The organism is Pseudomonas sp. PDM10 (assembly GCF_014852295.1).
Taxonomy (GTDB): domain Bacteria; phylum Pseudomonadota; class Gammaproteobacteria; order Pseudomonadales; family Pseudomonadaceae; genus Aquipseudomonas.
On record NZ_JACVBJ010000002.1, the window covers coordinates 855,894 to 971,236 of the forward strand.

At 58.2% G+C, this 115,343-nt stretch carries 89 protein-coding genes, 1 tRNA gene and 4 pseudogenes (2 of these 94 cut by a window edge); 58 read left to right on the forward strand and 36 right to left on the reverse strand.

Annotated features, from left to right (window positions below):
• The 15 genes from IB252_RS10525 to IB252_RS10595 all read left to right on the forward strand — a co-directional run.
• Positions 1–695, forward strand: partial view of a fumarylacetoacetate hydrolase family protein gene (locus tag IB252_RS10525; RefSeq protein ID WP_192408444.1) — the 3' portion only. Its footprint begins 259 nt before the window's first position; the window shows 695 of its 954 coding nt (coding positions 260–954); its start codon lies beyond the left edge, outside the window; the stop codon is at positions 693–695.
• 184 nt (positions 696–879) lie between these two features.
• Positions 880–1,827, forward strand: a complete 948-nt coding sequence (locus IB252_RS10530; protein ID WP_192408445.1) for a transporter — start codon at positions 880–882, stop codon at positions 1,825–1,827.
• Between the two features lie 86 nt (positions 1,828–1,913).
• A complete protein-coding gene (locus IB252_RS10535) occupies positions 1,914–3,149 on the forward strand; it encodes an MFS transporter (RefSeq protein ID WP_192408446.1) in 1,236 nt (411 codons plus the stop codon).
• Positions 3,150–3,327: 178 nt separating this feature from the next.
• Entirely contained in the window at positions 3,328–4,191 is an 864-nt protein-coding gene (locus tag IB252_RS10540; protein WP_192408447.1) for a VOC family protein, read from the forward strand.
• A complete protein-coding gene (locus IB252_RS10545; protein ID WP_192408448.1) occupies positions 4,188–4,892 on the forward strand; it encodes a class II aldolase/adducin family protein in 705 nt (234 codons plus the stop codon). The genes IB252_RS10540 and IB252_RS10545 overlap by 4 nt, the downstream gene beginning before the upstream one ends.
• 18 nt (positions 4,893–4,910) lie before the next feature.
• The gene (locus IB252_RS10550; protein WP_192408449.1) at positions 4,911–6,371 is read left to right on the forward strand and encodes a 2-hydroxymuconic semialdehyde dehydrogenase; all 1,461 of its coding nucleotides are present in this window, start codon (positions 4,911–4,913) and stop codon (positions 6,369–6,371) included.
• 10 nt (positions 6,372–6,381) lie between these two features.
• A complete protein-coding gene (gene dmpE, locus IB252_RS10555; RefSeq protein WP_192408450.1) occupies positions 6,382–7,164 on the forward strand; it encodes a 2-oxopent-4-enoate hydratase in 783 nt (260 codons plus the stop codon).
• Between the two features lie 11 nt (positions 7,165–7,175).
• Positions 7,176–7,979 (forward strand): 2-oxo-3-hexenedioate decarboxylase, encoded by an 804-nt coding sequence (gene dmpH, locus IB252_RS10560; protein ID WP_192408451.1) that lies wholly within the window; start codon positions 7,176–7,178, stop codon positions 7,977–7,979.
• A gap of 16 nt (positions 7,980–7,995) precedes the next feature.
• On the forward strand, positions 7,996–8,196 hold the full coding sequence (locus IB252_RS10565; RefSeq protein WP_192408452.1) for a 2-hydroxymuconate tautomerase family protein: 201 nt from the start codon (positions 7,996–7,998) through the stop codon (positions 8,194–8,196).
• Between the two features lie 36 nt (positions 8,197–8,232).
• Positions 8,233–9,171, forward strand: a complete 939-nt coding sequence (locus IB252_RS10570; protein ID WP_192408453.1) for an acetaldehyde dehydrogenase (acetylating) — start codon at positions 8,233–8,235, stop codon at positions 9,169–9,171.
• Positions 9,172–9,181: 10 nt separating this feature from the next.
• Positions 9,182–10,201 carry a 4-hydroxy-2-oxovalerate aldolase gene (gene dmpG, locus IB252_RS10575; protein ID WP_192408454.1) on the forward strand — a complete coding sequence of 340 codons (1,020 nt, stop codon included), beginning with the start codon at positions 9,182–9,184 and terminating at the stop codon, positions 10,199–10,201.
• 96 nt (positions 10,202–10,297) lie between these two features.
• Positions 10,298–11,062, forward strand: a complete 765-nt coding sequence (locus IB252_RS10580) for an SDR family NAD(P)-dependent oxidoreductase (protein ID WP_192408455.1) — start codon at positions 10,298–10,300, stop codon at positions 11,060–11,062.
• 38 nt (positions 11,063–11,100) lie between these two features.
• The gene (locus IB252_RS10585; protein ID WP_192408456.1) at positions 11,101–11,565 is read left to right on the forward strand and encodes an SRPBCC family protein; all 465 of its coding nucleotides are present in this window, start codon (positions 11,101–11,103) and stop codon (positions 11,563–11,565) included.
• A gap of 50 nt (positions 11,566–11,615) precedes the next feature.
• The gene (locus IB252_RS10590) at positions 11,616–12,008 is read left to right on the forward strand and encodes a nuclear transport factor 2 family protein (RefSeq protein ID WP_192408457.1); all 393 of its coding nucleotides are present in this window, start codon (positions 11,616–11,618) and stop codon (positions 12,006–12,008) included.
• A gap of 104 nt (positions 12,009–12,112) precedes the next feature.
• Entirely contained in the window at positions 12,113–13,021 is a 909-nt protein-coding gene (locus IB252_RS10595; protein ID WP_192408458.1) for a LysR family transcriptional regulator, read from the forward strand.
• A 71-nt stretch (positions 13,022–13,092) separates the two neighbouring features.
• On the opposite strand, the gene IB252_RS10600 is transcribed toward IB252_RS10595, so the two are convergent.
• Entirely contained in the window at positions 13,093–14,031 is a 939-nt protein-coding gene (locus IB252_RS10600; RefSeq protein WP_192408459.1) for a LysR family transcriptional regulator, read from the reverse strand.
• Positions 14,032–14,166: 135 nt separating this feature from the next.
• Here IB252_RS10600 and IB252_RS10605 point away from each other — a divergent pair, with 135 nt between their 5' ends.
• Positions 14,167–15,042 carry a LysR family transcriptional regulator gene (locus tag IB252_RS10605; protein WP_192408460.1) on the forward strand — a complete coding sequence of 292 codons (876 nt, stop codon included), beginning with the start codon at positions 14,167–14,169 and terminating at the stop codon, positions 15,040–15,042.
• On the opposite strand, the gene IB252_RS10610 is transcribed toward IB252_RS10605, so the two are convergent.
• Positions 15,005–16,366: an MFS transporter gene (locus IB252_RS10610; RefSeq protein ID WP_192408461.1), complete on the reverse strand. Its 1,362-nt coding sequence runs from the start codon at positions 16,364–16,366 to the stop codon at positions 15,005–15,007. The genes IB252_RS10605 and IB252_RS10610 overlap by 38 nt on opposite strands.
• Positions 16,367–16,469: 103 nt before the next feature.
• Between IB252_RS10610 and IB252_RS10615 the strand changes: the two genes are divergently transcribed.
• Complete coding sequence (locus tag IB252_RS10615; RefSeq protein WP_192408462.1) at positions 16,470–17,366, forward strand: LysR family transcriptional regulator; 897 nt, start codon at positions 16,470–16,472, stop codon at positions 17,364–17,366.
• A gap of 54 nt (positions 17,367–17,420) precedes the next feature.
• Here IB252_RS10615 and salA read toward each other — a convergent pair whose 3' ends face one another.
• A complete protein-coding gene (gene salA, locus IB252_RS10620; RefSeq protein ID WP_192408463.1) occupies positions 17,421–18,683 on the reverse strand; it encodes a salicylate 1-monooxygenase in 1,263 nt (420 codons plus the stop codon).
• Between the two features lie 131 nt (positions 18,684–18,814).
• On the opposite strand from salA, the gene IB252_RS10625 reads away from it, so the two are divergent.
• The 7 genes and pseudogenes from IB252_RS10625 (at position 18,815) to IB252_RS10650 (ending at position 24,337) form a co-directional block, all read left to right on the forward strand.
• A complete protein-coding gene (locus IB252_RS10625) occupies positions 18,815–19,744 on the forward strand; it encodes a LysR family transcriptional regulator (RefSeq protein WP_192408464.1) in 930 nt (309 codons plus the stop codon).
• A gap of 195 nt (positions 19,745–19,939) precedes the next feature.
• Positions 19,940–20,704: an SDR family NAD(P)-dependent oxidoreductase gene (locus IB252_RS10630; protein WP_192408465.1), complete on the forward strand. Its 765-nt coding sequence runs from the start codon at positions 19,940–19,942 to the stop codon at positions 20,702–20,704.
• Between the two features lie 172 nt (positions 20,705–20,876).
• Complete coding sequence (locus IB252_RS10635; protein ID WP_192408627.1) at positions 20,877–21,824, forward strand: transporter; 948 nt, start codon at positions 20,877–20,879, stop codon at positions 21,822–21,824.
• 170 nt (positions 21,825–21,994) lie between these two features.
• On the forward strand, positions 21,995–22,939 hold the full coding sequence (locus tag IB252_RS10640; RefSeq protein ID WP_192408466.1) for an alpha/beta fold hydrolase: 945 nt from the start codon (positions 21,995–21,997) through the stop codon (positions 22,937–22,939).
• Between the two features lie 32 nt (positions 22,940–22,971).
• Positions 22,972–23,298 (forward strand): annotated as a pseudogene (locus IB252_RS30565) (pirin family protein); the annotation flags it as partial.
• Positions 23,299–23,564: 266 nt separating this feature from the next.
• Positions 23,565–23,660, forward strand: a pseudogene (locus IB252_RS30570) (hypothetical protein); the annotation flags it as partial.
• A 71-nt stretch (positions 23,661–23,731) separates the two neighbouring features.
• Positions 23,732–24,337, forward strand: a complete 606-nt coding sequence (locus IB252_RS10650; RefSeq protein WP_008157119.1) for an isochorismatase family protein — start codon at positions 23,732–23,734, stop codon at positions 24,335–24,337.
• Between the two features lie 63 nt (positions 24,338–24,400).
• Here IB252_RS10650 and IB252_RS10655 read toward each other — a convergent pair whose 3' ends face one another.
• The 7 genes and pseudogenes from IB252_RS10655 to IB252_RS10685 all read right to left on the reverse strand — a co-directional run bounded on the left by IB252_RS10655 (position 24,401) and on the right by IB252_RS10685 (position 31,580).
• Positions 24,401–25,519: an FAD-dependent monooxygenase gene (locus IB252_RS10655; RefSeq protein WP_192408468.1), complete on the reverse strand. Its 1,119-nt coding sequence runs from the start codon at positions 25,517–25,519 to the stop codon at positions 24,401–24,403.
• A gap of 46 nt (positions 25,520–25,565) precedes the next feature.
• Positions 25,566–27,086 carry an MFS transporter gene (locus tag IB252_RS10660; RefSeq protein ID WP_192408469.1) on the reverse strand — a complete coding sequence of 507 codons (1,521 nt, stop codon included), beginning with the start codon at positions 27,084–27,086 and terminating at the stop codon, positions 25,566–25,568.
• Between the two features lie 10 nt (positions 27,087–27,096).
• Positions 27,097–28,287: an efflux RND transporter periplasmic adaptor subunit gene (locus IB252_RS10665; RefSeq protein ID WP_192408470.1), complete on the reverse strand. Its 1,191-nt coding sequence runs from the start codon at positions 28,285–28,287 to the stop codon at positions 27,097–27,099.
• Positions 28,288–28,335: 48 nt separating this feature from the next.
• Positions 28,336–29,172, reverse strand: a complete 837-nt coding sequence (locus IB252_RS10670; protein WP_192408471.1) for a pirin family protein — start codon at positions 29,170–29,172, stop codon at positions 28,336–28,338.
• A 10-nt stretch (positions 29,173–29,182) separates the two neighbouring features.
• Entirely contained in the window at positions 29,183–30,253 is a 1,071-nt protein-coding gene (locus IB252_RS10675) for an alkene reductase (protein WP_192408472.1), read from the reverse strand.
• A gap of 589 nt (positions 30,254–30,842) precedes the next feature.
• Positions 30,843–31,082 (reverse strand): annotated as a pseudogene (locus tag IB252_RS10680) (VOC family protein); the annotation flags it as partial.
• Between the two features lie 60 nt (positions 31,083–31,142).
• Positions 31,143–31,580 (reverse strand): hypothetical protein, encoded by a 438-nt coding sequence (locus tag IB252_RS10685; protein ID WP_192408473.1) that lies wholly within the window; start codon positions 31,578–31,580, stop codon positions 31,143–31,145.
• An 88-nt stretch (positions 31,581–31,668) separates the two neighbouring features.
• Between IB252_RS10685 and IB252_RS10690 the strand changes: the two genes are divergently transcribed.
• A complete protein-coding gene (locus IB252_RS10690; RefSeq protein ID WP_192408474.1) occupies positions 31,669–31,995 on the forward strand; it encodes a helix-turn-helix domain-containing protein in 327 nt (108 codons plus the stop codon).
• Between the two features lie 289 nt (positions 31,996–32,284).
• On the opposite strand, the gene IB252_RS10695 is transcribed toward IB252_RS10690, so the two are convergent.
• From IB252_RS10695 to IB252_RS10710, 4 genes are read right to left on the reverse strand one after another with little or no spacing between them, the layout of a single operon-like run.
• Positions 32,285–32,755 carry a hypothetical protein gene (locus IB252_RS10695; RefSeq protein ID WP_192408475.1) on the reverse strand — a complete coding sequence of 157 codons (471 nt, stop codon included), beginning with the start codon at positions 32,753–32,755 and terminating at the stop codon, positions 32,285–32,287.
• A gap of 2 nt (positions 32,756–32,757) precedes the next feature.
• Positions 32,758–34,674: a hypothetical protein gene (locus IB252_RS10700; RefSeq protein WP_192408476.1), complete on the reverse strand. Its 1,917-nt coding sequence runs from the start codon at positions 34,672–34,674 to the stop codon at positions 32,758–32,760.
• A gap of 1 nt (position 34,675) precedes the next feature.
• A complete protein-coding gene (locus IB252_RS10705; RefSeq protein WP_192408477.1) occupies positions 34,676–36,487 on the reverse strand; it encodes a hypothetical protein in 1,812 nt (603 codons plus the stop codon).
• Positions 36,484–37,788 carry a tyrosine-type recombinase/integrase gene (locus tag IB252_RS10710; RefSeq protein WP_192408478.1) on the reverse strand — a complete coding sequence of 435 codons (1,305 nt, stop codon included), beginning with the start codon at positions 37,786–37,788 and terminating at the stop codon, positions 36,484–36,486. The genes IB252_RS10705 and IB252_RS10710 overlap by 4 nt, the downstream gene beginning before the upstream one ends.
• A 185-nt stretch (positions 37,789–37,973) precedes the next feature.
• Here IB252_RS10710 and IB252_RS10715 point away from each other — a divergent pair.
• Positions 37,974–38,297, forward strand: a pseudogene (locus IB252_RS10715) (HlyD family secretion protein); the annotation flags it as partial.
• Positions 38,298–38,516: 219 nt separating this feature from the next.
• Here the strand turns inward: IB252_RS10715 and IB252_RS10720 are convergent.
• The 4 genes from IB252_RS10720 to IB252_RS10735 form a co-directional block, all read right to left on the reverse strand.
• Positions 38,517–39,938: an efflux transporter outer membrane subunit gene (locus IB252_RS10720; protein ID WP_192408479.1), complete on the reverse strand. Its 1,422-nt coding sequence runs from the start codon at positions 39,936–39,938 to the stop codon at positions 38,517–38,519.
• Positions 39,935–43,129, reverse strand: a complete 3,195-nt coding sequence (locus IB252_RS10725) for an efflux RND transporter permease subunit (RefSeq protein WP_192408480.1) — start codon at positions 43,127–43,129, stop codon at positions 39,935–39,937. The genes IB252_RS10720 and IB252_RS10725 overlap by 4 nt, the downstream gene beginning before the upstream one ends.
• Before the next feature lie 12 nt (positions 43,130–43,141).
• Complete coding sequence (mexE, locus tag IB252_RS10730) at positions 43,142–44,395, reverse strand: multidrug efflux RND transporter periplasmic adaptor subunit MexE (protein ID WP_008156373.1); 1,254 nt, start codon at positions 44,393–44,395, stop codon at positions 43,142–43,144.
• A gap of 314 nt (positions 44,396–44,709) precedes the next feature.
• Positions 44,710–45,627 carry a LysR family transcriptional regulator gene (locus tag IB252_RS10735; RefSeq protein WP_008156370.1) on the reverse strand — a complete coding sequence of 306 codons (918 nt, stop codon included), beginning with the start codon at positions 45,625–45,627 and terminating at the stop codon, positions 44,710–44,712.
• A gap of 269 nt (positions 45,628–45,896) precedes the next feature.
• On the opposite strand from IB252_RS10735, the gene IB252_RS10740 reads away from it, so the two are divergent.
• The 4 genes from IB252_RS10740 (at position 45,897) to pgm (ending at position 52,213) form a co-directional block, all read left to right on the forward strand.
• Positions 45,897–46,919, forward strand: coding sequence for a zinc-dependent alcohol dehydrogenase family protein (locus IB252_RS10740; protein ID WP_192408481.1), 1,023 nt, complete (start codon positions 45,897–45,899; stop codon positions 46,917–46,919).
• Positions 46,920–47,498: 579 nt separating this feature from the next.
• A complete protein-coding gene (locus tag IB252_RS10745; RefSeq protein WP_192408482.1) occupies positions 47,499–48,986 on the forward strand; it encodes a hypothetical protein in 1,488 nt (495 codons plus the stop codon).
• 67 nt (positions 48,987–49,053) lie between these two features.
• Positions 49,054–50,454 (forward strand): PLP-dependent aminotransferase family protein, encoded by a 1,401-nt coding sequence (locus IB252_RS10750; protein WP_192408483.1) that lies wholly within the window; start codon positions 49,054–49,056, stop codon positions 50,452–50,454.
• 112 nt (positions 50,455–50,566) lie between these two features.
• Positions 50,567–52,213 (forward strand): phosphoglucomutase (alpha-D-glucose-1,6-bisphosphate-dependent), encoded by a 1,647-nt coding sequence (gene pgm / locus IB252_RS10755; protein WP_192408484.1) that lies wholly within the window; start codon positions 50,567–50,569, stop codon positions 52,211–52,213.
• Positions 52,214–52,275: 62 nt separating this feature from the next.
• On the opposite strand, the gene IB252_RS10760 is transcribed toward pgm, so the two are convergent.
• A complete protein-coding gene (locus IB252_RS10760) occupies positions 52,276–52,971 on the reverse strand; it encodes a pirin family protein (protein ID WP_192408485.1) in 696 nt (231 codons plus the stop codon).
• Positions 52,972–53,251: 280 nt separating this feature from the next.
• Between IB252_RS10760 and IB252_RS10765 the strand changes: the two genes are divergently transcribed.
• Entirely contained in the window at positions 53,252–55,726 is a 2,475-nt protein-coding gene (locus tag IB252_RS10765) for a UvrD-helicase domain-containing protein (protein WP_192408486.1), read from the forward strand.
• A 66-nt stretch (positions 55,727–55,792) separates the two neighbouring features.
• Here the strand turns inward: IB252_RS10765 and IB252_RS10770 are convergent, their stop codons facing one another.
• A complete protein-coding gene (locus IB252_RS10770; RefSeq protein ID WP_111449976.1) occupies positions 55,793–56,065 on the reverse strand; it encodes a DUF1652 domain-containing protein in 273 nt (90 codons plus the stop codon).
• A 263-nt stretch (positions 56,066–56,328) separates the two neighbouring features.
• Between IB252_RS10770 and IB252_RS10775 the strand changes: the two genes are divergently transcribed.
• From IB252_RS10775 to IB252_RS10840, 14 genes are all read left to right on the forward strand, one after another.
• Positions 56,329–57,144: a helix-turn-helix domain-containing protein gene (locus IB252_RS10775; RefSeq protein WP_192408487.1), complete on the forward strand. Its 816-nt coding sequence runs from the start codon at positions 56,329–56,331 to the stop codon at positions 57,142–57,144.
• 50 nt (positions 57,145–57,194) lie between these two features.
• Positions 57,195–58,598, forward strand: a complete 1,404-nt coding sequence (locus IB252_RS10780; protein WP_192408488.1) for an NAD(P)/FAD-dependent oxidoreductase — start codon at positions 57,195–57,197, stop codon at positions 58,596–58,598.
• Between the two features lie 43 nt (positions 58,599–58,641).
• Positions 58,642–58,983, forward strand: a complete 342-nt coding sequence (locus IB252_RS10785) for a cupin domain-containing protein (RefSeq protein WP_192408489.1) — start codon at positions 58,642–58,644, stop codon at positions 58,981–58,983.
• Between the two features lie 44 nt (positions 58,984–59,027).
• On the forward strand, positions 59,028–60,113 hold the full coding sequence (locus tag IB252_RS10790) for a polyamine ABC transporter substrate-binding protein (protein WP_192408490.1): 1,086 nt from the start codon (positions 59,028–59,030) through the stop codon (positions 60,111–60,113).
• 182 nt (positions 60,114–60,295) lie between these two features.
• Positions 60,296–60,745 carry a hypothetical protein gene (locus IB252_RS10795; RefSeq protein ID WP_192408491.1) on the forward strand — a complete coding sequence of 150 codons (450 nt, stop codon included), beginning with the start codon at positions 60,296–60,298 and terminating at the stop codon, positions 60,743–60,745.
• Positions 60,746–61,167: 422 nt separating this feature from the next.
• Complete coding sequence (locus IB252_RS10800) at positions 61,168–62,625, forward strand: serralysin family metalloprotease (RefSeq protein ID WP_192408492.1); 1,458 nt, start codon at positions 61,168–61,170, stop codon at positions 62,623–62,625.
• Between the two features lie 67 nt (positions 62,626–62,692).
• Positions 62,693–63,118: an AprI/Inh family metalloprotease inhibitor gene (locus tag IB252_RS10805; protein WP_111449969.1), complete on the forward strand. Its 426-nt coding sequence runs from the start codon at positions 62,693–62,695 to the stop codon at positions 63,116–63,118.
• A 188-nt stretch (positions 63,119–63,306) separates the two neighbouring features.
• On the forward strand, positions 63,307–65,082 hold the full coding sequence (locus IB252_RS10810; protein ID WP_192408493.1) for a type I secretion system permease/ATPase: 1,776 nt from the start codon (positions 63,307–63,309) through the stop codon (positions 65,080–65,082).
• Positions 65,079–66,413 carry an HlyD family type I secretion periplasmic adaptor subunit gene (locus tag IB252_RS10815; RefSeq protein ID WP_192408494.1) on the forward strand — a complete coding sequence of 445 codons (1,335 nt, stop codon included), beginning with the start codon at positions 65,079–65,081 and terminating at the stop codon, positions 66,411–66,413. The genes IB252_RS10810 and IB252_RS10815 overlap by 4 nt, the downstream gene beginning before the upstream one ends.
• A 2-nt stretch (positions 66,414–66,415) precedes the next feature.
• Positions 66,416–67,780, forward strand: coding sequence for a TolC family outer membrane protein (locus IB252_RS10820; protein ID WP_192408495.1), 1,365 nt, complete (start codon positions 66,416–66,418; stop codon positions 67,778–67,780).
• Between the two features lie 35 nt (positions 67,781–67,815).
• Positions 67,816–70,773: an autotransporter serine protease gene (locus IB252_RS10825; protein WP_192408496.1), complete on the forward strand. Its 2,958-nt coding sequence runs from the start codon at positions 67,816–67,818 to the stop codon at positions 70,771–70,773.
• Positions 70,774–71,033: 260 nt separating this feature from the next.
• Positions 71,034–74,081, forward strand: a complete 3,048-nt coding sequence (locus IB252_RS10830; protein WP_192408497.1) for an autotransporter serine protease — start codon at positions 71,034–71,036, stop codon at positions 74,079–74,081.
• A gap of 23 nt (positions 74,082–74,104) precedes the next feature.
• Positions 74,105–75,793 carry a polyurethanase gene (locus IB252_RS10835; protein WP_192408498.1) on the forward strand — a complete coding sequence of 563 codons (1,689 nt, stop codon included), beginning with the start codon at positions 74,105–74,107 and terminating at the stop codon, positions 75,791–75,793.
• 95 nt (positions 75,794–75,888) lie between these two features.
• Positions 75,889–77,742 (forward strand): polyurethanase, encoded by a 1,854-nt coding sequence (locus IB252_RS10840; protein WP_192408499.1) that lies wholly within the window; start codon positions 75,889–75,891, stop codon positions 77,740–77,742.
• A 118-nt stretch (positions 77,743–77,860) separates the two neighbouring features.
• On the opposite strand, the gene IB252_RS10845 is transcribed toward IB252_RS10840, so the two are convergent.
• The gene (locus IB252_RS10845) at positions 77,861–78,085 is read right to left on the reverse strand and encodes a YgdI/YgdR family lipoprotein (RefSeq protein WP_192408500.1); all 225 of its coding nucleotides are present in this window, start codon (positions 78,083–78,085) and stop codon (positions 77,861–77,863) included.
• Positions 78,086–78,294: 209 nt separating this feature from the next.
• Here IB252_RS10845 and IB252_RS10850 point away from each other — a divergent pair, with 209 nt between their 5' ends.
• The 4 genes from IB252_RS10850 (at position 78,295) to IB252_RS10865 (ending at position 85,284) form a co-directional block, all read left to right on the forward strand.
• Positions 78,295–79,962: a VRR-NUC domain-containing protein gene (locus tag IB252_RS10850; protein ID WP_192408501.1), complete on the forward strand. Its 1,668-nt coding sequence runs from the start codon at positions 78,295–78,297 to the stop codon at positions 79,960–79,962.
• Positions 79,959–82,238 (forward strand): ATP-dependent DNA helicase, encoded by a 2,280-nt coding sequence (locus IB252_RS10855; RefSeq protein ID WP_192408502.1) that lies wholly within the window; start codon positions 79,959–79,961, stop codon positions 82,236–82,238. Before IB252_RS10850 ends, IB252_RS10855 begins: the two co-directional genes overlap by 4 nt.
• Before the next feature lie 127 nt (positions 82,239–82,365).
• The gene (locus IB252_RS10860; protein ID WP_192408503.1) at positions 82,366–83,274 is read left to right on the forward strand and encodes a zeta toxin family protein; all 909 of its coding nucleotides are present in this window, start codon (positions 82,366–82,368) and stop codon (positions 83,272–83,274) included.
• An 87-nt stretch (positions 83,275–83,361) separates the two neighbouring features.
• Positions 83,362–85,284, forward strand: a complete 1,923-nt coding sequence (locus tag IB252_RS10865) for a PAS domain-containing sensor histidine kinase (RefSeq protein ID WP_192408504.1) — start codon at positions 83,362–83,364, stop codon at positions 85,282–85,284.
• A 785-nt stretch (positions 85,285–86,069) separates the two neighbouring features.
• On the opposite strand, the gene IB252_RS10870 is transcribed toward IB252_RS10865, so the two are convergent.
• From IB252_RS10870 to IB252_RS10895, 6 genes are all read right to left on the reverse strand, one after another.
• A complete protein-coding gene (locus tag IB252_RS10870; protein WP_192408505.1) occupies positions 86,070–86,546 on the reverse strand; it encodes a hemerythrin domain-containing protein in 477 nt (158 codons plus the stop codon).
• 415 nt (positions 86,547–86,961) lie between these two features.
• Positions 86,962–87,258 (reverse strand): hypothetical protein, encoded by a 297-nt coding sequence (locus IB252_RS10875; protein ID WP_192408506.1) that lies wholly within the window; start codon positions 87,256–87,258, stop codon positions 86,962–86,964.
• Positions 87,259–87,446: 188 nt separating this feature from the next.
• Positions 87,447–88,790 carry a cation:proton antiporter gene (locus tag IB252_RS10880; RefSeq protein WP_192408507.1) on the reverse strand — a complete coding sequence of 448 codons (1,344 nt, stop codon included), beginning with the start codon at positions 88,788–88,790 and terminating at the stop codon, positions 87,447–87,449.
• Between the two features lie 45 nt (positions 88,791–88,835).
• Positions 88,836–89,447, reverse strand: a complete 612-nt coding sequence (locus IB252_RS10885) for a Yip1 family protein (protein ID WP_192408508.1) — start codon at positions 89,445–89,447, stop codon at positions 88,836–88,838.
• 80 nt (positions 89,448–89,527) lie between these two features.
• Positions 89,528–90,385, reverse strand: coding sequence for an SDR family oxidoreductase (locus IB252_RS10890; protein ID WP_192408509.1), 858 nt, complete (start codon positions 90,383–90,385; stop codon positions 89,528–89,530).
• Positions 90,386–90,607: 222 nt separating this feature from the next.
• On the reverse strand, positions 90,608–91,762 hold the full coding sequence (locus IB252_RS10895) for a MalY/PatB family protein (protein ID WP_192408510.1): 1,155 nt from the start codon (positions 91,760–91,762) through the stop codon (positions 90,608–90,610).
• A gap of 391 nt (positions 91,763–92,153) precedes the next feature.
• On the opposite strand from IB252_RS10895, the gene fdnG reads away from it, so the two are divergent.
• The 7 genes from fdnG to IB252_RS10930 all read left to right on the forward strand — a co-directional run bounded on the left by fdnG (position 92,154) and on the right by IB252_RS10930 (position 101,243).
• Positions 92,154–95,219 carry a formate dehydrogenase-N subunit alpha gene (fdnG, locus tag IB252_RS10900; RefSeq protein WP_192408511.1) on the forward strand — a complete coding sequence of 1,022 codons (3,066 nt, stop codon included), beginning with the start codon at positions 92,154–92,156 and terminating at the stop codon, positions 95,217–95,219.
• Positions 95,220–96,155, forward strand: a complete 936-nt coding sequence (gene fdxH / locus IB252_RS10905; RefSeq protein ID WP_192408512.1) for a formate dehydrogenase subunit beta — start codon at positions 95,220–95,222, stop codon at positions 96,153–96,155.
• The gene (locus IB252_RS10910) at positions 96,152–96,805 is read left to right on the forward strand and encodes a formate dehydrogenase subunit gamma (protein WP_192408513.1); all 654 of its coding nucleotides are present in this window, start codon (positions 96,152–96,154) and stop codon (positions 96,803–96,805) included. Before fdxH ends, IB252_RS10910 begins: the two co-directional genes overlap by 4 nt.
• A gap of 4 nt (positions 96,806–96,809) precedes the next feature.
• A complete protein-coding gene (fdhE, locus tag IB252_RS10915) occupies positions 96,810–97,736 on the forward strand; it encodes a formate dehydrogenase accessory protein FdhE (RefSeq protein ID WP_192408514.1) in 927 nt (308 codons plus the stop codon).
• A gap of 76 nt (positions 97,737–97,812) precedes the next feature.
• On the forward strand, positions 97,813–99,237 hold the full coding sequence (gene selA, locus IB252_RS10920) for an L-seryl-tRNA(Sec) selenium transferase (RefSeq protein ID WP_192408515.1): 1,425 nt from the start codon (positions 97,813–97,815) through the stop codon (positions 99,235–99,237).
• Positions 99,234–101,141, forward strand: a complete 1,908-nt coding sequence (gene selB, locus IB252_RS10925) for a selenocysteine-specific translation elongation factor (protein WP_192408516.1) — start codon at positions 99,234–99,236, stop codon at positions 101,139–101,141. Before selA ends, selB begins: the two co-directional genes overlap by 4 nt.
• 6 nt (positions 101,142–101,147) lie before the next feature.
• Positions 101,148–101,243: transfer RNA gene (locus IB252_RS10930), tRNA-Sec, on the forward strand.
• A 6-nt stretch (positions 101,244–101,249) separates the two neighbouring features.
• On the opposite strand, the gene IB252_RS10935 is transcribed toward IB252_RS10930, so the two are convergent.
• The 5 genes from IB252_RS10935 to phbB all read right to left on the reverse strand — a co-directional run bounded on the left by IB252_RS10935 (position 101,250) and on the right by phbB (position 107,236).
• Positions 101,250–102,590 carry an OprD family porin gene (locus IB252_RS10935; RefSeq protein WP_192408518.1) on the reverse strand — a complete coding sequence of 447 codons (1,341 nt, stop codon included), beginning with the start codon at positions 102,588–102,590 and terminating at the stop codon, positions 101,250–101,252.
• Positions 102,591–102,653: 63 nt separating this feature from the next.
• Positions 102,654–103,307: a hydrolase gene (locus IB252_RS10940; RefSeq protein WP_008146861.1), complete on the reverse strand. Its 654-nt coding sequence runs from the start codon at positions 103,305–103,307 to the stop codon at positions 102,654–102,656.
• Between the two features lie 144 nt (positions 103,308–103,451).
• Entirely contained in the window at positions 103,452–105,155 is a 1,704-nt protein-coding gene (phaC, locus tag IB252_RS10945) for a class I poly(R)-hydroxyalkanoic acid synthase (protein ID WP_192408520.1), read from the reverse strand.
• A 98-nt stretch (positions 105,156–105,253) separates the two neighbouring features.
• Positions 105,254–106,432, reverse strand: coding sequence for an acetyl-CoA C-acetyltransferase (locus IB252_RS10950; protein WP_111449941.1), 1,179 nt, complete (start codon positions 106,430–106,432; stop codon positions 105,254–105,256).
• Positions 106,433–106,489: 57 nt separating this feature from the next.
• The gene (phbB, locus tag IB252_RS10955; protein ID WP_111449940.1) at positions 106,490–107,236 is read right to left on the reverse strand and encodes an acetoacetyl-CoA reductase; all 747 of its coding nucleotides are present in this window, start codon (positions 107,234–107,236) and stop codon (positions 106,490–106,492) included.
• A 521-nt stretch (positions 107,237–107,757) separates the two neighbouring features.
• Between phbB and IB252_RS10960 the strand changes: the two genes are divergently transcribed.
• Positions 107,758–108,795 (forward strand): AraC family transcriptional regulator, encoded by a 1,038-nt coding sequence (locus IB252_RS10960; RefSeq protein WP_192408523.1) that lies wholly within the window; start codon positions 107,758–107,760, stop codon positions 108,793–108,795.
• A 25-nt stretch (positions 108,796–108,820) separates the two neighbouring features.
• Here the strand turns inward: IB252_RS10960 and IB252_RS10965 are convergent, their stop codons facing one another.
• Positions 108,821–111,358 (reverse strand): DUF3141 domain-containing protein, encoded by a 2,538-nt coding sequence (locus IB252_RS10965; protein WP_192408524.1) that lies wholly within the window; start codon positions 111,356–111,358, stop codon positions 108,821–108,823.
• A 256-nt stretch (positions 111,359–111,614) separates the two neighbouring features.
• Between IB252_RS10965 and phaP the strand changes: the two genes are divergently transcribed.
• The gene (gene phaP, locus IB252_RS10970; protein WP_192408533.1) at positions 111,615–112,184 is read left to right on the forward strand and encodes a TIGR01841 family phasin; all 570 of its coding nucleotides are present in this window, start codon (positions 111,615–111,617) and stop codon (positions 112,182–112,184) included.
• Positions 112,185–112,219: 35 nt separating this feature from the next.
• On the opposite strand, the gene phaR is transcribed toward phaP, so the two are convergent.
• From phaR to IB252_RS10985, 3 genes are all read right to left on the reverse strand, one after another.
• A complete protein-coding gene (gene phaR, locus IB252_RS10975; protein ID WP_192408535.1) occupies positions 112,220–112,768 on the reverse strand; it encodes a polyhydroxyalkanoate synthesis repressor PhaR in 549 nt (182 codons plus the stop codon).
• Between the two features lie 89 nt (positions 112,769–112,857).
• On the reverse strand, positions 112,858–114,126 hold the full coding sequence (locus IB252_RS10980) for an OprD family porin (RefSeq protein WP_192408537.1): 1,269 nt from the start codon (positions 114,124–114,126) through the stop codon (positions 112,858–112,860).
• Between the two features lie 129 nt (positions 114,127–114,255).
• Positions 114,256–115,343 carry the 3' portion of an acyl-CoA dehydrogenase C-terminal domain-containing protein gene (locus IB252_RS10985; protein WP_192408539.1) on the reverse strand. 685 nt of this gene lie beyond the right edge of the window, so 1,088 of the gene's 1,773 nt are visible here — the last part of the coding sequence; the start codon falls outside the window, past its right edge — the gene reads right to left on this strand; the stop codon is at positions 114,256–114,258.

Below are 115,343 nucleotides of genomic sequence, written 5' to 3' on the forward strand. Positions count from 1 at the left end.
TTCTGGAACGTCCAGGCACGATCTATTGCGCGGGAGCAAACTATCGTGACCATGTCGAAGCCATGGCCCGTGCGTTCAACATGAAACTGTCGCTGGATCCGCGCAGCGAAGGCATTGCTCCATGGCACTTCATCAAGCCCGGCCGCGGTAGTCTGGTCGCACACAAGCAAGCGGTGGACTTTCCGGAAGGTGTCCGCATGCTCGATTGGGAAGCCGAGTTGGCGGTGGTGATCGGCAAGAGAACGTCGCGCGTCTCCATTGAAGATGCACTCGACTATGTGGCGGGTTACACCTGCGCCAATGACCTGTCCGCGCGTGATCGACTGCGTCGCGAGCAAGTCGATCCGAGCTCGCCGTTTCGCTTTGACTGGATTGGCCACAAATGCTTCACGGGTTCTTGCCCATTGGGCCCGTACCTGACGCCGGCACAATTTGTGAAAGACCCCGAGAACTTGAATATCAAGCTGTCGAGGAACGGTGCGTGGGTACAGGATTCCAATACCCGCAACCATATGTACGGCGTTGCAGAGCAGATTTCCTATCTGAGCCAGACCATCGACCTGTTTCCCGGCGATGTCCTGTTGACGGGAACCCCGGCGGGCGTGGGCATGGAAAGCCATACGTTCCTGGACCGCGGTGATGTTTTGAAAGTCTGCATCGAAGGGCTCGGCGAGCTGGAAACCACTATTCGCTAATACCGTGCTGACGGCCGGGCAATCAGTGCTCGGTCGTTGAATAACTCAACTGTTTGCAGCGTCATGACAAATGACGGTGTGCATCGCTGCACCTGAAATTTGCCTGCCGTTGTTAAGTAGCGCTAACGCTGAAAGTTTCAAAAAAACTCTCTTCCGTCATACAAAAATAATAATGGTACATGAGATGAGCACACTAAGATCACATACCCGGTACGCGTCAAATGCCTGCATCAGTGCTCTGTGCATGGGTCTTCTTTGCGTTCCGCTTGCCCAGGCAACAGAGGGCGGCGGCAGTTCATACCCCCTGGGTGTGAATACGGTCGGCGCGGGAAAAATGCCACCGCCAGGCTTTACCGAGTTCTTCTACTTGTCCGACTACAGTGCGAACAAAACGCTGGACGGCGAGGGCGATAAAAAACAAGGTATTCACAACTTTGACCTTAACGTCCAGGCACTGTCGATACGCGTGGATTACGTCTATCAGGACTTCTCGATACTAGGTGCCAAACTGGCCAGTCGTCTTGCCTTGCCCTTGATCAAGGGTGACATCAGTTTTGATGTCGATACGCCTCGTGGTCGCGTTCATCGCAGCGACCATCAAGAAGGTGTCGGCGATCTGACGGTGGTTCCATTTGTATTGGGTTGGAGCTCTCCCCGGTACCACCAGTTACTCGGTCTGGATGTGTTTGCGCCCATTGGGTCCTATGACAAGGATCGCCTTTTCAACCCGGGTCGAAACACTTGGGCTTACGGGCCCTGGTATTCATTTACCGCTTATCCGCTGGAGAATCTGGAGGTCAGCGCCAAGCTCATCTACATGATCAACGGCGAGAACTCCGAAACCAACTATCGCTCCGGCCGTGAGTTCAACGCCGACTACAACATCGGCTACAACATCACCCGCGAATGGCAGGTAGGCGTGAACGGCTACTTGTACAAACAGGTCAGCGATGATGAGAAGAATGGCGAGACCTACCTGGATGGTAACCGTGGTCAAGTCGCTGCGATCGGCCCCGCGATCAAGTACCAGACCCCGGCAATTGGGTTTGTCATGAAATGGCAGCACGAGACGAAGGTCGAGAACCGAGCTGAAGGTGATCGTATCTGGCTGCAGGCCGTTTACCGATTCTGAACGTCACCTCCTCCAGGGGAAGCCATAAACAATATGGCGCCCCTTGAATGAACATCACTGTCCAATAATTAGAACCAGGTGAAATCATGACTGGAATATCCAAGTGGCACGTACTGATCGGTGGATTCATCGCCTACCTCTTTGATGCAATGGAGATCATCCTGCTCACGCTCGCTTTGCCCGTTATCCGCCAGGACCTGGGTTTCAGCCTCCATGAGGTGGGTGCGCTGGCTAGCGCTACATTGCTGGGTATTGGGGTGAGCGGCGTTGCCACAGGTTGGTACTCCGACAACTTCGGCCGGCGCAAGGCATTGATCGCGTCGCTGGCGATCTTCGGCGCACTGACCTGTTTCTTTGCATACGCTCATGATCTCTACGTACTGATGGGCCTGAGGTTTGTATCTGGTCTTGGGCTTGGCGGGGTATGGACGATCCTCTCGGCTTATATCGTCGAAACGTGGCCGCCCAAGCAACGCGCCAGAGCCATCTCCTTCGTGATCAGTGCCTTCCCGATTGGCGCCATCGCGGCTGCCCTGGCGGCGAAGTTCATGCTGCCGGAATGGCGTTTGATGTTTTTCGTGTCCGGCGCCGCGGTGATCCTGCCGATCATTTATGTGTATTTTCTGATTCCGGAATCGCCGGCCTGGAAGGCTCAGCGCGATACTCAGGGCACTGCTGCGCAGCGGATATCGGTCAGGGAGATTTTTTCGCCTGAGCTACTTCGTTACACCCTGCTGGGGTCCTTTGCAGCGAGCTTTGCATTGCTTGGCTCCTGGGGCGTCAGCACGTGGCTGCCCACCTACCTGATACAGGACCGTGGTTTGACTGTGGCGTCGATGACCAGCTTTATGGCGGTACTCCATCTCGGGAATTTCTTTGGCCTGAACGTATTCGGTTTCATCGCCGACCGCATTGGCAAGCGGCTTACGATTGTCATATCGCTGTTGCTGACATCCATGATGGCGCTGGTCTATGTCTATACCACCCAGACCCAATCGCTGATCTGGATCGGGGCGGGGTACGCATTTTTCATGGTGTTCGCAGGGTTGTTCGGTTCTTACTTCAGCGAGATGTACCCGATCCGGGTGCGAACGCTGGGGGCGGGCTTCTGTTTCAACATGGGCCGAGGGTTGGCGGCTTTTGCCCCCGTGCTGCTCAGTGGCATTGCCAGCTTTTATAGCCTGGCAGCGGGATTGATCGTCTGCGCCGGCTTCTACGTCATCTCCGCACTGTTCGTGATCTCCATGCCAAGGAATAAAACAGTGGGCGAGATGAGTACTCAGGCCACCGCTTCAGACATAGCCAAGGAGGCCATCGGTTGACCTGACTCGTGGGTGAAAATGCCTCGTATCTACGGATACGGGGCATTTTTTTGCTTCCGAAAAGGCTGAAATCTCTATAAAAATTTCAGATAGTGAGAATAACTAATATTTGCTTCTTTTATTTATTGAGCAACGGGAAGATGAATCCCAGACAACAATAAATAAGAGGACATCCCTCATGATCAACCTGCATGACATTCGATACATACGGTTGGGTACCGCGAATCTGGACGAAGCACGTCGCTACGCCACTCAGGTTCTCGGATTGCAGGTCGCCCGAGAAGCCAACGGCGCGGTGTACTTCCGATCGGACAGTCGCGACCACACGCTCTGCTATTACGAGGGTGATCCGCAGGAAACCACGACGGCGTTCGAGGTCAGGACAGCGCAAGACCTGGAAGACGCCGCGGTGTTGCTGGAGCGTCATGAATTCGACGTGCAGCATGGTTCGCGTGCAGACGCCGAAGTGCGCTATGTCGACGACTTCATTCGCTTCAAGGATCCCAGCGGCAACAACATCGAACTGGTCTTGCGTCCCCATGCCAGTGGGCGACGCTACTTCCCGAGTCGAGATGCCGGCATCACCGGTTTCAGCCACATTGGCTTGCGCACCCTGAATGCCCGGCGTGATGAACTGTTCTGGACTCAGCTGGCAAACGCCAGGGTCAGTGACCGAATTGGCGAGGCGCCGCTACTGCGCATCGACGAGGTCCATCACAAGATCGCGTTGTTCCCTTCGTCCCATCCCGGTGTGCAACACATCAACCACCAAGTGGAATCCGTCGATGACTTGATGCGCGCCTACTACTTCCTGGTTGAGCGGGGTATTCGCATCCTCTTCGGTCCGGGCCGCCATCCCACCTCGGGCGCGATGTTCCTCTATTTCGAAGGGCCGGACGGCATGACCTACGAATACTCGACAGGGGTCAGCCTGATCTCTCCAGAGAATGATGCAAGCCATCAGCCTCGGCAGTTTCCTGCGGAGGGTGCGGGATTCTGCGCCTGGGGTGCGAAGCCTGACATTCCGGAATTCAAATCGTGAGTCGCTTGCCAACCCCCAGCCGCGAACAGCAATCGCAAGTGCGCGTGGCCGCGCGCGCCTTGTCCCGCGCCGGTCTGGTGCACGCCTACGGACACTGCAGCTTGCGGCTGGATGAGGAGCACTTTCTGGTTTGCGCAGCGCAACCGATGGGTTTGATCCGGACAGGCGAGTCAGGTGTTGTGGTCCCGATCAAAGGTGAATTGCCCGAGGGTGTGCTGGGTGAGGTCCGTATCCACCAGCAAATATACCGTCGCCGCCCGGATGTCCACGCGGTGATCCGCAGCATGCCTGCCCAGGTCATGACTCTGTCCTGTGCAAGGCTGACACCTCAACCGCGCCACGGAATGGGCAGCTATTTCCAGGCCCCAATCCCGTTGTGGGACGACCCGCAGCTGCTGCGCAGCGACGAACAGGCCTTCGCTCTGGCCAATCAATTAGGCCAGGGAAAAGCCCTGGTCATGCGGGGCAATGGCGCCATCGTCGTTGGCGCGTCACTGATCGAAGCGTTGACGCTGACCTGGTACCTGGAAGACGCCGCGCGGATTGAATTGCAACTGCACAGCGCAGGTCTTGCCGCTCAAGGGCCGGTACTCGACGCGCAAAGCTGCGCGCAACGGGCTGTCACCAGCGGCCGAATCTACGAACGCATGTGGGAATACCTGACGGCGGGCGATCCCGAAGCCAGCGTTCCAACACTCTAAAGCAAGAAGGAATACCTTATGCCTGCTAAAGAATTCCGCCATTTCATCAATGGTGAATGGGTGAGTAGCGCCCGTACCTTCGAGAACCGAAACCCTGCCGATAATAGCCTGATCGGCTTGGTGCATGAGGCCGGCAAGACTGAAGTCGACGCCGCCGTGCGAGCTGCGCAAGCGGCATTGAAAGGCCCGTGGGGCAGCATGACCGTCGCCCAGCGAACGGCGCTGTTGCACAAGGTGGCCGATGGCATCGAACGTCGCCATGACGAGTTTGTGGCTGCGGAAGTGGCCGATACCGGCAAACCCCGTGCCCTCGCCGGACATTTGGACATTCCCCGTGGTGCGGCCAACTTCAAGGTGTTCGCCGACCTGATCAAGAATGTGCCGACCGAAAGTTTTGTGATGGATACGCCTGACGGTGGCAAGGCCGTGAACTACAGCGTGCGAGCACCGCGTGGCGTCATCGCCGTTGTTTGCCCCTGGAATCTGCCGCTGTTGCTGATGACCTGGAAGGTCGGACCGGCCCTGGCCTGTGGCAATACTGTGGTGGTCAAACCTTCCGAAGAGACACCGGCCACTGCCACGCTGCTCGCCGAGGTCATGAACGAAGCCGGCGTGCCACCAGGCGTGTACAACGTGGTGCATGGCTTCGGCGGCGACTCGGCCGGTGCCTTCCTCACCGCTCACCCAGAGGTTAATGGTGTCACCTTCACCGGTGAAACCGGCACGGGCGAGATCATCATGAAGGCCGCAGCCAAGGGTATCCGCCCGGTATCGCTGGAGCTGGGTGGCAAGAACGCCGGCATCGTTTTCGCCGATGCGGACCTGGAAAAGGCCGTCAAAGGGTTGGGGCGCGCCGTGTTCGAGAACAGTGGCCAAGTGTGCCTGGGGACCGAGCGCATCTACGTGCAACGTCCGCTGTTTGAGCGCTTCGTCGCTGCATTCAAGGCCCACGCCGAAGGCATCAAGGTGGGTGATCCCAATCAGCACGACAGCACCATGGGGCCGGTGATCTCGCTCGGTCACCGCGAGAAGATTCTTTCCTATTGCCGTCAGGCTGTTGCCGATGGTGCCACGGTGGTCCACGGCGGTGGCATTGCACAGGTGCCGGAGCACCTGGCCGAAGGGGCCTGGTTCGAGCCGACGATCTGGACCGGCCTTGCGGAAACCTCGGCCGTGGTGCGCGAGGAAATCTTCGGCCCGGTTTGCCATATCGCTCCTTTTGATACCGAAGAAGAAGTCGTCCGCCTGGCCAACGACACACCCTACGGCCTCGCCGCCAGCGTGTGGACCTCCAACCTGCAGGTCGCCCATCGTTTGGGCAGCGCGCTGGACGTGGGTGTCTGCTGGATCAACTCGTGGTTCCTGCGCGACCTACGTACCGCCTTCGGCGGCGCCAAGCAGTCGGGTATCGGCCGTGAGGGGGGCGTGCATTCGCTTGAGTTCTACACCGAGCTGCGCAACGTCTGCGTGCGGCTGTAAGGAGCCATCTATGAATAAGCAAGAAATCCACGTTCTCGGCCAGCAACTGCATCAGGCCCTCAGCAACGGCCAGGCTGTGGCGCCGTTGACCGACAAATATCCGGACATGACCCTGGAGCAGGCCTATCAGGTTCAACTGGCGATGATCCAGCCGCGTCTCGACGACGGCCAAAAGGTCATTGGCAAAAAGATCGGCGTCACCAGCAAAGTGGTGATGGACATGCTCGGCGTCGATCAACCGGACTTCGGTCATCTGCTCTCGGACATGCTCTATGCCGACGGCGCCGCCATCGCCATCGACGGCTTGATCGCACCCAAGGCCGAAGGCGAGATCGCTTTCGTGCTCAAGGAAGATCTGCGAGGCCCGGGCATTACCGTCGCCGATGTGCTGCGCGCTACCGCCTATGTGATGCCGTGCTTTGAGATTGTCGACTCGCGCATCCGTGACTGGAAAATCCGTATCCAGGACACCGTCGCCGACAACGCCTCCGCCGGGGCTTTCGTCCTGGGCGGGCAGGGCGTGGCCCCGCGTGACGTCGACCTGGCCTGTGTCGGCATGACCCTGGAAAAGAACGGCGAAGTGGTCGCGACCGGCGCGGGTGCCGCAGCCCTCGGCCATCCGGCGAATGCCGTGGCCTGGCTGGCCAACAAACTCGGCCAACTGGGCATCGGCCTGAACAAGGGCGAAGTCATTCTCTCCGGTTCGCTGGCCGCCATGGTGCCGGTCAATGCCGGTGATCAATTGCGCATCAGCCTGGGCGGTATCGGCTCGGCCTCCGTTCGTTTCGTTTGAAGGAAACCCTTATGAATCTCTTTGCAAGCACTATCGCCCAACTGGCCGAACACCTGGAAAACGCCGAACTCAACCGTGAGCCGGTGGCCAAGATCACCGACGCCCACCCGGACATGGACTGGGAAGACGCCTATGCGATTCAGGACGCCATTCGCCAGCGCAAGGAGTCCCGCGGTGTACGAATTGCCGGCCTGAAAATGGGCCTGACTTCTTTCGCGAAGATGAAGCAAATGGGGGTCACTGACCCGATCCACGGCTTCCTCACGGACTACGGTTCTTGCCTGGACGGCGCAGCTATCGATGTTGACGGGTTGATCCATCCCAAGGTCGAGGCCGAGATCGCCTTCGTCCTCAAGTATCCGCTCAAGGGCCCAGGCATCCATGTGGGCGACGTATTGGCGGCCACCGATTTCATCCTGCCGGCGGTCGAAGTGATCGACTCGCGCTACGAGAACTTCCGCTTCGATCTCAAGAGCGTGATTGCCGATAACACCTCTTCGGCACGCTTCGTCACCGGCGGACAAATGAGCGGCGTGCAAGGCGTTGACCTCAAATGCCTGGGCGTGGTGCTGGAGAAGAACGGCGAAGTGGTCGCGACCGGTGCCGGCGCCGCGGTGCTTGGGCACCCGGCGCAGAGCGTCGCCATGCTGGCCAACATGCTCGGTGCCAAGGGGCGTGAACTGCCGGCTGGCTGTTTCATCATGACCGGTGGCATCACCGAGGCCATTGCCGTTGCTGCCGGGGACAACATCACCGTGCGCTACCAGCATTTGGGCAGCGTCTCCATGCGCTTCACCTCGTCCAGCCAGCGTTGATCCGGAGCTATCGACCATGCCTATCGCCATGATCCACCTCGCCGAGGGCCGCAGTGAAGAGAAGAAGCAAGCACTGTTGGTCAACGTCACCCAGGCCATCGCGCAAAGCCTCGATGTGCCCGTAGAAAGCGTACGCGTGCTGCTTCAAGAGATTCCCGAAACCCAGTGGGCCGCGGGTGGCAAGACCCTTGCCGAACGCCGGCGTGGTAACGCCTGATCCCCAGGCTGTGTGCAACGACAGGACACAATAACAATGAGCAATCCAATCAGCGTCGCCATCATCGGCTCGGGCAATATCGGCACTGACCTGATGATCAAGATTTTGCGTCACGGCAAGCACCTGAAAATGGCCGCCATGGTCGGTATCGATCCGGCTTCAGACGGCTTGGCCCGCGCCGAACGCATGGGAGTGGCCGTGACCCATGAAGGCGTTGAAGGCCTGACCCGCATGGACGTCTTCAAGGACATCGAATTCGTCTTCGATGCCACCTCGGCCGGCGCGCATGTGAAGAACGACGCCTTCCTGCGCTCGATCAAACCGGGCATTCGCCTGATCGACCTGACGCCCGCGGCCATCGGCCCGTACTGCGTGCCGGTGGTCAATCTGGAGCAGAATCTCGGCCAACTCAACGTCAACATGGTCACCTGCGGTGGCCAGGCGACCATCCCCATGGTCGCCGCCGTATCGCGAGTCGCCAAGGTGCACTACGCCGAAATCGTCGCCTCGATCGCCAGCAAATCTGCCGGTCCCGGCACCCGCGCCAACATCGACGAATTCACCGAAACCACCTCCAAGGCCATTGAAGTGATCGGAGGCGCAGCCAAGGGCAAGGCGATCATCGTGATGAACCCGGCCGAACCGCCGTTGATGATGCGCGACACGGTGTTTGTGTTGTCCGAAGCGGCCGACCAGGCGCTGGTCGAGGCCTCGATCGTCGAGATGGCTGCCGCCGTACAGGCTTATGTGCCGGGCTATCGCCTGAAGCAAAAAGTCCAGTTCGACGTGATTCCTGAAGACGCGCCGCTGAATATTCCGGGCCTCGGCAAATTCTCCGGCCTCAAGACTTCGGTGTTCCTCGAAGTCGAAGGTGCCGCCCATTACCTGCCAGCCTACGCCGGCAATCTCGACATCATGACCTCCGCTGCCTTGGCCACTGCCGAGCGCATGGCGCAGTCGATGCTGAACGCCTGAGGAGACCGACATGACTTTTAATCCCGGCAAAAAACTCTACATCTCCGACGTCACCCTGCGCGACGGCAGCCACGCGATTCGCCACCAGTATTCGATCCAGAATGTGCAGGACATCGCCCGCGCCCTGGACAAGGCCAAGGTCGACTCAATCGAAGTCGCCCACGGTGACGGTTTGCAAGGTTCCAGCTTCAACTACGGCTTCGCGGCGCACACCGATCTGGAGTGGATCGAAGCCGCCGCCGATGTCATCAGTCACGCCAAAATCACGACCTTGTTGTTGCCTGGCATCGGCACGGTGCATGACTTGAAAGCGGCCTACAACGCCGGTGCCCGGGTGGTGCGCATCGCCACCCATTGCACCGAAGCGGATGTCTCGAAACAGCACATCGAGTATGCCCGCGAACTGGGCATGGATACCGTCGGTTTCCTGATGATGAGCCATATGATCCCGGCCGAGCAGCTGGCCGCGCAGGCCAAGTTGATGGAGAGCTACGGTGCGACGTGCGTGTACATGGCCGACTCCGGCGGGGCGATGAACATGCAGGATGTGCGCGAGCGTTTCCGTGCGTTCAAAGCGGTGCTCAAACCGGAAACGGAAACCGGCATGCACGCCCACCACAACCTGAGCCTGGGGGTTGCCAACTCCATCGCCGCGGTGGAAGAGGGCTGTGATCGTGTTGACGCCAGCCTGGCTGGAATGGGGGCCGGTGCAGGCAACGCGCCGCTCGAGGTGTTCATCGCCGCAGCCGAGCGACTGGGCTGGAACCACGGTACCGATCTTTACACCCTGATGGATGCCGCCGATGACATCGTCCGTCCCCTTCAGGACCGGCCGGTACGCGTCGATCGCGAGACGCTGGCGCTGGGTTATGCAGGCGTTTATTCAAGCTTTCTTCGCCATGCCGAAGCGGCCGCCCAGCGCTACGGGTTGCGTACCGTCGACATCCTGGTCGAATTGGGACGGCGAAAAATGGTGGGTGGGCAAGAGGACATGATCGTTGATGTCGCGCTGGATCTGACCCGCCGTTGATTGGTGGATGCATGCAACAGTCTTTGGTGTTTTTACGGGATTGTCCGTTGCAGTGCCTATAAATAGAGTGGCTGAAACACAAAAGAGAGTGTGTCCATGAGCGATCTTAACGACCGGAATATTATTATAACGGGCGCCTCAGGCGGTATCGGCCGTGCTTCCGCATTGGCATTTGCGAAGGCGGGTGCACGCGTTGTTTTAGTGGACCGTGATGCCTCAGGGCTGGAAGAAACTGCCAGCGCCGTCACGGCGGCGGGTGGCAAGGTTCATTCAATCGTGTGTGATATCACCAATGAAGAAGCTGTCGCTTCAGCCGTTGATGAAGTGGTGACGCGATTTGGGCAACTTCATGGCGCGTTTAATAATGCCGGAGTTGAACAAAGTAATTTACCTCTGCATGAAATTTCGTCCGCCGCGTGGGAGCGAATTATTCGCATCGATTTGACGGGTGTTTTCTACTGCATGAAGTATCAGATTCGCGCCATGTTAAACAGTGGAGGGGGGGCCATTGTAAACACCGCCTCGTCACTGGGGTCTGTGGCTATCGCAGCCGCAGCGGATTATGTGGCGGCAAAACATGGTGTGATCGGATTGACCAAAGCGGCTGCCGTTGACTATGGCACCCTTAATATTCGGGTCAACGCCATTATGCCGGGTGTTATCGAAACACCGATGATCGTACGTGCCAGTCAAGAACCTAACTTTGCGAAGCAATTTGCCGCGCTACGTGAACGCCATCCCATCGGTCGTCTCGGACAACCGGAAGAGGTTGCCAAGGCAGCGCTGTGGTTGCTGTCGGATGACGCCAGTTTTGTCACCGGTACGGCGTTAGCTGTCGATGGCGGGTATTTGACCGTCTAAGTCTGCTGTTTTGAAATTCTAATCAAACGGAGTTCTCCATGATTAATATCAGCCGCCGCATTCAGGTTAATGCGGAATCAGAAGCAAACGGTGTGAGTCTGAATCGAAGCCAGGTGTGGGAAGGGCTGGTGAGCAAGGCGCGCAACGCCGTGCCTTATGTCTCGGCAATTACCGAGTGCAACATTGTCGAAGACCAGGGCGATCGCTTCATTCGTGAAGTGGTCCTGCACGGCGAACGCCTGCAGGAACTGGTGATCCTTACGACAGAGCAACAGGTTGAGTTCATCCGCCTGTCCGGGAATGCTCGGGGGATCATCAAAAATGTGATCGAGGAAGAGAACGGCGAACTGTACTTGCGCTTCTCCTTCGATTTTTCCCTGCCTGGCGTCCCGGCCGGTAGCGAAAAAGAACTCGAGTTTGCAAACGGCATGCAGAAATCCTATCTGGATGCGGTGAGAAGTACGCTGCAAACCATCCGTAACAAGGTCAGTAAAGCCGCATAGATTTCAGTGCAAAAACCAAAAAAACAAAAACAAGAAATGAGGCGTGCGCCATGAACCATGAATTGACAGGTATGTTTGAAAGTGTCGACCGGTTGTCGGTCGAAGGTTTTTTGAGTTATCTGACTGATGACGTGGTGTTTCGATTTGGCAATTCCCCGGAAATAGTGGGGAAAGAGGTCGTCAAGGAAGCGATTGAGTCATTTTTCACCCAAATATCCTCGATGGAACACATTCTTCAAGGCGTGTGGCGCGAAGGCGACACGACAATAATGCGTTTTGATACGTATTACACCAAGCATGACGGCACGATTGTTAATGTTCCCTGCTGTGTCGTGGTTCATTTCAATGCTTCTCGATTGATTGATGACTATCGAATTCACATTGATCTTTCACCCCTGTACAGCAGCGCATCTGCTGGAAATGTTATCCAGGCGTCTGTATAACCACTCAATGAGTGCCCGTTGAACTGCACTTGCCAATCGAAGCCCACGACGCTTTGCTGGCAAGTGCAGTGTTTTGATTTACGACTATCAGGCAAGGCGTTGTGATGAAGGATTTAAATCTGCTCTATACCTTTGAGGCGTTGTGGCGAGACCACTCAGCTTCAATTGCGGCGCAGAATCTGGGTGTTACCCAGGCTGCCGTCAGCGGTTCGCTCAAGCGGTTGCGAAACGATTATGGAGACAGGTTGTTTACGCTGGTCGGTCGCCGAATGGAGCCGACGCCGTTTTGTGTCCATATCGCGCCGCGACTGTTGGCCTCCCTTGCGATGGTCAGGGAGGCAGGAAGCCAAATGCCGGTGTTCGATCCGAAAAATTGTGAAAAAACATTCGTCTTTAGAATGCGCGATATTGGCGAGGTCGTTTGTTTGCCGCCCATCTTGAGCGAGTTGTCCAGGGTTGCACCTCAAGCTCGGATACACACCGTCGTGGGTGGGATGGATGAGACGCTCAATGGCCTGTCCACTGGCAGAATCGACCTGGCGCTCGGCTTTTTGCCGACACTTCAGACTGACATTCACCGTACGCCTGTTATTTCTCAGTATTACGTCTGCGCCATGCGCAAAGACCACCCCTTGGCACATCGCGGCTTGAGCCTCGAAGCCTTTGTCGCCAGTGAGCATTTGTTGGTGGAGTCAGGTGGTGGCGGTCACCAGGCACTGGAGCGTGCTTTGGTCGATGCGGGCGGCAGAGACTGCATTAAAATGCGCACCCCTCAGTTCTTGTCCGCTCCGCACTTGCTGTTGGATACCGACATGATATGGACGCTGCCCATTTCCCTGGGTAAAACCCTGGCGCGCTTTTATCCTCTCGCCATACACCCTCTGCCTCTGCAAATACCTTCGTTCGAGATTGATCTGTACTGGCATGACCGATTTCACCGAGACCCTCAGAACAAGTGGTTGAGAGAAATGGTCGGCCAGGTACTGCGTAGCCAACAATCAGCCTGGCAATAGTCGCTTTCAAAGGGAACCGCGACTATCAAGGCGTTGTGTTCCCCAAGCTCAAAACATCAACCGGCGCGGCATCAAGCGACGCTCTCAACGGTGATGCTTCGTTCCTGGATGCTTTGGGGTAAATGCAGACTCAGGTAGTCGATCAGGCTGCGTACGGAGGGCAACATCCCCTTCGGTTTGGGGTAGAGCAGATGGATGATATGCGTTGCACCGGTCCAGGAGGGGATGACGACTTCCAGAGTCTTCGCGCGCACCGAGGCGTCGGCTATGGGTTCCGGTAACAAGGCGACGCCCAGTCCATTAACAGCAGCCTCCAACTGCATACGCAGGTCATCGCAGATGAGACGTGGCTGATGGCTGACCAGCAGTTCTTCACCTGATGAACTGCGCAGGAACCAGCGACCGACGCCATCATGGATGTCACCAGGGCGCGAAAGCGTCTCGATGCCTGAAATGGCCTTGATCGTGGCAGGCCGACCGACACGATCGAGAAAGCGGGGGCTTGCGACCAGAATCTGCCTGGTTGCCCCTAATTCCTTTGCGACCAACCCGGCTGTTTCTTCAATCCGGGCACGCGATCGCAAGGCCACGTCGAAGCGCTCTTCAAAGAGGTCGACCTCTCGATCGACGGCATTCAACTCAAGCCGTACCTTCGGATGTTTTTCCATGTACCCAGGCAGCAGGGGGGCTAAATAACTCTGCGCCATCACCTGAGGACAGCTCAACCGTACCAACCCGACGGGTTCTCGTCGAAGGTGCTCCACGCTTTCATAGGCGGTATGCGCACCCTCGACAACGGGTTGGCTGAGCGTAAAGAAATGATGGCCGGCTTCGGTCAGCGAAACCTGGCGCGTTGTGCGATGTAACAGCCTGGCCCCCATCCGCAATTCAAGATCCGCGATATGACGACTGAGCAACGTTTTTTCAATGCCCGTTGCCCGTGCCGCTGCCGAGAACCCTCCATGTTTGACCACCAGTACAAAGTAATAAAGGTCATTAAGGTCTTTCATGCAGTGACGCTCTCCTGCGGGGGGCCGTTGAGCAACCGTTAACGGCGAAGGCTGATGTAGCCATCATTGATCAAACTGGATGCGGGATAAACTGGCTACAATTGAAATGACTGATCCACTGATGGAGCAATCAATATGGAACTTCTGAACGACATGGCGTTGTTCGTCGAGGTCGTCAAAGCCCACAGTTTTCGCAAAGCCGCAGAAGCGATGGCGATGCCCAATTCGACCTTGTCGCGACGCATCAGCGGGCTTGAAAAGGCCATTGGCTTGAGACTGTTAAATCGCACCACGCGCAAGATCGAATTGACCGAGGCGGGGCAGTTGTACTTTGACCGCTGCAAGCGAATCGTTGACGAGGCGCGGCTGGCGCACGAGCAGCTGGGTGAAATGCTCGCGCATCCAAGCGGCCTTTTGCGCGCGTCACTGCCGGTGGATTTCGCCAACATTTACCTGGCACCGCTCATTGCTGAATTCGCTCGACGGTACCCTGGCATCAGCTTTGAATTCGACCTCACGCCACGCCAGGTTGACCTGGTCAGCGAACCCGTCGATGTGGTTATTCGCATGGGCGAACCGGCAGATTCGAATCTGATTGCACGCAAGCTGGCGAGCCTCTCTCGTCGTTTGTACGCCTCGCCTCGTTATCTGGAACTCAATGGAGAACCCAGCGATCCGTCCGAGCTGGTAAACCACGAATGCTTGCGCCTGCGAAAAGCTGGCAAGTGGCAGCTTTCCCATTCAGGCGAAGTGGTTGAGGTCGAGGTGGGAGGACGGTTTCAATTGAATAGCGTCGGGATGCTTCGGCGATTGGCGACACTGGATCTGGGGATAGCGCTGCTACCTGAAGGCATTGCCGCGGACGATCTGCGCACTGGCTTGCTGCAACCGGTACTGCCCCAATGGCAGGCCAATCCGATCCCGGTGTATGCCCTCACTGAAACCCGTCTTTTGCCTGCAAAAACTCAACGTTTCATTGAGTTTCTGCGTGAGCAACTTGAGCAGGCTTGACTGTCGGGTTCCGTCGAGTGCTGAGCCAATAAAGACCACCAATGGATGTTGCGCCGATCAACACAGGAACTGCCAGCCAATGGAAGAAGACCTGTGATGTGCCCGCGGTGGAGATAAACCAGGCGCCCAGCGTCGAGCCGACAATTGAACCGCAGCGGCCGAGGGCCATTGCCCAACTCACCCCGGTCACCCGGGCGGCGGTGGGGTACAAGGTGGCTGACACCAGGTTGAGTCCGTTTTGCGCACCGGCTACACCGAAGCCGATGAGAAATACCATGGCAGCCAATTGATAGGGATCCCCCATCAGATAGCCCGTGACGGCAATGACCACAGCCGTCACCGAGTACGAGAACGTCAGTACAGGGTAGGGGCCGACGCGATCCATCAGCAGGGCCATGAGAATGGCGCCGACAGTACCGCCCAGCGGCACCATGGCGCCAATACGCGAAGCGTAAGCGATATCGTAGCCGGCCTCTTTGAGCAGGGTCGGCAGCCAGCTGGTCAGCAGATAAAACACAAAGAGCGAGCAGAAGAAGGTCACCCACAGCAGCAATGTTCGGACCAATCGGCCGTCGATGAACAGGTGCGAGATCGGCGACCTGACCTGGGCCGGGCGCTCGTCATCGAGGATCGTTACACCGCTCCAGCTCTTTCGGGTGATGCGTTCGACCACCCGACGCAAGGCGTCGGCGTGCTTGCCCGAAGACGCCATAAACCGAACCGACTCAGGCATTAGCCAAGCCAACAGTGGCAGTAGCGCCAGCGGCATGACGCCACCGAGCACCAGCACAGAACGCCAGCCGAATGCAGGAATCATGTGTGCTGCGAGCATGCCGCCCAAGGCAAGGCCCGCCGTGAAGCCACTCCAGCTCAAGGTCACCATGATCATGCGTCGGCGGGCGGGGGAGTATTCGGCGCTCAAGGCAATGCACGCCGGCATCGCCCCTCCCAGGCCGATGCCGGTGATGAAACGCAGAACCGTAAGCGACTCGATCGATTGGGCAAAGGCGCTGGCCAGGGTGGCGAGACCAAACACCAGCACTGAAATCAGTAAAACGCTTTTGCGTCCGATGGCATCGGCGATCGGGCCCAGTATCAGGCTGCCGACCATCAGGCCGAACAATCCAGTTCCGAAAACCGGTGACAACTGGGCAGGCAACAGACCCCATTCTTCGCGCAGCGACGGGGCGATGTAACCAATGGCTGCGGTATCGAAACCATCCACCAGGACGATGAGGAAGCACAAGGCAAGGATGACGATCTGATATGGCGAGATCTTCGCGCTGTCGATGATCTCGCCAATTCGGGCGTTGTCAGGGTTCATGCGGCTACCTTTTATTTTTTTTATCTGGACGTGATCGTCGCCAAGCGCTTTAAATAAAGGAAGCCAATTCTAATTATTCAAACTATCTGGTTTTGTTATACCTATGCGCACCGACCTCAACCTGCTCCGCGTCCTGCTAGCCGTTTATGAAACCGGCAATGTCACCTCGGCGGCGAAGCGGCTAGGCATGAGCCAGCCCGCAACCAGTGCGGCACTGGCTCGCCTGCGTCACTCACTGGGGGACCCACTGTTCATTCGCTCGGGTAACGTGATGGAGGCGACGCCACGGGCGCAAGGCATCATTGAGCGCACCCGCGAAGTGATCGAAATAATCGACCGGGACATCCTCAGCGGCCCGACCTTCGACCCTGCTACCAGCGACCAGGAGTTCGTCTTTTGCCTGAGCGAAGTGGGTGAAGTGGTCTTTCTACCTGCGCTATTCCAGAGCCTGCGCAGCGCGGCACCGAATACCCGCATTCGAACTGTCAGTCTGGCACCTGATGAGCTTGTGGAGAACCTGCATGAAGGCCGGGTCGATGCGGTGCTTGGCTATTTTCCCGACCTCACAACCCCCAACATCTATCAGCAGCGGTTGTTCTCTCATGACCTGGTCTGTCTGATCCGCCTCGATCACCCGCTGGCGGGGGAGCAACTGTCCCTGGAAGACTTCATCAGGCTGGAGCATCTGCAGGTACGTGATGGCAGCCGACGCCAGGAAATGTTCGAAGCCCACCTGACCAAAGCAGGTATCCACCGCAACATCGTGCTGCAGACTTCTCACTACATGAGTGTGCCATCGATCATCGAACGCTCCGATTTGATCGTGGTGTTGCCACGCACCGTCGCCAACATGTACACGCATAATCTGAACGTGCGAATGGTCGAGCCTCCTGTGGACATTCCACGCTACGACCTCAAGCAGTACTGGCATGCACGTTTTCACGAAGCGCCGAGAAGTGTCTGGCTGCGGCGCTTGATCATGTCGGTATTCAATGAGTGACTATCAGGTCAATCTGGAACGATTGACCTGGCAGAAGGGGCGAGAAAAACGCGTTTAGCAGAGTGTCAGGGCTTTTTTCACTTCATCGTCCAGACTATGTTGCCAAACCCAATCTAGGCGCTGTTCCAACGCGTCCTTCAATTTCCGGGAATCGCGACCAACGGTTGGGTTCTTGTATTCGTACAACTCACCGGCTTCCCAGGACGTGCGCTGAACGCGCGAGGCACGCTCGCGTCGGACCTCATCGTAGGCCGCCAGCAGTGCTGGTACATCCGTCGCTGAAGCCGCCTCGTTCGAAAGCAACTCTGCCAGGAAGTAAGCATCTTCGAGGCCCTGGCCTGCGCCAGCACCCTGGTGTGGCAGCATCGCGTGCGCCGCGTCGCCAATGAGTGCTACTCGCCCGTGGACATAAGTGGGTAACGGCTCCACATCGTGAAGGGCCCAAAGCGTCGGGTTTTCAATGCATTGAAGTAGCGTTTTTACGGCAAGCCCTGAGCTTTCAAAACTGTTCAGCATTTGCTCTTTCGAAGCCGCTTTCACCCATGGCATGTCGGCCGGCCAGGAGGGATGTTCGACATGGCGGTCGGACACAAAGGCAACGATGTTGATCAGACGCCCCTTTTTAACGGGAAACGTCAGGACGTGGGCGTCTTCGCTCAGGTACATCTGAGGCACGTTGAGTAAGTGCTCATCCAGTGCTGCCGCACGATAAGCATCACGGAGTACCGCCGTTTCCACCAATCCCCTGAACGCTGACGTGCCGGTGAAACGCGGCTTTACGGCTGAATGGCCAGCAGCAGCAAGCAGGGGATTACGCAGGGCTGATTTGATTCCGTCTGCGGCAATGACAACGTCGGCTGGGTAGGAGCTGCCGTCGGAAAACTTCAGTGATACTTCGTTATTGTTTTCTTCATAGCCGACGACTTGCCTGCCCAACGACGCAATGCCTTGCGGTAGGCGCTTGGCCAACAGATCGATGAAGTCGGCGCGATGGACAGATGATTGCCCTACGCCCGGCGCAACGCTGGTACCTATCAGTGAGGCATCGTGCGCATGACGCCACTCGAACCAGACGTCCTGCCAGGGGGCAGAAGTGCTGTCGGCAATTTCATGGTAGTCCTCACCGATACCGAGCTGCTTGATAGCCTGTACAGCATTGGCGCCAAAAGAAACGCCGGCGCCGATTTCACCGAAAGCGGGGGCGACTTCAAACAGCTTGACGTGTGTCATTCCCTTTTTTATCAGGCCTAGTGCCAGGGCAGTCCCGGCAATTCCTCCACCCACGATGGCTACACGTAGCGCATGCTTGCGGTCCATTGAGTCACCTTTCTATTGTGATTATTGGTGGGACATTTTTCGCAACTTTGATGCGCAGCGTCCAAGACTTTGTCCCTATGCAACATAGCCTCGCGGCTATACTAGGGAACCTCCCTGGTAGAAAGGCCGTCATGGATATCCGTCAAATCAAGCGTTTTATCGCGGTGGCAAGAACACGGAATTTCACCAAGGCAGCGCAGTCGCTGCACGTCGCGCAGCCGTCACTTAGCAAGCAGATCCATCTGCTCGAGGAAGAGTTGGGTTTTCAACTATTCCTTCGTGAGACACGCCCCATTCAGCTGACCCCGGCCGGTCAGCGATTCTATGAAGATGCCATAGCACTCATTGGCAAATTCGAACAGATGACGGCAAATGCTCGTCAGACGGCCTTGGGCACACGTCAGACGATCACGATCGGTTTCGTTGCCTCGGCCTTGTATGGTGCCCTCCCGACGATTATTCGCCGTTTGCGAAGAGTTCGGCCGGACCTGGACGTGAAATGGGAGGAAATGACATCTGGTGAACAGATGGTTGCGCTACGGGAAAGGAAGATCGATGTAGGGTTTGGACGCATCCACACGGAGGCAGCCGAGGTCGATCGAATAGTGCTCAGAGAGGAGCGCCTTATGGCTGCCATAGCACCGGCCTTTGAGCTTGCTTCCATATCTACCCCTGTTTCACTAGCTGAACTGGGTGGCTGGCCGATCATTGTTTATCCCTCCCGATTCCATCCAAGCTTCGCTGATCAGGTGTTGAACATGATCAGAGCGAAGGGTGGCGAACCCTCGGAGGTACACGCAGTAGGCGATCTTCAGACAGCGTTAGGATTGGCGTCCGCGGAGTCGGGTTATTGCATCATTCCCGCCTCGGCTCGCCACCTCAGACGTGAGCTGGTTTATCGACTTGTAAGCGACAAAGAAGCGGTCTCACCGTTGATCATGAGTTACCGCCTTGATGATAACGATAGCGTCGTAGAACTCATCAAAGAGTTAACACGTACGTTGTACGCCGAAAAACCGGAGTGGTTAGAGCCGGAATATAATCGCATTTTGAATTTCTAACCCTGCCTGTCATTTCCCTTTTAGACCCTTTCACCGTGATTGGAGCGTGAGCGCAACAGTCCTTGGTGATTTTCGTGCCTAGTCAATAGGTAGTGGTCTACCTACAGTTCGGCAACTCATTAACCACCACGACTGATCGGGTGTGTTACTGCAAGATCTGTTCTTATAAAAACAAGCAAGAATAACGGAGTGCTTATGAGTCATCGTCTGCAGGGTAAAGTTTGCATTATTACAGGCACTGGCGGGTCAATGGGGCGCGCGGCTGCGTTAATGTTCGCGCTACAAGGCGCCAAAGTAGTGGGGTGTGACATCTATCATGAGGCGGCTCAGGAGACAGTTGATGCCGTGAAGTCCATGGGTGGGGAGATGGTCTCATTAAACAATTGTGACTTGACGGACCCCGCCAACTGCACCCGGCTAGTTGAATTGGCGGTGTCGGAGTTTGGGCGCGTCGATGTGTTATTCAATAATGCGGCGATGGCCTATTTTGGTTGGATTGATCAGATATCAAACGAGGACTGGCATCGAACAATCGATCAGGAACTGAATCTGGTTTTCCATCTCGTGCGTGCCGCCTGGCCGGAGTTAATCAAGTCCCCGGGTGCTTCCATCATTAACACAGCGTCGGTTTCGGCATGGTCGACCTACCGCATGCTCCCCGGAATCGCGCACAGCGCGGCCAAAGGAGCCGTGCTTTCCATGACTCGCCAACTGGCGCTGGAAGGCCGGGTCCATGGCTTGCGCGCCAACAGCATTTCCCCTGGGTTGATTGAGTCCAAGCAAACAATCCCGTTGCTGCAGGATCCTGAGTGGGCTGAAACGATGGTGGGCAAAGTGATGCTGGGGCGTTTGGGTAAGCCCGAAGAAGTTGCGGCCACTGCTTTATTCCTGGCCTCTGATGAAAGCTCTTTCATTACGGGTACTGATATTCGGGTCGATGGTGGTACCACTGCCTGGTAACTCTACCTGACATTAAGCTTGATTATTCAACTGGTCTGCCTGAAACAAGGAGGGGCTCTATTGCCTTGCAAATAATAAACACCCCTTAGAGGCAGGCCCTGTTGTTCTGTTTGTTCTGTTTGTTCGCATGAATCTTCGTAATCAAAATAATAATCCATACGAGATCATTCTTATGTTGCGCGTAAAAACTTTGCGGCTCAGCAAACGTTCTTCCTTGCTCTGCACGGCGGCCATGCTGCTGACGTGTGCCCAAACTCACGCTACCGAAAACAACGGAACTGCTTACCCACTTGGTCTTGACACCGTATTGGCTGGGCGAATGCCACCGCCAGGGCTAACCACCTTTTTTTACAGTTCCGCTTACGAGTCTACTGAACTAAAGGGGGCCTATGGGCGCAGCATGGCCGGGATTGAGGACTTCAACCTCAGTTACCAGTCACTCGCGGTATGCCTGGACTACGTTTATTCCGACTACACCTTATGGGGCGCAACACTGGCCAGTCGTGCAGCCTTGCCCTACATAAAGGGGCAGGTGAGTTTTTATACAGAAACGCCCCAAGGGCGTGTCCGCAACAGTGGCAAGGATGAAGGCTTCGCCGATCTGGCGTTTACTCCACTGTTTCTGGGTTGGAGTTCTCCACGTTTCCATCAGATGCTGGGTGTGGATTTTTATGCACCCACCGCTTCGTATGACAAGGATCGGCTGTTCAATGTGGGAACTAACGTGTGGTCCTACTCGCCGTGGTACTCCTTCACGGCGAACCCGATAGACGAGGTGGAGATAAGCGCCAAGATTCTCTACATGATAAACGACAAGAATCGTGCGACTGATTACCGGTCGGGGCGCGAGATTAATGCTGACTATCATCTTGGCTACAGCTTGAACAAAAATTGGCAGGTTGGGGTCAGTGGGTATTTGTACAAGCAGGTGAACGATGATGAGCGTCACGGTGAGTCGGTGTGGGAGGACGGCAATCGAGGTCAAGTCGTTGCTTATGGCCCTGTTGTGAAATATCAAACCCCTGAATTTGGGGTACTGATGAAGTGGCAGCATGAAACGCTTGTCGAAAACAGGGCGCGCGGCGAACGGCTCTGGCTCCAGGCGGTCATGCGATTTTAAGCCTGGCCTATAGCTTCATGTACTGAGCAGGGACGCCAGTCATGGCTCTCGCATTCCATTGCGTCGTGATTGGTGCATCAGCACAACAGTCCTTGGTGATTTTCCTGTCTAGTCAGTCCCTGGTGCCTCATTTATGGTCTGGTGATTAGATCAATCAGGCGGGCTTTGGGATGCTGCAAAAGGAACACTTCAAAACACTGAGCGGCTTCGGCTCCGTGCATGGCGTACCCAAGCTGCCAACCGGTTTTACTGACGTCTTCGAAAGCTACGAGATCTCTGCCAACGGCGTGAAACTGCACGCCGTCATTGGCGGGCAGGGCAAGCCATTGCTACTGCTTGGAGGTTGGCCGCAAAACTGGTTTGCGTGGCGCTACCTGATGCTGCCGCTGGCTCGCACGTTCACCGTGATCGCTGTCGATCCGCGGGGTGTCGGGCTCTCGGAAAAAGCCCAGGAAGGTTATGACTCAGGGACCCTGGCCCAAGACATGTTTGCGCTGATGGGCGCCTTGGGGCATGAGTCCTTCGCCATGGCCGGCCATGACATCGGCATGTGGACCGGTTATGCCATGGCACACGATCAACCCGCCCGAATCGAGCGCATTGCGCTGGGCGAGGCGCTTATTCCAGGCTTATCGGACTCTCCGCCATTGCTGCCTGAGCACCGCTGGCTCAGTGATTTTCTCTGGCATTTCAACTTCAATCGAGCGCTGGGCATCAACGAGCAATTGGTCAGTGGTCGCGAAGAACTCTACTTCGGTCACCAGTTCGCGACGAAAGCAGGGGCGCCAGAGGCGGTACCTCGTTACGCGGTCGACTTCTACATCGAACAACTCAAACGCGATCCACAAGCCCTGCGGGCCAGCTTCGACTATTACCGCGCAATCGATCAGTCGATTCCACAGAACCAAGCGCGCAAAGCAACGCGTCTGACCTTACCGGTACTGGCGTTTTCGGGTGCGCTTGCCTGTGGCGACAGTGTCGAGGCCGAGTTGCGCACGGTCGCTTCCAATGTTGAAACCGTGGTCATTCCGGATTGCGGTCACTATCCGGCGGAAGAACGCCCGGAGGCATTGCTGGCCGCGTTTGAGGCGTTTTTCGCGCCCTATGCACGATGAGAACGATACCCCTAGTGCCAGAGGCTGCCGTCATGTCTGTCGTTATCGCCCCGCTTAGTCGCGCCAACCTCGGCGGCCATTTCCACGGTTTTGGTCTGCGCACCGAGGCAGAATTGATCTCCCCCTTCATCGGGGTCGACCACTACTGGATGGACGCGCCGACCTTTGGGCCACACCAGCATGTCGGCATTTCGGCGGTGTCCTACCTGCTTCCCGATTCCGAGACGGGCATGGCCAATCGTGACTCGATCGGTACCCAGAACGTGATTCAACCGGGCGGCCTGCATTGGACTACCGCCGGCCGTGGCGTGGTGCACGAGGAGGTTCCGGTCGAAACCGGCAAAAAGGTTCACGGACTGCAGATCTTCGTCGCTCTCGCTCCGTCGAACAGGGACATCGCTCCGTTCCCGCTGATACTCGAAGCGCAGGATGTGCCAGTCATGCAGGAGCCAGGTGCCAAGGTGCGGGTGCCGTTGGGGAGCTATCGTGAGATGCGCTCCCCGCTGAGTCCACCGACCGAGGTAACGATGCTCGACATCTCTCTGGAGGAGGGTGCCGAGCTGAGTGTGTCTATTGCCGCAGGCCACTGCATGTTTGCCATGCCAATCGACGGCACGGTGGAGGTGGAGGCCCAGCGCTTCAATCGCGAAGACCTCAAGCTTCCGGTGTTCCCGGCGCAAGATACTCCACGCGAGGTCAAGTTGAGAGCCCCGCAGGGCAGTGCCAACGTCGTGCTGTTCAGCGGGCCTCCGCTACCCTTTGTTTGAACCCAACGAAACGAGGATTTGTACTATGGCTGCCGTACGATTCACTGCAGAGAACGCCGCGTTGTTACTGATCGACCATCAGGTCGGTACGATGCAACTGATCAAAAACATCGACCGTGAGTTTGCCGCCAAGCAGTCGATTGCGCTGGCCAAGATGGCGAAGATCCTCAACATGCCGGTCGTGATTACGTCCAGCCAGGAAGATCAAGCCCAGGGCCCGATTCTTCCGGAAATCGCCGCGATACTCCCAGAAGCGCACGCGGCACGGATCAAGCGTCCCGGTGTGGTCAACGCCTGGGAATACGCTGACTTCCACGATGCAGTGCTCGCCACTGGGCGTAAGCATCTGATCATGGCCGGTGTGACCACTGACGTTTGTCTTATCTTTCCAGCAATCGATGCTGCGCTCGAAGGCTTCGCCGTGCAGGCCGTGCTGGATGCTTCGGGTTCGCCTAGCGACCTTTCCGAAGAATTCGCTCGTCAACGAATGCACGATGCCGGCGTCGTACTCACCGCCACCAATACGCTCATGGCAGAAATCGGGCAGGATTGGTCCACACCAAACGGACAGCAATTGATTGGCTTGTTATTCACCGACGTATTCCCGGCCTTGGGTGCTGGCATCCAGTAAAACTGCGATCCTGTTGCGCTGCTCGAGGTGCATGGCTCGTCGAGCAACGCGACAGTTCCCAGATCAGTTCACTTGCGCATAGCGAACATATTCGGCGCTGATCCGGTTTGAATGGCTGACCAACCCGCGGACGAAGGGTAATCGTGCTGCTTCATAACGGGCCAGCACAGCGGCAATGGGTTCGTCTGCGCTTCGGTCTGCGAGCATCCGAGCCAGCACCGCCGCATCTTCCACGCTGGTCAAAAAGCCGCGCCCGGTCATCGGTGAAACGACGTGGGCAGCGTCCCCGATGATGGCCAGTGCGCCACGTGCCAACCGCTGCGGTTTGTACTCTGCAATCGGAGCGCCGCTCAACACATTCGCTGAGCGCACGCCGACTGTCACTGCCTCCGCCCACATCTCAGGCCAGACCTGAGGGACCTGGGCGACCAAGCCAGACCTCACGTCTTCATCGATCGTCTCGCGTCCGAGTGTGCCCACGATGTGGCCATCGGCGGTCAGGCAGCCGGTGCTACGGAGCAATGCCTCTTGATGCACATCGAACCACGCGAATGTGACTTGACGCTGACCTGGCTCCATCGAGCCGTCGCGACCAGGAAGTACTGCAGCAACCAGACGATATCCGCCCACGAACTCAATCCATAGGCCGCCGTCCGATGGCCAGGGGACGGGACGCGTCAGCGCTCGCTCCTCGACAAGTCCACGCCACACCAGATAACCGGCGTAGCGGGCAAGCGGTGCGTCGGGCGTGATTGCCTGGCGAACGATGCTGCGATATCCGTCCGCCCCGATCACCGCGGCGGTAACCCTCTGCGTTCCGTCGGCAAAGGAGAGTTGTGCCCGATCGCCAAGGGCTGTGACCGAGGTGACGGCGTTGCCTTCTTCGAGGACGATGCCGGGTGTTGCGACAGCCCGGTCCCGTAGCCAGTTGTAAAGCGCCGGCCAGGTCGTCAATTCGCGATAGGCGGGTACCACGGGCAAAACGGGCGCAGCACGCGGATCATGACCAACCGTCGCCGCGACCACGTCAAGATCGACACTCAGGCTGTCGCCACCGTGTACACGCCCGACGGAGCGCTCAACGACACGAACGGGCACGCCCCTGGTCGCGCAAGCGAGCGCCAGCGTGAGGCCGGCAAGGGATCCGCCGACAATCATAATTTCCGGGTGTGTGGTGTTCATCGCGTGTAAGCACTCATAGCGTCAACCTTCGTGAAAATATGCCGGTTCATCTAAAGGTCTTCTGCGAGACTGAAATGATCAGCGCGATCACCGCCACGCCGATCACGACCCAAAAGTATTCCATGCTGGCGACCAGGGTCGATTGCTGCTGCAGCATTTGTGCGTGCATCGCCACCGAGATTTGGTTCGCTGTCGTGGCGCCCACTTCGAATGACAGTGCTTGCGCCAGCTGTTGAGTCTGCTCCAGATAGAGAGGGTCGCTGGCGCTGAAATGCACGTTGAGGTTGTTGTATTGCAGGGTCGTGCGCCATTGCAGAAACAGTGTGGCGGCCGTGGTGCCAATCGCCATGGCGATCTGTCCCATCATGTTTTTGATCTGATAGGCATGCGCGAACAACTTCTCTTCTTGCATCACGTCCCGAAAGGTCTGCATCGCGGCCGTCGACATAACCAACATCACAAAGCATCCATTGAGAATCAATGCCGGCAGAATGTTCGACCACATATTGGCACTGGGTGTCAGCGAGGACAGCAGCCAACCAAAGCCACCCAGCGCGATGAATCCCAGAATGAAGAACTTCTTCGGGGCAGGGTGCTTTGGAAGGAGAGTGGCCATGATGACCCAGGTGGCCAGGGTGCCGGTCAGTCCGATGGCCTGGAATGTACCGATGGTGTCCCAAGAGTAGCCCAGTCCCGTTTGCAGGAAGTACGGCAAGATGTAGTTGTTGGCGCCCAGTACAACGTAGGCGTAGCAAAACAGCGCCACACCCTGGAGGTAACGAGGCTGCATCAAGTCCCGGACCTTCAGGAAGGGCTTGGCCTTGTTGTGTTCGGCGTGGAAGAAGGTGTACATCCCCAGTGCTGCCAAGAGTGCGCAACCGACGATGATGAAAGTGTCGTTGTAAAAGTCGTAGTAGGACCGCTGCAAAATGTAGAGCAGAAAGAAACTGCTGACCGACAACAAGAGAATGCTTGCCAGGCTTGAGGGGGTTCGGTCCTCCTCGGGGATAGGGCTCGTAGGCAGAAAACGCACGCAAAGTGCTGCTGCAACCAAGGCACCGACGATCAATATCCAGAAGATGGCGTGCCAGGTATTTTCGGCAACCATCCACGACGAGATAAAAGGCGCCGCAGCCGTCCCGCCAGCGAGCCCGGTGGCAAATACTTTGATTCCGGTGAACCGGCCCGGGCCGGGGGGAATCAGATTTATCATGAGGCGTGCCGACGTCATGAACGAGGCCCCACCCAGGGCCATGACGACTCGGCCTACGGTGAAGCTGGTCAAATCACTGCTCACGCCACACACGAAAGCGCCCAGCACGAAAACGCTGATTGAGCCGAGCATGAAATTGCGCCAGCCGAGGCGCTCCGTCAGCCAATGCTGTTTCGAAATCACCACCACTGCGATACAGGCATACAGGGCGGCCACCAGGCTGAATTCTTCTGGGCTGGCCTCGATTTCGCCGCGAATCGGTGCATTGGCAAAAGCGATCATGCCCGCCTGCAAATATTCCAGCGCACAGAGCAGGCCCACAGTGAACAACAAGGCAGCGTGTTTTCTGTACATGATCCCCCCGTCAAAATTTCAGGTTTTTGGGGTCATGGTCACTGCCCTCATTGGCACTGATCACGCGTTCCACCACTTCATTGGCATCCTGAAGTTCGTTCTTGAAAATCTCGGTGCTGTAAACCGGTTGCTGTGCACCGGTCTTGTTCAGGACAGGGCCATTGCGATCGGAGGTGTCGACTGAAACCCGCATGGACAAACCCAGTCGCAAGGGGTTCTGTGCTATTTCCTGCGGCCGCAAGGCGATCCTTACCGGCACCCGTTGCGTCACCTTGATCCAGTTGCCCGTAGCGTTCTGGGCCGGCATCAAGGAGAAAGCACTGCCGGTACCGGCATCCAGGCCGATGATGGTCCCGTGGAAGATGACGCTGCGGCTGTAGGCATCCGCGCGCAGCTCAACGGGTTGGCCAATACGCAGGTCTTCAATCTGCGATTCCTTGAAATTGGCATTGACCCAGACTTGATCACCCGGCACCACCGACATCAGCGCGATACCCGGACTGATTTTTTGTCCGACCTGCACGTTGCGTTTGGTGATCACGCCGGCAACCGGTGAATAGATCTGGGTGCGATGCAAGGCGATGTAGGCATCACGCAGGTTGCTTGCCGCCACCAGCACATCCGGGTGAGTGCGAAGTGTGGTGTCGTCGACCATCGCACGCCGAATGGAGAGGGCGTGTTGGGTGCCATCAAGCCCTGCGATTGCGTTTTTCAGTACGTCGGCGGTGTGACTGATCTCTTCACGAGAAACTGCACCACTGGCGCCGAGTTGGTTGCGCCGACGCAGATCATCCCGAGCCTTGCGCACGTCGTTTCGACGCTGCTCGACTTCGGCCAGGAGTTGCTGGACCTGGTAGTACTCAGTGCGTGCCAGGCGTACTGCGCGAGCGAGGTTTGACTGGGCGCGCTCGTACTGGATTTCGGCATCCACGGCGTTCAATGTGACCAATGGCGCGTTGGTATCGACATGATCGGTGTTGTCGCCGCTGATTGCCGTTACGGTACCGCTGACTTGGGAGGTCACCTGAACCACATTACCGTCAACATAGGCATCGTCGGTGGATTCGCTATCCAGTTTCAGCAGGTAGGCAATGCACAAGGCAACGACCATAAGGACGATGGCCACTATCAGCAGCAATGTGGGGCGGTACGATGTTCGCTGTTGAGTGGTAGCGGCTGGGGAGGGCGTAGTTGTCGTCATAGCGTCATTTACCTGCCAGGGGAGGCGCGTTTTTCGGTCAACATTGAGTCAACGAGGTTGCAGCTTTCCGAACGCACCGCGCTGGTAGCCATCAATGGCTTCGGTCAGCGCAAGCTGAGAGGCGAGCGCCAGCGGACCTTGCCAAAACACCGGTTGGTTGAGCGGGACACCTGAAAACAGCACGGCTTTGGCATTACCATTGGGTGCGCTCAACCTGACTGCGCGATCGTCATGCAACGGGAGATTCACCGGCAGCGTGAGCTCGATGAGGTTGAAGGGGAGGCCGTCGACCCTCACTTCGCCGTCAATCGGCATCACGAACGCCACATGACCTTCGGGGATCGGGACGCTGACTTCAGCGCCGTCCTCGAGCGAGATGTCCAGCACGGTCACTTCGGTGGGCACGGACAAGGGCGACGACACCTCGGCGAAACTGCCCAGTGGCACGCGCACCTTGACCCCTGGCAACCGCACCACAGGCACATCCTGCGCTTCGAGACTGAGCGCAAACGGAGCATCTGCTTGGCGCTCCTGCGGCAGGTTGATGAAAATCTGCAGCATGTGCACCGTCTTGCCCGGCTCGGCCGGCACCTCCTCGTGCACCACTCCTTTACCCGCCGCCGTCCAGTGCAGCCCACCGGGCTTAATCAGGTTGCGATTACCCAGCGCGTCACGGTTATCAATTCCGGTCTCGGAATCAAGAAACAGATAGGACACAGCCGAGAAACCGGCATGTGGGTGCGGTGGAAACGTTGGCCCGCTGATCCAGGCATGATCGACCGCGAGGAACGGGTCGATAGGCTTGGCGAACTGATTTCCTCGTAGGCTGAAAGCGCGGAACTGACTGCCGTGATTCATGCGCTGCAAACGTGCGACGGTTGTCATGGCAATCTCCTCAGGCGCTCTGTGCCGGGCTCATGGCCGGGTAATCGATATACCCTTGCGCGCCCGGTGCGTAGAACGTGTTCTTGTCTGGAGCATTAAGCTCGGCGCCTGTACGAAAGCGTTCAGGCAGGTCGGGGTTGGCGAGGAAGGCGCTGCCAAACACGGCGGCATCGGCCCGACCCTCAGCGATCAGGGATTCGGCGGAGCGTTGATCGAGTCCGCCACCGATCAGGTAGCTGCCGTCGAACAGTGGACGCAGCAACGCGTGGTAGTCGACGCTGGCGCCGAACAGGGCCACGTGCAGGTAGGCGAGATTCAGCCCGTGCAGTTGTTCGACCAGCCAGGTGTAGGTTTCTTGCGGGTTGGCATCGACGATATCGTTGAAGTTCATCTCAGGCGAGAGCTTGAGGCCCACCCGGTCACCACCGATTTCCGTCGAAATGGCGGCCAGCACATCCAGTACAAAACGAACACGGTTTTCAACCGAGCCACCGTACTCATCCGTGCGCTGGTTGCTGCCCGTGGAGAGAAACTGTTCCGGCAGATACCCCGAAGCGGCATGCAACTCTACACCGTCGAAGCCGGCCTCAATAGCCAGGCGCGCCGCTTGGCGGTAGCCCTCGATGACCGCGGCAATTTCAACCACGCTCAGTGCATGGGGGGTAACGAAATCCTGAAGACCCTTCGCGGTCCAGGTCTGGCCAGCGGGTTTGATCGCGGAAGGTGCCTGTGGCAGGGCCCCATTGGGCAGCAACGAAGGGTGCGAAATGCGACCGCTGTGCATCAACTGCATGAAAATCCTTCCGCCACGAGCATGTACGGCCTCAGTGACGTGCTTCCACGCTGCGACCTGCTCGGCGGTTTCGATGCCAGGGGTACGGACGTAACCCTTGCCCATCGCAACGGGGAACACGCCTTCACTGATGATCAGGCCGGCGCTGGCACGTTGTGCGTAATAGGTCGCCACCAGTTCGCTTGGCACGCCGTCGTCGTCGGAGCGCGAACGCGTCATCGGGGCCATGACCATGCGGTTGGACAGGGTGTAGCGACTGATTTTGACTTGAGAAAAAAGCGAATTCATTGCGGTACTCCTCAGTAAACGATGGAGCCATCATTGATCAATCCGGATCCGGGATAAACCGGGTAAAATTGAAATGACTGATCCACTGATGGAGCAATGTCTTTAACGGATTCCGCGATTACGTTCAGACAAATTGAGTTCAACCTTCAGGATTGGAAGATGAAGTAAGACAATAGGAGGAGGGCGGGCTGGGATAGGTAGCCTTGCTGAATACTTGGATTCAATGAGGTACCGACCGTACTGAAGATTGCGAAACTGGCGATGCCACTTGGTCGACAAGACCAAATGACTGAGTCGATAGTTAGACTTCTAAACCACTTTATGCAGAGCATTCATTTGGGGATTGCAGGCACACCCGACCAAATGCCCGCGTAGCCCTCTATGTCCGCTTGCGGCCGAGGCTGTGTAAAAACGTTTCTCAGCGCGGCAGGAACTCAAAACCGGGCTGGAAATCGCGCTTCTACGCAAAATCCACATCTGCTGACGTGCCGATAAATTTCAGATTTAACGTAGACGCGCACACCTCAATTTTGGCGAAGCGTTTTTACACACTTCTGGACCCTAAACGGACGGTCGCCTTAGCATGCGTTCAGATTGAACAAACCGGCCGCTCACCCAAACGCTCTACCAACCTTACGAGATAGCCATCGGGATCCTGGACGATGAATTCGCGCTGGCCGACTTCTACATTGTTAGCCCGATACCAGGTGTCTTTGCATTCTCGAAAGAGTGGAAATCCAGCCTGACCAAGTTTTTGGATGATGGGGGCGACAGCCAAAACGTCAATCTGGAGGTTGATTCCTCTTCCAAACGGTTTATTCAGGGAGGCACATTGCGGCAATTTTTTGGGCGAGTAGGTCAGAAGATAGAGCTGTGTTTGCACTGACAACTAGCCCGCCAGGCTTGCGTCGTAGATGCATCGCGCCTTGTCTTTAGGCTCCCATCGCTGGTTTAGGCTGAGCAGTGAGTAGCGTTTGCCACCGTCCATGTCGACGCGAAAAAGAATGCCAGCCGATTTATCTAAGCTCACTTGCAAGCGCACGACGCGCTCCATACGCCAATGCGGTGAATGATTCATTGAGGGCGGTGTTACCAGCATCAGCGAGCGAACCGAGCTATCAGCAGTTAGTTGCCCTAACACTGAGTCCAGTTGAGCTACATCAGCCACCAGTAGCGTGTGTCCAAAAGCGAAGCCGCCTTCCTGCAGCTCGAGGCACAAATGAAACCAGGGAGTTTCCAAATCACGCTCAACCACCCCCCAGCATTGGATCGTGTCGTCATACGGCCCCAGAGGAAAGCGCTGCGCAGCCGGTTGGGTGATGAACATTCGAACGCCCTCGCAAAAACGAACCCTATAGATTGTAGCCCTAAAGTGCACAAAAAAGGCTTTATCGTTCTTTTTGTGAGTTGCACAAATGGAACTGAAACAAGCTTTTGGCCGGGCACTCAAGGCTCGACGCTTGGAGCGTCAATTGACCCAAGAGGATTTTTCGGATGTGAGTAGCCGAACCTACCTGAGCACCTTGGAGCGCGGTATCAAATGTCCCACACTGGATAAGGTGATTGAGTTAGCCTCGGTGCTCGACGTTCATCCATTGACGTTGATCGCCGAGAGTTTTTTGGTGCTGGACCCAAGCCAAAGCATAGAGTCGCTGATGATCCGGGTTCAGAGAGAAGCCCACGGCGACTCTGCCACTGGTAGTGAAACCAATCATAGTAGTGCATTACCATCGGTCGGCTAATTCGCCTATGAGCCATAACGGGCAGTGCAACGGTTAGCGAGGACGAGAGGGCGGGGCATGGAAACATGCTGATAATCCCACCGACGTATCAGGGGCAATAGCGTTCTTTGTTAATCTGTTTTTTGCTCTGTTAACCACTGCGGATAACAGAGTAAAAATCCGGGTTACAACTGCCATGCAGTTTTGGTGCTTTGGCCCAGTCAATAAACACGCACTTCACAGGCGAGGGTTTCTCAAGCTGTTCGTTTTCACGGTTTCTCCTTTGATTTTTATCGTCGTTTCCGTGGTTTCAGTGAGGTTGATTGTCTCCCGTCGACGGCGCGGCGATCACCGAGAGCATGTTTCCACTGAGCCGAAGCGTTGTCCGTAACTCTGCGATGATTTTATCGCGCTGTGCCACCTCCTCATCGCGCAGTTGTAATGTCAATGCCAATACCTGAATGTGTTGGGCGCATCGTACGGCTACTTCCTTGTATGTTTTGGCCTTGGCGTTTTCCGCTCGTCGCAGATCCTCGAGCTCATGTTTGAGACGTTTGACCTGGTCCATGAGATTCGATGGTTCGCTTTCAGAGAGATGGCTTTGGGCGCTAGCGATATCAGCCAAGATGTCCGGGAAACGATACAACGTAGCTCTGCCAACACTCGCCTCCCTTGCCACGTTACTGGGCGTCAGCTTGGCGTCGGCTCGAACCGGGCGGCCGCGGATGATTCGATCCATCGCATCGATCAGCTTTTGCCTCGTCTGGTCTGTCCTCTTCATGCTTAACCCTCCTGAGTATCATCCTGGCTGGACGCCGACGTTTCGTTCAGCAAGGGAGTGATAATCGATTCGATTCTGGTACGCTCTCGCTTTAGTGCCTGCTTCTGAGCCTCGTTCAAACCTTTCGTTCGCAGCATGCTTCCAAGATCACTTGCCAGGATTTGCCATGCAGGTAAATGCCGGCGAGAGATACAGGCATTGGCGCATCGGTCAGGGCTACAGGAGCTTGTAACAGGCGCAGGTGGTTTATCCGCTGGTGCAAACGACTTGCAAGCGGCACGATCAGGATCGTAGAAGCAGTAGCTGTAAGGGCCAACATGGAAATTCTTTTTATTGTGCTTCAAATAAAAAAGAACATCATCAAACCGACGGTCACCAGCAGTGCCGAGCAGTTCCAGTATTTCCTTGGATTTGATCCCTGTCACAGCGCCCTCTGACACGTCAAAGGCCAAGTCAGTCATGACTGCATCAATCAGTGCCGCCTCCTCTTTGGCTACTAGCTTGTTCCAACTGGGATCACTTGCGGCGTAACCTTGAGTGGTGGCGATACGTGCGTGACCAAAGAGGTTTTTTCCCGCAATAATCCCGAACGGTTGCCAGACGATCCATCGGGCCAAGGATCGCCGAAACTGCGAGCTTTTTAATTGCCATTGGTTGCCATCCTCGCGAATCACAGGGGAACCATCACTATTTTTCGCCAAGGCCAAAAGGCGCCGCAAATTAATATTCACCGTGTTGTTGGCGCCGAAACGCGAAAATAATCGGATTTGATCAAATGCAGGATCTGCAGTGGCGAATTCTTCCAAGGCTACCAATGCATTATAAACCTCCTCTATGACCACCCACGTTCGTTTCTCGCCACCTAGTTCATCGGAAATATCTTCGCTGGCATTTTTAAATGTACGCCCAGTAATTTTGTATGTTTTAGGCTGTCCTGCGCTGTCGTATTCGATTGTCGCCGCCTTTGGCCCGAGCGACCTAACTTCACTGTCTCTCATAGCCGACAACCCGGCGATTATAACAGTAAAGGCTGCGTAAACTATTCCAACATCCACCTCAAGCACTTTCCATTTGCGATAATAATAGGTCGGCCCGTATCTATCAGAGCCAACGAACAGGTGATGTCGTTTTAATTGTTTTCTAAGCTCGTAAAATGTCTTTGCGCGGTCTTCCTTCTCATTTTTGGAGATGGCGCTGTTCAATAATCGAGGAGTAGGAGCCTGGCGCAACACCTGGATAAGGGGGTCAATGACGTCGGATTGAATGAGTTTCATCGAAAGTTGGTATAAGGGCTGCATCATTTCTTCAGGAATAATCTCGGTCCGGTTCTCTCCAGCATTCTGATAGTTTAAAACGCGTGTTACCGTGCGACCATTCCAAGGGCTGAAAGTTATACCATGATCAACGTGGTTTTTGTGGAGCCACAGAAGTGGAATAGGAATAAGAGCACGCACAACATAAGCCTTGGACCGGCTTCCTTTTCCTCTTCGCCTCTCTGAATTTTTTAGCCACTCAATGAAGCGGTCAATGTCGCGTTGAGTTGCTTCGGAGAAACTGGACTTACCCTCAATTACGAGCCAACGTGCAAACGAGCTGAGGCATAAAATATCGTCGATAACCGTTTGGATTTTTACGCTTCGACATCCGAAGGTAGCGCCACTTTTAAATATGCGCGAAAATGCGAACTCTTTCAATGTCACGTAGAATTTATGGTTGCAGATATCGGTCAGTACCGTTTCGTTATGAAACGATATTTTTTCCCAATATATCTTTTTTTTAGCGTTGGGTGCGCGCACTTCTTGTTTAAAATCCCATGAGACATCGATAAAGCAGGAGGCTTCCGAGATTTTTTCGTTATCTTGTACATGCCGAGATAAGCTTCTTTTTTCGGGAAGCGACGCATGAAGAGTGGCGATCATATCAGAATGTCCTCATTTCTGGTGGAACATATGGGCTGAGTTCTTTGGCTTCGGTTCTTGCAAGCGCAATAGTCTCTGCCGAGAAAGCAGGCAAAATATAATTAGTTATCAGTCTGTACGGATAACCGAATTTTTTTTCCCATTCTTGTGCCGCTATCATTCGCCGTTGTTCCAAGAAAAAGTCCATATACCAAAGTACTTTTGGTAGTATGCGGCTTGTCCATATGGAATTTTGGCATCCAAAACAGGCCCATACCTTTACACAGAGTTTGCCCGGCTCACCTCCAGGTGCATTGAACATATCCTTGCAGTCCGCTATGAGCATTTCCTGCTGTCCATTTAGTATTGCTTCGGCGGTAGCAATGTCTGTATTGATTATTTTTGCGACCTCGATCGTACTGCTCCCATCGGGGACGACCGCCCCTGAGAAGAACGCATGAAACTGATGTTGCCCATTCATAATAGCTTGATTATGGATGTCTTCAGTCATGCTATTATTAATGTAATCTACCGTTGTACTATCCCTACGATGATCGTGCCCAGCGAGACCGTAGTCACCATTGGAATGCCGATAGCTCAGTGTTTTTCGAGTTGTTCTTAGTCGATCCGCACGTAGTTGCAGGGGGGCACCGTCGTCATGATTAAGTTTGTGGCGTTCAGCGAATTGGCAGACGGCCCTAGCAAAGGAGTTGGAAGTTGGGGCTGAAATGGAATTGGAGCGTTTATGTTTTATAACCAGCCACAGTGACTCGTCGTTTGAGAGTTCATGGCAGCGATCGGATAGCTTCAGATACGTTCGTATTAAGCCTCCTGGGCTAAATGTTCCCTCAGTTCTAACGGGAAGAACCATAGGGCCGGATGATCTTAGTTTTACATAGTGGAGTAGGGTTTCGTGTGGGGTTGTGTGTTTTTCGTCGAGACAGTTTCGTTTTAGCCTCATCGCGCTCTCAGGGTTTAATGCTGTTTTTATGCACAGCAACAGATAAAACGGTATCATGTCCTCCAGAATCGGATATATCGCGCGGATAGCTTCTGATGTTTTACGCCACTGGTAATTGGTTTGTTTCCGTAATTCTTTTGACGAGACGAACTGCCCTCCGTTCACATTTTCCAGAAACCAAACTTGATTCTCCAGTTTGGCCCACCCATACTCTCGTGGGTCTTTGCCGTGGTGACGTAGCTCCTCTGCTTCAGTTGAGAGCCTGGCTATTGTTTTTCTAATATCATCACGACACGCCTTCTCGATTTGGTAAAACTCATGATCGGTATAGGGTTGCTTGTGCGCGATCCTGATAGGCCTGTTGTTACCTGATCCCAAACAGAGTTGTTGAAGAACGTCTTCGGAAATTGTTCCAGGATTGATGTTCTCGATATTGAGGAGGAGTCGCTTGATTCGCGCCAGCCTTTGGTACCCTGTACTTGCACCGGCTAAAGACATGAAGCCCTCTGATAACTCGCTCAGCACAGGAACAGTAATATCATCAAGCTTGTTGATTGGGGCTGCACCAGACGCTTCGCGTTTTTGCATGACCCGCTCGAAAGTGCACAAGAGATGGTGGTAGCTATGCATGCTCGAAGGAGATCCGCACGCATCGACTGCGTGCTGGACTCCAATCAAAAGAGACTGCGCCAACGCAGGACGCTCACCTAGTACGGAGAGATCAACCCACCCCATACCACGGTTCGGGAAAGTGCGCTCGATCCTAAGGGGCCTGGGTCCTTGAGTGATCAATGGTTCTTCTTGCGCCATCGCATCGAAGCTAATCCGATTCTGACGAAGGGAGGGAAGCGGCGGGTCGGCATTTTCCTTCATATGCCTTCCTCGTATTTCAGCAGCTCCTCGATATCGCTAAACTCTGCTGACCATTCACTGATCGCTAGGTCAGTTAATCTGTCATGAAGGTTGATGTAATCCAGGTATTTATAGGTCGTAGTTATCTGTGAGTGCCCGAGCAATTGTTGGATTTTTCGTACGGGGTCCTCGCAGATGCGCAGGTAAGTCTGTTTGTCGAGCGGTATATTCTCTTGGTGGGTCTTATTCACCATCAGTTGGATCAGCTTTGAAAGGGTATAGATAGCAAAGGAGTGGCGGAGGAAATGCGGAGTGCAGTCTATGCCAGAAGTGATCGCAGCACGCTGGAAGAACTTCTCGACGGCATTCCTCGACAAGGGAGTACCCTCTTCGTTAACCCATATTTCTTTGGGGGCAATGTACATCGGGTCACGCTTCTCGCGTTTCTCCAAATGAATACTTCTTTCGTCCTCGCAGTACCGATGCGCATCCCGTAGAATCTGCTTAGGAATACGAATCAACCTACTTTTTTGTCCCTTTGTCGTTTCCCGTCTCAATGTGAACGGTACCGATTTCATCTCCGCGAACTGAGCGTCGTCCGGATCTGGAAGCTCGTCATAGCACATCAGCAAAGCTTCGCTAATGCGCATACCGGTTTGAATTAGAAGCGTCGATAACACAATATTTCGTGACGAGGCTCTAGAGCGTCGACCGCCCACCTTCCGCAGTCCCCCAATAAAGATGCGAAACTGTTCGACAGTAAGAAAACGGACTCTGTTCTCAGAGCCTCTGTCGTGCATGGCCACTCCATCCTTGACCAAGTGGGTCCCACCGCCCAGAAGAGTTCGCTTCCACTTGTACGGGACGGGGGTTTCGGGGATAAGCTTTTGCCACAAGGCCCATTCATAGAACCGGGCGATGGCGGCCATACCTAGGTTCCAAGTGCTGGCGCAAACTCCGCCGACTTGATGCCTCACGCGGTAGTAAGCGCGCAAGTCATGGGACTTTGCTTGACGCCACGTTTTGCCCTGAGCCGAAAGCCAACGAAACCACAGCTGCAATTGTTCGGCATACGTCCGAAGTGTTCCGATACTGCGAGCGCCATCTGCGGAGACGAAGCTGAAAAAACCGCTCAAATCGTAATCATAGAGGCCGGTTTCTGTGAGGAAAAACGGAAGTCCATCGAACAGCCCTATTCCCTGGATAACCTCCGCGACATGATTCTCGGATAACCGGTACGGTTCTCCGTCAACAAGGAGAGGCGATCCATCAATGACGATTGTGTCTTTTAAACTGGACACATCAGTATAAAACAGATGCATGAAACCCTCCCGGGTCGACCCGTCGCCAATCGGCCATCGGAATCAGCACAGGCAAGGATAGCTTCATAGCACTGATCCACAAGTCGACGGAGGTGCTTTAGATTTCAAGCTGTACTGTCTTTGTGTTCTCCAGTGGCATGCAGTATTAGTCGCTCGTAATGAGACGGCCTGATGGGTCCACCAAATCGTTTTATGTCAGCGGCTACTTTGAAGAAACCAAGCTGCCGCGAATCGAGGAGGGCGACCGGGTCAGGATCGAATTGATGAGCGGCGAAACCTTCGGCGGCACCGTGCAAAGCATTGCCTTCGCCATTTCCGACCGGGAGAACCTGCCCGGCGGTCGCCTGCTGGCCAACATCAACCCCAGTTACACCTGGGTCAAACTGGCACAACGGGTACCGGTGCGGATACAGATCGACGCCGATTACGCAGCCAAAAACCGACTGCGTGCCGGGACCACGGCCACCGTAACAATCCTGGAAACCCGCAATACTCAAGAACACCGCTAATCCCCTTGTGGGAGCGGGCTTGCTCGCGAATGCGGTGTGTCAGTCGACATAATCTTGCCTGACACACCGCCTTCGCGAGCAAGTCGGATCGCCGCACCGCCGCTCCCACAGGGATAGGCGTTGAATTCGGGATCGGCAAAAAAAAGCCCCGCGACCGAATGAGGCGCAGGGCAAAGGAATTGGCTGGTTGCGACCAACCAAAAGGAGCTCGTTAAAACTTTACTTGCTGGCGACCGTCTCTGGTTGCCAGCCACCGCCCAGGGCTTTGTAAATCGCGACAATGCCGCGATACAGATCGACTTCGGCTTGGGCCTGAGTGTCTTCGGCCGCCAGGCGCTCACGCTGGGCGTCGAGCAGGACGAGGAAGTCCGCCGTGCCTTCGCGGTAGCGAATTTGGGCGAGGTCGGCCGCGGCGCGGCTGGATTCGCTCTGACGGATCAGCGAGATCAGGCGTTGCTGACGTTTGCCGTAGTCGCTAAAGGCGTTTTCCGATTCTTCCAGCGCCAACAGTACTTGCTGCTCGTAGGTCGCCAAGGCGCCTTCGGCATCCGCATCGGCACCCCGTAGACGAGCGCGCACGCTGCCAAGGTCGAACGCCGCCCAGGTAATGCTTGGGCCCAGTGCCCAGGCGTTGGCCGCCGAAGAACCGATTTGCGAACCGCGCCCGGCGGTGAAGCCAAGGAAACCGCTGAGGCTGACCCGTGGGAACAAATCAGCCTTGGCCACGCCGATTCGGGCGGTGGCGGAGGCCAGTTTGCGCTCGGCGCTCAGAATGTCCGGGCGACGTTGCAGCAGTTCACCCGGATCACCGATCGGCAGGGCCTTGGCGATCGCCGGCAAGTCTTTTGGACTCAGGTCGACGGTCAGCTTGTCCGGACGTTCGCCCAACAGAGTGGCGATGCGGTTTTTCTGCCGAACCTGTTCGGCCTGCAATTGCGGCACGCTGGCTTCGACGGACGCCAGGCGTGCATCGGCGCGAACCACATCGAGCTGATCGCCGACGCCGGCATCACGCAGGCTGACGGTGATCTTGCTCGATTCCTGCTGGTTGTTCAGGTTGGCCAGGGCGATCTTTTCCCGCAGCTGCGCACCGCGCAGTTGACCGTAGGCATCCACCAGTTCGGCAATCATCGAGACTTGCAGTTGGTACAGATCGGCTTCGAGCGCTTGCTGTTCGGCGTCGGCAGACTCCAGATTGCGCTGGATACGGCCAAACAGGTCGATCTCCCACGCCATGTCCAGGCCCAGGTCGTAGCGTTCGCTATTGACCCGCTTGGTGGTCTGGCCCGGGATCTGACCCTTGGCCAGGTCACTGCTGGCCCGGCTGGTGATGGTTGGCATGGCGTCATTGCTGACGTCATCACGAATCGCTCGCGCTGCTTTCCAGCGGGCAAAGGCCACGCGCAAATCACGGTTGCCTTTCAGCGATTGAGTCACCAACTGGTTGAGGGTCGGGTCTTCGAACTGCTGCCACCAGATGCCTTCGAAACGCGAGCGGTCGAAGTTCTTCTGACCGGCGCTGCCATCGGTGGCGGTGGTGATGTTGGCCGGCTCAGTGGCTGGAGTCTTGTAGTCCGGGCCGACGGCACAGGCGCTCAGGGCCAGTACCAGAAGGCTCGGCAGGAAGGCTTTCAGACTCATTGTTGCGCCTCCAGTTGGTTTTCCAGTTTTAGCGCCTTGGCCGCTTTGCGTTTTTCACCGCGCTCCACAAAGTTACGAATCAGTACGTAGAACACTGGCGTCAGCAACAGACCGAAGAAGGTCACCCCGAGCATCCCGGAGAACACTGCCACACCCATGGCATGACGCATTTCGGCACCGGCACCGCTGGAGAACACCAGAGGCACAACACCCATGATGAACGCGAAGGAAGTCATCAGGATCGGGCGCAGACGCAGACGGCAAGCTTCGAGCACCGCAGCCAGCGGGTTCATGCCTTCGTCCTGCTGTTTATCCTTGGCAAACTCGACGATCAGAATCGCGTTCTTACAGGCAAGTCCCACCAGTACGATCAAGCCGATCTGGGTGAAGATGTTGTTGTCGCCTCCCGAAGCAATCACACCGGTGATGGCCGACAGCAGGGTCATCGGTACGATCAGGATTACCGCCAGTGGCAGGCTCCAGCTTTCGTATTGCGCCGCGAGTACCAGGAACGCCAGCAGTACGCAGAGCGGGAACACGAACAGCGCGGTGTTACCGGACAGAATCTGCTGGTAGGTCAGGTCGGTCCACTCGTAGGTCATGCCGTTCGGAAGTTCTTCCTTGAGCAGTTTCTCGATGGCCGCTTGAGCCTGGCCGGAGCTGTAGCCGGGGGCTGCCGCGCCGTTGATTTCTGCGGTGATGAAGCCGTTGTAGTGCATCACGCGGTCCGGGCCCGAGGTGTCGCTGACCTTGATGAAGGTCGCCAGCGGGATCATCTCGCCTTTGTTGTTACGCACTTTCAGCTGACCGATCTGGTCCGGTTCGAGACGGAACTGCTGTTCAGCCTGAACGTTGACCTGGTAGGTGCGACCGAAGCGGTTGAAGTCGTTGGCATACAGCGAACCCAGATAGATCTGCAGGGTGTCGAAGATGTCGCTGACGGCCACGCCGTGGGTCTTGGCTTTTTCGCGGTCGATAGCGGCATCGACTTGCGGCACGTTCACGGTGTAGCTGGTGAACAGGGCGGCCAGTTCCGGCACGTTGTGGCTCTTGGTGATGATGTTCATGGTTTCTTTGTACAGCTCGTCATAGCCCAGGTTGCCCCGGTCTTCGATCTGCAGACGGAAACCACCAATGGTGCCCAGGCCTTGTACCGGCGGCGGCGGGAAGATCGCCATGTAGGCTTCCTGAATCCCGGCGTACTGGCCGTTCAAGGCACCGGCAATCGCACCGGCAGACATGCTCGGGTCTTTACGCTGGTCGAACGGTTTCAGGGTAACAAACACGATGCCGGCGTTAGGGCTGTTGGTGAAACCGTTGATCGACAGGCCCGGGAAGGCCACGGCACTTTCCACGCCCGGCTGTTTCAGGGCGAGATCGGACATGCGTTTGATCACGTCTTCGGTACGGTCCAGGCTCGAGGCATCCGGCAGTTGCGCGAAGGCCACCAGGTATTGCTTGTCCTGGCCGGGTACGAAACCGGTCGGGGTGTTGGCGAAACCGAAGAAGGTCAGCACCATCAGGCCTGCGTACAGCAGCAGGGCGATGCCGCTGCTGCGGATAACCCGGCCCACGGTGCCGACATAACCATGGCTGGCCTTGTCGAAGAAGCGGTTGAACGGACGGAACAGCCAGCCACCGAAAATCTTGTCGAGGACCTTGGAGAAACGGTCCTTCGGTGCGTCATGGCTTTTGAGCAACACTGCAGCCAGGGCAGGCGACAGGGTCAGCGAGTTGAACGCCGAGATCACAGTCGAGATCGCAATGGTCAGGGCGAACTGCTTGTAGAACTGCCCGGTCAACCCGGAGATGAAGGCCGCCGGGATAAACACCGCACACAGCACCAGCGCCGTCGCGATGATCGGGCCGGTTACTTCACGCATCGCACGTTTGGTTGCTTCGACCGGCGTCAATCCCAGTCCGATATTTCGCTCGACGTTCTCCACCACCACGATGGCGTCGTCCACCACGATACCGATGGCCAATACCAGGCCGAACAGTGACAGGGCGTTCAGCGAGAAGCCGAACAGGTGCATCACGGCAAACGTACCGATCAGCGAAACCGGCACCGCCACCAATGGAATGATCGAGGCGCGCCAGGTTTGCAGGAACAGGATCACCACCAGCACAACGAGGATCAGCGCTTCGAAGAGGGTGTGCACCACCGCCTCGATGGAACCACGCACGAAGATCGTCGGGTCATAGACGATGCTGAAGTCCATGCCTTCCGGGAAGCCCTTTTTCAGCTCCGCCATCTTGTCGCGCACTTCGTTGGAGATTTCGATCGCGTTGGAACCAGGGCGCTGGAAGATCGGGATCGCCACTGCCGGTTGGTTGTTCAGCAGCGAACGCAACGCGTATTGGCTGGAACCCAACTCAATGCGAGCGATATCTTTCAGACGAGTGATTTCACCGTTTTCGCCGGAGCGAATGATGATGTTCTCGAACTCTTCTTCAGAAACCAGACGACCTTGCGTGTTGACCGACAGCTGGAACGCTGTGGCATTCGGCGCGGGTGGCGCACCCAGTGCACCGGCAGCCACTTGACGGTTCTGTTCACGAATCGCAGTCACGACATCGGTCGCAGTCAGATTGCGCGAAGCAGTCTTGTTCGGATCGAGCCACACACGCAGCGAGTAATCGCCCATGCCGAACAGCTGCACATCACCGACACCGCCCAGACGCGCCAGCTCATCCTTGATGTTGAGCAAGGCGTAGTTGGACAGGTAAAGCATGTCGTAGCGTTTGTCCGGCGAGGTCAAGTGCACAACCATGGTCAGGTCGGGCGAAGCCTTGTCCACGGTGATACCAATGCGCGTCACTTCTTCTGGAAGTTTCGGCTCGGTCCGGGTCACGCGGTTCTGCACCTGTACCTGTGCGTTGTCCAGGTCGGTGCCCAGCGCAAAGGTGATGGTCAGGGTGATTTTGCCGTCAGCGGTGGACTGCGAGGACATGTACAGCATGTTCTCGACGCCGGTGATCGCTTGCTCCAATGGAGCAGCCACGGTTTCACCGATGACTTTAGGGTTGGCACCCGGGAAGTTCGCACGAACCACAACGGTCGGCGGAACCACTTCCGGGTATTCGCTGATCGGCAACTGGAACAGCGAGATAGCGCCGGCGATCAGGATCAGCAGCGAAAGTACCGCTGCAAAGATCGGCCGTGAAATGAAGAATTGGGAAAAATTCATCGTAGAGATCCCTTAACCGCGTGGAGTCGCAGCAGCCAGTTTCACAACCGAACCCGGCGCGACCTTGGCAGGTGCGACTTGGGGCAGGTTGCTGGCTTCCAGCGCTTGTCGTTGTTGTGCAAGTGCCGCGAGGGTTTGTTCGCTGGCCATCGGGATCACTTCTGGGGTGACCGGTGAACCAGGGCGAACCCGTTGCAGCCCCTTGACGATGACGGTGTCGTCCTTGTTCAGGCCGCTGCGCACGATGCGCAAACCTTCGATCTTCGGACCCAGCTCGACCGAGCGGTAAACAGTCTTGTTATCGGCATCCATCACCAGCACGAACTTTTTACCCAGATCGGTACCGACCGCTTCGTCGTTGATCAGCACGGCAGAATAGGTGCCGCTGCCGACCAGTTTCAGACGGGCATACAGGCCTGGGGTGTAGGCGCCGTCGCTGTTGTCGAACACGGCACGACCGCGGATGGTGCCGGTTTTCGGGTTGACCTGGTTGTCGACGAAGTTCATCACGCCCTGGTGTGGGTTGCCGTCTTCGTTGGAGAGGCCGAGGTATACCGGCGTGGTCGCACCGCGTTTGCCCTGGCGAGCGAGCTGGGTGTATTTGAGGAACACACGCTCGTCAGCGTCGAAGTAGGCATAGACCTTGTCGGTGGACACCACACTGGTCAGCGCGGTGGTATCGGCGGTCACCAGGTTACCGGCGGTGATTTCCGCACGGCTGACGCGGCCACTGATCGGCGCGGTGACACGGGTGAAGCTCAGGTTCAGTTTGGCCAGGTCCAGTTGCGCCTGGAGGGCACCGACGGCGGCGCGGGCTTCTTGAGCAGCGCTGGTGCGCGAATCGGCCAGCTCGGCGGAGATCGCGTTGCTGGTGCGCAGACGTTCGCCACGCTGGGACTCGTTTTCGCTGCGGGTGGCGTTGGCGCGGGACTGGGCGACCAGAGCTTCGAGGCGGCGGACCTCGGCCTGGAATGGACGCGGGTCGATCTGGAACAGCAGGTCGCCTTTCTTGACCAAAGCGCCTTCAGTAAAGGCCACTTCATCGATCTGGCCAGAGACCCGTGGACGTATTTCTACGGTTTCCGGGGCTTCGAGGCGCCCGGTGAATTCGTCCCACTCGTTAACCGGTTGTTCCAGCACCTTGGCCACGCTGACCTTGGCTGCGGGCATAGTGGCGGCCGTGTCCGGAGTCTTGCCGCAGGCGCTCATCACCAGTACGGCCAGCAGGGCCAATGGGAAGCGTAAATGTTTGAGTGATTGTTCCATGGATGCATCCGCCAATGTATTGAGAATGGACGGATGATGCTCGGCGAGGATGTATCGCACGAATCGAATGAGCTAAAGGTAACTATCATTCGGAATGATATAAGCGCCAGCCAAGCTCTCTAGCGTGCACCTTTCGTTAGGCGGCTATCAATTGGATTGATGACAATTCTGTGTTGCGGGGAATGCAAAAGTTAGACGTAGAGTCGCTGCCATCGCGAGCAAGCCCGCTCCCACATTGAGTCTGTGATGTTCACAAATCCCTGTGGGAGCGGGCTTGCCCGCGAAGAGGCCATCAGCCCTCATGACAATCAGGATCAGGCCAAACTATCCGGATCACCAAAGAACATCTGAATTCGCGAGCGTAACCAACGCTCGCCCGGATCATTATCCTGCGACCCACGCCAGGCCATGTGCAATTCAAAACTGCGCACCGGCAACGGCGGGTCTTCAGCCCGCACACCGCCGGCCGCAGTCAGCGCTTCAGCCGTGTAATCCGGCACGGTCGCGACAATATCGGTCCCGCTGATGAGTGTGCTGAGTCCGTTGAACTGCGGCACCGCGAGCACCACATGGCGTTTGCGTCCGAGCTTTTCCAGTTCTTCATCTATAAAGCCGCTCAGGTCACCGGCGAACGATACCAGTGCATGAGGCCGCGCACAGAAATCATCCAGGCTCAACGGCCCTGGCACCGTGTCGGCCCGCAACAGCTTCGGCATGCTGCGGCGCAGTACTTTGCGCTTGGCGTTGGCCGGCAGGTCGGCGGTGTAGCTGACGCCGATGGAAATCTCGCCCGAGGCCAGCAGGCTCGGCATCAGGATGTAGTTGGCCCGACGCACTACCAGCACGATCCCTGGGGATTCGGCGCGCAGGCGCTTGAGCAGCATTGGCAGCAGTGCGAACTCGACATCGTCCGACAGACCGATACGAAACACCGCGGTGCTGGTCGCCGGATCGAATTCCGCCGCACGACTGACCGCGGTGGAAATCGAATCCAGTGCAGGCGAGAGCAGGGCGAAGATTTCCACCGCCCGGGCGGACGGTTCCATGCTGCGGCCGGTACGCACGAACAACGGATCATCGAACAGCCCGCGCAGGCGCGAGAGCGCCGCACTGATGGCCGGCTGGCCGAGGAACAGTTTCTCCGCAGCGCGGGTCACACTGCGTTCGTGCATCAATGTTTCGAAAACGATCAACAGGTTCAGGTCGACACGACGCAGGTCATTACGATTCATCTGGAGTCCTGGCAGAGTCATCAAGCTTGACGAGAGCGGCCATATGAGAACAATGGCCGGCATGAATATTACGGGGAAAGGCTGCTACTCTGCACCGAGTAATTCAGTTTTCCTGAAAAGGGCTGCTTCGGTTTTCACGGCATTTGACGATGTCGCCGGCGCTGCGGAATCAATGACAGGCATGTCGACTATTAATAGCCACTGATAGTCTTGGGTAGAAAGCCCAGATAGAGTTCATGGCATTAGAGGTTTCTTTGACGAGGTTTGCGATGTCCCGCACGATCCGTTTTCACAAGTTTGGTCCAGCCGAGGTGCTCAAATGCGAAGAGCATGCGGCCGCTCTCCCTGCGCCGGGCGAAGTGCAGGTGCGCGTCGAGGCGATTGGCATCAGCTGGTACGACATTCTCTGGCGCCAGAACCTGGCCTCATCCCACGCTCGTCTGCCTTCAGGCCTTGGCCATGAAATGGCCGGCGTCGTGACGGCGCTCGGCGAGGGCGTCGATGATCTGGCAATCGGCGACAAGGTCGCCAGCTTCCCGGCTGAAAGCCCGAACGATTATCCGGTCTACGGCGAACAGATCGTCCTGCCGCGCACGGCACTGACCCGCTACCCGGACGTGCTCAGCCCGATCGAAGCCAGCGTGCATTACACGCCGTTGCTGATCGCTTACTTCGCTTATGTCGATCTGGCACGGGTCAAACCTGGGCAATTCGCCCTGGTGACCGACGCCAGTCACTGTGCCGGTCCGTCCTTTGTACAACTGGGCAAGGCTCTGGGTATCCGGGTCATTGCCGCGACCAAGACCGCAGAAGAGCGTGAAAACCTGCTGTCCCTGGGTGCCGAGAAAGTCATCGTCACCGAAGAACAGGATCTGCTGATGCAGATCAACAAGATCACCGACAACCGTGGCGTGGACGTTGTGTTCGACGGTCTCGGCGGTCCACAGATGTCGTTGCTTGGCGATGTGCTTGCGCCTCGTGGCAGCCTGGTGTTGTACGGGCTGCAAGGTGGCAACCAGACGCCGTTCCCGGCCTGCGCAGCGTTCCAGAAGAACATCCAGTTCTTTGTGCACTGCATCGGCAACTTCACTGGCAAGCCTGAGCTGGGCATCATCCAGGACCAGGTCGCACTGCAACGCGCCTTGCGCGACATCAACCAGATGACCGCCGACCGCGTGCTGCTGCCGCTCAAGACTCGGGTCTTCCCGTTTTCCGAGTTTGTAGAAGCACACCGTTACATGGACGAATGCCCATGCCGCGAACGGGTCGCCCTCCAGGTCGAACCTGCATAAGCCCTTGAAATAAGCCCCTTCTGCAAGAGTCCGTGCCCCCACGGACTCTTCTGTTTTCAGCCCCTGCCAAAATGAGACGTCCCATTGCGCTGTCAATGGGGCAGTTCAGCAACTGAACTGGTTTTTGCTCGCAATCTGTATCTTCTAATCATCATATAAGCCTTGATAATTGAATGATTACTTTCATCTCAAGGAATGAGTCATGGCTGGGTATCGGCTTGATACTTTTCAATACACACTGTTAATACATATCCGACCAATAGTTCGTCGTTGCGCAGATGCCAAAAAAACATGGGTGACTTCTTTCTCTATTTCTTGTGCTAATTGTCTGTGGGACGCTGTCGGACATTTCCTAGGATGTCGCTCGCAGCCGCAAGAGGCCGGCTCTACAGGGGTTGGCAGCCACCTACCCCTGGTGGGAGCAGGGGAGACTTCCAGTTATTTCAAATAATTACTAAAAGCTTAAGTGCTAGCATTTGGGCAATAGCGTCCAGTACTTCAATCGTGGCAAGCAACCCATTGCGCAATGCGTGTCGTTGTTGGCGCGATATCGAACTTACAAGCATCAGGTAAATAAAGATGACCAATATCCATGACCAAGCGATGAACTATGTCTATCAGCAAGTGTTGCAGCGATTGCTGAGTTTCTTCTCGCGCGCCGAACGCACGGCATTGCAGCTGATGATTCAGCGACTGGTGGTGGCCGCGGGGGGCATGGAGCATATTGGCGATTACAAGGTCCTGGCGATTCAGTCCGGGTCCCGCGACAGTTGTTACACCCTGGCGCTGCTGCGCGCCGCGCAGCTGAGTATCGCCGGCCGGGCGCCAGCGACATTCCAGTTGCGAGTGGCATCCTTGCGCTTGAACGACGCAAGCCCGACGGCCCTGGAAAACATCCATCGCAGCTACAGCGCCTTGTTCCTCTACGACGATCCTCGGGTCGAAGTGTTGATGGTTGATAACCGTGAAGTCCTGCCGTTCAACCACCTGGCGCCGATTTCCGAAGGCGGCCGTGAGTCGAATCGGCTCAATCTTTTGATGGTGGGCCATTGTCGCGCCTGGAATGGGCCGCTTGATCTGTGGGACGACGGGTATCTGGCTACCGGCGAGTTCTATGGGCAAATAGCTCGTTGGGACAGCGGTGTGGATGCATTGATCAGCAGCGACTCACCTCGTCAGCAGAAGCAGTTTCTCGACGGGTTGAAACGTGCTGCCGCCAAGGCGGGGCTCAAGACCTCGAATCACCATGAAACCGGCTACGAGACGCTTTTCGCGCTGCTCGATGAACTGGGCTGCGACTGCTACCGCGCTTTTTATGCTGAGCATGACCAGGTTGCGTGGCGTCCGGCCGAACAATTCGAGACCTGTCGTCGCGCCACGTACATCGACATTCACGACTTGTTGGTCAGCAACCTGGAAGAGCGTTGGCCACTGCTCACCGAGTTTCTAGGTTTTCAACCTGACGAACTGGCGGCCCAGCTCCGCGACAACGAGTACGTCAGCCTTTCTATCTCTGCACACATGCGGGGTTTGCAGTCGTGCTTCGTGCAGGGCCGCGGCTACGAGACGGGTGTCGCCGAATTCCTGCAACGGGCATTGGTGATGATGCGGCGCAAACAACTGGCGGAACGGTTGTGCGAACAAGCGGTAGAGGCGTTCGGCAATCCGGCGACGTTGGGCGAGCAGCGCGTGCTGGCAGCGGCCGAGGCTCAAAAAAACCTTGGCCTGAGCGAGGCTCAACTGGTGTGCCTGCTCTTTTCACCTTTCGTCGAGAATGGCGCGGCGCTTGAGCTTTTTCTGCGCCAGTGCCACCCCGGCATGCTCGTGGCGATGCCTGATTTGCACCGGGCAATGCAGGGCAATCCTGTGCCAGAGCAGGTTCTGCAATGGATGACCGACGTCAGCGGGTTGCCTGTCAGCTTGATCGGCAAGCTTTACCGCATGGGCCCGGTGTCTGCTGATGAGGGTAGGGGCGGCGCGCTGGAAATCGACGGCGCGAGTGTGCAAGCCGCAACCGACTATGACGACGACACGGCGGTGGCGGATGAATGGTCAGCGGGGCGCTGAAAGTGCGTGGCTTGACAGATTTCTTGACGATGCATGATGACGTTCATACGGCATTCGGCCCTCGCCCATGAAAGGGCCACGAGAAACTGACTTCGCGTATCAGGCGGTGTACCGATATCTGACTAACCTGATCAACGCACCGGTCAGTGACACGCGAGTCCGTCTGCCTTCGTTGCGACAGTTGGCGGAGCGTCTGAGCGTGTCTATCTCGACCATTCAGTACGCTTATTCGCTGCTGGAGAAGGAAGGGCGCGTTTATTCGGTGGCCAAGTCCGGCTATTACGCGTTACCGGTGTCCTCCATCAGCACGCTCAGCAGTGGCAACGACCTGCTCGAAACCGTTTATGTCAACGCCAGACGTCCCGGAATGCTGGTCTTGAGCGCCGATGAACCGGCGTTGTTGCAACCCCTCGACAGTCCGTTGTTACTGCTGGAACGAGAACTGCTGCGTCAGTATCCGCGTCAGCCGCAACCGACATCGCAACCTTGCGGCGAGCTGGAATTGCGCATTGCCCTGGCAGCGCGCTATACCACCTCGCCGCTGCGCTGCTGGCACGCCGACGATGTCTATATTGGCGCTGACCTGCGTGGCGTGCTGGAAATTCTGATCGCGGTGTTGAATCTCAAGGACGCCACGGTGTTGGTCGAGTCGCCGTGCGATTGGGCGATTCTGCGGTTGCTCCAGGCTGCGCAGGTGCGAGTGATCGAGCTGGCGGTGCAATCGAGCGGTGGCCTGGACGTCGAATGGCTCAAGGAGCTGCTGGAGACCGAGCCGGTGCGGCTGGTGATGGTTTCATCCGGGCTGAACATGCCGCGAGGCAGCCTGGCACCCGATGACAACCGACAAGTCGTCGCGCAGTTGCTGGAGCGACATGGCAGTTGGGTGTTGGAAAACGACTGCTACGGCGAACTCGGATTCGAACCGGACGGCCAGCGGTTTCGCGACTTGCTGGACCCTGATCGGCTGATCGTGTTTTCCACCTTCGAGAAAATCATCGGACCGGAGGCGCCATACGGCTATCTGCTGTCGCGGCATTTCAGTGCTGAACTGCAACGGTACTTTCTGCTCCGATCGTTCCGCTTGTCACCGATTCGCCAGAAAGCCATTGCCCGCCTGTACGGCAATGGACGTGTTGATCAGCACCTTCAGGTATTACGGCGGATGCTCAAGGACCGCAAAGTGCAGATGACGCAACTGTTGCAGGAGCGTCTGGGGGATGCCTTGCACTTTGTCGACCCTCAGGGCGGGGCGACCGTCTGGGTTCGTTCGCTGCGCCAGGTCGATGTGCGTCGGGTGTTCCAGCGCCTGCTCAAGCACCAGGTGGTGATCGCACCGGGAGAGCTGTTCAGTCTCCAGGGCTTGCATGCGCAACACTTGCGCCTGAGTCACACCTTCGGCGGTGATCACGACCTTGGCGCGGCAATGGGCTTGTTAGGGGACGCCTTGCGTCTGGAATCGATCGATTGAACGGGGGGCACCCACCCTGCGTGACGCTCATGGATCGATCCCATCGCGCTACGGTCAAACTGCCAGTAAACTGCGTTCCTATTCCTGAACCACTCTACTTCAGAGGTTTTGCATGACACTCAGTCCTTTTGCGGGCAAACCGGCACCGGTAGAACTGTTGGTCGACATCCCGCGACTGGTAACGGCCTATTACACCGGTCGGCCCGATGCCGCCATTTCGACCCAGCGCGTAGCGTTTGGCACATCCGGGCACCGAGGCAGCTCGTTCGACTTGAGTTTCAACGAATGGCATGTTCTGGCGATCAGCCAGGCAATCTGCCTGTACCGCGAAGCCCAAGGCATTGACGGTCCGCTGTTCGTCGGCATCGACACCCACGCGTTGTCCACCCCGGCCGGCGCCAGTGCCCTTGAAGTACTGGCCGCCAACGGCGTGACGGTAATGATCGCCGAAGGTGACGAATACACCCCGACACCGGCCATTTCCCACGCCATTCTCTGCTACAACCGCGGACGCACGTCGGGCCTGGCGGACGGCATCGTCATCACGCCGTCGCACAATCCGCCGCAAAGCGGTGGCTACAAATACAACCCTACCAATGGTGGCCCGGCCGATACCCACATCACCAAGTGGATCGAAGCCAAGGCCAACGAACTGCTGAGCAACAAGCTCGCCGGCGTCAAGCGCATCAGCTACGAGCAGGCGCTGAAGGCCAGCACGACCCATCGTCACGACTACCTCAATACCTATGTTGCCGACCTGATCAACGTGATCGACTTCGACGCCATCCGTGATGCCAAACTGCGTCTGGGTGTCGATCCGCTGGGCGGAGCAGGGGTGCGCTACTGGTCGGCGATTGCCGAGCATTACCGTCTGGATCTGGAAGTGGTCAACAAACAGGTCGATCCGACCTTCCGCTTCATGACGGTCGACTGGGATGGTCAGATCCGTATGGACCCATCGTCCACTCACGCCATGCAGGGCCTTATCGGTCTGAAAGAGCGTTTCGACGTAGCTTTCGCGTGCGATCCGGACCACGATCGCCATGGCATCGTGACCCCGTCCGGTGGTTTGCTCGCGCCGAACAACTACCTTGCCGTATCGATCGATTACCTGTTCCAGAACCGTCCGCAGTGGCGCGCCGATGCGGCCGTGGGTAAAACCGTGGTCAGCAGCGGCTTGATCGATCGTGTGGCAAAACGTCTGGGGCGTCGCCTGTACGAAGTGCCGGTCGGCTTCAAGTGGTTTGCTGACGGCCTGTTCGACGGTTCTCTGGGCTTTGGCGGCGAAGAAAGCGCCGGCGCTTCGTTCCTGCGCAAGGATGGCAGCGTCTGGTGCACCGACAAGGACGGCTTGATCCCGGCACTGCTGGCCGCAGAAATGACCGCCCGCACCGGCCGCGACCCAAGTCAGGCCTATCGCGCCTTGACCGACGAACTGGGCGAACCGTTCTCGGTGCGCGTCGATGCCAAGGCCAACCCTGAGCAGAAGACCCTGCTGAGCAAATTGTCGCCGGACCAGGTCACTTCGACCCAGCTGGCGGGCGAAGCAATCCAGAGCATCCTCAGTCACGCACCGGGTAATGACCAGGCGATCGGTGGTCTGAAAGTCATGACCGAGAACGGCTGGTTCGCGGCGCGTCCGTCGGGCACCGAAGACATCTACAAGATCTACGCTGAAAGCTTCGTCAGTGACGAACACCTCAAACAATTGGTGGCAGAAGCGCAAACACTGGTGGACGGCGCAATCTCTGCGAAGTAATCCAGAATGTAAAAAGGGGCGGCCATGACGGTCGCCCCTTTTTTTGTCCCGCGTTTACCCGATCAAGCCAGGTCCACCAGGACGATTTCACTGTCTTCGATGGCGGTCACCTGCAACACTTGCTCATCGGCAACCGCAATGCCGTCTCGAGCTTGTGCACGCAAGCCATTGACTTCAATGATGCCGGTGGCTGGTACCAGATAGGCTCGACGGCCATTGTCCAGGCGATACTCGGCGGATTCACCGGCCTTCAGGTTCGCGGCCACCAATCGCGCATCGGCTCGAATCAGCAGGCTTTGATCGTCGCCGGCCTTACCGCTCGCCAGCGTTACGAAACCCTCGCGCTGGCCTTTTGGAAAGGGCTTGGCGCCCCAGGACGGTGCCAAACCGGTTTCGTTCGGGATGATCCAGATCTGGAAGATCCTGGTCTCCGTGGCTTCCAGGTTGTATTCACTGTGGGCGATCCCGGTGCCGGCGCTCATGACCTGAACGTCGCCCGCTTCGGTACGACCCTTGTTGCCCAGGTTGTCTTCGTGAGTGATTGCGCCTTCACGGACGTAAGTGATGATTTCCATGTCTCGGTGCGGGTGTTTCGGGAACCCGGTGCCAGAGGCAATCACGTCGTCGTTCCACACCCGCAGATTGCCCCAGTTCATGCGTTTCGGGTCATGGTACTCGGCGAACGAAAAGTGGTGATGAGCATCCAACCAGCCATGGTTGGCGCCGCCCAGGGATTTGAAGGGTCTGAGTTCAAGCATGATCGTCTCCTGAAAAGGTTCGTCATGGTGCAGAGCTACTGAGCCATGAAACGCGAACCGGTGGTTGATGGGGAGCATCATCTATCAGGCATTGATCGATAAAAAGCGTAAAAAATGCCTCAATACAATCGAATAATTTGATACAAAATCACCTCGAAAGATTCTCATCCAACCTTCACTTCATCGCATAAGCCAATGACCTGTAAGCATTTCACTAGAACTGAACGGCAAATGCAGACACCATAGCCCTCAACAGCCTCACACCCTGGAGTCAGCCCGCGTGCCGCAACACACCCCCGATCTTCCTCCTGAACTTCGTCCCCTGGCCGAGATGCCGCTGCTCAAGCGTCTGGCCGCCCGGTTCTTTGGTCATGGCCTGACGCGTCTGCGCGCACAACACCGGGCATCCTGGCTGCACGGCCAGGCCGACGGCTTTCGCAGCGGGCACAGTGCCGGCGTGGATTACGGCTATAAGGAAGGCAAACTTGAAGGGTTGGAGGAAGGCCGGCAGGTATTGTTGATCCGCGACTCGCGCTCGACTGAACACCGGCCACCCAACGTTGACGAGAATCTGTTCGACGATTGGCGTCTGCCATTGAGCGCTGAGTTGAAGAAGCGCATGAAGACGGATGTCGCTCGACTGCTGCCACCGCACGCCCAGCCCAGCGCCGCGCAGTGGAAAATGATCTTCAGCGACACGCCGTCGACCTCGGTGATTGCCGGCGCGGGTGCCGGTAAGTCGACCACGTTGGTGTTGCGTATTTTGCTGCTGACCCATTATCTGGGGTTCGAGTTGAGTTCGATGACGGTGGTGACCTTTACCCGTGAATCGCGCAAAGACTTCATCAACAAACTGATCGAGCTGTTTGCACTCTGGGGCCGGTCGCTCAGTTTCAAAGAGGCGCGCGATCTGGTGCGCACCTTCCATTCGAGAATCCTGCCGATGGTTCGCAGTCTGCCGGGTTTCGAGCGGATGCAAGCCTTCGAAAACCTCAGTCACCGTGCGCAAAGCGGCGATGAGGAGGTCGACAGCAATCCTTTCGACCTGCGCATCAACGACGCCCAGCGCCAACAACTCAACGCTTGTTATCACAGCCTGCACACCCGTGATGAGCGCTTTCGCGAATTGATCAAGCCATTGTCCCGTCATGCGCTGCAACTCAAGGAGCTGGAGCGCGATCACCCGGACGTGCAGAAACGCATGGCCGTGACCGAACTGGCCGCCAAGCGTGATGAAGAACTCTGCGACGCTATCGAAGATTTGTGGTTTCGCGCGGGTGCCTGGCCAATCAAAGGCATCGAGCCGAAGCGCCACACATTCGATATCAACGGCTCGACATTTCATTGTCATGGCTATATTCCGAGCCTGGACGCTTGGGTGGTGCTGGGATTCGATCCCCGGGAAAACCCGCAGGTCAGCCGCCCCAATGCCAAATTGAGCGTGCGCGCGGAATGGGCTGTAAAACGCACCCTGTTTCAAGCTTTCTGTCGTAAACCATTGATATGGCTTGATAGTTACGAGTCATCAAAGCGTGTATTGGCGTCTCTTGGAGGCGATGCCAGTGCCGGGCCGGGCTTCGATTACAAGGTCAAGGGCGAGCTCAGCTCTGCACCGTTACTGGACTGTTTTGTCGCTGCCGCCGGATTTATCGAGAATCTTGGCCTGGATGTACCCAATGCCGTGGGCCAGATGAGTTTTGCCAAGGACGACCCCGACCGGTTTTTCTTCGAGGCCTTGAGCCTGTACTGGCGAGCGCTGGAAGATCATCTGCTCGATCAGAAGCCACCGGTGATGACCTATAACCGGATGTTCGCCTTGTTCAGTGAACATTCGCCGGAAAACCTGAAGCTGCTGAGCGATGAGCTGCTCAGGCCGATGTCGCACCTGATGATCGACGAGTTTCAGGACGTATCGCCGCAGATCGTTTCCTGGATTCGCGCGAGCCTGGCGGAAGTCCGCAGTCGGGGGCCGGCCATGCACGTGGGGCGCGGCGCACAACGTTCGTCGTTGCTCTGTGTCGGCGATGACTGGCAATCCATCTACGGCTGGCGGGGCAGTTCGCCGACGTACTTCATGGAATTCAACAAGGAATTCCCTTCACCCAGCACGACCAAAGTCATGCTGAGCGACAACTACCGCAGTCACCAGCACATCATCGATGCTGCCGAACATATCGTTCGTGCGGCGCCGGCGATTGCGGGCAAGAAGGCCAAGGCCAGTGGCGAGCCGAAGGCATTACTGCCGGTTAACGTTCTCGATCGTGACGATCAAGGCATGGCCAAACGCCTGATGGAGCATTACAAAAAGGGCGATTCAATCTTGATGCTTTATCGAAAAAGCAGCGATAAGTTATTGATAGAAGAGCATATTCAGTCTGTAGTTAATGTGGATTCTAGCTTGCCGTATGAAGCGCGAAGGCTCAAGCAACTGACTTATCACAGCGCCAAGGGACTTCAGGCCGACGCCGTGTTCCTGCTGGGTGATTGTCAGCACCTGACCAGTTCACCGTACAAGAACCAGGTCTACCGCATGGCAGGTCTGGGTAAGTCAGGCGACAGCGAAGCGTACGACAGCGCACAGAAAGACGAGATCCTGCGACTGGCTTACGTCGGCATCACTCGGGCGGTGAGTCATTGCTATTGGTATGTCGATGGGCAAGACACCCAGGCGGCCAACCTGCCTAAAGCGTCCGATCGGATCGGCAAGGGCAAGGCGTTCTTTGCCGACCACCGACAGGGCAAGACATCGGCGTGAACCGTAAAAAATCGTCGCGCACAAAAAAGCCCACTCAACGTGGGCTTGTTGTTGAAGGTACAGCCTTCAGGCATAGCTCCTGAGGGCGGCTGGCGGAATGAAAGCCTCAAGCTCGTCTTCCACCGCTTCGATTATTCGTTCTACATCCGCAGCATTCATTACTGTCGCGCAAGGAATTCCGGCGATGGCGATCATGGTCTCGCCACTGGCACGGTCAAATAGACGGGCAATCATGCTGCCCGGCGCATCCATGCTCGCCTCGAAACCCATGGGATGAAAATGCCAGCGCATCAGCTGGCAGGCGTTTGGAAAGGTGACTTTGCTGAACCCTCTATTCATATATAGCCCGCCTTATTCATCGAGCGCTTCCTTTAGCTCATGTTAGGAGGGAAGAACCTTCAATGGCTCAACCGGTGACTGCCTTTAAAAGTAGCAGCCAAATGTGAAAACAATGTGGTTTTTTCAGGCCGTTTAGCGATTGGTTCAGTTTTTTTGATGCAGGTCATGGAAATGGTCGGTGTTCCGCCGTTGGCCACCACTGGTTGGTCATTGAAGCTGAGACGGAATTTCGGCAAGCTCGGCTTTTTCTCGCCGAGTCCTTTATGCACGCCGATGATGATGGTCCGCTGCAAAACCAGGCCACGGGCGACACGGTGATGCGTTATCACTTGCGCTGGAAACACCGGGACCTGGACGGGGTGATGGCGCTCTATCATCCAGAGATCCAGTACAGCGATTTTTTCCAGAACCGTGTGATGGGGCTGTCCGAATTACGTGAATACGTGCGCAGCAGCATGCCCCGCGATCCCGATGAGGCCCTGGAGCACTCGGACCGTATTCGTCTGGACGGCAACACGGCGTTCATTCAGTACCGTATAACCCTGCGCGGCGGTGAAGGCCTGGTGTCGTTTCGGGCCAGCGAGGCGATTACCGTACGTGACGGACTGATCTGGCGGGTCAACGAATACGCCTCGCTGGTGCATGAACAGCCCTCCAGCAAAGCCGCCAGCAGCCAACGCCCGGCGGTCAGTCGGCTCGGGCTGTCGGCACGCCAGCTGAGTTTCATGGCTGAAGACTTGCAGCAATATTTTCAGCGCCAACAACCTTATCTCGATCCCGAACTCGACCTGCAACGGGTGGCGAAGGAGTGCGGGTACAGCCGCAATCAGATTTCCTATCTGCTGAATCAGGTGCTTGGCCAGAGCTTCTACCGATACGTCAACCAGGCGCGCCTGCAGCATTTGCTCACGGCACTGGATAACGCCACGCCGCCACTGCGTATCGACGAACTGGCGTTTGCCGCCGGGTTCAATTCGTTGTCGGCGTTTTACAGCTGCTTCCGTCAGCACACCGGCCAGTCGCCCAAGGCCTACGTAAAACAAATTTCTTTGCGTGCACGCGCGCAAGACAGCCTCTGAGTCCACGCACTAGGATCGACGCCATCGAAGTTTGAGTGGCGGAGTCTTGCATGTCGGCGTGGCGCACTATCAGTTTGTGGATGGATCAACTCGACGAGCCATTATTGGCGCGTCCGGCGCTGGAACAGGATCTGGACGTCGACGTCGCCATCATTGGCGCCGGATACACCGGCCTCTGGACCGCGTACTACCTCAAACGCCAGGCGCCCGACCTGAGCATTGCCATCGTTGAAGCGCAAACCGCCGGTTTTGGCGCCTCGGGGCGTAACGGCGGCTGGCTGATGGGCAATGTGCTGGGCGAAGACCGCTTGCTCGCCGACTTGTCGCCCGAACAGCGTCGGGCTTCTTTCGATTTGCTGCACGGCATTCCGGATGAAGTCGGGATCATCCTTGAGCGTGAAGACATCAGCTGCGATTACCGCAAAGGCGGGGCGTTGTATTGCGCTGCCCGCTATCCGGAACAGGAAGCCAGCCTTCGGCACTATCTCGACACGCTCTATCGCCAGGGATTGACCGAAAGCGATTACCGCTGGCTAAACCCCGAGCAGTTGGCGCAACAGATCAGAGTCGCCAAACCTTATGGCGGTATCTATGCACCGCACGTTGCGACCCTTCACCCGGCAAAGTTGGTGCGAGGTCTGGCTCGGACGGTGGAGAAAATGGGCGTCAGGATTTACGAGAACAGCCCGGTCACCCAATGGCAATCGGGTGGCCTGCACACGGCGAAAGCCTCGGTTCGCAGCCGTTGGATCGTGCCGGCGGTTGAAGGTTACTCAGTCACCTTGCCACCGTTGGGACGTTATCAGTTGCCGGTGCAAAGCTTGATAGTGGCCACCGAGCCGTTATCCGCTGCCACGTGGGATGAAATCGGCCTGAGTCGCGGCCAGGCCTTCAGCGAAAGCAGTCGCCAGGTCACTTACGGTCAGCGCACGGCTGACAACCGGTTGGTGTTCGGCGCCCGGGGCGGTTATCAGTTTGCTGCCAAGTTGCGCCATGACTTCGACTTGACCACCAGCGAAGTAGAGCTGCGGCGTTATCTGTTTGGCGAACTCTTCCCGCAGCTCAAGAACGTGCAGATTACCCATGCCTGGGGCGGCAATCTGGGAATGTCCCGGCGTTTCAAGCCGCACATGCTGTGCGATCAGGCCAGCGGCATCGCCTTGTCGGGAGGCTATGGCGGGGAGGGCGTCGGTGCCAGCAACCTGGGTGGCCGGACGCTGGCCGACCTGATTCTGCAGCGCGACACCGAGCTGGTTCGCCAGCCGTGGGTCATCCAGGGAGGGCTCGACGCGCTCCGGGCCTGGGAGCCGGAGCCCTGCCGCTGGCTTGGTTACAACGCGATCATCCGCAGCTTCGTCCATGAAGACCAGACCCTGGCCAACCCGGCCACCGCACCCTGGCGTCGCAAACTGGCCACCGGTATTGCCGGCTTCATGGAAGGTTTCATGCAGTAAATGGTGCGTTCTTCATCTACAGGCTCAATCGACAGGTACTCCCATGAGCATCACGCAATTCAAGCACACCGCAACCCTGGAGCTGGAAGCGTCGAATCCGGTCGCCGTACCACTGGGCTTGCCCGTGGCAGTGGCCTCGACTTCCAGCGTTGAACGCGACGATGGCGTCGAAACCGGCGTCTGGGAATGCACGCCCGGCCGCTGGCGACGGCAGATCGTCGCCCAGGAGTTCTGTCACTTCATCCAGGGGCGCTGCACATTTACCCCCGATGACGGTGAAACCCTGCACATAGAAGCCGGCGATGCACTGATGTTGCCAGCCAACAGCCTCGGTATCTGGGATATCCAGGAAACCGTGCGCAAGACCTACGTTTTGATTTTTTGATCCTCTGATTGCCTGCCAACAACAAACCCATCAGGAATCGACTCATGATCCGAAAGACACTGACTCTGGCTCCCCTCGCGCTTTTCGCGACCCTCGGCCACGCGGCCGAAACCGTCAAGATCTACAACTGGTCGGAATACATCGCCCCGGACACCACCAAAAACTTCCAGAAAGAAACCGGCATCGCGTTCAGCTACGACGTCTTCGACAGCAATGAAACCCTCGATGGCAAATTGATGACCGGCAAATCCGGCTACGACGTGGTGTTTCCGTCGAACCACTTCATGGCGCGGCAGATTCAAGGCGTGGCGCTGAAGAAGCTCGACAAGAGCCAACTGCCGAACTGGAAAAATCTCAACCCGGCGCTGCTCAAGGCCTTGCAAACCAACGATCCGGGCAATGAACACGGCTTCCCGTACCTCTGGGGCAGCACCGGCATCGGTTACAACATCGCCAAGGTCAAGGCCGTGTTGGGTGATAACGCGCCAGTGGACTCCTGGGACCTGATTTTCAAACCCGAAAACATGCAAAAGCTGCAGAAGTGCGGCGTGGCCATCCTCGATAACGGGCCCGAACTGTTGCCGGCGGCCCTGAACTACCTGGGCCTGCCGCATCACAGCAAAAACCCGGAAGACTACAAAAAGGCTGAAGCGCTGCTGATGAAAGTCCGCCCGTATGTCAGCTACTTCCACTCGTCCAAGTACACCAGCGACCTGGCTAACGGCGACATCTGCGTGGCCGTCGGCTTCTCCGGTGACATTCTGCAAGCTGAAAACCGCGCGAAAGAAGCCAGGAACGGCGTCGACATCGGCTATTCGATTCCCAAGGAAGGCGCCGCGATCTGGTTCGACATGGTCGCCATGCCGGTAGACGCCCCGGACGAAAAGGCCGGTTATGCCTTCATGAACTACCTGCTGCGCCCGGACGTCATGGCCAGCATCAGCAACTACGTGCACTACGCCAACGGTAACGAACAGGCCGACAGCCTGATCGACCCGGCGATCAAGAATGACACCAAGGTCTACCCGAGCCCGGACATGATGGGGAAATTGTTTGCGCTGGAGGCGATGCCGCTGAACATTGACCGGGTTCGTACGCGGGTCTGGAACAAGATTCGAACCGGGAGCTGAGGGATTAGAGATGTTCAGAACGCAAGCGTTAGCTTTCGTTCGTGGAAGCCGAGCTGCCTGATATCACGAAAAAGTATAACTAACTGTCATTTATGACAGTCACAAAGCTCTCGTGCGATTGGTTCAATGCTTTGACGGCTGATGGCCGTCAGGGAGGACTGATTTTTAATCGAGGATTTGTTATGTCTACGCAAACGGATGTCATGAAGGGGACGGTCACCGAAGAGGGTGCCGAAGAGATCGAATATCTGGCTACGCACGTGGGTAGGGCAGAACCGCAAGGCCAACTCCATGTTTGGGGAATAATGGTTGACGGGGAGCAAGGAGAGGTGCCAGGGGCCGGCAAATCAATTAGTTTTACTCTTGATAACAATGACTTACCTGGCGGCACATACGATGTGAACAGCCGTGAGGTAGTAAGCGCATCCTACATCATTCAACCTTTTGGTCCCGTTTTTGAAGCAGAGAAGGGGTTCATCGAGATTGAGAGGCACACTGGCGAACCACTTCGCATTAACGGGCGCATGGCGTTCCGCGCGAGAGCCAAGAACGGCAGGTACGTTGATGTCAATGTGGTGTATGCGATAGAAGGCATCGATGTGCCGCCTGGACGCAAAAAGCTTCAGGATTGATCTATCAGTGGAGAGCGGCGGGATTTATCTGGTCGGTAATTCCTTCCGCGACCTTGTTACACGCAGTACTCACCAAACGTTTAATTGATTGATGGCAATGCGCTGGCACTCATATTAATAAGTTCAGCAAAGTGAGACCCCATCGACAAAAAGCAACTTACCTCTATTTAATAATTAAATATCAAATTGTCAGACAATTTGCGCAAACCGCCATCTAACAAACAATATTTCGACAGCACAGGCATTGTTTCCGGGTACTTGCAGGAACAACTCAATTTGACGTCAAAAAAAATGTAGACGTTTGATTTCAAATTGTGTCAGTTTTCTTTCGCCTTCATTGGGCGAGTGATAGGACGATCTCGCCAGAGATCGTTGCTGTCTGACAAAAAAACTGTTCCATAGCTAAACAAGGAAGTGTGTTTATGTCGAAAGTAAAAGACAACGCTATTGATACCGCCGCACAGGCGTTCCAGCCACTGCAAGCATTGGCTGCATCCAGTTCTGCGTTCAACCAGATCAATAGCTTCAGCCATCAGTATGATCGGGGCGGTAACCTCACGGTCAATGGCAAACCCTCCTTCTCCGTCGACCAGGCAGCGACCCAGTTGCTGCGCGATGGTGCTGCCTACCAGGACAAGGACGGCAGCGGCAAAATCGAACTCACCTACACGTTCCTGACCTCTGCGTCGTCGAGCACCATGAACAAGCACGGGATTACCGGGTTCAGCCAGTTCAGCGCTCAGCAGAAAGGCCAGGCCGTTCTGGCCATGCAATCCTGGGCCGACGTGGCCAATGTCACGTTCACCGACAAGGCCACGGGTGGCGACGGTCACATGACCTTCGGCAACTACAGCGGCGGCCAGGATGGCGCGGCGGCCTTCGCCTATCTGCCTGGTACGGGCGCAGGTTACGACGGTACTTCCTGGTACCTGACCAACAGCAGCTACACGCCAAACAAAACGCCGGACCTGAACAATTACGGCCGACAAACCCTGACCCACGAAATCGGTCACACCCTGGGCCTTGCCCATCCTGGCGACTACAACGCCGGCGAGGGTGCTCCGACCTACAACGACGCGTCCTACGGGCAAGACACCCGCGGTTACAGCGTCATGAGCTACTGGAGTGAAAGCAATACCAGCCAGAACTTCAGCAAGGGCGGCGTCGAAGCTTATTCGTCCGGTCCGCTGATGGACGATATCGCGGCCATCCAAAAGCTCTACGGCGCCAACACCACCACCCGCACCGGTGACACCACTTACGGCTTCAACTCCAACGCCGGGCGCGACTTCCTGAGCGCGACTTCGTCGTCGGACAAGGTTGTGTTTTCGGTATGGGATGCGGGCGGCAAGGACACCCTGGACTTCTCCGGTTTTACCCAAAACCAGAAGATCAACCTCAATGAGGCCTCGTTCTCCGACGTTGGCGGCATGGTGGGTAACGTGTCCATCGCCAAGGGCGTCACCGTCGAGAACGCTATCGGCGGTTCGGGCAGCGACCTGCTGATCGGCAACAGCGTGTCCAACGAACTGAAGGGCGGTGCCGGCAACGACATCCTCTTCGGCGCGGGCGGCGCGGACAAACTGTGGGGTGGCGCCGGTTCGGACACCTTCGTATTCGCCGCCAGCAGCGATTCCAAACCCGGTGCTATCGACCAGATCCTCGATTTTGTCAGCGGCCTGGACAAGATCGACCTGACCGGCATCACCAACGGCGCTGGCCTGCATTTCGTGAACTCGTTCACCGGTGCGGCAGGCGATGCGGTGTTGACCTCTTCGGGCGGCAACAGCCTGTTGTCGGTGGACTTCTCCGGGCATGGGGTGGCTGATTTCCTGGTCAGCACCGTGGGCCAGGCGGCTTACTCCGACATCGCTGCGTGATGTGAGGTGAAAAGGAGGGCGGCGCAGACGCGCTGCTCTCTGCCCCTTGATTGGAGTAAAGCGCCTTATGATCCATAACCGCTTCACCTGCAGAACAACCGCGTGGCTATTGGCGACGTTCATGATGATTTTTGGAGATGTAGCCATGGCGAGCAGCCTGAAATTAGCAGACCCCTCGGAACTGGCCGGCAAATGGCAGGCGACCCTGATCGCCAAAGATGACTCGCCAGAGTCCCAGGCGTTGCAGGACAAACCGTCCAACGTCTGTGTCATCGACTTTCAACCGAAACAGACACTGGGCGAGGGCGCCGATTGTCTCAGCGCCTGGCTGGACGGTGAATCTGCGATTGGCTGGTTCCCTGAGCCGGATGGCCTGGCGATCACCGGCAAAGAAGGTTCGAAGATTCTATTTCTCAGCCGCCAACGCGACGGATCGTATAAAGCCACCTTGAAATCCGATCTGGTCATAACACTTGTGCGCCAGGTGCAATAACACGATTCGAATAGAGCGCTAGTCATTGCCGGCATAAGCACAACACAACTAGTGGAAGCGCTCTGTCGCCCACGAAAAGTTGTTATTAGTTTGTAAGCGCTATCGCAAGGCCTATATCCGCCCCTGCGCGGACAGTTAATGGAAACTTCGCCAGAAAAGGGCGGGGAATAACACCTCAGGAATAACCCATGAAGATGGCAAAGAGCCCGGCCACCGCACCTTTATTCAAAGCGCTGGGCGACTACAAGAGCATCCTGGTCAGCGTCGGTTGTTTTACCGCGTTAATTAACGTGCTGATGCTGGTCCCGTCGATTTACATGCTTCAGGTCTACGACCGTGTGCTGTCTTCGCAAAATGAAACCACCCTGGCGATGCTGTCGTTGATGGTGGTCGGGTTCTTTGCCTTCATCGGTTTGCTTGAGATCGTGCGCAGCTTCATCGTGATCCGCATCGGCAGCCAACTGGAGCGCCGCTTCAACCTGCGGGTCTATCAGGCCGCATTCGAGCGCAACCTGTTTCGGGGCGAGGGCAACGCCGGGCAAGCGTTGGGGGACCTGACGCAAATTCGCCAATTCGTCACCGGCCCTGCGCTGTTTGCCTTCTTCGATGCGCCGTGGTTTCCGGTCTATCTGTTCGTGATCTACCTGTTCAATGTCTGGCTCGGCGTGTTTGCGACGGTGGGCACGGTGCTGTTGATCGGCCTGGCTTGCCTCAACGAGACAATGACCAAAAAGCCCTTGGGCGAAGCCGCAGGGTTTTCCCAGAAATCCAGCCAACTGGCCACCAGTCACCTGCACAACGCCGAAACCATTCAGGCCATGGGCATGCTCGGGGTATTGCGTACACGTTGGTTCCAGGTCCATTCACGTTTCCTCGGCTTGCAGAACCAGGCCAGCGACACCGGTGCCGTCATCAGCTCCCTGAGCAAAACCCTGCGCCTGTGCCTGCAATCGTTGGTGCTGGGGCTGGGTGCATTGCTGGTGATCAAGGGGGATATGACGGCCGGGATGATGATCGCCGGCTCCATCCTGATGGGCCGCGTCCTGAGCCCCATCGACCAATTGATCGCCGTGTGGAAGCAGTGGAGCGGCGCCAAGCTCGCTTACCGTCGTCTTGATTCGTTGCTGCAAGCCTTTCCACCCAGTGATGAAGCCATGGCGCTGCCGGCGCCGAAGGGTCAGATCAGCTTCGAGCAGGTCAGTGCCGCGCCGCCGGGGCAACGGGCCGCCACGCTGCATTTGGTCAATTTCAGCCTCGGTGCCGGGGAAGTGCTCGGGGTGCTCGGGGCCTCCGGTTCTGGCAAATCGACATTGGCCCGGGTGCTGGTCGGCGTCTGGCCGACGCTGGGCGGGACGGTGCGGCTCGACGGCGCGGACATTCATCGCTGGAACCGCGACGATCTTGGTCCCTACATCGGTTATCTGCCGCAAGACATCGAGCTGTTCAGCGGCAGCATCGCTGAAAACATCGCCCGGTTCAGCGAGGCGGACCCGCAAAAAATCGTTGAAGCCGCGCAGCAGGCCGGCGTTCACGAACTGATTCTGCGCATGCCGCAAGGCTACGACACCGTGCTCGGCGAGGACGGCAGCGGTTTGTCCGGGGGGCAGAAGCAGCGTGTGGCACTGGCGCGGGCGTTGTACGGCAACCCGCGCCTGGTGGTGCTGGATGAACCCAATTCCAACCTCGACACCGTGGGCGAAGCCGCATTGGCCAGCGCCATTGCGCAAATGAAAACCCAAGGCACCAGCGTGATTCTGGTGACCCATCGCTCCTCGGCACTGGCCCAGGCCGACAAACTGCTGGTGCTCAACGAGGGGCGCCTGCAAGCCTTCGGCGCAAGCCAGGACGTGCTCAAGGCACTCGCGGCCAATCAGGAGCAGCAGCGGGAAAAAACCGCGCCAGCACCGGGCGGGCTCAGCATGAGCCGGCAGTATCAGCCCTCGACAAGGAATTCGGGCGTATGAGCAACATCAGCGAAGCCACCATGGAACACGACTACATCGCAGAACGCCCTGAGCGCGACGCGCGTTTCTTCGTCCGCATGGGCTGGATTCTGGCGATCGTCGGCGCCGGCAGTTTCTTCACCTGGGCCAGTCTTGCGCCGCTTGACCAAGGCATTCCCGTGCAAGGCACGGTCGTAGTGTCGGGCAAGCGCAAAGCCGTGCAATCGATGAGCAGTGGCGTGGTCAGCCAGATTCTGGTGCGCGAGGGTCAAGTGGTGAAGCAGGGCCAGCCATTGTTCCAGCTCGACCAGACTCAAGTCGCGGCTGACGTGCAATCGCTGCAAGCGCAATACCGCATGGCCTGGGCCAGTCTGGCGCGGTGGCAGAGTGAACGGGACAACCTCAAACAGGTGAGTTTCCCCGCTGAACTGAGCAACAATCCTGACCCGCGCCTGGCCTTGGTGCTGGAAGGTCAACGGCAGTTGTTCAGCAGCCGCCGTGAAGCGTTTTCCCGCGAACAGGCTGCCTTGCGCGCCAGTATTGAAGGCGCCAGTGCACAACTGGCCGGCATGCGCCGCGCCCGCACGGACTTGACTGCCCAGGCCAGTTCTCTGCAACAACAGCTGAGCAACCTTCAGCCCCTGGCGGATAACGGTTACATCCCGCGTAATCGGTTGATGGAGTACCAGCGTCAGCTGTCACAGGTTCAGCAACAATTGGCGGAAAACAGCGGCGACAGCGGCCGTGTCGAACAGGGCATCCTCGAATCGCGGCTGAAACTGCAACAGCACATCGAGGAATACCAGAAAGAGGTCCGCACCCAACTGGCCGATGCGCAATTGAAAAGCGTGACGCTGGAAGAGCAACTGACTTCCGCCGGGTTCGATCTGCAACACAGCGAGATCATCGCCACCGCCGATGGCATTGCGGTCAACCTCGGTGTTCACACCGTCGGCGCGGTGGTGCGTCAGGGCGAAACCCTGCTGGAGATCGTGCCTCAGGGGACGAGTCTGGAGGTGGAAGGGCACCTGCCGATCAACCTGGTCGACAAGGTCGGCACGCACTTGCCGGTGGACATCTTGTTCACCGCGTTCAACCAGAGCCGCACGCCGCGGGTGCCCGGCGAAGTCAGCCTGATCTCCGCCGACCAGATGATCGACGAGAAAACCGGTGCGCCGTATTACGTCCTGCGCAGCAGCGTCAGTAATCAGGCCATGGAAAAACTCAACGGTCTGGTGATCAAGCCTGGCATGCCGGCGGAAATGTTCGTGCGCACCGGTGAACGTTCGCTCCTCAACTATTTGTTCAAACCGCTGCTCGACCGGGCAGGTTCCGCGTTGACTGAGGAATAAGGATGTTCCGCTGTATGAATAAGCTTTCCATGCTCGCAGCGACCCTGGCGTTGCTGACCTGCAACAGTGTGCTGGCGATGGGACCGTTCGACATCTACGAACAAGCATTGCGCAATGATCCGGTGTTTCTCGGCGCCATCAAGGAACGCGATGCCGGCCTTGAAAACCGCGCCATCGGCCGCGCCGGGCTGTTGCCCAGGATCGGTTACAACTACAACAAGGGGCGCAACTCCTCCAAGGCCACCGCGCTCAATGAGCGCGGGCAGAACCGCACCGATGATCGCAACTACAGCAGTTACGGCTCGACCCTGACGCTGCAACAACCGCTGCTCGACTACGAGGCTTACGCGTCGTACCGCAAAGGTGTGGCGCAATCGCTGTTTGCCGACGAAGCCTTTCGCGGCAAGAGCCAGGAATTGCTGGTTCGGGTACTGGAGCATTACACCCAGGCGCTGTTCGCTCAGGATCAGATCGACATCGCGCAAGCCAAGAAAAAGGCTTTCGAGCAACAGTTCCAGCAGAACGAGCACATGTTCCGGCAGGGCGAGGGCACGCGGACCGACATCCTTGAGGCCGAGTCCCGCTATGAACTGGCCACGGCCGAGGAAATCGAAGCCCGTGATGAGCAGGACGCGTCGTTACGAGAACTGGGCGCGCTGATTGGCGTGCCGGCGATCAACATCGGGGATTTGGCGCCGCTGGATCAGAGTTTCCAGACCTTCACTCTGCAGCCGGCCAATTACGACACCTGGCATGAGATGGCCGTGGCCAACAACCCGAACCTGGCTTCGCAACGCCATGCCGTGGAAGTCGCGCGTTATGAAGTCGAACGCAACCGCGCCGGGCACCTGCCCAAAGTTAGCGCCTACGCCTCGATGCGCCAGAACGAGTCGGAAAGCGGCAACACCTACAACCAGCGTTACGACACCAACACCATCGGGATTGAAGTCAGCGTGCCGTTGTACGCCGGCGGCGGGGTCTCGGCCTCGACTCGCCAGGCCAGCCGCACCATGGAGCAGGCCGAGTACGAACTGGACGGCAAGACCCGGCAAACGTTGATTGAACTGCGTCGCCAGTTCAGCGCCTGCCTGTCGGGCGTGAACAAGTTGCGCGCTTATCAGAAAGCCCTGACGTCTGCCGAAGCGCTGGTGGTTTCGACCAAGCAAAGCATTTTGGGCGGTGAGCGCGTCAACCTCGATGCATTGAATGCAGAACAACAACTATTTACCACCCGCCGCGATCTGGCACAGGCACGCTACGACTACTTGATGGCCTGGACCAAGCTGCATTACTACGCCGGGACGTTAAATGAGCAGGATTTGGCCAAGGTTGACGAGACGTTCGGCCAAGGTCCGAGAACGCAATAAATGCCCCAAAAAAACAAAAAAAGCGAGAAGTGAACATGGACGTACAGATCAAGCCAATGTCGGTCGGCACGCTATTACTCCTGGTGTCAGCAATGCCGGTCTCGGTGCAAGCCGCTTACCTGGAAACCGGCACACCCGGTGATGCCGCCAGTTGGCGCACGGCGGAGTTCCAGCGCGACTGGGGACTCGCCCGTATGCAAGCCGATCAAGCCTACGCCGCCGGCATCACGGGCAAAGGCGTGAAAATCGGCGAGCTCGATTCAGGCTTCGATGCTGCCCATCCCGAATTCGCTACCGACCGTTACCACGGGGTGACCGCCAGCGGCAGCTACGTTGACGGCTCCCGGTTCAATGTCGACGGCACACTCAACGCCAACAACGACTCCCATGGCACACACGTCGCCGGCACCATCGGTGCCTCGCGCGACGGCACCGGCATGCACGGCGTGGCCTACGACGCGCAGGTCTACGTCGGCAACACCAACAAAAACGACAGCTTCCTGTTCGGCCCCAACCCTGATCCACGCTACTTCAAAGCGGTCTATAACGCGTTGGCGGATGCCGGTGTGCGAGCGATCAACAACAGCTGGGGCAGCCAGCCACCGGATGTCAGCTATCGGACCCTCGACGATCTGCAGGCGGCCTACGCCCAGCACTGGAACAAAGGCACCTGGATCGACGAGGCCGCAGGCGTTTCCCGGCGCGGCGTGATCAACGTGTTCAGCGCCGGTAACAGCGGTTACCCCAACGCCAGCGTGCGTTCAGCCTTGCCGTATTTTGAGCCGGACCTGGAAGGCCACTGGCTGGCGGTGTCGGGGCTGGATCAAAGCAACCAACAAAAATACAACCAGTGCGGGATCGCCAAGTATTGGTGCATCACCACGCCCGGCGCGAAGATCGACAGCACCATTCCCGGCGCAGGCTATGCAATCAAGTCCGGCACCTCCATGTCCGCGCCGCATGCCACCGGTGCCCTGGCGCTGGTGATGGAACGCTATCCGTACATGAACAACCAGCAGGCGCTGGAAACCCTGCTGACCACCGCCACCCAACTCGACGGTTCGATCACCGAGGCGCCGAATACCCGCGTCGGCTGGGGCGTGGCTAACCTCGAACGGGCGATGCACGGGCCGGGGCAATTGCTCGGACGTTTCGACGCCAATCTGGGGGCAGGGCAGAGCGATGTCTGGAGCAACGACATCACCGACAAGGCGCTGATTCAGCGTCAGCGCGAAGACGCGGCGGAACACAGTGCCTGGCAACAGACACTGAAAACCAAAGGTTGGGAGAACGGTGTACCGGTCGGTGCCAGCCAGCAGGATCAGACTAACTATGCGGTGGGCACGGCCCGGTATCTCGCCGCCGCCACTCGGGTCTACGAAGGCAGCCTGATCAAGTCCGGTGCCGGACGCCTGATGCTGACCGGCAACAGCACTTATCGCGGGCCGACCACGGTGAATGGCGGTCTGCTGTCAGTCAACGGTTCGCTGGCATCGCAAGTGACCGTCAATGACAGCGGCACGCTGGGCGGATCGGGACGCGTCGGCGCACTGACCGCCAACCGCGGCGCTACGGTTGCCCCCGGCAATTCCATTGGCACCTTGCAGGTCAGCGGCGACGTGACGTTTGCGCCGGGTTCGACCTACGCGGTGGAGCTATCGCCGACCGATAGCGACCGGATCGTCGCGGGCGGCACGGCCACGGTCAGTGGCGCGACCGTCAGCCTGTCACTGGAAAACAGTCCGACCTTGCTCAGCACTCAACAAGTGCAAAGCCTGCTCGGTCATCAGTACAACATCCTGCAAGCGGCCGGCGGCGTTCAAGGTCAGTTCGGCGCGGTGCTGCCTAACTACCTGTTCATCGGCGGCAGCCTCGATTACGCCGCCACGGGTGTTCAACTGAGTGTCGAGCGCAACGACACGACCTTCGCCAGCGTCGGCCAAACGCCCAACCAGCGCGCCGTAGCCTCCGCCGTTGAAGGGCTAGGGGCGGGCAATCCGGTTTACGAAAGCCTGCTGCTGTCGCCCACCGCGACGTCTGCCCAACAGGCGTTCCAGCAGTTGTCGGGGGAAATATATCCGGCACTGGGTTCAGTACTGATCAACGACAGCCGCTACCTGCGTGATGCGATTGGCGAGCGGCTGATTGACGCCCAAGGCACTCAAAGCAATGGCTGGATCAAGGCGCTGGGCGCCTGGGGCAAGACCGATGAGCGCCATGACACCGCCGGTTACACCACCTCGATTGGCGGCTTGCTCGCCGGGGTCGACGGGGCGCTCGATGAGCAAACCCGGATCGGCCTGGTCACCGGTTATAGCGACAGCTCGGTGAACATGGGCTCCGGCACTCACTCATCGGCCAAGGTCGACAGCTATCACCTGGGTGCTTATGCCGGCCGCGAGTCGGGTGCCTGGCGCCTGAGTGCCGGCGGTGCCTACAGCTGGCATCGGGCCGACGTCAAACGTGACCTGCAATACGGCGACGTCAGCGCCAAACAGAAAGCCAAGGTCGATGCCGGGACCACCCAAGTGTTCGGTGAAGCGGCGTATCGCCTGAACCTGCAACCTCTGGCGCTCGAACCCTTCACGAACCTGGCCTACGTGCACCTCGACACCGAAGGTTTCACCGAGAAAGGTGACGCCGCCGCACTGAAAAGCAGTGGCGACACGCGTGACGCCGTGCTCAGCACGTTGGGCGTGCGCGCATTGAAAACCGTGAACCTGTCCGGCCAGCAGAAACTGGACCTGAGCGGCAGCCTCGGCTGGCAGCACAACCTGAGCCGTACCGATTCCGCAGAGCACCTGGCGTTTGCCGGCGGCAGCACAGCGTTTTCCGTAGAGAGCTCGCCGATGGTGCGTGATGCGGCGCTGGTGGGCGCCCATGCCAGCCTGGCCCTGAGCCGGGACATCCGCTTGAACCTCGATTACACCGGCCAACTGGCCAGCCGCGAGAAAAGCCATGGCGTAGGCCTCAGCCTCAATTGGCAGTTTTAACGCAACCCCCCTGTAGCAGCTGGCGCAGTTGTGGCGAGGGGATTTATCCCCGTTGGGCTGCGAAGCGGCCCCTGTTTTTCCAGCCACACCGCGTCCAATGAATTACGACGGCTTCGCCGCCGAACGGGGCGGTGCGACGTTTCGCTAAATCCCCTCGCCACAGCTGCCACAGCTGTTACAGGGGGCGTGTTTCACAAATAAAAAATGGGTGCTTTTCAAGGCACAGGGATTTTGGCAACACAACTAAGGACGGTAACTGGATGAATAACACGCACAACAACCTTGCCTTGCTCTGCGCATTGGCCACCCTCGGTACCGCGCAAGCGGCGCCTTACGTGGAAAACGGTAGAGCAGGCGATCCCAACAGTTGGCGCAGCACTGAATTCAATGCCGATTGGGGGCTGGGAGCGGTCAACGCGCAAGAGGCCTACGCCGCCGGTTACACCGGTAAAGGTGTGAAGCTAGGGATTTTTGACCAACCGGTCTACGCCGCGCATCCGGAATTCTCCGGCTCGAACAAAGTGATCACTCTGGTCACCAGCGGCATCCGCGAATACACCGACCCGTACATCCCGGTCAAAGCCGGCGATGCGTTTCGCTACGACGGTTCGCCCTCGATCGGTTCCAACGGCAAGCTGGGTGCCCACGGCACCCACGTTGGCGGGATCGCTGCCGGCAGTCGCGATGGCGGACCGATGCATGGCGTGGCGTTTGGCGCGCAGATCATCAGTGCGGACAACGGCGATCCGGGCCCGGAAGACGGCATCATTCGCGGCAACGACGGCGCGGTCTACAAGGCCGGTTGGGATGCCTTGATCGCCAGCGGCGCGCGGATCATCAATAACAGTTGGGGCATCGGCATCACCGATCGCTTCGACCTCGGCGGACGCAACCCCGCGTACCCGCATTTCACCGTGCAAGACGCGCAATTGCAGTTCAACGAGATCCGCCCGTTGCTCGGGACCAAACCGGGCGGCGCCTACGACGGCGCCATCGCGGCGGCCCGCAGCGGTATCGTGACGATCTTCGCGGCCGGCAACGACTACAACCTCAACAACCCGGACGCCATTGCCGGCCTGGGCTATTTCGTCCCGGACATCGCGCCGAACTGGGTCACGGTGGCCGCGTTGCAGAAAAACCCGGACCTCAGCAGTCCGGACCTCTACAACATCAGCACCTTCTCATCACGCTGCGGCTACACCGCCAGCTTTTGCGTGTCTGCACCGGGCAGTAAGATCTACAGCTCGATCATCAGCGGTACCAACGCCGACAACCTGACCACCGGCTATGCCAACTACAACGGCACCTCGATGGCTGCGCCGCATGTCGCCGGTTCCATGGCCGTGCTGATGGAACGCTTCCCATACATGACCGGCGCCCAGGTCGCCAGCGTGTTGCGCACCACGGCCACCGACCTCGGTGCGCCAGGTGTCGATTCGCTGTATGGCTGGGGCATGATCAACCTGCGCAAAGGCATCGATGGCCCGGCGATGTTTGTCACCGAGCAAGACATTCCCGAGGAGTTCCGCATCCAGGGTGCCTACGGTTCGAGCCAGTTTGTCGCGGACTTGCCGGGGATCGGCGCGATCATCGACGCGGGCAAACCGACCGAACGCGTGTGCAATGACGTGCACTGCGGTCTCGACACGTGGCGCAACGACATATCCGGCCATGGTGGCCTGACCAAGCAAGGCATCGGCACGCTGGTCATGACTGGCGCCAACACCTATAGCGGCCCGACGCTGGTTAATCAGGGCCGCTTGGCAATCAACGGCTCGCTGCTCTCGGCGGTCACCGTCAACGACAGCGGGATCCTCGGCGGTAATGGCCGCATCGGCGCATTGACCGCGAAACGCGGCGGCACCGTAGCGCCAGGCAACTCCATCGGCACCTTGCAAGTGGCGGGCGACGTGACCTTCGAACCTGGCTCGACCTACGCCGTGGAGTTATCGCCGACCAGCAGCGATCAGATCGTGGCGGGCGGTAAAGCCGTGATCGACGGCGCTACCGTCAGCCTGTCCCTGGAAAACAGTCCGACCTTGCTGACCACCCGCGAAGTGAAATCCCTGCTCGGCCATCAGTACAACATTCTGCAAGCGGCCGGCGGGATCGAAGGGCGTTTCGGCGCCGTGCTCCCGGATTACCTGTTCATCGGCGGCACACTCGACTACTCGGCCAATGGCATCCAGCTGGCGGTAGAACGCAACGCAGCGTCCTTCGCCAGCGTCGGCCAAACCCCGAATCAACGCGCCGTTGCCGCGGCCGCCGAGCAACTGGGCGCCGGCAATCCGCTCTATGAAACCTTGCTGCTTTCGCCGACCGCCGCCGACGCACAACAAGCCTTTCAGCAACTGTCGGGTGAGATTCACCCAGCGATTGGCACGCTGCTGATCAACGACAGCCGTTACCTGCGCGATGCCGTCGGCGAACGCCTGCGCGAACGTGATCTGTTCAACGCGGCGGCACCCACCGATGACCGTAGCAACGCCTGGGTCAAAGTGCTTGGCGCCTGGGGCAAGAGCGATGGCGGGCATGACAACGCCAGTTCCAACAGCTCCATCGGCGGCTTGCTGGCCGGTGTCGACGGTCTGATCACTGAAGATACGCGGCTGGGTTTCTTGACCGGTTACAGCGACAGTTCGTTGAGCATGGGCGATAGCACGCATTCGTCAGCCTCCGTCGACAGCTACCACTTGGGCGCCTATCTGGGCCATGAAATCGACGCCCTGCGTTTGAGCGTCGGCGGTGCTTACAGCTGGCATCGCATTGACGTGAAGCGTGACCTGCAATTGGGCGACGTCAGCGGCAAACAGAAATCCAAACGCGATGCGACAACCGCTCAACTGTTTACCGAAGCGGCGTATCGCCTGGACCTGCAACCGCTGGCGCTGGAACCGTTCGCCAACCTGGCTTACGTGCACCTCAACAGCGACAGCTTTACCGAGAAAGGTGATGCCGCAGCGCTCAAGGGCGGTGAAGACAACCGCGACGCCGTGCTCTCGACCCTCGGCCTGCGGGCGAGCAAAGCGATTGCCCTGTCGGACAAACAGCAGCTGGAACTGTCCGGCACGCTGGGCTGGCAGCACAACCTGAGCAACACCCGTTCCGAAGATCATCTGGCCTTCGCCAACGGCAACACCGCGTTCAGCGTGCAGAGCGTTTCCCTGGATCGCAACGCCGCCGTTGTGGGTGCGCGGGCCGGTCTGGCGGTGGCGCAGGACGTTCGTTTGAGCCTGGATTACAACGGATTGCTTGGTTCTAACGAGAAAGACCACGGTGTGGGTCTGACGCTCGACTGGCAGTTCTGATTTAACGCAAAGGAAGCAAACCTATGGGACTGTTTGATTACAAAAAGGCTGACGGCAAGGCGTTGTACTCCGATGCCATCGCGCTGACGCTGTATGCGTACACACCGACTGGTCAGCCGCTGCCAGCGACCGGTTGGGCGCCGATTGGCGCCACGCAGTTGGGTTATCAAGGCACGGTCGGCGCTCAAGGCACCTTCTATGGCGAGAAGGACGGCTTCACCAGCGCCGAAGCCGAAGTACTCGGCAAGTACGACGCGGCGGGCAAGCTGATCGGTATCGGCATTGCCTTTCGTGGCACCGGCGGCCTGGGTTACAGCGACACCTTCGGCGACATGAAAAACAACCTGCTGGCCGCCGTCGGCCCGGTGGATTACGCGACGAACTACGCGAAGAATGCCTTCGACAACTTGCTCAAGGACGTTGCCGCGTTTGCGATTGCTCACGGTCTGGGCGCCAGGGATGTTTTGGTCAGTGGTCACAGTCTTGGCGGTCTGGGCGTCAACAGCCTCGCCGAACTGAGTGGCAACAACTGGGGCGGTTTCTTCAAGGAGGCCAACTACGTTGCCTTCGCCTCGCCGACCCAGAGCGCTACCGGCAACAACGTGCTGAACATCGGCTACGAGAACGATCCGGTATTTCGGGTACTCGACGGCACCACGTTCAGCAGCGGTTCCCTGGGCAAGCACGACGGACACCAGGACTCGGCGACCAACAACATCGTCAACTTCAATGACCAGTACGCGTCCACCTCACAGAACCTGGTGCCGTTCAGCATCCTCAACCCGCTGAACTGGTCGGCTCACGGTTCGTTGGGTTATGCCGACGGGTTGAACCGGGTAATCGACTCGCGTTTCTACGACCTCACCGACAAGGACTCGACGCTGATCGTGTCCAACCTGGCAGAAGCGTCCCGGGGCAAGACCTGGGTCGAGGACCTTGGTCGCAGCGGCGAACCTCACACCGGCAGCACCTTCATCATCGGCACTGACAGCAACGACCTGCTCAAGGGCGGCGCCGGCAATGACTTCATAGAAGGCCGCGACGGCAATGACCGGTTCCGCGATGACGGTGGCTACAACCTCCTGCTGGGCGGCAAGGGCAGCAACACCTTCGAATTGCAGAAGCCGTTGCAGAACTTCAGCGTTGCCAATGACGGCGACGGCACGCTGTACGTGCGTGATGCCTATGGCGGCATCAGCATGACCCGCGACATCGGCGCGCTGGTCAGTAAAGAGTCGGGCTCATGGTGGGGGAGCAAGGAGGTGACTTACAGCGTCACCGCCAACGGATTGCTCAACGGCAGTGAGCTGACCCAGTACAACCACTCGCTTAACGGTGATGCCTACGGCAACACGCTGGCAGCCAGCGTCGATGGCGACTGGTTGTTCGGCAATGCCGGCGACGACCTGCTGCGCAGCGACAAAAGCCACGTGACCTTTGTCGGTGGCGCGGGCAATGACGTGATGCAGGCCTCGGGTGGCAACAATACGTTCCTGTTCAGCGGAGCTTTCGGTTTCGACGCGATCAATGGCTACCAGGGCAGCGACAAACTGCTGTTCATGGGCGTTCAGGGCGCGGGGCAGGGCTATGACTACAAACAACACGCTTCGCAGTCGGGCCAGGACACGGTGCTGAAAATTGGCGACTTTGCCGTGACCCTGGTGGGGGTGGGACTGGATAACCTGTCGGCTTCAGGCATTACGTTTGCCTGAGGCTGCATGCACTAAATGCTCCGGGGCGCCTCGTGATCGGGCGTCCTGGTTGTGAGCTATCTCTAACAATTCCAACAAAGAGAGAGGCAATACCAATGGGTGTGTACGACTACAAAAACTTCGGTACAGCCGATTCCAAAGCGTTATTTACCGACGCGATGGCGATCACGCTGTATTCCTACCACAACCTGGATAACGGCTTTGCCACTGGCTATCAGCACAACGGCTTCGGCCTTGGCTTGCCGGCGACACTGGTGACCGCACTGATCGGTGGCACCGACTCCCAGGGCGTCATTCCCGGAATCCCCTGGAACCCCGACTCGGAAAAAGCCGCACTGGACGCGGTGCAGAAAGCCGGCTGGACGCCGATCACCGCCACGCAACTGGGCTATGCCGGCAAGGTCGATGCACGGGGAACGTTCTTCGGAGAAAAGGCCGGGTACACCAGCGCTCAGGTGGAGATCCTCGGCAAGTACGACGCGCAGGGTCATCTCAGCGAAATCGGTATCGCTTTTCGCGGCACCAGCGGCCCACGAGAAAGCCAGATCAGCGACTCCATCGGCGATGTGATCAATGATCTGCTGGCGGCGTTGGGGCCAAAGGATTATGCGAAAAACTACGTCGGCGAAGCCTTCGGTAATCTGCTCGACGATGTGGCGGCCTTTGCCCGGGCCAATGGTCTGTCGGGCAAGGACGTGCTGGTCAGCGGTCACAGCCTCGGCGGGCTGGCGGTCAACAGCCTGGCGGATTTGAGCAGCGACAAGTGGGGCGGGTTCTACCAGGATTCCAACTACATCGCCTACGCCTCGCCGACCCAAAGCAGCACCGATAAAGTGCTGAACGTCGGTTACGAGAACGACCCGGTGTACCGCGCCCTCGACGGTTCATCGTTCAACCTGTCATCGGTGGGCGTGCACGATGCCGCCAAGGTCTCGGCGACCGATAACATCGTCAGCTTCAATGACCACTACGCTTCGACCGCGTGGAATGTGCTGCCATTTTCCATCCTCAACATCCCGACCTGGATCTCGCACTTGCCCACCGCCTATGGCGACGGCATGAACCGGGTGATCGAGTCGAAGTTCTACGACCTGACCAGCAAAGACTCGACGATCATCGTTGCCAATCTGTCGGACCCGGCGCGCGCCAACACGTGGGTTCAGGATCTGAATCGCAACGCTGAAACCCACAAGGGCAGCACCTTCATCATCGGCAGCGACGGCAGCGATCTGATCCAGGGTGGCCGGGGCAACGACTATCTGGAAGGCCGCGATGGCGACGACACCTTCCGCGACGGTGGTGGCTACAACATCCTGTTGGGCGGCAAGGGCAACAACGTGCTGGACGTGCAGCAGTCGGTCAAAAACTTCGACTTCGCCAATGACGGCGCCGGCAACCTGTACATCCGCGACGCCAATGGCGGCATCAGCATGACCCGCGACATCGGCAGCATTGTGACCCAGGAGCCGGGGTTTCTGTGGGGGCTGTTCAAGGATGACGTGATCCACAGCGTCACTGCCGACGGCCTTAAGGCGGGCGCCAACCTGACTCAGTACGCGTCAACGGTGAAGGGCGGGGCCGGCGCCGATACGCTCACGGCTCATGCCGGTGGTGATTGGTTGTTCGGGCTGGACGGCAATGATCATTTGCTCGGCGGCAACGGTAACGACGTGTTTGTCGGCGGGACGGGCAATGATTTGTTGGAGTCGGGAGGCGGAATCGATACGTTCCTGTTTAGCGGCGCGTTTGGTCAGGACCGGGTGGTTGGCTACCAGGCCAGCGACAAACTGGTGTTTGTCGGGGTTCAGGGTGTGACGCCGAACGATGACTATCGGGCGCATGCAACGGCGGTGGGGCACGACACGGTGCTGACGTTTGGGGGGGATTCGGTGACGTTGGTTGGGGTTGGGCTGGATAGTCTGTCGGGCTCAGGGGTGGTTATCGCCTGAGGGTGATTTGCTGGCTGTAAGGGCCCCATCGCGAGCAGGCTCGCTCCCACATTGGATCTGTGGTGTTCACAAAGCCCCTGTGGGAGCGAGCCTGCTCGCGATGAAGTTGACGCGGTCCTCAGTCTTCCTTTCGGATCGTGCTCACGTCATCGGCCTTGACCTTCACTTTCGCCCCGGAAATATCTTCGAACTCGAAGAAACCGTCCTTGGTCTTGGTTTTCGGCATGTCCTTGGTCAAATACTGGGTGCCGTTCTGCAGCGTCACAACCGTTGGCGTGGAGCAACCGGCCAGGGCCAGAAAGGCCGCTACCGCCAAGGGCAAACCCAGAGTCTTGATATTCATAACCACCTCTCATCCTTCAAAAAAAACAGCGCGACTGCCACGAACGAAATCAATCTTCGCTGTACCTCTATCGCGGTTAGGTGCAATGGAGCGGCAGAAAGTTCATAGCCACTCGAAAAATTACCGAATAACGTCGCCGCTTATCCTTTTCCGTTTGCACCAGGCGGGGCGCAGCTGGTATCTGTACGCATAACCAGTACTCGCTCGCCATGGCCCATTTTCCTGTGACTGCAAATCCTCTCGACGATCCGTTCTATTACTTGAACAACTTCATGCAAGTGCTTGATTGGCTTGAGCATCGTTATGCCGATGTGTTGAGCGTCGAAGAGCAACACTTCATCCGCGAGTTCAAGCGGTTGCCCCGTGAGTCCAGGGCACTGCTGGTCCGGATGGTGATGCGCAAGGGGATTCATTTCCGGGTGAGCAAGCTGCATTACCTCGAAATCGGTGACATCGCCATTGCCGCCGGCCCACTGCTGGCGCTGGGCTGGATCGATGAGCAATCGCCGCTGTCGATCGAAGCGCTGTTCGAGGTGCTGCTCAAGGCGGAAATTCTCCAGTGTTTTGGCACCACCATCGATCAACCCAAGGGGAAAAAGACCGATTGGCTGCCCGCACTGAGCGAACAGTTTCCCCAGGTCCAACGTTTCGGCCAGTGGTGCCCATCGCTGGATGATCGATTGTTCAGCCTGACCATCATGGGCCTGTGCGACCGGCTGCGCTTGATGTTTTTTGGCAATCTTTACCAGGACTGGTCCGAGTTCGTGCTGGCGGATCTGGGCATCTTTACCTATGAAAAAGTCGAGTTCTGCGCCGACTCCCGAGGCCTGCGCAGCCGCGACGACGTGGACGCCTGCTTCTTCCTTCATGAATGTCAGCAACATTTCGAGGCCGGCGAAGCCGTGGAAGGCATTGTCGAGCAGATCAAAGGGCGGGCGCTGAGCAATCCCTGGCTGCAAAGACGTCGCGAAAAACTGTTGTTCCAGATCGGTCAGCACTGCGAGCGTGTGGCGGATTTCTCTACCGCACTGGCGATCTACCGCGAGTGTGCCTATCCCGGCGCGCGCCTGCGGTTGATTCGCGTGTTGGAGCGCTGCGGTGAATATCAGCTGGCCATGGACCTGGCCACTGCGGTGGAGCAATCGCCGGAAAGTGCCGCCGAGCAGCAACAATTGTTGCGTGTGCTGCCCAGGCTGCGGCGCAAGTTGGGCGGTCCGGTGATAAAGCGCTCGTCTCCACGAGAAATGTTGCGCCTGGACTTGCAACTGTCCAGAACCGACCCGGCGTTGTCGGTGGAAAGTTACGTTCAGGCGCATTTGACGGAAGAGTCGGCGCCGGTGCATTACGTCGAAAACAGCCTGATCAACTCGCTGTTCGGTCTGCTGTGCTGGCCGGCGATTTTCGCGCCGTTGCCGGGGGCGTTTTTCCACCCGTTCCAGCGTGGGCCGGTGGATCTGCTCAATGAGGACTTTCACGCACGCCGCGCGGAGCTGTTCCAGGGCTGCCTGGCCGAACTCGATGACGGGCGTTACCGCCAGACGATTCGCGAACGCTATGCCAGCAAGTGGGGCGTGCAGTCGCCCTTCATGTTCTGGGGTGTGCTGAGCGAAGAATTGCTTGATCAGGCACTCGATTGCCTGCCGGCCGAACACCTCAAGCACTGGTTCAATCGACTGCTGTTGGACATCAAGGCCAATCGCGCCGGCATGCCGGACCTGATCCAGTTTTGGCCCCAGGACAAAACCTACCGGATGATCGAAGTCAAAGGTCCCGGTGATCGCCTCCAAGACAATCAATTGCGCTGGCTCGAGTTCTGCCATGAGCACCAGATGCCGATTGCCGTCTGCTACGTGCAATGGGCGGAGCAGGGCGCTTGAGTTATAGCATCGCGGTGCGGGCGCTGTGTGAATTCACCGCCAAGGTCGGTGACCTCGACCTGCGTTTTACGCCTTCGCCGACGGCGCTGGAAGGGATTGTCGGGCACCGTACGGTGGCGTCCCGGCGCAGCGAGGGCTACCAGAGTGAAGTCGCGCTTGAAGGCCTGTATCAAACGTTGAAGGTAAAGGGCCGGGCTGACGGCTACGACCCCGCGCAAAACTGCCTGGAAGAAGTCAAAACCTATCGCGGCGACTTGAGCAAGCAACCGGCTAACCACCGTCAGCTGCACTGGGCGCAGGCGAAGATTTACGGCTGGTTGATGTGCCAGAAGTTGCAGCTGACGCAGATCAATCTGGCCCTGGTGTACTTCAACATCGTCAATGAAAAGGAAACCTGCCTGGTCGAGGCATTCAGCGCCACGCAACTAAGGCTGTTCTTCGAACAACATTGCGCCTTGTTCCTGCACTGGGCCGAGCAGGAAATGGCTCATCGCGAAGGGCGTAATCGGGCGGCGCAACACCTGGCGTTTCCCCATGCCGACTTTCGACCGGGGCAACGTCATCTGGCGGAGTCGGTGTTCAAGGCGGTCAGCACCGGTCGTTGCTTGATGGCGCAGGCGCCCACGGGGATCGGCAAGACCGTCGGCACGCTGTTCCCGATGCTCAAGGCCCTGGCGCCGCAGCAACTGGACAAGGTGTTCTTCCTCACGGCGAAAACCCCGGGGCGCAAACTGGCGCTGGACGCCGCGCAAGTGATCCTCGACAGCGCCGATGCGCCACCCTTGCGAGTACTCGAAATGATCGCCCGGGACAAGGCCTGCGAGCATCCGGACAGAGCCTGTCACGGCGAATCCTGCCCGTTGGCCCAGGGGTTTTATGATCGCTTGCCCGCCGCTCGCCAGGCGGCCAGCCAATTGTCCCTGCTGAACCAGAACGCTTTGCGCGAGGTCGCCCTGCAACACGACGTCTGTCCCTACTACCTGAGCCAGGAAATGGCCCGCTGGGCAGACGTGGTAGTCGCCGATTACAACTACTACTTCGATTTCAGCGCGCTGCTGTTCGGGCTGGCCCAGGCCAATAACTGGAACGTCGCGGTGCTGGTGGACGAAGCGCACAACCTGGTGGAACGCGGCCGGCAGATGTACAGCGCCAGCCTCGACCAATCGACCCTCAACGCTGTACGAAAAACCGCTCCCGAGGCGTTGAAAAAATCCTTGCAGCGGGTCAACCGTGAGTGGAATGCCCTGCATAACCTGCAACTCGGCGCCTATCAGGCCTATGACAAGGCGCCGGAAAAACTGCTCCAGGCGTTGTCATCGTGCAGCGCGAGCATCGGCGATTACCTGAACGATCATCCGCAAGTCCTGGACGGGGCGTTACAGAACTTCTATTTCGACATGCTGCAATTTAGCCGGGTGGCTGAGCTGTTTGATGAACAGTTCCTGTTCGACATCAGCAAGCGCGACCTGGACCGTCAACGCAACCTGTCGCAGCTGTGCTTGCGCAACGTGGTGCCCGCCGGCTTCATCCGCCCACGCCTGACGGCTGCACGCAGCACCGTGCTGTTTTCCGCGACACTGAGCCCTCGCCACTACTATGCCGACCTGCTGGGTACGCCGGCGAACACGGTGTGGATAGACGTTGAATCGCCCTTTCAGGCCGATCAGCTGCAAGTGCACATCGTCAGCCAGATCTCCACGCGGTTTGTCCATCGCCAGTCATCCCTTGCGCCGATTGTCGAGCTGATTGCCCGGCAGTTCAGCCAGCGTCCCGGCAACTACCTGGCGTTTTTCAGCAGCTTTGATTATTTGCAGCAGGTGGCGCAGTTGCTGGCCGAGAAACATCCACATATCAATCTGTGGTCGCAGTCCCGGGGCATGGGGGAAGGGCAGCGACAGGACTTTCTCGATCAATTCACCGCCGAAAGTCAGGGTGTCGGTTTTGCGGTGTTGGGCGGGGCTTTTGGCGAGGGCATCGACTTGCCGGGCGCGCGCCTGATCGGAGCGTTTATCGCCACCCTGGGGCTGGCGCAACTCAACCCGGTCAACGAGCAGTTGAAACAGCGCATGGCAGCCATTTTCGGTGCCGGTTATGACTACACCTACCTGTTTCCCGGTGTGCAGAAAGTGGTGCAGGCGGCGGGGAGGGTGATCCGCACCCAGCAGGACCAAGGGGTGGTGATGTTGATCGATGACCGGTTTGGCGACAGCAAGGTCAAGCAGCTGCTGCCGCGCTGGTGGTCGATTGCTCCGAGGATTTTGCACACTATCGAGTAGGATTTTTTACTTTAAAAACATCGACATATCTTGAAAGACACGCCCATTTGAACAAGCAGCGAATACTGTCTTTATTCAAAGAGCCCGTCATCACTTTCAGCTGAATCTTTGATAAGGAAATCAAGATATGTCAGTAGCACCGCAATACAAGTACACCCCTGAGCAGGTCACCGCAGCATTCAATGAAATAAAAGCGACGCTGTTCAGCGGCATCACGGCCGAGGCAACCCCCAAAATCCTGGTCGTTGCCGGGCTGCAAGGGTCAGGTAAAACCTACCTGCTGGAAAAGACCCTGCTGCCTTCAAATCGCTACAACAATTATGTTCGTCTTTACCTGCCCGACTACCGCAAGAAACACCCCCAATACGCAGAGATGATCAAACTCGGCGTCTTGCATGCGTATGAGCATACCGAGGCATTTGTTCGCGAAGTCAGTACGAAAATCTATAAGCAAGCCTTCAGCCGCAAATTCAACATCATCATGGAATGTGCGTTCGATAGCCTCGCATTCGCGACCTTCCCGCCGTCGGCGACCGCCGCCGGTTATCAGTTCGAAACTCACATCGTTGGTTGCACTCGAGAGTTTGCTCATGTGTCGAGCATTAAACGAGCGTTCAAAAGCCTTGAAGACCAGGAAATGGAACGGTTTCTCACGGTATCGAAACTGGATGCCAGCATGAATTATGCGCCTGCGATCATCCTGGCCTTCGAGACGGCTGCAAAAGCGGTCAGCGGCTCGCAAGTCAATGTGTATGAACGCGGGTTCGGCGTGTTGAACGAGCGAACCTTGATTGCCCAGAGTACTTACTCCAAAGCTGCCGACGGTTCCGTCACCACAACGACAACCAAGGTGGATTTTGCGTACAGCATCTATTCGAACATTATCGACAACCACGTCTTCGCGGCGAGCGATCGCGATGAAGTCATCAAAGAGTGCCACCTGGCGCTGCTCAAGATGGCGACTTATGCTTCGCATGTTCCGAAATTCGTCTACAACGATCTGTACGCCTACATCGTCAAACACGTGAATCGATAACGTTGGGCGAGGAGTACCGTTTTTCCGGCTTTCCAAATGCGTGGTTTGTCGCATACTCCAAAAAAACGGTCGTACCAAGAGGCATCAATGAACGAGGATCGGACCAAAGCCAGCGCCATCGACGACAGTCGTTTTCGCCTGTTGATCGATGCTGTGATTGACTACGCGATCTACATGATTGATCCCGATGGCATCATCACCAGTTGGAACACCGGCGCCAGGCGTTTCAAGGGGTACGAGGAGTCTGAAATCCTCGGTCAGCATTTTTCGCGGTTCTATACCGAAGAGGATCGCCGTGCCGGTTTGCCCCAGCAGGCACTGGATACGGCGATCCGGGAGGGGCGTTTCGAGGGGGAAGGCTGGCGGGTTCGCAAGGACGGCACGCATTTCTGGTGCCACGTGGTCATTGATCCGATTCTTGACCCGTCGGGCACGTTGCTTGGGTTTGCCAAGATCACCCGGGACCTGACCGACCGCAAGATGGCTGAAGAGATCCTCAAGCAAAGCGAGCAGCAATTCCGCCTGCTGGTTCAAAGTGTCACTGATTACGCCATCTACATGCTCACCCCGGATGGCCGCATGACCAATTGGAATCTTGGGGCTCAGCGCATCAAGGGCTACTTGCCCGAAGAGGTCATTGGCCAGCATTTTTCGATGTTTTACACCCCGGAAGATCGCGAGGCCGGCGAACCACAACGGACTCTGGACATTGCGGTACGTGAGGGGCGATTCGAAAACAAAAGCTGGCGCATGCGCAAGGACGGTACGCGGTTCCTGGCGCATGTCGTGGTCGACCCGATTTGGGGCGACACCGGCACGTTACTCGGCTTTGCCAAGATCACCCGTGATATCACCGAAGTCACACAAGCCCAGCAGACCTTGGAGCAAACCCGCGAAGCGCTGTTTCAGGCGCAGAAGATGCAGGTCATCGGTCAACTCAGTGGTGGCATTGCCCACGACTTCAACAACTTGCTGACCGTCATCCTTGGCAATCTGGAAATCATCGGCAAACGCGTCGGCGACGATTCGAGAATTACCCGATTGGTGGACAACGCTACCCAGGGTGCCCAGCGTGGCGTAACCCTGACTCAGCGCATGCTGGCGTTTGCCAGACGCCAGGAGCTCAAGTCCGAACCTGTCGAGATCCCGACGCTGGTGCAAGGGATTACCGGACTGTTGCGCAGCTCACTTGGGCCTTCGGTGATGCTCGAAACACGCTTTTCACAAGAACTTGAACCGGTCCAGGCCGACATCAATCAGCTCGAACTGGCGGTACTGAATCTGGTGACCAACGCTCGAGATGCAATGCCCCATGGCGGAAAAATCGTGATCAGTGCCCAGACTGATGCGGTTCTGGACAAGTCGCAGCTTTCCCTGGCGCCCGGTCGTTATGTCTGCCTGAGTGTCACCGATACGGGTGAGGGCATGGATGACGCGACGCTGGCATCGGCAATGGACCCTTTTTTCACCACAAAGGGCGTTGGCAAAGGCACTGGCCTGGGGCTGTCGATGGTTCATGGTTTTATTGAGCAATTGGGCGGCCGATTCGTTCTCAAGAGCCTGAAGGACAAAGGCACAACCGCCGAACTGTGGATACCCGTCGCCGCCGCTGGTTCAGTCGCCCAACCTGTTGCCGAGGAGCAAGCCGCACCGCCGGTGCCCCGACTGTGTGTGTTGGTGGTGGACGACGACAGCCTGGTATTGACCAGTACCTGCCTGTTGCTCGAGGACCTGGGGCATCGAGTGATCAGTGCAGCGTCCGGCGCGCAGGCGCTCGCAATGTTCGACAGCGAACAGGCGATTGATCTGGTCATCACCGACATGGCCATGCCGCAGATGAATGGCGCGCAACTGGCGCAGGCCATCCGGATCATCAAGCCGAACCTGCCGATCATCCTTGCCACCGGTTACGCCGAGCGTCTGGAAGGTTTCGCGACCCGACTGCCGCGGCTGTCCAAACCTTTTACCCAACTTAATCTGGTGGAAATCATTGCCTCGACCATGAAGTGACAACGCTTGCTCGGTGTTTGGCCGCTTTTGTGGTCGTGTGCATATCCGGTTCTGCGGTGATGGCTGATTACGGTTCCGCTCTTACAGCGGGTCACTTGGAAAAGCCCCAAGTAACCAAGGGCTCTTGCCCCTTTCGTTCGGTGCCTCGCTGTGGCTCGGCATGCCCTCGCTCCGGTCCTGCTCCGTGGGCCCGCCGCCATCGGCCATCCATGGCCGGGGGCGGCTAACCCGGCATCCATGCCGGGTTGCCCACTGCGCAGAACCTCCACTCGGCCTCCCGATGGGGCGTGCACCCCAAGATCAAAAGCTGGAGGCGAGCTAACGCTCGGCCTGATGAGTGGTGAGAAGCAAAAGCTGTACGCCGATCTGCTTTCTGTGGGAGCGGCGGTGCGACGATTCGACTTGCTCGCGAAGCTGTTGATCTTGCCGTTGCCGTTGCCGTTGCCGTTGCCGTTGCCGTTGCTTTGGCTTTTGATTTTGATCTGTTGCCCCTTTCCCAGAGGCCGAACGCAGGCGTTGCGCAGGGGGCACCGCGGCAAGGATGCCGCGGTAGCCGCCCCCGGCCATGGATGGCCGATGGCGGCGGGCCCCCGGAGCAATGCCTTCGTTACGGCATGCCGAGCCACAGCGAGGCACCGAATGGCGGGGCAAGAGCCCTTGGTTACTTGGGGCTTTTCCAAGTGACTCGCTGTAAAAGCGAAACCGCCAGCCGCCGTTACCGCAGAAACGGATATGCCCCCAACCTTAAGCGAACAGCATTACAGTGCCTTGCCATTCCTCCAGCATCAAGCCGCCAGATTGCCTGCACTCATCTCTTTCTTGTACTGAACTTTCAAACTTTCCATTTGCGCACCCAACTCTTCCAGGGTGGCTTTGCCCAACAGCTTCCTGGCCTGAGGAAACATCTCGGTTTCCTCCTCTTCAATGTGATGTTCCAGCAGCTCCTTGACCACTTTCACCCGGCCGGAAAATTCCGGCGTGGACGGGTCGGTGTCCTTCAAGTCTGGCAGCACCAGCGAATCTACGGCGCGATGTTCTTCCTTGGCTTCGTAATACATGACGTCCTGCTCCTTGCCCCCGGCTTTCTTGTACGCCGGGTACAAGACTTCCTCTTCGAGACGGGTGTGGATGGCGATCTCCATTTCCAGCTTGGCCAGCAACTCGCCGCGCTTTTTAACACCACGCTCGGTGGATTCGCTTAATTGGGTCAGGATGCCTTTTACACGTTCATGGTCGGCTTTCAACAGGTCTATGGCATTCATGGTCGAGTCTCTCCAACATGTCAGGGGGTGAGCGCGAACGGTCTCAAGGCCGAAAGTCGCTCATTGTCCTGGAGCATTTGTCGTGCCGGTTTTTGCCAGTGCGATAATGTGTTTACAAAACAATAAGTTGAAGTGACTGATGGCGAACTGGGGTCATGCAGCCTGCATGAGTCCGGAAATTGACTCATGCAGTTCGCAGTGGAACTTAAGAGAGTCTTGAATCAGAGAAACCTGTGGCGAGGGAGCTTGCTCCCGCTTGAGTGCGTAGCACTCACAAAAATCGGCAATGATTGTCAGATTTTTGGGGCCGCTACGCAGCCCAGCGCGAGCAAGCTCGCTCGCCGCAGAGGTACGCACGATCCAAGAGCGCGCTTAAGTGAACAGCATTAGGTGACTGCGCCGGGCTTTTCAACGTTCAGGAGATGGATTCGGGTTGCTGGAGCGAACGATGAGCGTTTTGCGTGGATATCGAGACAGGTGGGAAATCTTCGTTGAGCAGCCGCAAGTGCTCGATCGCTTCCTTGAACTTCAAGTCGGCCTTTCTACGCAAGGCCCGATAACGATCGAACTGTTCCACATCCATGTCGCTGCCCTCGAGTAACGCGAAGGCACTACGGCTGAGCGCCTGGGCCTCTTCAAACATTTGATGATTACGTTCCAGGGCCAAAGCCCGGCAAGCTTTGATTTCATCGGAGGTGGAATAGTGAACCATGACCAGCACCTGATTTTTTCGAGGTTCTTCTTGATAGGTATCGATGCCGCAGGGGAACCGAACCTGGCATGTCCCGACCGTGCAAAAGCCGGGTGGGATTAAGGTTGTGACCTGCGGGGTCGCTCAAGGACTTCAAATTTATCAGTGAGGAAATTCGATAATTCATGCCGTAAATACTCACGACCAAATCAAAAAATCTGTTTTTTTTGCCGTTCATATCGAGCCAGGATCGGTTGAGTACTGATCCCGTGAAGCAGGATGCTGAGCGCGACCACGGACAACGTCAGGTCGGTGCATAGCGTTGCTATCGACTCACCCAACCCGTGGTTCAGGGCATAAAACAGGTAATAAAGACTGCCGATGCCGCGTATGCCGAACCAGCCAATCAGCATTCGCTGGTGGCCGTTGAGCAAACTGCCCCAAGGCATGGCGACGACGCTCAGTGGTCGTATCAGGCAAAACAACACGCCGGCGATCGACAGCGCACGCCAGTCCCAATGCGCCATCAGCACCACGCCGAGCAGCGTCACCAGAAACACTTCCATGGCCCGTTCCACCAGACTGCCAAAGGCGAGCATGTCGCCCATCATGATGCCCGCGGCGACCTGAGTGTCTTCAAGGCTTGCGGTATCACCATGAACCGCGTGCTGCGGCTCGACGTTCTGATGTCCCACGACAGGCTGAACCAGATGCTCGGCAGGAAGCTCGTCGTCGCCGGTGGATTTGACTTCCTCGTGGCGCAAACCCAAGCCGGCGGCGAACACTGACAGAAAGCCGTAACCGTGAATCCACTCGGCCCCGACATACGCCAGGGCAATCAAGGCGAGGGCGAGGTAATCATTCGGGGAAAGGGTGCTGTCGTCATTTTTGATGCGCATTAACAAGGTCAGGCGGCCAATACCGCGGCCCATCCAGTAGCCGGTGAGCAAACCGGCCGGGACTGCCCACAACAGACTGCGCAACACCCAGTCGCTGAGCCAACCGGGGTTGCTGTCGTGTTGCACCAGCAGCAGGCCGAGGATGACAAACGGGAAGGCGATCCCGTCATTGAGCCCGGCTTCACCCGACAGCCCGAAGCGCACGCTGTCGTCATCCCGGGCGTCGTTGACCTGCACCAGAGCGGCGAGCACCGGGTCGGTGGGCGCCAGAATCGAGCCGATCAACACGGACGCGCCCCAGGACAATTCGAAAGTGTAATGCAGCAACAGGCTGACCCCGGCAATGGTCAACACCATGACCGGGCCAGCCAGGCCGTAGGCAATGCGCCAGTTTTCGTTCCTGAGCGGCAAGCGCAACTTCAAACCGCAGACAAACAACGAAAACAGCACGGCGACTTCCGTCAGGTGCTCCATCCAGGTGGACGCATCTTCGGTGTCCAGTTTTAACAGTCCAAGCCCCGCAGGACCGATGGCTGCGCCCAGCACCAGACACACCGCCGACGTGGTCACCGGCATCCAGCGCAGGTACGAAGAGGTCAGCGCCAGCGTCAGCAGCACCGCACCCAACACCGCCACCCATAAAATGAAGCTCATGCTCGGTACTCGCCGGGTGCATGCCGCGATGCAGGGCCTGCGCCATCAACCGACGGTCGTGCGCAGGTATTCAGGCGTCAATACGTTGAACCATAGCAGGATCATCGAGACCAGGAGGGTGACCAGCACCAGCAGGCCGACGCCCCAGACGCAAGCGGCATTCAGCAAGCCTTGTTCCTTGCGCTCATGCATAAAGGTCGGCAAGCCGACGAACAGCAGAAACGTCGAATAGATCGACGCCGCGCCCAGCACCACAATCGCCAGCCAGCGGCTCGGGTACAAACCGGCGAAGCCTGCGAGGAAAAACGGGGTCACGGTGTAAGCGGCAAAACCGATGCATTGGTTGACGGTCGGCCGCGCGTCGAAGGTGCGCGACATCCAGCGGATGAACAGCCCCATCAGCGCCACGCCGGCGACGATGGTCACGTACAGCAGAACGCAGAGTTGTAGCGCGCTGGCGCTGCTGAGTTTGACTGTTTCGTTTTCGACCAGGCTCCAGCCGATGTAGGTGGTCCCGATAAACAGGCACACGGCAGGGATCATGGCGAGCAACAGTAAATGAGCGAGGTAGTGGTATGGATGCGCTTCCTCTTCCTTGCGGATATCCGTCCACGCGTAGTTCGGTTGGGTGAACAGCTTGACGATAGGTGCGGACATGATGACCTCCAGATATCGAAAGGCCCGCCATTGGAGGGCCTATAAGAATGTGGAGCTCTGGAAATGGCGACGGGTTCAACTTAAAGCATCGGCTTGCCACCGGTAATTCCATAGCGCTGCCCCGTGATGTAACTGGCCTCATCCGACGCCAGCAACACATAAATCGGCGCCACTTCCACCGGTTGGCCCGGCCGGCCGGGCGGGGTTTGACCGCCGAAGTTCTGAACCTCTTCATCGGGCATGGTCGAGACAATCAGCGGCGTCCAGATCGGCCCCGGTGCCACGCAGTTCACCCGAATGTTCTCCGGCGCCAGCATCTGCGCCAGGCCAGCGGTGAAGTTGGCAATTGCACCCTTGGTCGTGGCGTAAGGCAGGAGGGTCGGTTTGGGCATGTCGGAATTGACCGAACTGGTGTTGATGATCGAACTGCCGGGTTTCATGTGCTTCAACGCGGCCTGACTGAGCCTGAAAATGGCGGTGATGTTGACGTCGAAGGTCATCACCCATTCTTCGTCCGGGATGTCCTCGAGGTGTTCGTGGCTCATCTGGAACGCGGCATTGTTGACCAGCACATCAATCCGGCCGAAGCGTTCGACTGTCTTGTCCACCAAGGCCTGGCAGTGGGCTTTCTGCGCCAGGTCACCAGGCAGCAACAGGCACTGCCGGCCGGCCTGTTCGACCCAGCGCGCGGTTTCCTGCGCGTCTTCATGTTCATTGAGGTAGGCGACGGCGACATCCGCGCCTTCACGGGCGAAGGCGATCGCTACGGCGCGACCGATGCCACTGTCGGCACCGGTGATCAGGGCGATCTTGCCGTCCAGTCGGCCCGAGCCCTTGTAGCTTTGTTCGCCACAGTCGGGGTACGGGTCCATTTTCTTCTGGGAGCCGGGGACTGGCTGGCTTTGTTTCGGGAAGGGTGGTTTGGGATAGGCAATCATTGCGAAATCTCCGTTCTCAAGGCAGAGGAGTCAAAGGGTTGACCCTGGTGTTTTGCCTTGAGTTCGGTTGGATTTCCGTGATGGTCACTCTTGTCGCCGATCGTTCCCACGCTCCGCGTGGGAATGCCTCAATCGACGCTCTGCGTCCGCTCTTGGGACGCGGAGCGTCCCGGGCTGCATTCCCACGCGGAGCGTGGGAACGATCATCACAGGGGGGATGTGTCAGGCTTTGCGATTGAGCAAGCTGCGCTCCATCCGCGCAATGCCTTCTTCCAGCAATGACCGTGGGCAGCCGAAATTCAGGCGCACGAACTGTTTGCTGTCATCGCCGAAATCCAGACCAGGGCTCAACCCGACCTTGGCCTGTTCAAGGAAAAACTGCTGAGGGTTATCCAGGCCCAGCGCCGAGCAATCGAGCCACGCCAGATACGTGCCTTGCGGGATATTCATGGTCACCCCCGGCAGTCGCGTATTGACCGCGTCCACCAGATAATCCCGATTGCTTTGCAGGTACGCCTTCAACCCGGCCAGCCAAGGGCCGCCTTCGCTGTAGGCGACGCGCGTCGCTTCCATGCCCAGCGGGTTGACGCTGTCGACCATGCCGCAGCGGGCGTGGTTGACCTTTGCACGTAAAACCGAGTCCTGAATGATCATGAAAGACGTCTTCAGACCGGCAATGTTGTAGGCCTTGCTGGCCGACATCAGCGTGATGGTGCGCTTGGCGATTTCCGGGCTCAGGGACGCCGTCGGAATGTGCACGCGCCCGTCGAAACACAGCTCGGCATGAATCTCGTCAGAGATGATCCAGGCATCCTGCTCCAGGCAGATGTCGGCGACCGCTTGCAGTTCTTCTCGCGGGAAGACTTTGCCCACCGGGTTGTGCGGGTTGCTCAGCAGCAGCGCACCGCCACCGGTCAGCGCCCGATTCAAGGCATCGAGAGGCGTGGCGTAAGTGCCGTCCGCCAACGCGTCGAATTCGAGTTCAACTTTGTTCAAGCCCCAGTGACCCGGCGCATGGCGCAGCGGCGGGTAGTTCGGAACCTGGACCACAACGTTCTGCTGCGGCTGGACCAGCGCATTCAGCGCCATGTTGAAACCCGACTCCACGCCCGGCAGGAAAATCAGTTCTTCAGGCAATACGCGCCAGGCGTACTTGTTCCAGAGGTCGGCGACGATGGCATCGCGCAAGTCATCCTGGGCCACGCTGTAGCCGAGCATCGGGTGTTCCAGACGTTTTTGCAGGGCCTGGATGATCACCGGCGGTGCGGAGAAGTCCATGTCGGCCACCCACATCGGCAACACGTCGGCCGGGTAACGGCTCCATTTGGTACTGCCGGTGTTGTGGCGGTCGAACACCTGATCAAAATCGAAAGTCATGCTCAGTCTCATAAAAAGCGTGGTTGAACGTGGGGTCATGATAAACGCCAAGCCCGTGTGGGAGCGAGCCTGTGTGGCGAGGGGATTTATCCCCGTTGGGCTGCGAAGCGGCCCCGAAATTGAAAACCGCGGTGTGCCAAGTACTCCGCGCATGATGGTTTTACGACTGCTTCGCAGCCGAACGGGGATAAATCCCCTCGCCACACAGGCTCGCTCCCACAGGGGCTTGTGTGTGGTGGCTGAGGCCCCGGTATTGCCCGATGGTCGGTTTTCACACAGTCAGTTCTAACATTGTCTACAGTTTTAAGTGTCGGCAGCCAGACTGCCGCCACCATGATTGTCCAGAAAAACCCGGCAAAAATACCGGGTTTCCACCTGACAGGAGTGCACGATGGACCTCAACCGTCGTCAGTTCTTCAAGGTCGCTGGTATCGGCCTTGCGGGCTCGAGCCTCGGCGCGCTGGGCATGGCCCCCGCGACTGCCTTCGCCGAGCAGGTGCGCCACTTCAAGCTTGCCCACACCCATGAAACCCGCAACACCTGCCCGTACTGCTCGGTCGGCTGCGGTGTGATCATGTACAGCCAGGGCGATGCGGCCAAGAACGTCGCGCAAAACATCATCCACATCGAAGGCGATTCCGACCACCCGGTCAACCGCGGCACCCTGTGCCCCAAAGGTGCCGGTCTGCTCGACTTCATTCACAGTCCCAACCGTCTTCAGTACCCACAGGTGCGCAAGCCCGGCACCACAGAGTGGACGCGAATCTCCTGGGATGAAGCGCTGGATCGCATCGCTGACCTGATGAAGGCTGACCGCGACGCCAACTTCATCGAGAAGAACGCTCAGGGGAAAACGGTGAATCGTTGGCTGACCACCGGTTTCCTTGCGGCGTCGGCGTCGTCCAACGAAGCGGGTTACATCACCCACAAGGTGATTCGCAGTCTGGGCATGCTGGGGTTCGATAACCAGGCACGTGTCTGACATGGCCCGACGGTGGCAAGTCTTGCCCCGACGTATGGCCGTGGTGCCATGACCAACCACTGGACCGATATCGCCAACGCGAATCTGGTTCTGGTGATGGGCGGCAACGCAGCAGAAGCGCACCCTTGCGGTTTCAAATGGGTGACCGAAGCCAAAGCCCACAACAAGGCGCGGCTGATTGTGGTCGACCCGCGTTTCACCCGTACCGCCTCGGTGGCCGACTATTACGCGCCGATCCGCACCGGAACCGACATCGCCTTCATGGGCGGGCTGATCAATTACCTGCTGACTGAAGACAAGATCCAGCACGAGTACGTGCGCGCCTATACGGACGTGTCGTTCATCGTCAAGGCCAACTACGGCTTCGAGGACGGGTTGTTCAGCGGTTACGACGCTAACAAACGCACCTACACCGACAAGTCCGGCTGGGGCTACGAAATCGGCGAGGACGGCTTCGCCAAAGTCGACCCGACCTTGCAGGACCCGCACTGCGTCTATCAATTGATGAAGCAGCATTACAGCCGCTACACCCTGGAGCTGGCCAGTCAGGTTTGCGGCATGCCCACGGACGCGATGCAAAAAATCTGGGAAGAGATCGCCACCTGCTCACAACCGGGCAAGACCATGACGATTCTCTACGCCCTGGGCTGGACCCAGCACTCGATTGGCTCGCAGATGATTCGCAGCGCGGCCATGGTGCAACTGCTGCTGGGCAACGTCGGCATGCCGGGCGGGGGCGTGAACGCCCTGCGCGGGCACTCCAACATTCAGGGCCTGACCGACCTGGGCTTGCTGTCCAACCTGCTGCCCGGTTACCTGACCCTGCCATCCGAAGCCGAACAGGACTACAACGCCTACATCGCCAAACGTGCACTCAAGCCGTTGCGCCCCGGGCAGATGTCCTACTGGCAGAACTACGGCAAGTTTCACGTCAGCCTGATGAAAGCCTGGTACGGCGCCAATGCCACTGCTGAGAATAACTGGGGCTACGACTGGCTGCCCAAGCTGGACATTCCCGGCTACGACATCCTGAAAATGTTCGACATGATGGGCAAGGGCGAGGTCAATGGCTACATGTGCCAGGGCTTCAACCCGATCGCCGCATTACCGGACAAGAACCGTGTGATGAAGGCGCTCGCCAAACTCAAATGGCTGGTGGTGATGGACCCACTGGCCACCGAAACCTCAGAGTTCTGGCGTAACGTCGGGCCTTACAACGATGTGGAAACGGCCAGCATCCAGACCGAAGTCATCCGTCTGCCGACCACCTGTTTCGCCGAAGAAAACGGTTCACTGGTCAACAGCGGTCGCTGGCTGCAATGGCACTGGAAGGGCGCCGACGGCCCGGGCCAGGCGCGTACCGACGTGAAGATCATGGCCGAGCTGTTCTTGCGCCTGCGCAAGCGTTACCAGGCCAACGGCGGTGCCTGGGCCGAGCCGATCCTCAAACTCGACTGGCCCTACAAGACGGCGGATGACCCGACACCGGAAGAGCTGGCCCGGGAATTTAACGGCTATGCCATCGCCGATGTCACTGACGCCTCAGGTGCGGTGGTCAAGGCCGGTCAGCAGCTGTCCGGCTTTGGCCAACTCAAGGACGATGGCAGCACGGCTTCCGGGTGCTGGATCTTCTGCGGCAGCTGGACCGAGCAGGGCAATAACATGGCCCGGCGCGACAACAGCGATCCTTTCGGCATGAAACAGAACCTGGGATGGGCCTGGGCCTGGCCGATGAACCGGCGGATTCTCTACAACCGCGCCTCCTGCGACCCTCAAGGCAAACCGTGGGATGCGAACAAACGGCTGGTGTGGTGGAACGGCAAGGCCTGGACAGGCACCGACGTGCCCGACTACAAGGTTGATGCCCCACCGGAAGCGGGCATCAACCCGTTCATCATGAACCCCGAAGGCGTGGCGCGTTTCTTCGCCCTCGACAAGATGAACGAAGGCCCGTTCCCTGAACACTATGAGCCGTTCGAGACGCCCATTGGCATCAATCCGATGCACCCGAACAACAAGCAGGCGACCAGCAACCCGGCCGGGAGAATCTTCGATTCAGTCTGGGAAACCCTCGGGCAGGCCAAGGACTTCCCTTATGCGGCGACCAGTTACCGGCTGACCGAACACTTCCACTTCTGGACCAAGCATTGCCCCATCAATGCCGTGACCCAACCCGAGCAGTTCGTCGAGATCGGCGAAGTGCTGGCCAAGGAGAAAGGCATCGTGGCCGGCGACCGGGTCCGTGTCAGTTCCAAGCGCGGGCATATAGAAGCAGTGGCGGTGGTGACTAAGCGGATTCGTCCGCTGCAGGTCAACAATCAGGTGGTGCACCAGATCGGTATCCCGTTGCACTGGGGATTCACTGGCGCCACCCGTCACGGTTACCTGACCAACACCCTGGTGCCGTTCCTCGGCGATGGCAACACTCAGACCCCGGAATCCAAGTCATTCCTGGTCAACGTGGAGAAAGTCTAAATGGCCAGCCAAGACATCATCGCTCGTTCGGCCACCACGACCGTCCCGTCCTCGGTACGCAATCAAGAGGAAGTGGCCAAGCTGATCGACACCACCAAGTGCATTGGCTGCAAGGCGTGTCAGGTCGCCTGCTCGGAATGGAACGAGCTGCGCGACGATGTCGGTCACAACCTCGGCACCTACGACAACCCGCAGGACCTGAGCGCAGAAACCTGGACCTTGATGCGCTTCACCGAGCATGAAACCGACGCCGGCAACCTGGAGTGGCTGATTCGCAAGGACGGCTGCATGCACTGCGCCGAGCCCGGTTGCCTGGCGGCGTGCCCGAGTCCGGGGGCGATTATCAAGCACGCCAATGGCATCGTCGATTTCGACCAGGACCATTGCATCGGCTGCGGTTATTGCATCACCGGTTGCCCGTTCAATATCCCGCGAATCTCGCAAAAGGATCACAAGGCCTACAAATGCACATTGTGCTCGGACCGGGTGGCGGTGGGGCTGGAGCCGGCCTGCGTCAAAACCTGCCCGACGGGCGCCATTGTGTTCGGCACCAAGGACGACATGAAAGAACACGCGGCCGAAAGGATCGTCGACCTCAAGAGCCGTGGCTTCGACAATGCAGGCCTGTATGACCCCGAAGGGGTCGGCGGCACCCACGTCATGTACGTGCTGCACCACGCCGACACACCGAAGTTGTATGCCGGCCTGCCGAACGCTCCGACCATCAGTCCGCTGGTGGACCTGTGGAAAGGCGTGAGCAAACCCTTGGGATTGCTGGCGATGGGTTTGGCGGTGCTGGCCGGGTTCTTCCACTACGTGCGGGTCGGACCGCAGCTGGTCGAGGAGGATGAACTGCCGACCACCGTTGATCCTGCGGTGCATGAAGTCGATCCGTCAGTACACATCTTTGATCCGCGCGGGGAGGACAGACCATGATCCGCAGACAGATCCTGCGCTACACCTCGAACCAGCGCACCAATCACTGGCTGGTGGCGATTTTCTTCTTCATGGCGGCGCTGTCGGGGCTGGCGTTGTTCCATCCGGCACTGTTCTGGCTGAGCAATCTGTTTGGCGGTGGGCCGTGGACGCGCATTCTGCATCCGTTCATGGGCGTGGTGATGTTCGTCCTGTTCCTGGGATTGGTGATTCAATTCTTCCGGGCGAACTTCTTTATCAGCAATGACCGCTTGTGGCTGCGACGCGTCGGGCGGGTAATCAAAAACGAGGAAGAGGGCGTGCCGCCCATCGGCAAGTACAACCCTGGGCAGAAGCTGCTGTTCTGGACCTTGCTGATTTGCATGCTGGTGCTGTTGTTCAGCGGCTTGGTGATCTGGCGCGCGTATTTCAGCGAGTACTTCGGCATCACCAGCATTCGTTGGGCCATGCTGCTGCATGCGTTGGCGGGTTTGATCCTGGTGCTGAGCATCATCGTTCACATCTACGCTGGCATCTGGATCAAGGGTTCGGTCAGCGCCATGACGCATGGCTGGGTCAGCCGCGCCTGGGCGAGGAAACACCATGAACTCTGGTACCGCGAAGTGACCCGCGACGAGCACCCCGACCGGCCAATCAGCAAAAAAGGATAACCCCTTGGCGACGATTCTTGAGCCTGGCGAGATCGAAGCGGCGGCGAGTTCGCCGCCGTTTCTGCACCTGCCACCGAACAACCTGTTCACCTTGCGCGCCTTGCGCCTGGAGCGTCTGGTTGATGGCCATCCAATGGCCGATTACCTGCGGCTGGTGACCGGCCTGTGCCACGTGCAGCAGCGTCTGCTGGACGATCCGCCTGTCACCGCCATGCCCGATCCCGAACGTAGGCGAGTGTGCCAGCAACATGGCTTGCCGCCGTTCGCCGCCGACAGTCTGGTGCGCGAAGACCATTGGCTGCCTTACCTCGAAGCGCTATTGCAGCGTTACCAGCCACCGCCGCAACCGGCCGTGGAAAAAGCCGTGGCAACCTTGCGCAGCGCCAATGTCGGGCAACGCAAGGCCTGGGCGATTGCGCTGGTCAGCGGCCAGTTCGCCTTGCTGCCCGCCGCCGTGGTGCCGTTTCTCGGCGCGGCGTTGCAAGTGGCCTGGAGTCATTGGCTGCTGAGTACACCGGACCTTGCGCTGAAACCCGGCGACAGTCTCAGTCAGTGCCCGGCCTGTGGTTCGCCGGCCATGGCCGGGGTGATTCGTCATCGCGGCAAGTACAACGGCTTGCGGTATCTGGTGTGCTCGTTGTGTGCCTGCGAATGGCATGTGGTGCGGGTCAAGTGCGTGTATTGCGAACAAAGCAAAGGCCTTGAATACGTCAGCCTCGATGACGACCGCCACGCTGCCAACCAGGCCCCGTTGCGCGCGGAGGTCTGTCCGGGCTGCCGCAGCTACCTGAAACTGCTTTACCTGGAAAACGACGCCGAGGCCGAAGCGCTGTCGACGGACCTGACCAGCCTGCTACTGGACATGCGCCTGGAGCAGGAAGGCTACCAGCGTCCGGCGCCTAATCTGTTGCTGGCACCGGGAGGTGACTGAGCGAGCCCTTTAAGCTATCCCTCCGGGCTCAGCGACTACACTCAGGCGCGACGGTCAACGTTTGCGGGAGCGCCTGATGTCTTCCAGATCCGCCAGCTCAACCCTGCGGCTGCCTTCTATCGACAGTTTGCTGCGTCATCCCGCCTGTCAGCCATTGGCCGAACGTTACGGGCGTGATGCGCTGCTGGCCAGCCTGCGGCAATTGCTCGATGACTTGCGTGAGCCGGTCCTTTTCGGGCAACTCGACGCCATTGAAGTCGCGCCTGAAGCGTTGGCGGGCAGGGCGGGAGAGCGCTTGGCCAGTCAGCATCGCAGCAACGTGCGCCGGGTGTTCAATCTTACCGGCACGGTGTTGCACACCAATCTGGGGCGAGCGTTGTTGCCGGAGGAAGCCATCGAAGCGATGCAAATGGCGGCCCGTTATCCGCTTAACCTGGAATTCGACCTGCACAGCGGCAAGCGCGGCGACCGTGATGACCTGATCGAAGGCCTGATCCGCGAGCTGACCGGCGCCGAGGCGGTGACGGTGGTCAACAACAACGCCGCGGCGGTGTTGCTGGCGCTCAACAGCCTGGGCGCGCGTAAGGAAGGCATCATTTCCCGGGGCGAACTGATCGAAATCGGTGGCGCCTTCCGCATTCCCGACATCATGGCCAGGGCTGGGGTCAGGCTCCACGAAGTCGGCACCACCAATCGCACCCATGCCCGGGATTACGAGGCGGCCATCGGCCCCCGTAGCGGTTTGGTGATGCGCGTCCATGCGAGCAACTACAACATCGAAGGCTTCACCGCGCGGGTGCCGACCGCCGAGTTGGCGCAACTCGCGCATCAACACGGCTTGCCATTGCTTGAAGACCTCGGCAGCGGCAGCCTGCTGGACCTGACGCGCTGGGGCTTGCCCGCCGAACCGACGGTGCGCCAGGCGCTGATCGATGGCGCCGACATCGTCACCTTCAGTGGCGACAAACTGCTGGGTGGCCCCCAGGCCGGGTTGATTGTCGGCCGCAAAGACCTGATCGCGAAGATCAAGAAGAATCCACTCAAACGCGCCTTGCGGGTCGACAAACTGACCCTGGCCGCCCTCGAAGCGGTGTTGGGCCTGTACCGCGACCCTGATCGTCTAGCCGAACGGTTGCCGAGTTTGCGCCTGCTGACTCGGCCCCAGGCGGACATCTTCGCCCAGGCTGAACGCCTGCAACCCTCGCTGGCCAAAACCTTGGGCGACGGCTGGAGCGTCAGCGCGGTACCGGCGCTGGGCATGATCGGCAGCGGCAGCCAACCGGTGGCGCGATTGCCGAGTGCGGCTTTATGCCTGCGACCGCACGTATCCAAACGTCTTCGCGGACGGCAGCTGCACGGTCTGGAAGCGGTCCTGCGTGCGTTGCCGATTCCGGTGCTCGGGCGCATTGATGACGATGCGTTGTGGCTGGACCTGCGGCAACTGGACGATGAACCGGCGTGGCTGGCGCAACTCGATCAAATGGCAGGAACCGTAGCGTGATCGTCGGCACCGCAGGGCACATCGACCACGGCAAGACGGCCTTGCTCCAGGCGCTGACCGGCCTGCTCGGCGACCGGCGTCGGGAAGAACGTGAACGCGGCATGACCATCGACCTCGGCTACCTCTACGCGGCGCTGGAACCGCATGCGCCCCTGACCGGTTTTATCGACGTGCCCGGTCATGAACGCTTCACCCACAACATGCTGGCGGGGGCTCAGGGCATTGATCTGGTGTTGCTGGTGGTCGCGGCCGACGACGGTGTCATGCCGCAGACTCGCGAACACCTGGCCATCGTTGAACTGCTGGGTATCCCTCGAGCGCTGGTGGCGATCAGCAAATGCGACCGCGTCGAACGGTCCAGAGTGCACGCCGTCCGCGAACAGATCCAGACATTGCTGGCCCCGGGACCCTACGCCAACGCGCCGCAGATTGCGCTGTCGAGTGTGACCGGGGAGGGCGTCGAGACGCTGCGACAGGCCTTGCTCGCGGCGCAACATGAAGTTCTTCAACGCAGCACCAGCGGCGGTTTTCGCCTGGCGATTGACCGAGCCTTCAGCGTCGCCGGCGTCGGTATCGTGGTGACCGGCACTGCGTTGTCTGGCGTGGTGGCCGTGGGCGATACGCTGATGCTTGGCCCGCTGGGCAAACCCGTTCGTGTGCGCGGCCTGCATGCGCAGAGTCAGGCTGCCGAGATCGCCATGGCCGGACAGCGAGTGGCGTTGAACCTGAGTGCCGAACGCTTGGCCCTGGAGCAGATCCATCGCGGTCAGTGGCTGTCGTCCGAGTGGCTGTACGCGCCAACCCAGCGAGTGGATATCGACCTGCAATTGTTGGCCAGCGAACCCAAAGCCTTCGAGCACTTTCAGCCTGTGCATGTTCACGTGGGGACTCAGGACGTGACCGGCCGGGTGGCGTTGCTGGAAGGCACCCGCCTTTTGCCGGGTGAACGGATGTTCGCGCAACTGCTGTTGAATGCGCCGGTGCAGGCCGTGAAGGGCGATCCCTTGATCCTGCGGGACCAGAGCGCCCAACGCACCCTCGGCGGCGCGCGGGTGCTCGACCCGTTCGCACCGACCCGACAACGCCGCAGCCCCGAACGGTTGGCGCAGTTATACGCCCTCGCCACAGGTAATCAGTTGGAGGAGATCCTGCCGGCATTATTGGCCAACAGCGACACCGGGCTCGACCCGCGGCGTCTTGAGCGTCAGTTCAACCGCCCCCGCAACACCTGGGTTTTGCCCGATGACGTGCGCCTGATCGACACCCGCCAACGCCCGTTGCTGTTCAGTGCGGCCCGCTGGGAAGCGCTGAAAGCGCCGTTGCTGGAACACCTCGCACGTTTTCATCAACTGGAACCGGATCAAATGGGCCCGGACCGGGATCGCCTGCGGCGGTTCAGCGGCACCGCGCTGGAGCGTGCGACGTTCATCAGCCTGCTCGACGAATTACTCGCCAGCGCGGCCATTGCCGCCAGCGGGCCATGGTTGCATTTGCCCGATCATCAGGTGCGTTTGAGCGAAGACGACGACGCCCTGTGGCAACACTTGCAGCCATTGTTCGAACAGGCTGGTTTTGATCCGCCGTGGGTGCGCGACCTTGGCCATGACGAGGCGGCCGTGCGCTTGCTGCTGTGCAAAATGGCGAGGTTGGGATTGGTGCATCAAGTCGTCCGTGACCTGTTCTACACCGACACGATGATCCGCCGATTGGCGGCTATGCTTGTGCAACTGGCGGCGCAAAACCCGGTGATTCAGGTCACGGCGTTTCGTGATGCGGTGGGCCTGGGTCGCAAGCGCAGCATCCAGATTCTCGAATACTTCGACCGGATCGGCCTGACGCGACGGTTTGGCGACAAGCGCCACATCCGCCTCGACAATGCCTTGGCACAACGCACCGATCACTGACTTCAAGGAAGGCAATCGCGCCCGGTGGCGCGGCCGGGCTTCAAACCCGGTTGGGGACGGCATCCGTTCCCGGGCAGGTTCGACTCCGGCTGCCTTCCGCCATTTTTGTCAAAAGCGCCCGAAGGTCAACGGGTACTGGATAACCACGTAGATCCTGTCGATATCATCGCCGGCCTGCGCGCTGTTGGCGCGATGCGACACATGGGACAGTTGCAGGGACAAGCCCTTCGCCGATCCTGATTGCACGATGTAGCGCAGGTCTATGTCCCGCTCCCAATGCCGTCCGCCGTCCCCTTGTTGAGGGACGTACTCACCGAGCGTCTCGTCGAACGGGTTGTAGGCTCCACCTTTAGGCGCATGGGTGCCGTCGATCTGGCTGCCTTTCACATAACGGGTCATGAAGTTCAGCCCGGGAATCCCGTAGGGGCCCAGGTCAAGGTCATAGCGTGCTTGCCAGGAACGTTCATGAGCGCCGTTGAAGTCCGCGTACTTGATCGAGTTGGCGAGGTAGATGGAGTCGCCACCGACGAAATCGAAGGGCGTGTCGCCATTGATTTTTTGATAAGCCAGCGTGAACCCGTGGGCATCGTGAGTGTATTTGCCCGACAGGCTGAATGCCGTGTTGTCGATGGCGCCGGCCAACGCCTGGCCGGTGTCCTGCGTGTGATAGACATTGGCATCGAGGAACATGCCGGATTGTTTCAAGTGCAGGTTGGCGTAGTACTGGTGCCAGGTGTCGGTCAGCTCGGAAGCGTAGAGCGCGCCGCCGACGGGACTCTGGGTGAACAGGTCAGCGCCGAGAAACGAGATGCCACCGGCCTCGGTGTTGGCGCCGTAGCCGTAAAAGTCGTCTTTGTTCGAAGAACTGTCCTGATTCTTGAACGCGGTGAAGTGACCGGCCTGCAGATTCATACCGTCGATTTCACGGCTGTTGAGCAAAAAACCCGTGGCGTACTCCGGTTGCAGGCGTTTGTCTGCGGTGTCGAACACCGGGGTTTCCACCATCATTTCACCGAAGGCCACTGTGGTTCGGGAGGCCTTGATTTTCAACGCCGCGCCGCCGCTGGAGTAGTTGTCTTCACTGCGGCCATCAGCATCCACGGGCAGCAGTCCAGTCCCGGAATGGCCCTTGCCGCCATCGAGCTTGAGCCCCAGAAACCCATGGGCATCCAGGCCAAATCCAAATGTACCGGGTGTGAATCCGGATTCAAAAGCGCCGATAAATCCTTGAGCCCACTCCTGTTTATAGTTTTTGTCCGCGGGTGACGGTGACCGATAGTCACTGTTGAGGTAGAAATTTCGACTGAGCACCGACAACGATGCACCGTCCAGAAAGCCCTGAGGAGGTTGCGTCGATTCATCAGCCAGAGCTGCCCCGGCCGAGCCCGCGAACAGCACCGACACCCAGAACGGCAACGCGAGTTTCAGTTCTTGCGCGTAAAGCTTCATGGCTTATTCATCACGAGGACAGCGACTCCAGAATGTCTGGAGTCGCTTGTTTTTAGACGGCGCTTAATGGCCTTCCGAGGCACCGAACATGGTTTTGGCGTAGATCAGGCCAAGACCGTAGGAGCCTCCGTTCGCAATCGAGGTTTTCACCGTTTCGTCATAGGTTTCGGTACGTGCCCAGTCGCGCTGGAGTTCAAGCAGGTATTGCAGCGAGGTCATTGGGCGGGCGCCGATCTGGATCATGCGCTGCATCGCCATTTCGTGGGCTTCGGTGCTGACGTCGCCACAGGCATCGGCAATCACGTAAACCTCGAAACCCTGGTCGATGGCCGACAGTGCCGGGCCCACGATGCACACAGAGGTCCACAGACCGGCGAGGACGATTTTCTGTTTGCCGAACGCGTTGACTTCGACGGCAATGCGCTCGTCTTCCCAGGTGTTCATGCTGGTACGGTCGATGACGTTGTGTTCCGGGAACACTGACTTGATTTCGTCGAAGATCGGCCCGGAAAAGCTCTTCTCGGCGACGGTGGTCAGGATGGTCGAGACCTTGAAGCCCCGCGCGGCCTTGGCCACAAGTGCGGCGTTGTTGCGCAGGGTGACGGCGTCAATTGACTTGGTCGCAAAGGACATCTGCGACTGGTGATCGATCATGATCAGGGTGTGGTCGGACGGGGTCAGCAGGGTTTTGCCGGGAACAGCTTTTGCGAGGGCCATGGCGATGTCCTTACGGGTGAGTGAGGAGGCCATGGTTGCGTAGATTCAGGCGGGAATATTGAACCGATGTGCTGTGTTTGGTTTTTTTGCGAGGATGCTGAAGGACGGCCCCGCGCGCTGTCGGTCAAGGCGCGGGGCTGTCTGTCACTGCATCACATAACGCCCAGGCGCCGACTCAATCGCCGGGTATTGCGCGTTACCGGTATGCAGTACCGAGGGCTGGCGTTCGCCAGACTGTTCAGCCAGCCAGACGAACCAGTCATTCCACCAGCTACCGGAATGTTGCTGGGCGTTCTTGAACCAGGTTTCCGGGTTCTTGGTGACCCGGTTGTTGGTCCAGTAGTGGCGTTTTTCCTTGGCCGGCGGGTTGATCACCCCGGCGATATGCCCTGACGCGCCCAGTACAAAACGCTTGGTCCCGGAGAGCAACTCGGTGCTGGCGTAAGCGCTTCTCCACGGCACGATGTGATCGTCATGGGTGGCGAGGATGTACGCCGGAGCATCGATGGCGCGCAGGTCCAGCTTGACCCCGCAACAGTCCAGCTCACCGGATTTCAGATCGTTCTGCAGATAGGTGTGGCGCAAATACCAGCAGTACATCGGGCCTGGGAGGTTGGTGCTGTCGTTGTTCCAGAACAGCAGGTCAAGGGGGATTGGTTTCTGGCCCTTGAGGTATTTGTCGACGTTGTAGTTCCACCATAAGTCGTTGGGACGCAGCAGCGAGAAGGTATTGCCCATGTCCTCGCCCTTGAACAGGCCGATGGGGCCGTCCTGGCCGCCGATGGTGCGCTCGCGGTAGGCCACCAGTTGTTCGTCGACGAAGATGTCGATGGGGCCGGTATCGAGGTAGTCAAGGAAGGTGGTCAACAGGCTCACACTGCCAATCTCGCGGTCGCCGCGCGCCGCCAGGACCGCCAGCGCTGAACTCAACAAGGTGCCGCCGATGCAGAAGCCGACGCAATTGGGCCGCTGCTCGCCGCTGATCTCGCGGGTCACTTGCAGGCCTTTGATGATGCCGGTTTCGATCAGGTCATCCCAAGTGGTGCCAGCGTGCGCCTGGTCGAAGTTGCGCCACGACATCAGAAACACCGGGTGCCCTTGTTTCAACAAATGGGCAACCATCGAGTTGTCCGGGCGCAAGTCGAGAATGTAGTACTTGTTGATGGACGGCGGCACGACAAACACCGGGCGCCGGTACTGGGTTTCGCTTTGCGGGTAATACTGAATCAGCTGGAAGAGTTCGTTCTCGAACACCACTTCGCCGGGGGTGTTGGCGAGATCGACACCGACTTTGAAGGCGCCGGCGTCGCACTGGCGCATCTTGCCTTCTTGCAGGTCGCTGGCCAGGTGCAACAGGCCGGTGAGGAGGCTGCTGCCCTGGGTGTCGACGACCCGTTGCAGCGCATCGGGATTACTGGCCAGAAAGTTGCTGGGCGCGCCAGCCGCGATGGCCTGTTCCACCAGATAGAGCAGGCGCTGGCGCGGCTTTTTGTCCGGGATCGCTAACGTGTCCAGCAGCTTCAGCAGAAACCCTGCGTTGAGCAGATAAAAGGCGGCGAGGGAGCCGAACAGGGGCTGGCTCCAGTTGCCGCTGGCAAAACGTCGATCGTCGAAGCTGAATGGCTGACCGGTCAGCAGTTGCTGGCCGAGTTCGCCCCATTGCTGTTGGTAGTCCGATTGAAGGCTGTCCAGGGTGCCGCGCGGCAGGTCAAACCACTCGTTGTAGTCCTGGCCGGTAAACCACGGGTTGGTGCTGACCCAGAGACGTAGTTGTTGCACTGCAAAGGAGGCAATGAACGGAACCTGGCCTGACCAGAAGGTGTTGAAGGTATGCGCGTTATTGTCCATGGAACTCCTTGCCCACATCAGTAAACCGGGCAGAAAAAAACCGCGGCGCCGGACTTCGGCGCCGCGTTAGCAGTCAAGCAAGCAGTCCTGTGTTTCTTCTAGCGCTCGATGACCAGGCTGACGCCCTGGCCGCCACCGATGCACAACGTGGCCAGGCCTTTTTTGCCATCGCGACGAATCAGCTCGTGCAACAGCGACACCAGAATCCGCGCGCCCGATGCGCCGATCGGATGACCCAGGGCAATCGCGCCACCGTTGACGTTGACCTTGCTGGTGTCCCAACCCAGTTCCTTGCCGACGGCCAGTGATTGCGCAGCGAACGCTTCATTGGCTTCGATCAGGTCAAGGTCGTCCAGGCTCCAGCCGGCTTTGGTCAATGCCAAGCGGGTGGCCGGTACCGGGCCGATGCCCATGATCGACGGGTCGACACCAGCGCTGGCGTAAGCCTTGATGCGTGCCAGAACCGGCAAACCGAGGGCCTGGGCCTTGGCGGCGCTGGCCAGCAACAGTACGGCGGCGCCGTCGTTGAGAGTCGACGAGTTCCCGGCGGTCACGCTGCCGTCTTTCTGGAACGCGGGTTTGAGGTTGCCCAGCGCCTGCAGTGTGCTGCCCGGACGCGGCTGTTCATCGGTGTCAAAGACCAGCGGCTCACCCTTGCGCTGAGGGATCAGGATCGGGGTGATTTCACGCTTGAAGTAACCCGCTTCGATGGCGGCAGAGGCTTTCTGTTGCGAAGCCGCGGCGAATGCGTCCTGGTCTTCGCGACTCAGTTCGTATTTCTTCGCCAGGTTCTCGGCGGTGATGCCCATGTGGTAGTCGTTGAAGGCGTCCCACAACCCATCCTGAATCACGCTGTCTTGCAGTTGCGCATGACCCAGACGCAAACCGGTGCGGGCCTTGGGCAGAACATACGGCGCCAGGCTCATGTTTTCCTGACCGCCGGCAATGATGAGTTCGGCGTCGCCGCAACGGATGGCCTGAACCGCCAGCTGGACCGCCTTGAGGCCCGAGCCGCAGACCTTGTTCAGGGTCAGGGCAGGGGTGGTATGGGGCAGGCCGGCCTTGATCGCCGTCTGACGTGCCGGGTTTTGCCCCGAGCCCGCGGTGAGTACCTGGCCGAGGATCACTTCATCGATCTGCGAGCCGTCCAGACCGGTCTCTTCCAGCAAACGGCGAATGACCGCCGCGCCCAGCTCGGTGGCTGGAATCGCGGACAAGGCACCTTGAAAACTGCCAATGGCGGTACGAGTAGCGGCAACGATTACGACTTCGTTCATGCGTGACCTCATTAAGATGTTGTCGAGCGAAAGCAGGGCATCCATGCCCTGACAGGTCTACTGCATGTTCATGCCGCCGTTGACCGAGAAGTCGGCCCCGGTGCTGTAGGCCGATTCATCGGAAGCCAGCCAGGCCACGATGGAGGCGATTTCTTCAGGCTGGCCGAGACGCCCGACCGGTGTGGCCGCGATCATGGTCTCGAGAATGTCCGGGCGAATGGCCGCCGTCATGCTGGTCTGGATGTAGCCTGGGGAAACGGTGTTGACGGTCACGCCCTTGCCGGACACTTCCCGGGCCAGCGCCATGGTGAAGCCATGGATGCCGGCCTTGGCCGCGCTGTAGTTGGTCTGGCCGAACTGGCCGCGCTGACCGTTGATCGAGGAGATGTTGATGACCCGTCCCCACTTCTTGGCCAGCATCCCTTCAATCACCTGTTTGGTGGTGTTGAACAGGCCACTCAGGTTGGTGCCGATGACCGCGTTCCAGTCTTCGGGCGTCAGCTTGCGAAAGGACGCATCACGGGTGATCCCGGCGTTGTTGACCAGGACATCGATCGGGCCGAATTGCTCACGCGCCATCTCGAACGCGTTGCGTGTTGATTCCCAATCGGTGATGTCGCCATAGATGCATTCGAATTGATAACCCGCCTCCTGTTGGCTCGCCATCCATTCTTTCTTGCGGGCGGAATCGGAGCTGCAGCCCACGATGACCTTGAATCCTTCCTTGTACAGGCGTTGGCTTATCGCAGTGCCAATCCCACCCATACCACCCGTGACCAACGCAATACGACCAAGCGACTTCATATGCTCTCTTCCTTTTTGTATTTTGCGCGGCAAGATGGGGGATTGTTCGGTATTGGCAGGACGTGCGGAAGTGTTGAGAGGTGACGGTCTGGTGTCCAACGGTGCCATGCGCGAAGCGGAACGGGAACTTTCTATGGTCGCCTCACGCTCATCTGAGTAGCAGCTGCCGAGCCAGCGAGGTTGTGGGGAGGGATTGTGGCGAGGGGATTTATCCCCGTTGGGCTGCGAAGCGGCCCCTGTTTTTCCAGCCACACCGTATCGAATGGATGACGACGGCTTCGCCGCCGAACGGGGCGGTGCGACGTTTCGCTAAATCCCCTCGCCACAATCCTCTCAACCACAGCCTCGCGGGCTCAGCAGCTGCTGCAAGGCGACGAGTGGTCTGAAATAGTGGCTAAAAGTGAGGAGTACCTATACTGGGATCAATATTGGCAACTGAACCACCCGTTAGTATTTGATTCATCGCAGATCAGTCACGGCCCCGGACAGGATGTTCGGTTCCACAGGTCATTGAGGACGCCATGTATAGAATGAGTTCAGGCTATGCCAGCGTGCTGGTAAATACGCTCTTGGCTCAGGGACTGGATGTTGCCAGTCTGTGCCAGGAGGCTGAACTAGACATGAAGCTCGCGAACAAACCAGGAGCGTTTTGCGAGCGAAGGGCTATCTATCGACTATGGGATCTGGCCGCTCAGGCCTCGGGTGATCCAGACATTGGCTTGAAGGCCTATGGAAGTTTCCACCCCGGCAGCTTTCAGATCGTCGGCTACACCATGATGTCCAGCCTGAATCTGAAAAACGCCCTTGAACGACTGGTCCGTTTCAGTCCGTTGATTGGTACCGGGTTCAGCCTTTTCTTTACATCGGAACAGCAGAATTACCGACTTTCCGGCCTTGACCATCAACAAAAAGGCTCGATCAAACCTCGCCAATACACCGATGCAGCGCTGGCTTCATTGCTGGGTTTCTGCCGTAAGCTGGCCGGCGGCAACGCACCGCAACCCTTGAGCGTGGGATTCAGCTATCCCGAACCTGAAGACACCACCGAGCATCGTCGGTTGTTTGGCTGCGACCTGCATTTCAACGCGCCTTACGACAGCATTTTGTTTGACAGTGAGGAACTGATGCGTCCGTTGAGCATGGCCAATGAAGCGTTGGCGGTGCTGCATGACAGTTTTGCCGAGGCTCAACTGGACCTGCTGTTTGGTTTTTGCATTGTCAGCAGAATTCGCGCATTGATTACCGAGCGCTTGAGTCAGGGCCAGGGGCAATGCGACATGGAGTCGATCGCAGCGGCATTGAACATCAGCAAGCGGACGTTGCAACGCGCGCTGGAAAAGGAAGGGACGCAATTCAAGGACGTGCAGAACGCGGTGCGCCGGCAATTGGCCGATTTCTACCTGCGCCATTCTCACTTCAACATGAAGCATGTCGCGTATCTCCTTGGTTTTCATGATCACAGCAGTTTCAACAAAGCCTGTAGCCGCTGGTTTGGCATGACACCCGGTCAGTATCGGGCCGATGAATCGTTTGAAATCAAGGAAGCCGCGTCGGTCTGACGCAGCCTCCCGTCAACGTTCAACGTCATTTCACCGGAGGTTTTTTCACGCCTTTCTTGCCCTTGGCAGGTTTGCGCACAGGACTGGCAACCTTGGCGATGGGGTCTGGGGTCACTGCCGGTATTTTCTGCTTGATTGGCTCGGGGATTAGCGCTGGGGCTTCCTGCTTAACGGGCTCAGGGATGACCACAGGGGTTTTCTGCTTGATTGGCTTGGGGATTTCCACCGGGGTGATCTGCTTGATCGGCTCAGGGGTTACCGCCGGGACTTTCTCTTCAATGGCATCGGCTTCACCGGGTGGTTGGGTCAGGCTGAAACCTGGCAGCGGCACGTCGAGCAGCGTGTGCAGTTCCCGCCAAAAGAGGTTGTCTGCGCCGCTGGTCAGCAGTTCCGGCAGCAAATTGGCGACAGCCGCCAACACTTGCTGGCGTTCTTCGACCTCGACAAGTATCAAGGGCAGGCTGTGCAGGCTTTCTTGCGGATGGGTGGCGACCAGCAGTTTTTGCAGGCGCAGGGTTTCGCGCAAATCAAGCGGCTCGGCACTGTAGTCCTGGAGCAGCACCTGCAGTTGCAGGATCAATTTTTCGACACTTTCCTTGCCCGGCTCGTCGCTGTCGCGGCCCAGCAGGAACAGGATCCGTATCAAGGCTTCCATCAGGCCGCCGAGGGGCAGGGCATCCTGCAAGCGCTCGATCAAAACCTTGTCGTGCTGCTCGGCATGTTCCTGCAGATTACGTCCGGGGGCATTGCCAGCGAGGCTGTTGAGTACGCCATACACGCCGTAGAAACACATTTCCTGAGCCGCATCACGCAGGTCGCGATAGCCGTTCAAGGCATCCTGCACCTGGTTGGAAAACAGTTCCTGCCAGACCAGCAACGGGTTGTTCTGGCTGGCGGGGTGACGATCCTTGCTCACTTGGGCGGCACTGCCTGCCAGCCACCAAAGCGCCGGGTTCAAACTGCTCCAGGCCACTTGCTGCTGATGGAAAGGGTGCGTCCGGCGCAGCATTTCGGCGCTCGGTTCGTTGATCAACTGGCGCAACCACGGGCGTATGCATTCGTCGTACACACTGTTGTTGATAGCGGACACACGCTGGACCAGCGCAAATTCGCGATCGTCATCGCGGGGCGGCTGCACCTGGCCATGGATGTCGGCGATACGCCGGCGTTCGAAACGCACGGCATACGGCGTCGCCGAATTCTCCGGCAGGTCTTCGATCAGCATTTCATACAGCCCGGCTGACAGTGCATTGATCGCATCAACCGCACCGAGCAATTCACGGTGTTCACGCCGCGCCACGTCACCGGACACGAAGATGCCCAAGTGACCGATGCTCGCGTGTCGCAGGTAAACGATGGTGCGCCCGGCATTTTGCAACGCGAGATCGCTGGGATAGACGTCGGTGATCCAGTCCAGTGCCTGCTGCGGGGAGGTGATGTTGTCACCATACGAGCAGAACACCACCACCGGCACTTCGATCAGCTTGAGGTCCAGCCCGCTGCTCTTGCGGCCCAGGCCACCGGACAGCCGATTGCCGATGAACAGGTCGTCGACAATCATCTCGATCTCTTCGCCATTGAGCAGGGTCGGGCTGCCCCACCAGCGTTCGAAGTCCAGAAAGCGTGCCGCCTCGCTGTCGACTTCGCTGAACAGGTGGTAGTACTTGCCCCAAAAGGTGTTGGCCGGGTCCAGGTTTTCGAAATTGCTCACCAGCCAGGTGCCGTCGAAACGGTCATTGCCCAGGTCGCTTCCCAGGCGTGCCATCCAGCCACCGCCCAGCAAACCACCGGTGTAGCGCATTGGATTGCGGCCATTGACGCCGGCCCAGTACGACAACGGCGCACCATTGACGATGATCAGCCCTGGTAGCTCCGGACGAGTGGCCGCGAGGCCCATTAACGCCCAGCCCGCCTGGCAGTTACCAATGACGACTGGTTTGGCGCTGTCTGGATGCCGGGCGCTGACGACTTCGATGAACCGCGCTTGGGCGTCTGTGATATCAGCAAGGGTTTGCCCTGGGCGGGGCGCGTGACTGAAGGAGATGAAGTAGGTGGGGTGGCCGGCTCTCAGGCTTTCGCCGATGACCGAATCCTGTTTGAACCCGCCAATGCCCGAGCCGTGACCGCCGCGGGGATCGATGATGATCACCGGCTGTTTTTTGCTGTCGATCCGTTGACCGGGGCCGCCGAGGATTTGCAACAACGAATAGTTGACCGGGCGGGGCAGGTCTTCACCGGCGACCAGCGTTTCATGATTGAACTTGAGCAGCAGTGGATACCCGGCGCGTTCGTGGGCCAGGGTGTTGTCGCCGCGCTGACGCAAGGTGTCCCAGAACAACACACTACGTTGGCCGAGGTCCGTGAAGTATTCCTGCCAGTCAGCAGGCGTTGCCTGTCGGAGTTGCCCAAGGTTTAAAGGCGAGAAGGTTTTTGCCTGGCGCTTCTGCACGGCGTCGAGGACGTTGCGGGTATTGAGGCGTTGCAGATGATTCAGGTGTTCGAACAAGCCGGCGGGTTCGGAGAACTCTTCATCTTGCAGCGCAATATTTAATTCCTGACCCATCGTGATCTCCTGACGCTGTGCATGGGAACCGGCCCATCAGACCCCCTTTAGTTAAAGAGGGCTAGCCTGGCCGTTCGATGAGCAGGAGTTTACAGCTAACAAGGAGGGCTTTAGCAAAGTTTATTTTGCATCGCACAAAAATACACGTTGCCAAATGGTTTTGTGCACTGCAATATCAAGGCTAACGCGATGACTGGCCGGATCGCTATCGCGTCCTCTGGTCCATCAGGGCCTTTCAGTACCAGGAGATTCAAGCATGTCTTTTTTCAATTCGGAAAAACTGCAAACCGCTCAGAAAGCCAACCTCGACCTTTTGCAGCAAATCAGCGGCAAAGTCTTCGCCAGCGTTGAACAGCTCAGCCAGTTGCAGTTCAAGGCACTGCGCGACTCCACCGAAGAGCACTTCGAAGGCGTTCGCAAGCTGCTGGCCGTGCGTGATCCACAAGGTTTCGCCGAGCTGCAGGCTTCTTTCACCCAGCCGAGCGCGCAGACCGAACGTCTGGCCGAATTCAACCGTCAGGTTCAAGCGCTGATCGTCGGTACCCAGTCGGACATCGCCAAGTTGACCTCGAGCCAGGTCGAAGCGGGCACCCAACAGGTGCAAGAGTTCGTTGAAACCATCAGCAAGAATGCACCGGCCGGCTCCGAGCCTGTTGTGGCCGCGTTCAAGTCGGGTCTCGCAAATGCCGGTACAGCATTTGAAAGCGCACAGAAAGCCGTGAAACAGGCGTCCGAAGCCGCTCAAAGCAATTTCGAAGCAGCCACTGCCGCGGCCACCAAAGCGACTTCAGAAGCAAGCGCCAAGGCTACCAGCGGTAATAAGTAAGTCGTATTAGATCAGCGGCAACAATGGCGATGGGTTTATTCCCCATCGCCATTTTTTTTCGGCCCGTTTTTGGTATCCGGCTTGCCGCCGAACATGCCGAACAGGTTCTGGGTGTTCAGGTACAGCGCCTTCGACTGGTCGACATATTGGCGCATCAGATCCTGCATCACCGGGGCCTGTTGATGCATGAAGTCGCTCCAGGCCTCGGACGATTGCGCGCCGGTCTGGGACTGGATGTCGATCACGGTCTGAATGCTCTTGTCCAGATAGCTACCGAGTACGCCTTGATAAGGGCCGTAGAACTGGATAATCCCCATCAGCATTTCGGTAGTGAAGATGGGTTCACCGCCGCTTTCAGCTTCCAGAATCACTTGCAGCAGGATGCTGCGGGTCAGGTCCTCGCCGCTCTTGGCATCGACCACCTGAAAGGCAACTTTGTCGACCACCAACTGGCGTATGTCCGCCAGCGTCAAATGACTGCTGGTGTGGGTGTCATACAGTCGGCGATTGGGGTACTTCTTGATCAGGCGGGGGGTGGTATCAGTCATGCGGGGCGTCTCGCGGCGGGCCTGGTTTGCAGGCATCTTAACCTACTCTGGCCACTGCTGCGGGTTGGCGGGTGTATCGAGAGCAGATCGTTCCCACGCGTGGGAACGATCTGGGGGAAGGGTGCTTACCAGATCGGCAAGGTGTAGCTGACGATCAGGCGGTTTTCATCCAGGTCGCTGCCGAAGTTGGTCGAGCGCACCGTCGCGTTGCGCCACTTCAGCCCGACATTCTTCAACGGCCCGCTCTGCACGACATAACCAATGTCGGTATCCCGTTCCCATTCTTTGCCTTCCGGGCGGTTGCCGCCCAGATCGATGTTGTCGCCGGTGAGGTAGCGGGTCATGAAGGTCAGGCCCGGAACGCCAATGGCCGCAAAGTTGTAGTCGTAGCGCGCCTGCCAGGATTTTTCATCCTTGCTGGCGAAGTCGCCGATTTGCACGAAGTTCACCAAAAAGGCATCGGTGCCGTTGACGTAGGCGTAGCCGGTGTCGCCGCTCATGCCTTGATAACCCAGGCCCAACGCATGCCCGCCAAGGTTGTAGGTGAACATTGCGCCAATCGCATTGTTATCGACATTGCTGCCGCCATCGTCCGTGGAGCGGGCGAAGCGCAGATCCGTCTTCAGCGACTGCCCCGTCGTCACCGGCAACACGTAGGTCAGGTTGACCAGGTGCTGGCTGTAGAAGTTGTCGAGGTGGCCGTAGCTATAGCCGGTGGCGAGGTTGCTGGTCCATTTGTAGTTCAGGCTGGCAAAATCGAAGCTGTCGCTGTCGAGATGACGTGTGGTGATGCCCTTGGCGCCGGTGCGGGTGATGCCCATGTCCTCGTAATCCGAGGAGTCGCGCTGATTGACCTGGGTCAGTCGCCCGGCATCCACCGTCAGGCCTTCGAGTTCCAGCGAGGTCAACTGACCGCCCTTGAAGGTTTGTGGCAACAGCCGTGAATCGTTGGCCAATAACGTGGGCAGTTTCGGCAGCAGCGTGCCCAGTTTCAGTGTGCTTTTCGAGGCACGCACTTTGGCGGTCAGGCCCAGTTCGCCGTACTCGTCCTGTGCACCTTTGCTCGTGTCGCGGTGACGTTTGAGCAGGCCGGAGCCTGCGCGATCAGGGCTGGAATCGAGCTTGACGCCTAGCAGGCCGATGGCGTCGAAACCGACACCGATCAACCCTTCGGTGAAGCCCGATTCATAGCGCAGCAGGAAACCCTGGGCCCATTCCTCTTGTTTGGATTGGGCGGCGTTGTCCTGGCGATAATCACGGTTGAAGTAAAAGTTGCGCAGCTCAAGGCTGGCCTTGCTGTCTTTGACAAAGTCAGCAGCGGCGGGGGCCGAGAGGCTGATGACGCCGCCGGCCAGCAACAGTCGGGTAGCGAGGGTGCGGGTATTGCGGTCCATGGTGAAGCCCCTTTGTTTTTATTATGGAAAGACAGGTCCCGCGGCCCTCGCCAGGTGGGCGAGGGCTTATCGATAAAAAAACGCGAACGCCAAAAAGACAGGAGCGCGGCGCCGCGTGCGGTTCAATCGTTAGAACTGTTCGGCGCTCAGGCCAAACAACGAGGCACTGCCCGCACGAATGGATTGCTCCAGACTCAAAATGCGCGGCAGCAGGCGGTGGATATAGAAGTCGGCGGTGGCGATTTTCGCGCCATAAAACTCTTCGTCGTCGTGCAGCTTTTGCTTGGCGACCTGAGCCATGCGTGCCCAAAGCCAGGCGTAGGCGACGTAACCGAACAGGTGCAAATACTCCACCGACGCGGCGCCGACTTCGTTGCGATTGGTCGCGGCCTGATCCTGCAGCCAGTCGCTCAGGTCTTCCAGACGCTGCACGGCATCGAACAGTTGAGTGGAGTAGGGCGCGTCAGGCTGATGGGCGAAATGACGGATCTGAGCGGTGAACTGGCGCAGCGCGAAACCCTTGTCGGCGAGCACTTTACGTCCGAGCAGGTCCAGCGCTTGAATGCCGTTGGTGCCTTCGTAGATCTGCGCGATGCGCACGTCACGGACCAATTGTTCCTGGCCCCATTCACGGATGTAGCCATGGCCACCGAACACTTGCTGGCCGTTGATGCAGCTTTCCAAACCGGTGTCGGTGAAGAATGCCTTGGCCACCGGCGTCAGCAGCGCGACCAGGGTTTGCGCATTGTCCCGTTCCTGGACGTCATCGGAAAACTTCGCCAGATCGAGTTGCTGGCCGACATAACTGGCGAACGCACGGCCGCCTTCGGTCATGGCTTTCATGCTCAGCAGCATGCGGCGCACATCGGGGTGGACAATGATCGGGTCGGCCACTTTGTCCGGGGCAATGGCACCGGTCGGCGCGCGGCTCTGAACCCGTTCACGGGCGTAAGCCACGGCGCTCTGATAGGACGCTTCGGCGCAGCCAATTCCCTGAATGCCGATGGACAGGCGTTCGTAGTTCATCATGGTGAACATCGCCGCCAAGCCTTTGTTGGCTTCGCCGACCAGCCAGCCGCTGGCGCCGTCGAAGTTCATCACACAGGTGGCCGAGGCCTTGATGCCCATCTTGTGTTCGATGGAGCCGCAACTCACGGCGTTGGCAGCGCCGAGGGAACCGTCGGCATTGACCAGCACTTTGGGCACGACGAACAGTG

Bases quoted from the DNA above. Each gene is read 5' to 3' on its own strand.
- IB252_RS10720 (WP_192408479.1), bottom strand. From the start codon at position 39,938: ATGAGTCTGAAAGCCTTCCTGCCGAGCCTTCTGGTACTGGCCCTGAGC.
- dmpH (WP_192408451.1), top strand. From the start codon at position 7,176: ATGAATCTCTTTGCAAGCACTATCGCCCAACTGGCCGAACACCTGGAA.
- fdxH (WP_192408512.1), top strand. From the start codon at position 95,220: ATGGCCAGCCAAGACATCATCGCTCGTTCGGCCACCACGACCGTCCCG.
- IB252_RS10570 (WP_192408453.1), top strand. From the start codon at position 8,233: ATGAGCAATCCAATCAGCGTCGCCATCATCGGCTCGGGCAATATCGGC.
- IB252_RS10865 (WP_192408504.1), top strand. From the start codon at position 83,362: ATGAACGAGGATCGGACCAAAGCCAGCGCCATCGACGACAGTCGTTTT.
- salA (WP_192408463.1), bottom strand. From the start codon at position 18,683: ATGGACCGCAAGCATGCGCTACGTGTAGCCATCGTGGGTGGAGGAATT.
- IB252_RS10750 (WP_192408483.1), top strand. From the start codon at position 49,054: ATGAAAGGGCCACGAGAAACTGACTTCGCGTATCAGGCGGTGTACCGA.
- IB252_RS10710 (WP_192408478.1), bottom strand. From the start codon at position 37,788: ATGCATCTGTTTTATACTGATGTGTCCAGTTTAAAAGACACAATCGTC.
- IB252_RS10550 (WP_192408449.1), top strand. From the start codon at position 4,911: ATGCCTGCTAAAGAATTCCGCCATTTCATCAATGGTGAATGGGTGAGT.
- IB252_RS10825 (WP_192408496.1), top strand. From the start codon at position 67,816: ATGGACGTACAGATCAAGCCAATGTCGGTCGGCACGCTATTACTCCTG.
- IB252_RS10690 (WP_192408474.1), top strand. From the start codon at position 31,669: ATGGAACTGAAACAAGCTTTTGGCCGGGCACTCAAGGCTCGACGCTTG.
- IB252_RS10630 (WP_192408465.1), top strand. From the start codon at position 19,940: ATGAGTCATCGTCTGCAGGGTAAAGTTTGCATTATTACAGGCACTGGC.
- IB252_RS10790 (WP_192408490.1), top strand. From the start codon at position 59,028: ATGATCCGAAAGACACTGACTCTGGCTCCCCTCGCGCTTTTCGCGACC.
- IB252_RS10635 (WP_192408627.1), top strand. From the start codon at position 20,877: ATGTTGCGCGTAAAAACTTTGCGGCTCAGCAAACGTTCTTCCTTGCTC.
- IB252_RS10960 (WP_192408523.1), top strand. From the start codon at position 107,758: ATGTATAGAATGAGTTCAGGCTATGCCAGCGTGCTGGTAAATACGCTC.
- IB252_RS10950 (WP_111449941.1), bottom strand. From the start codon at position 106,432: ATGAACGAAGTCGTAATCGTTGCCGCTACTCGTACCGCCATTGGCAGT.
- IB252_RS10740 (WP_192408481.1), top strand. From the start codon at position 45,897: ATGTCCCGCACGATCCGTTTTCACAAGTTTGGTCCAGCCGAGGTGCTC.
- IB252_RS10895 (WP_192408510.1), bottom strand. From the start codon at position 91,762: ATGACTTTCGATTTTGATCAGGTGTTCGACCGCCACAACACCGGCAGT.
- IB252_RS10535 (WP_192408446.1), top strand. From the start codon at position 1,914: ATGACTGGAATATCCAAGTGGCACGTACTGATCGGTGGATTCATCGCC.
- IB252_RS10890 (WP_192408509.1), bottom strand. From the start codon at position 90,385: ATGATTGCCTATCCCAAACCACCCTTCCCGAAACAAAGCCAGCCAGTC.
- IB252_RS10785 (WP_192408489.1), top strand. From the start codon at position 58,642: ATGAGCATCACGCAATTCAAGCACACCGCAACCCTGGAGCTGGAAGCG.
- IB252_RS10940 (WP_008146861.1), bottom strand. From the start codon at position 103,307: ATGGCCCTCGCAAAAGCTGTTCCCGGCAAAACCCTGCTGACCCCGTCC.
- IB252_RS10780 (WP_192408488.1), top strand. From the start codon at position 57,195: ATGTCGGCGTGGCGCACTATCAGTTTGTGGATGGATCAACTCGACGAG.
- selA (WP_192408515.1), top strand. From the start codon at position 97,813: ATGTCTTCCAGATCCGCCAGCTCAACCCTGCGGCTGCCTTCTATCGAC.
- IB252_RS10850 (WP_192408501.1), top strand. From the start codon at position 78,295: ATGGCCCATTTTCCTGTGACTGCAAATCCTCTCGACGATCCGTTCTAT.
- IB252_RS10610 (WP_192408461.1), bottom strand. From the start codon at position 16,366: ATGAACCCTGACAACGCCCGAATTGGCGAGATCATCGACAGCGCGAAG.
- IB252_RS10815 (WP_192408494.1), top strand. From the start codon at position 65,079: ATGAGCAACATCAGCGAAGCCACCATGGAACACGACTACATCGCAGAA.
- IB252_RS10695 (WP_192408475.1), bottom strand. From the start codon at position 32,755: ATGAAGAGGACAGACCAGACGAGGCAAAAGCTGATCGATGCGATGGAT.
- phaP (WP_192408533.1), top strand. From the start codon at position 111,615: ATGTCTTTTTTCAATTCGGAAAAACTGCAAACCGCTCAGAAAGCCAAC.
- IB252_RS10590 (WP_192408457.1), top strand. From the start codon at position 11,616: ATGAACCATGAATTGACAGGTATGTTTGAAAGTGTCGACCGGTTGTCG.
- IB252_RS10725 (WP_192408480.1), bottom strand. From the start codon at position 43,129: ATGAATTTTTCCCAATTCTTCATTTCACGGCCGATCTTTGCAGCGGTA.
- IB252_RS10600 (WP_192408459.1), bottom strand. From the start codon at position 14,031: ATGAAAGACCTTAATGACCTTTATTACTTTGTACTGGTGGTCAAACAT.
- IB252_RS10800 (WP_192408492.1), top strand. From the start codon at position 61,168: ATGTCGAAAGTAAAAGACAACGCTATTGATACCGCCGCACAGGCGTTC.
- IB252_RS10870 (WP_192408505.1), bottom strand. From the start codon at position 86,546: ATGAATGCCATAGACCTGTTGAAAGCCGACCATGAACGTGTAAAAGGC.
- IB252_RS10580 (WP_192408455.1), top strand. From the start codon at position 10,298: ATGAGCGATCTTAACGACCGGAATATTATTATAACGGGCGCCTCAGGC.
- IB252_RS10965 (WP_192408524.1), bottom strand. From the start codon at position 111,358: ATGGGTCAGGAATTAAATATTGCGCTGCAAGATGAAGAGTTCTCCGAA.
- IB252_RS10585 (WP_192408456.1), top strand. From the start codon at position 11,101: ATGATTAATATCAGCCGCCGCATTCAGGTTAATGCGGAATCAGAAGCA.
- IB252_RS10835 (WP_192408498.1), top strand. From the start codon at position 74,105: ATGGGACTGTTTGATTACAAAAAGGCTGACGGCAAGGCGTTGTACTCC.
- IB252_RS10830 (WP_192408497.1), top strand. From the start codon at position 71,034: ATGAATAACACGCACAACAACCTTGCCTTGCTCTGCGCATTGGCCACC.
- dmpG (WP_192408454.1), top strand. From the start codon at position 9,182: ATGACTTTTAATCCCGGCAAAAAACTCTACATCTCCGACGTCACCCTG.
- IB252_RS10745 (WP_192408482.1), top strand. From the start codon at position 47,499: ATGACCAATATCCATGACCAAGCGATGAACTATGTCTATCAGCAAGTG.
- IB252_RS10845 (WP_192408500.1), bottom strand. From the start codon at position 78,085: ATGAATATCAAGACTCTGGGTTTGCCCTTGGCGGTAGCGGCCTTTCTG.
- IB252_RS10735 (WP_008156370.1), bottom strand. From the start codon at position 45,627: ATGAATCGTAATGACCTGCGTCGTGTCGACCTGAACCTGTTGATCGTT.
- IB252_RS10665 (WP_192408470.1), bottom strand. From the start codon at position 28,287: ATGACGACAACTACGCCCTCCCCAGCCGCTACCACTCAACAGCGAACA.
- IB252_RS10820 (WP_192408495.1), top strand. From the start codon at position 66,416: ATGTTCCGCTGTATGAATAAGCTTTCCATGCTCGCAGCGACCCTGGCG.
- IB252_RS10650 (WP_008157119.1), top strand. From the start codon at position 23,732: ATGGCTGCCGTACGATTCACTGCAGAGAACGCCGCGTTGTTACTGATC.
- IB252_RS10795 (WP_192408491.1), top strand. From the start codon at position 60,296: ATGTCTACGCAAACGGATGTCATGAAGGGGACGGTCACCGAAGAGGGT.
- IB252_RS10685 (WP_192408473.1), bottom strand. From the start codon at position 31,580: ATGTTCATCACCCAACCGGCTGCGCAGCGCTTTCCTCTGGGGCCGTAT.
- IB252_RS10660 (WP_192408469.1), bottom strand. From the start codon at position 27,086: ATGTACAGAAAACACGCTGCCTTGTTGTTCACTGTGGGCCTGCTCTGT.
- IB252_RS10885 (WP_192408508.1), bottom strand. From the start codon at position 89,447: ATGTCCGCACCTATCGTCAAGCTGTTCACCCAACCGAACTACGCGTGG.
- IB252_RS10880 (WP_192408507.1), bottom strand. From the start codon at position 88,790: ATGAGCTTCATTTTATGGGTGGCGGTGTTGGGTGCGGTGCTGCTGACG.
- IB252_RS10910 (WP_192408513.1), top strand. From the start codon at position 96,152: ATGATCCGCAGACAGATCCTGCGCTACACCTCGAACCAGCGCACCAAT.
- IB252_RS10935 (WP_192408518.1), bottom strand. From the start codon at position 102,590: ATGAAGCTTTACGCGCAAGAACTGAAACTCGCGTTGCCGTTCTGGGTG.
- IB252_RS10705 (WP_192408477.1), bottom strand. From the start codon at position 36,487: ATGAAGGAAAATGCCGACCCGCCGCTTCCCTCCCTTCGTCAGAATCGG.
- phaC (WP_192408520.1), bottom strand. From the start codon at position 105,155: ATGGACAATAACGCGCATACCTTCAACACCTTCTGGTCAGGCCAGGTT.
- IB252_RS10675 (WP_192408472.1), bottom strand. From the start codon at position 30,253: ATGAATTCGCTTTTTTCTCAAGTCAAAATCAGTCGCTACACCCTGTCC.
- IB252_RS10805 (WP_111449969.1), top strand. From the start codon at position 62,693: ATGATCCATAACCGCTTCACCTGCAGAACAACCGCGTGGCTATTGGCG.
- IB252_RS10775 (WP_192408487.1), top strand. From the start codon at position 56,329: ATGCACGCCGATGATGATGGTCCGCTGCAAAACCAGGCCACGGGCGAC.
- mexE (WP_008156373.1), bottom strand. From the start codon at position 44,395: ATGGAACAATCACTCAAACATTTACGCTTCCCATTGGCCCTGCTGGCC.
- IB252_RS10810 (WP_192408493.1), top strand. From the start codon at position 63,307: ATGAAGATGGCAAAGAGCCCGGCCACCGCACCTTTATTCAAAGCGCTG.
- IB252_RS10605 (WP_192408460.1), top strand. From the start codon at position 14,167: ATGGAACTTCTGAACGACATGGCGTTGTTCGTCGAGGTCGTCAAAGCC.
- IB252_RS10655 (WP_192408468.1), bottom strand. From the start codon at position 25,519: ATGAACACCACACACCCGGAAATTATGATTGTCGGCGGATCCCTTGCC.
- phbB (WP_111449940.1), bottom strand. From the start codon at position 107,236: ATGAAGTCGCTTGGTCGTATTGCGTTGGTCACGGGTGGTATGGGTGGG.
- IB252_RS10875 (WP_192408506.1), bottom strand. From the start codon at position 87,258: ATGGTTCACTATTCCACCTCCGATGAAATCAAAGCTTGCCGGGCTTTG.
- pgm (WP_192408484.1), top strand. From the start codon at position 50,567: ATGACACTCAGTCCTTTTGCGGGCAAACCGGCACCGGTAGAACTGTTG.
- IB252_RS10540 (WP_192408447.1), top strand. From the start codon at position 3,328: ATGATCAACCTGCATGACATTCGATACATACGGTTGGGTACCGCGAAT.
- IB252_RS10530 (WP_192408445.1), top strand. From the start codon at position 880: ATGAGCACACTAAGATCACATACCCGGTACGCGTCAAATGCCTGCATC.
- IB252_RS10625 (WP_192408464.1), top strand. From the start codon at position 18,815: ATGGATATCCGTCAAATCAAGCGTTTTATCGCGGTGGCAAGAACACGG.
- IB252_RS10640 (WP_192408466.1), top strand. From the start codon at position 21,995: ATGCTGCAAAAGGAACACTTCAAAACACTGAGCGGCTTCGGCTCCGTG.
- dmpE (WP_192408450.1), top strand. From the start codon at position 6,382: ATGAATAAGCAAGAAATCCACGTTCTCGGCCAGCAACTGCATCAGGCC.
- IB252_RS10670 (WP_192408471.1), bottom strand. From the start codon at position 29,172: ATGACAACCGTCGCACGTTTGCAGCGCATGAATCACGGCAGTCAGTTC.
- IB252_RS10595 (WP_192408458.1), top strand. From the start codon at position 12,113: ATGAAGGATTTAAATCTGCTCTATACCTTTGAGGCGTTGTGGCGAGAC.
- IB252_RS10760 (WP_192408485.1), bottom strand. From the start codon at position 52,971: ATGCTTGAACTCAGACCCTTCAAATCCCTGGGCGGCGCCAACCATGGC.
- IB252_RS10840 (WP_192408499.1), top strand. From the start codon at position 75,889: ATGGGTGTGTACGACTACAAAAACTTCGGTACAGCCGATTCCAAAGCG.
- IB252_RS10860 (WP_192408503.1), top strand. From the start codon at position 82,366: ATGTCAGTAGCACCGCAATACAAGTACACCCCTGAGCAGGTCACCGCA.
- IB252_RS10980 (WP_192408537.1), bottom strand. From the start codon at position 114,126: ATGGACCGCAATACCCGCACCCTCGCTACCCGACTGTTGCTGGCCGGC.
- IB252_RS10615 (WP_192408462.1), top strand. From the start codon at position 16,470: ATGCGCACCGACCTCAACCTGCTCCGCGTCCTGCTAGCCGTTTATGAA.
- phaR (WP_192408535.1), bottom strand. From the start codon at position 112,768: ATGCCTGCAAACCAGGCCCGCCGCGAGACGCCCCGCATGACTGATACC.
- IB252_RS10700 (WP_192408476.1), bottom strand. From the start codon at position 34,674: ATGATCGCCACTCTTCATGCGTCGCTTCCCGAAAAAAGAAGCTTATCT.
- IB252_RS10770 (WP_111449976.1), bottom strand. From the start codon at position 56,065: ATGAATAGAGGGTTCAGCAAAGTCACCTTTCCAAACGCCTGCCAGCTG.
- IB252_RS10565 (WP_192408452.1), top strand. From the start codon at position 7,996: ATGCCTATCGCCATGATCCACCTCGCCGAGGGCCGCAGTGAAGAGAAG.